This window comes from Micromonospora sp. NPDC002575, from assembly GCF_042889525.1.
GTDB lineage: Bacteria > Actinomycetota > Actinomycetes > Mycobacteriales > Micromonosporaceae > Micromonospora > Micromonospora carbonacea.
Genome location: NZ_JBIARA010000025.1, coordinates 1 through 91,827, shown reverse-complemented (window position 1 = coordinate 91,827; position 91,827 = coordinate 1). Strand labels below are relative to the sequence as shown.

The window sequence follows — 91,827 nt, the reverse complement described above, 5'->3', positions numbered from 1 at the left end:
GGGCGATCGTGCGGGGGCTGCACTACCGCCTCGACATCAACTCCCTCCACCGCGACGAAACCGCCACCGAACTCAAACTCAACGAGATCGGCCGGGTGCGGCTGCGCACGACGATCCCGCTGCTGGCGGACGAGTACCGGCGCAACCGCACCACCGGCGGGTTCGTGATCATCGACGAGGCCACCAACCGCACCGTCGGCGCAGGCATGATCGTCGAGGCCGCCTGACCTCCTGCGGCACCCGCCGGTCGCCGCCCGGCGTTGTTAACAGGGGCCCCTTGCTATGCAGAATGCGTTAACAAGGGGCCCTTCCTTACAAGCGGTGGGCGCCGGGGGCCGGGGTGGCCCGGTGGAAGCCGGGGGCGCGGAAGCCGCGCTCGGCGTACCGGGTCGTGACAGCGTCGGCCACCGCGTCGGCGCGGTCGGCGTCGACCAGGGCGAGAACGCAGCCGCCGAAGCCGCCGCCGGTCATCCGGGCCCCGTACGCGCCGGCGGCCAGGGCCGCCTCGACCGCCGTGTCGACCTCCGGCACGGTGATCTCGAAGTCGTCGCGCATCGACGCGTGGGAGGCGGTCAGCAGGGGCCCGATGTCGCGGACCCGGCCGGCGCGCAGCAGCGCCACGGCGTCGAGCACCCGCTGGTCCTCGGTGACGACGTGCCGGACGCGGCGGCGGGTCTCGTCGTCACCGAGCCGGGCGAGGGCGTCGTCGAGGCCGGCGGCGGCCACGTCGCGCAGGGCGGGCACCCCGAGCAGCCCGGCAGCCTTCTCGCAGGCGGCGCGGCGGGAGGCGTACTCGCCGTCGGCGTGCCGGTGCGGGGCCCGGCTGTCGATCACCAGCACGGCCAGCCCGGCGGCGGCCAGGTCGAACGGGATGTGCTCGACGGCCTCGGTGCGGCAGTCGAGGAAGAGGGCGTGCCCGGCGCGGCAGCGGATCGCCGCCGACTGGTCCATGATCCCGGTGGGCGCGCCGACGTAGGCGTTCTCGGCCCGCTGGGCGAGCCGGGGCCGCCCCTCGGCCGGCAGGTCCAGCCCGCCGAGGTCGACGAGGGCGGCCAGCACGGCGGCCTCCAGCGCGGCCGAGGAGGACAGCCCGGAGCCGAGCGGCACGTCGGAGGCGATGGCCAGCCGCGCGCCGGGCACCCGGTGGCCGGCCTCGCGCAGCGCCCACACCACCCCGGCGACGTACGCGGCCCAGCCGGCGACCCGGCCGGGGGCGGCCACCTCGTCGCCGCCGAACCCGACCTCGTCGCCGGTGAGCTCCGACCAGACCGTCCAGCGGTCGCCGTCGTCGGGGGCGGCGGCGACGACGGTACGCAGCGGCAGCGCGAACGGCAGCACGAAGCCGTCGTTGTAGTCGGTGTGCTCGCCGATCAGGTTGACCCGGCCGGGTGCCGCCCAGCGGCCGGCGGCGGGTGCGCCGTACCGGTGGCGGAAGCCGGCGGCGGCCCGGTCGGCGACCTCCCCGGCCGGCGCGGGAGAGGTGACATCCCTGGCCGACGCGGGGGCGGCGACGTCGGCCGGCGGGGGCGAGGGGTGCGCGGGGTCGGTCACGGACGCTCCAGGACGTGGGTGCGGTAGAAGGCCCAGGCGTCGCCGACCATGTCGTGCAGGGTCGGCTTCTCGGGCGTCCAGCCCAGCTCCTCGCGGGCCAGGGCGGAGGAGGCGACCAACTCGGCCGGGTCGCCCTCGCGGCGCGGGGCCACCTCGACCGGCAGCGGCCGGCCGGTGACCTCGCGGACCACGTCGACGACCTGCCGGTTGGTGAACCCGGCGCCGTTGCCCAGGTTGTAGACGCGGTGCCGGCCGGGCGCGGCGGCGGTGAGCGCCAGCAGGTGGGCGCGGGCCAGGTCCTCGACGTGGATGTAGTCGCGCACGCAGGTGCCGTCGACGGTGGGGTAGTCGTCGCCGAAGAGCTGGAGCTTCTCCCGCCGGCCGGCGGCGACGTCGAGGGCGATCGGGATGAGGTGGGTCTCCGGGTCGTGCCGCTCGCCGATGGCGACGTCGCCGCGCAGGTAGGCCCCGGCGACGTTGAAGTAGCGCAGGGACACGGCGGCCAGGTCGTGCCCGATCGCCTCGGAGGTGAGCGCCATGTCCACGGCCAGCTTGGTGGCCCCGTACGTGTTGGTGGGGGCTTTGACGGCGGTCTCCGGGATGGGCAGCTCGGTCGGGTTGCCGTAGACGGCGGCGGTGGAGGAGAAGACCATCCGGGGGACCCGGGCGGCCCGGACGGCGTCGATCAGGGCGAGCGAGCCGACGGTGTTGTTCCGCCAGTACAGCTCCGGGCGGACCATGGACTCACCGGCGGCGATGAGGGCGGCGAAGTGCAGCACCCCGTCGAAGCCCGCCCCGGGCGTGAGCACCCGGGCCGCCTCGTGGATGGGCGCGTCGACCCAGGTGGCGTCCGGGGCGAGCGCCTCGCGGTGCCCGGTGCGCAGGTCGTCGAGGACGACCACCTCGTGGCCGGCGTCGAGCAGCATCCGGGTCACCACGCTGCCGATGTAGCCGGCACCGCCGGTGACGAGCAGTTTCACGTCGGGGTCCTCCTGCCTGGCCGCGCCACGCCGCGGCCGTCCGCGCTCACCCTACGGCGGCCGGCCGTGACGGCGCTCAGGGTCGCCGCACCGCCATTCCAGCACAATCTTTCAGGACTGAACAGATACGCACACCATCACTCTGGGTGGACGACCTGTGCCGAACCGTTGCGGGCCCTACGATGAGTTGTCATGCGGGAAGCGGGTGGTCCCGGGCTCCGCCGGCGACCGGCGGGGCGGCTCCGACGCGAGCCGGGCCCCCTGGCCCGCGCCGTCGCCCGGCTGGTGGTCCGGGCCGCCGACGGCGCGACCCGGCTGGTCACCGACCTGCTCGGGGCCAGCCCCGCCGCCGGCCGGGAGCGGATCAGCGAGGCCGAGCTGCGGGATCTGGTCGCCGCCAGCACCGTCCTCGACGCCGACGAGCGGCGGATCATCGACGAGGTGCTGGCCGCCGGGGCGAGCCTGGTCCGCGAGGTGATGATGCCCCGCACCGAGGTCGTGTTCCTGTCGGTCGCGATGACCGTCGCCGAGGCGGAGCGGCTGGTCCGGGCCGAGACGCACCGCCGGTACCCGGTCGTCGACGGCACCCACGACGACGTGGTCGGCTTCGTGCACCTGCGCGACGTGCTGCTGCGCCCCGACCTCGACCCGGGCACCACCGTCGGCGAGCTGGCCCGGGAGGTCAAGCGGCTGCCCGGCAGCAAGCGGGTGCTGGCCGCGCTGACCGAGATGCGCCGCGAGGGCCACCACCTGGCGGTGGTGGTCGACGAGTACGGCGGCACCGCCGGCATCGTCACCTGCGAGGACCTGATCGAGGAGCTGGTCGGCGAGATCCACGACGAGCACGACGGCGACCCCGAGCCGGAGCCGACCGGCCTGCCCACGGTGGTCGACGGCCGGCTCAACCTCGCCGACTTCGCCGAGCGCACCGGGGTACGGCTGGCCGCCGGCCCGTACGAGACGGCCGGTGGGTACGTGATGGCCGCGCTGGGCCGGCTGCCGGTGGTGGGGGACGAGGTGCCGGTGGCCCCGCCGGCGGCGGACGGCGGCGACCGGGACCCGGACGACCCGCCCGGCGGGTGGCTGCTGCGGGTGCTCGCGCTGGAGGGCCGCCGGGTGTCCCGGCTCGCGGTCTCCGTGGTGCGCCTGCCCGAGCCGCGGCGGGAGGTCGCCGGCCCGCTGGCGGCGGCGGAGAGCCGACCCGCCGGCCCGTCATGACGTACGCCGGGGGTTGCTGACAGAATGCCGGCATGTCCGACGTACCCGCCCGCCCCCGCGTGTTCTCCGGCATCCAGCCGACGGCCGACTCGTTCCACCTCGGCAACTATCTGGGCGCGGTGCGGCACTGGGTGGCGTTGCAGGACACCCACGACGCGTTCTACTGCGTGGTCGACCTGCACGCCATCACGGCCGGGCACGACCCCAAGGTGCTGCGGCAGCGCACCCGGGTGGCCGCCGCGCAGCTCTTCGCCGTCGGCCTGGACCCGGAGCGCAGCACGCTGTTCGTCCAGTCGCAGGTGCCCGAGCACCCGCAGCTCGCCTGGGTGCTGGGCTGCATCACCGGCTTTGGCGAGGCCAGCCGGATGACCCAGTTCAAGGACAAGTCGCAGAAGCAGGGCAGCGACCGCTCCAGCGTCGGCCTGTTCACGTACCCGATCCTCCAGGCCGCCGACATCCTGCTCTACCAGGCGCACGCCGTCCCGGTCGGCGAGGACCAGCGGCAGCACCTGGAGCTGTCCCGCGACCTGGCGCAGCGGTTCAACTCGCAGTTCGGCAAGACGTTCGTCGTGCCCGCGCCGCACATCGTCAAGGACACCGCGAAGATCACCGACCTCCAGGACCCGACGGCCAAGATGTCCAAGTCGTCGTCCTCGCCGACCGGCATCATCGACCTGCTGGAGGACCCGGCCCGCTCGGCCAAGAAGATCCGCTCGGCGGTCACCGACACCGGGCGGGAGATCGTCTTCGACGCCGAGACCAAGCCGGGCGTGTCCAACCTGCTCACCATCTACTCCGCGCTGACCGGCCGCAGCATCGACGACCTGGTCGCCGCGTACGCGGGGCGGGGCTACGGCGACCTGAAGAAGGACCTCGGCGAGGTCGTCCGGGAGTTCGTCACGCCGATCCAGGAGCGTACCCGGGCCTACCTCGACGATCCGGCGCAGCTCGACAAGCTGCTCGCGGCGGGCGCGGAGAAGGCCCGCGCGGTGGCCTCGGCGACGCTGCACGAGACGTACGAGCGGGTCGGGTTCCTCCCGCCGGTCCGCCTCGGCTGACCGCCCCGGCGCGGCGGGTGCGGGTGGAGACGGGCGGGCCGGTGGCCGGAGGGGTGGCGCGGAGCGTGGATCGCAGGGACGGGGCGCCGCAGGCCGGCGACACCATCCAGATCGGGATCGCGGTGGACATCCCGGAGCCGTGGGGCGGCATGCTCACCCGGCGGCGGGTCGAGGCCGGGGACCCGCTCGTGGTGCCCGCGCACGTGACGCTGCTCGGGCCCACCGAGATCCCGACGGCGGCGCTGCCGGCGGTCGAGCGGCATCTCGCCGGGGTGGCCGCCACGCACCTGCCGTTCACCCTGCACCTGCGGGGCACCGGCACGTTCCGCCCGGTGACGCAGGTGGTGTTCGTCGCGGTGGCCGCCGGGATCAGCGAGTGCGAGCTGCTCGCCGCCGCCATCAACGCGTCCCCGGACCTGCACCGGGAGGCCCGGTTCCCCTACCACCCGCACGTCACGGTGGCGCAGGACGTCGCGCCGGAGGCGCTGGACCGGGCGTACGAGGACCTGGCCGACTTCTCGGCGATGTTCGAGGTCGACTCGTTCACGCTCTTCTCGCACAGCGGTCAGACCCGGTGGCAGCCGCGCCGGGACTTCCTGCTCGGCGTGTCCTGAGCCGGCGACGCTCTCCCGTGCGGGCGGCGGATCGGCGAGGATGACGGCGTGGAGGTCTTCGGGCGGATCGAGGCCGGCATCGACCGGCGGGTGAGCGCGGCGCGCCGCCGGTCGCGGACCTTCGACCACCTGTGGCGGGCCGGCAGCCTCTACGCGGAGGTGCTCGGCGGGCGGCTGGCGGCGGCGATCGCGTACTACGGCTTCTTCGCGGTCTTCGCGCTGGCCCTGGTCGCGTACTCGATCTTCGGGGCGATCCTGGAGGACAACGACGACGTCAGCGACGCGGCGGCCGGCTTCCTCAAGGAGAACCTGCCCTTCCTCGACCCGGTGCAGATCGCCCAGAGCAGCAACACCGTCGGGGTGGTGGGCCTGGTCATCCTGGTCTTCACCGGGATCGGCTGGGTGGAGGCGATCCGCTCGTCGCAGCGGCTGCTGTACGGGCTCAACCAGCAGCCCGGCAACCTGGTGGTGCGCCGGCTGGTCGACCTCGGCGTGCTGGTGGGGGTGTTCGTCCTGCTCGGCCTGTCGGTGGCCGCCGTGGACGCGCTGGAGTCGCTGCTGCGCTTCCTGCTGCGCAGCACCGGCTCGGTGGGGCTGACCGTGATCAGCGCCGTGCTCAGCGTGCTGGTCAACGCGGTGCTGGCCACCGCCCTGCTGGTGGCGGTGCCCCGGCTGCGGATGAGCCGCCGCCGGCTGCGGCCGGTGGTGTTCGCCGTCGCGGTGGGCATCACCCTGCTGAACACGGTCGGGCGGTTCTACGTGGTGCGCACCGAGCGGAACCCGGCGTACACGGTGGTGGCGGGCGCGGTCGGCCTGCTGCTCTACCTCTACCTGCTCAACCAGCTCGTCCTGTTCGGCGCGGCGCTGGCCGCGACCAGCCCGTACGGCCGGGTGGTGGACCTGGCCGAGGGGGCGGCGCCGGCCGACCTCGACGCCGACGCCGAGGCGGACACCGGCCCGGGGACGCCCGGCGGGGCGGGATGACCCGCGCAACCAATCGGCCAATTCGGGCAAATGCCTCACACGTGAATGTGAGGAGCGGCCATGATGAGCGCGTGGGCGCACTCGTGACGTTGGACCTGCCGGACGACTCGCCGATGCTCGGCCTGCCGTGGATCATCACGTTCGGCCCGCTCGACGACGCCGACGAGTGGGAGCCGGTGGTCTGCGGCCCCTACGAGCGCCCGCACGCGCTGGCTCTCGCCGAGTCGGTGGTGGCCGAGGAGCAGCTCATGGCCGTGGTGGAGCCCCTGGTGCCCGCCCTGTCGCCCGACGAGATCCGCGGCGAGATCGCCGCCGCCCGCATCGCCGCCTCCGACGAGGCGGCCCGGATCGAGGCGTCCGACCTCTACGGCGACTTCGACGACGTCATCGACGACGAGCTGGAGGCAGCCGCCGAGGCGGCGGGGGAGCCGGCCGGGCCCCGCCCCGCGCCCGCCGAGGCCGAGCTGCGGGCCGGCTTCGCCCGCATCGCCAAGCTGCTCACCGAGAAGGGGAGCTGACCCCGCCGCCCCGACCGCCACGATCGCCGCCGGGCCCAGCCCGGATCACGTCGCGTACGCGACGCCGACCGGGATCTCCCGCACCGCGAGCGGGAGCAGCCCGGACGCCCGAATGCCGGGTCAGCCCTGCTCGGGCAGCGCCGGGTAGTCGGTGTAGCCCTCGTGCCCGCGGCCGTACGCGGTCGTGTAGTCGGGGGTGTTGAACGGGCCGCCCTCGGCCAGCCGCCGGGGCAGGTCGGGGTTGGCGAGGAACAGCGCGCCGTACGAGACCAGGTCGGCGTCGCCGCTCTCGATCAGCTTCAGCGCCTCCGGCCCGGTCCAGGCCCCCGGGGTGTACGGGTTGAGCAGCAGCGCCCCCGACCACCGCTCGCGCAGCACGGGCGTGAACCCGGTGTCCGCCCCCTCGGCCACGTGCAGGTACGCCAGCCCGACGGGGTTCAGCGCGTCGACCAGGGCCAGGTACGTCTCGCGGTGGTCGTCCTCGGCGATGTCGTTGTACGGGTTGGCCGGCGAGATCCGCAGCCCGACCCGGTCGGCGTCGATCGCCTCCGCCACGGCGGTGGCCACCTCGACGACGAGCCGGATACGCCCGGCCGGGCCGCCGCCGTACTCGTCGTCGCGCCGGTTGGTGTTGGTGGCGAGGAACTGGTGCAACAGATAGCCGTTCGCCCCGTGCAGCTCCACCCCGTCGAAGCCCGCGTCGACGGCGTTGCGGGCCGCCGCGACGAAGTCCGCGACGGTGGCCCGGATGCCCTCGGCGTCCAGCGGCTGCGGGGTCGGGAACTCCTGCGGGCCGGTGGGGGTGACGATCGTCCCGGCCGCCGGCACGGCGGACGCGCCGACCGGGGCCAAGCCGTGGGCGGTGTTGTCCGGGTGGGCGATCCGCCCGGCGTGCATGAGCTGCGCGAAGATCACGCCGCCCCGCTCGTGCACCGCGTCGGTCACCCGCCGCCAGCCGGCGACCTGGTCGGCGGTGTGCAGGCCGGGGGTGTTCAGGTAGCCCTGGCCGACCGCCGAGGGCTGCACGCCCTCCGTGACGATCAGCCCGGCCCCGGCGCGCTGGGCGTAGTAGGTGGCCATCAGCTCCGTCGGGACGGCCCCGGGCCCGTGCGCCCGGCTGCGCGTCATGGGCGCCATGACCACCCGGTTGCGGAGGGTGTGGCGGCCGACGGTGAGGGCGTCGAATGCGGTGTCCATTGTCCCGGCTCCTGTCCCTGCGATTGGCGCTTCTGGATGCAGGAAGTCGCCCGGGGCCCCGAAACTTCCCGGGTGGACGGTGACCGGGGACACTCCGCGCCGTCCCGATGGACGTCGACGCCCCGCGGAGCGGAGCTCCACGGGGCGCCGACGCCACCTTCACCCCCCACCACAAGGGGTCGGCTGCCCGGCCGCCCGTCGGCGCGCGGCACGACGGACGACCAGGGGTCCACAGCGGGCTGTACCCGGCTCAGCGCCGTTCGAACCACGCGGCGGCGTCGACCGGCAGGACGTGCCCGGTGCCCTGCCCGGTCAGCTCCGCGCTGGCCACCACCGGCCGGCCGTACCCGTCGATCCGCACCGGCGCGTCGCTGAGGTTGACCACGCAGGTCAGCTCCGCGCCGCCGCCGGTGCGGCGGAACGCGAGCACGCCGGGGCCGGTCGGCTCCAGCCAGGTCACGCCGGCGGCGTCGCGGGCGAGCGCCGGGTGGGTGCGCCGGGCGCGCAGCGCCGCGCGGTAGAGCTCCAGAGTCGAGCCGGGCGCGCCGGCCTGGGCGGCGACCGAGAGGGCGGCCCAGGTGGCGGGGGCCGGCAGCCAGCTCAGCTCGCTGCCGGCCGGACCGAAGCCGTACGGGGCCAGCTCGCCGCTCCACGGGATCGGCACCCGGCAGCCGTCCCGGCTCTCGCCGGTGCGCAGGAACGACGGGTCCTGGCGCAGCTCGTCGGGCAGGTCGAGCACCTCGGGCAGGCCCAGCTCCTCGCCCTGGTAGAGGTAGGCGCAGCCGGGCAGCGCGAGCATGAGCAGGCTGGCCGCGCGGGCCCGGCGCAGGCCGACCTCGCCGTCGCCGTAGCGGGTGACGTGCCGCTGCTTGTCGTGGTTGGACAGCACCCAGGTGGTCGGCGCGCCGACGATGGCCGCCTCGGCCAGGGCGGTGTCGATCACCTTGCGGAACGAGTCGGCCGACCAGGTGGCGTCGAGGAAGTCGAAGCTGAACGCCTGGTGCAGCTCGTCGGGCCCGATGTAGCGGGCCAGCCGCTGCGGCGTCTCGGCCCACGCCTCGGCCACGGCCATCCGGCCGCCGGGGTAGCTGTCCAGGATCGGCCGCCAGGCCCGGTAGATCTCGTGCACCTCGTCCTGGTCGAAGTAGGGCAGCCGGCCCTTGCCGAGCAGCTCGGACTGGCGACGGCCGCCGGTCATCGAGTTGAAGCCGACGTCGGGCAGCCCCTCGGCCTTGATCATGCCGTGGGCCACGTCGATGCGGAACCCGTCGACGCCCCGGTCGAGCCAGAAGCGCAGCACGTCCTCGAACTCGGCGCGGACCTCGGGGTGCCGCCAGTTGAGGTCGGGCTGGGCCGGGTCGAACAGGTGCAGGTACCACTGGCCGTCGGGGACCCGGGTCCAGGCCGGTCCGCCGAAGATGCTCTCCCAGTCGTTCGGCGGCAGCTCGCCGTGCTCGCCCCGGCCCTCGGCGAACAGGTAGCGGGCCCGCTCCGGTGCGCCGGGGGCGGCGGCGAGCGCGGCGACGAACCACGGGTGCGCGCTGGAGGTGTGGTTGGGCACGATGTCGACGATGATCCGCAGGCCGAGCGCGTGCGCGTCGGTGATCATGTGATCGAAGTCGGCCAGGGTGCCGAACATGGGGTCGACGTCGCGGTAGTCGGCCACGTCGTAGCCGCCGTCGACCATCGGCGAGGTGTAGAAGGGGGTCAGCCAGAGCGCGTCGACCCCGAGGTCGCGCAGGTACGGCAGCCGCTCGCGGATGCCCTGGAGGTCGCCGACGCCGTCGCCGTTAAAGTCGGCGAAGCTGCGGACGTAGACCTGGTAGACGACCGCGGAGCGCCACCAGTCGTCGTCGGAGGTCAGCGGCGTGGGGGTGCTGGCGGTCATGGGTGGCGATCCCCGTTCTGTGGCGCGGGACGGCGTGGGGCACGTGGCACGGCGGTGTGCCACCGGGTGGTCAGAGCAGAATGCCGTCCCGTAGCTGAAAGAGTCAAGCAGGGTTTGCGCAAGAAATGACGGCGGTCAGCCGGCGCTCCTGGCCAGGGCGGCGGGCTGCCGCGCGGCCGGCTGCCGGACGACCGCCGTGGAGCCGCGCACCACCAGCTCGGGCCGGAACAGGTACTCCGAGTGCGGGGCGGCGTGCCCGTTGATCTCGTCGACCAGGGCCCGGACGGCGGCCACCGCCATGGCGGTGACCGGCTGGCGCATCGTCGTCAGCGGCGGGTCGGTGAAGGCCATCAGCGGCGAGTCGTCGTATCCGACCACCGACAGGTCGCCGGGGACGGACAGGCCGCGTTGGCGGGCGGCCCGGATCGCGCCGAGCGCCATCAGGTCGGAGCCGCAGACCACGCCGGTCACGCCGCGCTCCAGCAGCCGCCCCGCGGCGGCCTCGCCGCCCTCCACGCCGAACAGGGTCAGCTCGGCCAGCTCGTCCAGCTCGGCCTCGGCCACGCCCGCCAGGCGCGCCATGGCGGCCCGCCAGCCGGCCACCCGGCGCTGCACGGGGACGAACCGGTCCGGGCCGGTGATCAGCCCGATCCGCCGGTGCCCGAGGGCGACCAGGTGGGCGACGGCCAGCTCGGTCGCCTCCCGGTCGTCGCAGGAGACGAAGGGCGCGGCGATCCCGGGGACGTACCCGTTGATCATGACGACGGGCAGCGGCCGGGCGATCAGCGCGCGGTACCGGTCGTGGTTGGCGGCGGTGTCGGCGTGCAGGCCGGAGACGAAGACGATCCCGGAGACCTGGCGGTCGAGCAGCATCTCGACGTACTCGTCCTCGGTGACGCCGCCCGGCGTCTGCGTGCACAGCACCGGCGTGAAGCCGCTCTGCGCCAGGGTCGACTCGATCACCTGGGCGAACGCGGGGAAGATCGGGTTCTCCAGCTCCGGCACCACCAGGCCGACCAGGCCGGCGCTGCGCTTGCGCAGCCGGGCCGGGCGCTCGTAGCCGAGGACGTCGAGGGCGGTGAGGACGGCCTGCCGGGTCTCCGGGGCCACGCCGGGGCGGTCGTTGAGCACCCGCGACACCGTGGCCTCGCTGACTTCGGCCTGTTGGGCGATGTCGGACAGTCGAGCGCGCATGGCGGCACTTTAGCTCACGGGCAAGTTCTTGCGTACCTTTCTGCAAGCCCTTCCGGAATCTGCAACCTCTTGCTAACGTCCCCGCAACATGCGAGAGCTGCGGCGCGGCATGCCCGCGCCGGTTGGCAAGAACTTACCGAGGTTTCCACTGGCGGGCCGCCCTTCCCCCGGCGGGCCGCCATGACGACAGGAGTACCGATGCGCATCCGTACCGCGGGTGTGGTCGCCGTCCTCGGCCTGGCGCTGGCCGCCTCCGGCTGCGGTGGCAGCGACGACGACAGCAGCGCGCCGGCCGCGAAGGAGTCCGCCGGGGCCACCGGCGGGAAGCTGGTGATCTGGGCCGACGACAAGCGCACCGCCGCCCTGAAGCCGTTCGCCGAGTCCTTCGGCCAGGCCAACGGCGTGACCGTCGAGGTGCAGGCCGTCTCGAAGGACCTGCAGACCAACTTCGTCACCGCCTCCCAGCAGGGCAGCGGCCCCGACGTCGTGGTCGGCGCGCACGACTGGATCGGCAACCTGGTCCAGAACGGCGCGATCGACCCGGTGCAGCTCGCCGCCGACCAGAAGAGCGGCTTCAACGAGACCGCCGTCAGGGCCGTCACCTTCAACGGCCAGCTCTACGGCGTGCCGTACGCCATGGAGAACCTGGCGCTGATCCGCAACACCGAGCTGGCCCCCGAGGCCCCGAAGACGATCGAGGACCTGGTCGCCGCCGGCAAGAAGCTCAAGGCCGAGAAGAAGGCCAGCGAGATCCTCTGCCTCCAGTCCGGCCAGAACGGCGACGCGTACCACATCTACCCGCTGTACACCTCGGCCGGCGGCTACCTGTTCGGCACCGCCGCCAACGGCGACTACGACCCGAAGGACCTGGGCGTGGGCAAGCCGGAGTCGATCGCCGCGTTCCAGAAGATCGCGAAGCTCGGCGAGAAGGGCGAGGGCGCGCTCAAGCGCTCCATCACCGCCGAGAACTCGATCGCCACCTTCACCGGCAAGAAGTGCGCCTTCCTGGTCTCCGGGCCGTGGGCCATCGCCGACGCCAAGAAGGCCAACATCTCCTACGACATCTCCCCGGTCCCCGGCTTCGCCGGCGGCAAGGAAGCACAGCCGTTCGTGGGCGTCCAGGCGTTCTACGTGGCCGCCAAGGGCAAGAACAAGGCCCTCGCCCAGGAGTTCGTGGCGAACTACACCACCAAGCCGGACCTGGCCGTGGCCCTGTACAACGCCGAGCCGCGCCCGCCGGCGTTGACGGCAGCGCTCGACCAGGTCAAGGGCAGCGACCCCGACCTGGCCAAGTTCACCGAGGCCGGCAGGAACGGCCAGGTGCTTCCCGCGATCCCGGCCATGGCCGCGATCTGGGACCCGTTCGGCAAGGCCGAGGCCGCGATCATCGGCGGCGCCGACCCGGCCAAGACGATCACCGCGGCCGGCAAGACGATCTCCGGCCAAATCAAGTAATGAGCACGAAGCTGTCCGGCCCGGGGTCCACGCGGACCCCGGGCCGGGGGCCCGCCGGCCCCGGGCTCCCGCGCACCGCCCGCGCCGCGCGGCACCACACGCCGATCACCGCGACCGGCCTCGTCGTCAAGGTGGTCCTGCTCGGCCTCGTGGCCGGGATCGCGCTCTGGGCGGCCTTCCCGCTCGTCGAGGCCGAGAAGTGGGCCGGGCTGGCCCTGCTCGCGGCCACCACCGCCGGGCTGTTCTACCTCTACCTCACCCCCCGGCACGTCCCCGCGAAGTACCTGGTCCCCGGCACGCTCTTCCTGATCGCCTTCCAGGTCTTCCCGGTGCTCTACACCGCCAGCACCGCCTTCACGAACTTCGGCGACGGCCACCGGGGCAGCAAGGACGACGCCATCGTCGCGATCCAGAGCGCCTCGGTGCAGCAGGTCCCCGGCTCCACCGAGTACGCCCTGTCCGTCGCCACCGCGGGCGACCCGGCCACCGGAGCGCTGGTCTTCCTGGTCACCGACCCGGCCACCGGCGTCGTCTCCGCCGGTGACGCCGACGGGCTGCGCCGCCTCGACGCCGCCGACGTCACCGTCGCCCCCGGCGGCCGGGTCACCGCCGCCGACGGCTACACCGTGCTCAACTTCGGCCAGGCCAGCGCCCGCAGCCAGGAGATCACCGACCTGGTGGTGCCGACCGCCGGGGGCGCGCTGCGCTCCTCCGGCCTGTCCCGCGCCTACGAGGGCCGGGCCATCCGGGCGTACGACGCCGGGTGCGACTGCGTCACCGACAGCGAGAGCGGCAAGCGGTGGACCGCGGACGAGCAGACCGGCTCGTTCGTCGCCGCCGACGGCGAGCGCCTCGCGCAGGGCTGGAAGGTCACCGTCGGGCTGGAGAACTTCACCCGGGTGCTCACCGACCCGAACATCTCCGGGCCGTTCTTCGGCACCCTGCTGTGGAACTTCGCCTTCGCGATCGGCTCCACCGGGTTCACCTTCCTGCTGGGCATGGCCATCGCGCTGGCCCTGCACTCGCCCCGGATGCGCGGCACCAACCTCTACCGGGTGCTGCTGATCCTGCCGTACGCCATGCCGTCGTTCGCGATGCTGCTGGTCTGGCGGGACATGTTCAACACCGACTTCGGGCTGATCAACAACCTGTTCGGGCTCGGCGTCGACTGGTTCGGCCAGGACTGGTCGGCGCGGGCGGCGGTGCTGCTGGTGCAGCTCTGGCTGGGTTACCCGTACATGTTCCTGGTCGCCACCGGCGCGCTCCAGGCCATCCCCAAGGAGCTGACCGAGGCCACCTCGGTCGACGGCGCGTCGCCCTGGCAGTCGTTCCGCGCGGTCACCCTGCCGCTGCTGCTCGTCGCGCTCTCGCCGCTGCTGATCGCGTCGTTCGCGTACAACTTCAACAACATCAACGCGATCTGGCTGACCACCGAGGGCGGCCCGTTCCCGGCGGACAACCCGAGCAACGGGGCGACCGACCTGCTGATCACCTACACGTACCGCCTGGCCTTCGGCGCGCAGGGCGCGGAGTTCGGCATGGCGGCGGCAGTGTCGATCTTCATCTTCGCGATCGTGGCGACGGTGTCGGCGATCAGCTTCCGCAACACCCGCAAGCAGGAGGAGGTGTACTCGTGACCACCCACACGCACACCCCGGCCGTCCACCGCGACACCGCCGGCCGGCGGCGCAGCCGCTGGCTGGCCCAGGTCGGCTGGCGACACGTCGTCGGGGTGCTGGCCGTGGCGTTCAGCCTCTTCCCGATCCTGTTCGTGCTCTCGGCGGCGCTCAACCCGCTCGGCACGCTGTCGTCGACCTCCCTCGTGCCGACCGGCGGGGTGTCGGGCGAGAACTTCGCCAACCTGTTCGCCGACACGGCGTTCGGGCACTGGTTCGTCAACTCGCTGCTGATCGCCGGGCTGGCCAGCTTCGTGTCCATCTTCCTGTCCTCGCTGGCGGCGTACGCGTTCTCCCGGATGCGCTTCGCCGGCCGCCGGGTCGGGCTGCTCACCCTGCTGCTGATCCAGATGTTCCCGCAGTTCCTGGCGATCGTGGCGATCTTCCTGATCTTCACCACGGTCACCGACCTGTGGCCGGCGATCGGCTTCAACACCCCCTGGGGCCTGTTCCTGCTCTACATGGGCGGCGCGCTCGGCGTGAACACCTGGCTGATGAAGGGCTTCTTCGACACGCTGCCCCGGGAGCTGGACGAGTCCGCCACGATGGACGGCGCGTCGCACGCCCAGGTCTTCTTCCGGATCATGCTGCCGCTGGTGGCGCCGATCCTGGCGGTGACCGCCCTGCTGTCGTTCATCGGCACGATCAACGAGTTCATGATCGCCAACGTGTTCCTGACCGACACCGAATCGAAGACCCTCGCCGTCGGCATGTTCGGCCTGGTCGCCGGCGAGCGCAACAACAACTTCGGGATGTTCGCGGCGGGCACCCTGCTCACCGCCATCCCCACCGTTCTGGTCTTCCAGCTCCTCCAGAGGTACATCGTCTCCGGCCTCACCGCCGGAGCGGTCAAGGGCTGAGCCTCCTCGGCTCCGAGGTGAACCCATGCATCTGTCACCACACCACGACGGCTCCGCCGCCTACGTGCCCGAGCAGGAACCCGCCCTCGGGCAGACCGTCCCCGTCTTCGTCCGGGTCCCCGCCGGGGCCGACGTGCGCGCCGTGCACGTGCGCAGCACCCCCGACGGCGAGCCGCGCTTCGCCGAGGCCGTCGTCGACCGCCGCACCGGCTCCGACGTCTGGTGGCGCGCCGACGTCGAGGTACGCAACCCGGTGAGCAACTACCGGTTCATGCTCACCGACGCCCGCGGCGACTACCGCTGGCTCACCGCCGCCGGCCTCGCCGACCACGACGTGCCCGACCACGGCGACTTCAGGCTGGTCAGCCACGCCCCGCCGCCGGCCTGGGCCCGCGACGCGGTGATCTACCAGATCTTCCCCGACCGGTTCGCCCGCTCCGCCGCCGCCGACGGCCGCGCCGCCCCGGACTGGGCCATCCCCTGCGACTGGGACACCCCCGTGATCGGGCGCGGCCCGCACACCCCCCGCCAGTTCTACGGCGGCGACCTCGACGGCATCGCCGAACGGCTCGACCACCTGGACCGGCTCGGCGTCAACACCGTCTACCTCACCCCGATCTTCCCGGCCAGATCCAACCACCGCTACGACGCGGCCAGCTTCGACACCGTCGACCCGCTGCTCGGCGGGGACGCCGCGCTGGCCCGGCTCGCCGAGGCGGTGCACGCGCGGGGCTGGCGGCTGCTCGGCGACATCACCAGCAACCACACCGGCGACGCCCACCACTGGTTCACCGCCGCCGTCTCCGACGTGACCGCCCCCGAGCGGGAGCTGTACTACTTCGACCCGGCCAGCGGGGACTACGAGTCGTGGAACGGGGTGAAGTCGCTGCCGAAGCTCAACTGGGGCAGCGCGGAGCTGCGCCGCCGCTTCGCCACCGCCGAGGACTCGCTGCTGCGCCGCTGGCTGCGCCCGCCGTACTCGCTCGACGGGTGGCGGGTCGACGTGGCGAACATGACCGGGCGGCGCGGCGCGGACGCGTACACCCACGAGGTGGCGCGGCTGCTGCGCGAGGTGGTGGCGCAAACCCGCCCCGACGGGCTGGTGCTCGCCGAGCACGGCCACGACCACACCGGCGACCTGGACCGCGACGGCTGGCACGGCACGATGAACTACGTCGGCTTCACCGACCCGGTCTGGTCCTGGCTGCGCCACGACTCCCGCCTGGGCCACGGCTCCGAGCCGGTGCCGAACTTCCTCGGCACCCCCGGCGGGGTGCGGCGGCGCGACGCGCACGCCGTGCGGGCCACCATGGACACCTACCGGTCGCTGGTCTCCTGGCGGTCGTACGTGCACTCGTGGCAGCTCCTCGGCTCGCACGACTCGGCCCGGATCCGCACCGTGGTCGGCGACGCGGCCCGGCAGGAGGTGGCCGCCGGGCTGCTCGCCACCATGCCGGGCACCCCGGTGATCTTCGCCGGGGACGAGCTGGGGCTGACCGGGGCGAACGGGGAGGGCTCGCGTACCCCGATGCCGTGGCACCGGCCGGACGCCTGGGACGCGGGCACGTTCGCCGCGTACCGGAGGCTGATCGCCCTGCGCCGCGCCGAGCCGGCGCTGCGCCACGGCGGCCTGCGCTGGGTGCACGTCGACGCGGACACGCTGGTCTTCCTCCGCGAGACGCCCACCGGCGGCGTGCTGGTGCTGGCCCGGCGCGCGGCCGGCGCCCCGCTGCGGATCGCCGGCCTGCCGGCGGGGGAGAACGCCTACGGGGGCGCCCCGGCGCTGCGCCCGGACGCCGACGGCACGGTGACCCTCCCGGCCGACGGGCCCACCTTCCAGGTCTGGCACGTGTAGAGGTAAGGAAGGGCCCCCTATTAACGCTTTCGGTAGAGAAGGGGACCCCTCTCACGAGAGGTGTTAACAGGGGGCCCTTCCTTGCCTGCGGGGACAGCGTGTGGGGGCGGGTGCCCCTACTACAGGACGTCGTTGATGGGGGAGGATGGCCGGATGGAAGCTCTTCGCCTGGTACTCCTCTACGTTCACCTGATCGGGTTCGCGCTGCTGCTCGGCGGCGCGATCACCCAGTACGTCGCGGGCCGGCTGCGGATCAGTCCGGCCATGCTCTGGGGGTCGGTCATCGGCCTGCTGACCGGAATCGGGCTGTCCGCCCCGTTGCGCGACGGCGACGAACCGGCCCCCGCCAAACTTGTTACCAAGTTGGTGCTCGCGCTGCTGATCTTTGTCATGGTCTTCTTCTCCCGTAAGCGGGAGACGGTCAACCGCGGCCACTTCCTCGCGATCGTCGGGTTGACCCTGGTCAACGCGGCGGTGGCGGTCTTCTGGCGGTAACGCCCTGGCCAGGGGAGAGGCTGCGGGAACCGGACGTTCGTGACGCCCGACCGGTCCACTACCGGCACGAGAAGTGATGTGCCCCACCCAAGGGTTACGTAGGGGTAACAGGCACTCAACAGTCGTGCACGATTGTCGGCCGGTGGGTGGGCGCGGGCGTACGCTCCCGTCCGTAACGTGGGACGCCGGCGGCCACAAAGCAGGCCGGCTCAAGGGCTGCCACCGCGCAGAGCGGTGTGCAATGGGAAGGAGACGTCTTGCGCTCTGTGCGTGGGATGCGGATCGCCTCCGCCTTCGTGGCGGGTGGGCTCGTGCTGGGCGCCGCCGCGTGTGGTGAGGCCCCCAAGGACGACAACGGCGCGGGTGACGCCGGCGCCAAGAAGTACAGCGCCTGCATGGTGACCGACGTCGGCGGCATCGACGACAAGTCGTTCAACACCTCCGCCTGGAAGGGCCTGGAGGAGGCCAAGAAGGCCAACAGCAACATCGACATCAAGTACGTCGCGTCGAAGGCCGAGGCGGACTACGAGGTCAACCTGACCCAGTTCGTCAACCAGAAGTGCGACTTCATCCTGGCCGTCGGTGGGCTGATGGGCGACGCGACCTCGAAGATCGCGAAGGCGAACCCCAACCAGCAGTTCGGCATCGTCGACTCGAAGCTGCCGGAGTCGAACGTCTACCCGATGCAGTTCGACACCGCCCAGGCCGCGTTCCAGGCCGGCTACCTGGCCGCCGGGATGAGCAAGACCGGCAAGGTCGGCACCTACGGCGGCCTGCCGATCCCGCCCGTGACGATCTTCATGGACGGCTTCGCCGACGGCGTGGCGTACTACAACAAGACCAAGAGCAAGAACGTCCAGGTCCTGGGCTGGAACAAGGAAACCCAGAAGGGCTCCTTCACCAACGACTTCGTCAAGCAGGACGAGGGCAAGAAGGTCTCCGACACGCTGGTCGCCCAGAACGCGGACATCATCATGCCGGTCGCCGGCGGCGCGGGCCTCGGCACCACCGCGGCGGCGCAGGCCTCCGGCGGCAAGTACTCGGTCATCTGGGTCGACGCCGACGGCTGCGAGAGCACCCCGAACTGCCCGGCGCTGCTGACCACCGTGGTCAAGAACATCGCCGACGCCGTCAAGGAGGCCGTGGTCAAGGCCGCCGGCGGGGAGAAGCTCCAGGCCACCCCCGGCTTCGTGGGCACGCTCGCCAACAACGGCGTGTCGATCGCCCCGTACCACGAGTTCGAAAGCAAGGTCCCGGCGGACCTGAAGGCCGAGGTCGAGAAGCTCAAGGCCGACATCGCCGCCGGCACCATCACGGTCACCTCGAAGGCCCAGCCGGCCAAGTGACCGCCCCGCCAGCTGCGCCGCGCTCCCGGCGGCGGGCCGGCGGGACCCCAGGCACGACGACCGGCCGCCTCGACGTACGCGGGGACACCACCCGCGTGGTCGGGGCGGCCGGTCCGCACCATCCGACGCCCGGGCGGACCCGGTGACCGGCGGCTCGGCAGCGGCTACGCTGCACCATCGCTCGCACTCCAGGAGGTTGCGCTGAGACTCGAACTGCGCGGCATCACCAAGCGGTTCGGTGATCTGGTCGCCAACGACCACATCGACCTGACGGTGGAGCCTGGAGAGATCCACGCCCTGCTCGGCGAGAACGGCGCCGGCAAGTCGACCCTGATGAACGTCCTCTATGGGCTCTACCAGCCCGACGAGGGCGAGATCCTGGTCGACGGCGCGCCGCTGAAGCTCAAGGGGCCGTCCGACGCGATCGCGGCCGGGATCGGCATGGTGCACCAGCACTTCATGCTGGTGCCGGTCTTCACCGTGGCCGAGAACGTCATGCTCGGCGCCGAGCAGGTCAGGGGCGGCATCGCCGGGTTCCTCGACCGGCGGCGGGCCCGGCGCGAGGTCGCCGAGGTCTCGCAGCGCTACAACCTGCGCGTCGACCCGGACGCGGTGATCGAGGACCTGCCGGTCGGCATCCAGCAGCGGGTGGAGATCGTCAAGGCCCTCACCCGGGACGTCGACCTGCTGATCCTCGACGAGCCGACGGCCGTGCTCACCCCGCAGGAGACCGAGGAGCTGCTGACGGTCATGCGGTCGCTCAAGGCCGCCGGCAAGTCGATCGTCTTCATCACCCACAAGCTCGGCGAGGTCAAGGCCATCGCCGACCGGATCACCGTGATCCGGCGCGGGAAGACCGTCGGCACCGCCTCGCCGACCGCCAGCCGCGACGAGCTGGCCGCCCTGATGGTGGGCCGCAGCGTCCGGCTGACCGTGGACAAGCAGCCCGCCACCCCCGGCAAGCCGATCCTGGAGGTCGCCGGCCTGGTCGTCGACGACGACCGGCAGATCCGCGCGGTCGACGGGGTCGACCTGACCGTGCACGCGGGCGAGGTCCTCGGCGTGGCCGGCGTGCAGGGCAACGGGCAGACCGAGCTGATCGAGGCGATCATGGGCCTGCGGCCCGTCCTCGCCGGCACGGTCACCCTCGACGGCGAGCAGGTGCACCGCTGGCCGACGAAGAAGGTGCTGCGCGCCGGGGTGGGCTACGTCCCCGAGGACCGCAGCGTCGACGGCCTGGTCAAGGAGTTCAGCGTCGCCGAGAACCTGGTGCTGGACATCTACGACCGGCCGCCCTTCGGCCGGGGCCTGTCCCTGCAACCCGACGCCATCGCGTCCTCGGCGCGGGAACGGATCGAGCAGTTCGACGTCCGTACCCCCTCGGCGGACGCGCCGGTCGGCACCCTCTCCGGCGGCAACCAGCAGAAGGTGATCGTGGCGCGGGAGCTGTCCCGGCCGCTGAAGCTCTTCATCGCCGCCCAGCCGACCCGCGGCGTCGACGTCGGCTCCATCGAGTTCATCCACTCCCGGGTCATCCGGGAACGGGACGTGGGCACCGCCGTCCTGGTCGTCTCCAGCGAGCTGGACGAGGTGATCGGCCTGGCCGACCGGATCGCGGTCATGTACCGCGGCCGGGTCATCGGCATCGTCGGCCCCGACACCCCCCGCGAGGAGATCGGCCTGCTGATGGCCGGCATCACCCCCGACGCGGCCCCCGCCGGCGATCCGGCGGCCGACCCGGCGACCCCGGCCCCCGGGGCACGTCAGCGGGCCGGCGACGCGGCGACCCCGGCCCCCGACGGCCCCGGTAGCGAGGACGAGGCATGAGCAACCCCAACCCGGCGTCGGGCTCGCCCGACAAGGAGCCGGCGACCGAGGCGCAGGCCGCGCAGGTGGCGGCCGGCGGCGTCGACCGCGCCGCGACGGCCACCGCGCCGAAGCGGCCGGCGCAGGAGCCCCGCCCGTCCCTGGGCCGGCTGTTCCTGGACAACCTGTGGGCGGCCAACACGGTGACCGTCACGGTGCTCGCGGTGCTGCTGGCGATGCTCGTCGGCGCCGTGCTGATCATCGTCTCGGACCCGGACGTGCTGGCCACGTACGGCTACATCACCGCCCGACCGTCCGACGCGCTGAACTCCAGCTGGGCGGTGGTCAGCGAGGCGTACGCGAACCTGTTCAAGGGCGCGATCTTCGACCCGGAGGCGTCCGGCTTCACCGCCGCGCTCAGCCCGATCTCGGAGACGCTGACCTACACGGCCCCGCTGGTGTTCACCGGCCTGTCGGTGGCGCTCGCCTTCCGGGGCGGCCTGTTCAACATCGGCGCGCAGGGCCAGGCCACCATGGGCGTCATCATCGCCGCGCTGGCCGGCTTCCTGTTGCCGCTGCCCCCGGTGCTGCACCTGCTCGTCGCCGTGCTCGCGGGCGCGGCCGGCGGCGCGCTCTGGGGTTTCATCCCGGGCATCCTCAAGGCGCGCACCGGCGCCCACGAGGTGATCAACACGATCATGCTCAACTACGTCGCGCTGTACTTCCTCTCCTGGATCATCGTCCAGAGCGGCGTGCAGAACCCGAACCGGGCCGACGCCATCAGCCGGCCCGTCGACGCCTCCGCCCAGTTCCCCCGGCTGCTCGGCGACAACCTGCGGGTGCACGCCGGCATCCTGCTCGCGGTCCTGGCCACCTGGTTCGTCGCCTGGCTGCTCAACCGCTCCACGTTCGGCTTCGAGCTGCGCGCCGTGGGCGCCAACCCGGACGCGGCCCGCACCGCCGGCATCAGCGTCCCCCGCACGTACGTGCTGATGATGGCCATCGCCGGCCTGCTCGCCGGCCTCGGCGGCAGCCAGATGGTGCTCGGCTCGACCGCGAACGCGCTCACCCCGCTGGTGGTCGCGCAGATCGGCTTCGACGGCATCCTGGTGGCCCTGCTGGGCCGGGTGAAGCCGTGGGGCGTGCTGCTGGCCGCGCTGCTGTTCGGCGCGCTCCAGGCCGGCGGCAACCGGATGCAGGGGTACGCGGGCATCTCCCTGGAGCTGGTCACCGTGCTCCAGGCGCTGATCGTCATCTTCATCGCCGCGCCGGCCCTGGTGAAGGCGATCTTCCAGCTCCGGGCCGCCCGCGCCGCCCGGTTGCAGACGAGCCTGGCGAAGGGCTGGTAAGGCATGTCAACCATGGCTGTCCCGGACGTGGCGGTGGCCCAGGTCGACGAGGGCTTCTGGACCCGTACCCGAAAGATCGGGGCGGTGCTGCTGGCGCTCGGGGTCGTCGCGACGGTGGCCTTCGGGGCCCTCGCCACCGACCAGCAGGCCCGCTTCACCCTCAGCGAGACCGACGGCGGCGCGGCGCTGGAGATCGACGGCACGATCGGCGCGATCCTGTTCGGCGTCATCGCCACGGCGGCCGGCGTGGCCCTGCTCGCCGGGGTGCCCAAGCGCTGGCTCACCACGCTCCTCGGGGTCGGGATCGTCGCCTTCGTGCTGTCGTTCCTGTGCTGGCAGGTCTCGGCCGCCCCCGAGGGGCGCAACTTCATGCCGATGGTCAACATGGTGCGCGGCACGTTCGTCCTGGCCCTGCCGCTGATCTTCGGCGCCCTCGCCGGGGTCCTCTGCGAACGGTCCGGCGTGGTCAACGTGGCCATCGAGGGCCAGCTGCTGATGGGCGCGTTCAGCGGCGCGCTGTTCGGCAGCCTCTCCGGCAGCGTGTGGGTGGGCCTGGTCGCCGCCGCGGTCGGCGGCGCGTTCATCTCGCTGCTGCTGGCCGTGTTCGCCATCCGCTACCTGGTCGACCAGGTCGTCATGGGCATCGTGCTGAACCTGCTGGCCGTCGGCGTCACCGGCTTCCTCTACGAGCGGCTGATGCAGACCGACGCGCAGAAGTACAACTCCGCCCCCCGGTTCGGCACCTGGGAGATCCCGCTGCTCTCCGACATCCCGGTGCTCGGGCCGGCGCTGTTCCGCAGCAACCTCTTCCTCTACCTCGGCCTGCTGCTGGTGCTGGTCATCCACATCGCGCTGTTCCGCACCCGGTGGGGGCTGCGGACGCGGGCCGTCGGCGAGCACCCGACCGCCGCCGACACCCTCGGCGTGAAGGTGCTGCGGGTGCGCTACCGCAACGTGCTGCTGGCCGGGGTGGTGGCCGGGATCGGTGGGGCGTCGTACACGCTCGCGCTCTACTCGTTCACCAAGAACATGATCGGCGGCAAGGGCTTCATCGCCCTCGCCGCGCTGATCTTCGGCCGGTGGAGCCCCACGGGCGCGCTGCTCGCGGCGCTCTTCTTCGGCTTCGCCGACCAGCTCGGCACGTACCTCGGCGCGATCGGCAGCGGCATCCCGAGCCAGTTCCTGGCGATGCTGCCGTACCTGGCGACCATGCTGGCCGTGGCCGGGCTCGTCGGCCGGGTCCGCGCGCCCGCCGCCGACGGCAAGCCGTACATCAAGGGCTGACGCCGGCACCCCGTCCGGCGGCACCCTTGGTGGGGCCGACCAGCACGAATTGGGCAGAATGGTGGAATGACCGAGATCGACTGGGAGCGCCTGCGGGCCGCCGCCACCGAGGTGATGCGGCACGCGTACGTGCCGTACTCGAAGTTCCCCGTCGGGGCCGCCGCCCTCGTCGACGACGGCCGCGTCGTGGTCGGCTGCAACGTGGAAAACGCCGCGTACGGGGTGGTGCTCTGCGCCGAGTGCGGGGTGGTCTCGTCGCTGCACGCCACCGGCGGCGGCCGGATCGTCGCCCTGTCCTGCGTCGACGCCACCGGCGAGCCGCTGATGCCGTGCGGCCGGTGCCGGCAACTGCTCTGGGAACAGGGCGGCCCGCAGTGCCTCGTCGAGGCCAAGGACGGCCCGCTGACCATGGCCGAGCTGCTGCCGCACGCCTTCGACGTGGCCGACCTGGAGGCGGTGACCGGCGAACGGCCGGTGCCCGTGGTGCCGGACCGGCTGGCCGCCTGGCGGGGGCGGGGCACCGTCTTCGTGCACGCCGACCTGTCGGCGGGGCAGCAGGTGTGGACGGCGTACTGGGAGCGGTCGGCCGGGGACACCGAGGACGCCGAGACCGGCGTGCTGGAGGAGGGCCCGAGCTGGGACGAGGCGGCCGAGGCGGTCGCCTGGGGGCTCGCCCGCACCCCGCGTGTGGTGGTGGTGGACGCGACCGGCACCATCTTCTGGGCCGGCGAGGGCGAGCCGCCGCAGGAGATCCCTATTCGCTGGGGTGGTTGAGAACTGATGAGTGCCTTCACGGCGGTGGACGTCATCCGCGCGAAGCGGGACGGCGGGGTGCTGGGCGACGGCCAGATCGACTGGGTCGTCGACGCGTACACGAAGGGCCTGGTCGCCGACGAGCAGATGTCGGCGCTGGCCATGGCGATCCTGCTGCGCGGGATGACCGCGCCGGAGATCGCCCGGTGGACCGCCGCGATGATCGCCAGCGGCGAGCGGCTGGACCTGTCCGCCGTCGAGCGGCCGACCGTCGACAAGCACTCCACCGGCGGCGTCGGTGACAAGATCACGCTTCCGCTCACCCCGCTGGTCGCGGCCTGCGGCGGCGCGGTGCCGCAGCTCTCCGGGCGCGGGCTCGGCCACACCGGCGGCACGCTGGACAAGCTGGAGTCGATCCCGGGCTGGCGGGCCGCGCTGACCAACGACGAGTTCATCCGCCAGCTCCGCGAGGTGGGCGCGGTGATCTGCGCGGCGGGCGCGGGCCTCGCCCCGGCCGACCGCAAGCTGTACGCGCTGCGCGACGTCACCGGCACCGTCGAGGCGATCCCCCTGATCGCCAGCTCGATCATGAGCAAGAAGATCGCCGAGGGCACCGGCGCGCTGGTCCTCGACGTGAAGGTCGGCTCCGGGGCGTTCATGAAGTCCGTCGACGACGCCCGCGAGCTGGCCCGCACGATGGTCGAGCTGGGCGGCGCGCACGGCGTGAACACGGTCGCCCTGCTCACCGACATGTCCACCCCGCTCGGGCTGGCCGTCGGCAACGCCGTCGAGGTCACCGAGTCGGTCGAGGTGCTGGCCGGCGGCGGGCCCGCCGACGTGGTGGAGCTGACCCTCGCCCTGGCCAGGGAGATGCTCGACGCGGCGGGGCTGCGCGACGCCGACCCCGGCGCGGCGCTGCGCGACGGCCGCGCCATGGACGCCTGGCGGGCGATGGTCCGCGCCCAGGGCGGCGACCCGGACGCGCCCATGCCCACCGCGCCCGAGGTGGAGGTGGTCCGCGCCGACGCCGACGGCTTCGTGGCGTCGGTCGATGCGTACGCGATCGGGGTGGCCGCCTGGCGGCTCGGCGCGGGCCGCGCCCGCAAGGAGGACCCGGTCAGCGTCCCGTCGGGGGTGGTGCTGCACAAGCGCCCCGGCGACCCGGTGCGGGCCGGCGAGCCGCTGTACGAGCTGCGCGCCGAGCACGCGGCCCGGATCCCGGCGGCGCTGGCCGAGGCCGCCCGGGCGGTACGGATCTCGCCGACCGCCCCGGCGGCGAAGCCGCTGGTCATCGAGCGGATCGGCTGACCCGTCGCCCGCGCCCGCCCCGGTGCCCGGCTGCCGTGGTGCCGACCGCCGTTAACCGCTATTCTCCCAGGCCAGGGGACGACCGGCGCTTAGCCGATGCGACTGACAGGGGTCTGAGCCGTGCCCGTACCCGCTCCCGACCCGAGAGAGGTCCGTGACGCCAGCCTGGACGAGCTGTCCCGGCTGGGGTTGCCGCTGCCACCGGAGCAGTTCCCGCTGGTGTGGGAGCCGGGCGACGAGATCGAGCTGCGGCCGACCGTCGAGATCGAGGCGCGCATCGCCGTGCTGCACGTGATCCTGGCCCGGTGCTTCGGCATGCCCGCGCAGGCGGCGATGAGCTGGCTGCTCAACTCCCACCTGGTCGACATGGTCACCCCGCCCGAGTGGCAGTTCGTGATGGGCGGCCGGGGCGACCACCGGTCGTTCGTGCTGCACCACGACGCGCTGTTCTCGCTGGCCTGGGTGCTCGGCCTGACCAAGCAGCTCGACCCGACGCTGCCGGTCGACGAGCGGCTGGTGGAGCGGCTGCCGCACATCGCGGGCGGGGAGACCTTCGCGCACTGGCGCTCCCGCATCCTGGCCGCGCCCCAGCACCCGGCCGACGCGGCGGCCCTGCTCGACCTGCACTACTGCCTCGACTGGGCGTACCTGGAACTGGAGCGCGACGGGCGGTCGCGGCCCGGCCTGGTCGACGCCAACGCGATCGGCCAGCGCCGGTGGGCGCTGGAGTGGGCGGTGGTCCTGCGCGGGCCCTACCACGACGAGCCGCCGGGCTGGGAAGAGGTCGACCTGTCCACCTGAGGGGCGACGCCGCGTTCACCGGGGCCGGTACACGCCGAGCCGGACCGCGAGGGTCACCCCGACCGGCTCGGGCAGGGCGGCGATCCGGGCGGCGAGGACGGCCGGGTCCGTGTGCCGGGCGCTCGGCCCCATCCCGACCAGCGTGGCCACCTCCGGCCCGGTCAGTTCCAGCCGGGCCCGCAGCACGCTCTCGGTGGCCTGGCCGAAGTGGCCGGCCAGGCTCCCGGCGACCCGGTCCGTCTTGTCGGGGTCGACTTTCAGCAGGTCGAGCGCGTCGACCAGCTCGGCGAGGTGGTCCTTGGCCGGGGTGACCACGAGCAGCACGCCGGCCGGGTGGAGCACCCGGTGGAACTCCGCGCCGTTGCGCGGGGCGAAGACGTCGAGCAGCACGGCGACGCTGCCGTCGGCCAGCGGGAGCCGCCGCCAGGTGTCGGCGAGCGCCGCCGCCGCGCGCGGGTGGGCCCGCGCCGCCCGGCGCAGCGCCGGCTTGGAGACGTCCAGGGCCAGGCCCACGGCGTCGGGCAGCGCCGCCAGCACCGCGGCGAGGTGCCGGCCCGTGCCCGCACCGGCGTCCACGACCAGCGGGTACGCCCCGACGGCGCCGTGCGCACGGGCGGCGGCGTCGGCGTCGGCGGCCCCGGCGGCCCCGGCGGCGTCGGCGGCCCCGGCGTGTCGCGCGCCGGGGCGACTGACTGCTTGCGCCTCATTTGCTCTGCACCCGCATGCGCAGCGGTCACCCACCGTCACCGCTGCGTCGGTGGGTGCAGAGCAAAGGGCCTGCGGAGCGGGGACGCCGGCGACCGGTCCGTCCGCCGCCGGTCCGTCGACCGCCGGGCGGCCAATCGCCGGGCCGTCCCGCGCCTCGTCGGCCACGAACGTGTCCTCCAGCGCCGCGCGCGCGGCGGCGGCGAGCGCGTCCGAGACCGGGTCGTAGTGCCCGGCGGCGAGGAAGTCGGCCCGGGCGGCCACCATCTCGGCGGTGTCGCCCGCGTGCGGGGCCCGGCCGGCGAGCAGGTCGACGTACCCCTGGCGGGCCACGTCGAAGCTGTGCCGGCGCGGGCAGCGCAACGCCCGGGCGGTCCCGGTGGCGGCCTCGGTGAGCGGTTCCGCGCAGACCGGGCAGCGCAGCCGGCCGACGATGCGGGGGTCCATCACCGCGCCATCCTCCCAGCCGGTCGCGTCGGGCGGCCCGGCCGGTGGCCACTAGGGTCTCAGCATGGTCGCAATCTCATACGAGGACATCGTCAAGGCTCCCAAGGCGTTGCTGCACGACCACCTCGACGGCGGCCTGCGGCCGGCGACGATCGTCGAACTGGCTGCCGAGGCTGGCCACGAGCTGCCCACCACCGACCCCGGTGCGCTCGGTCGCTGGTTCGTCGAGGCGGCGGACTCCGGTTCGCTGGAGCGGTACCTGGAGACGTTCGCCCACACCGTCGCCGTCATGCAGACCGCGCCCGCGCTGCGCCGGGTGGCCCGGGAGTGCGCCCTGGACCTGGCCGCCGACGGGGTCGTCTACGCCGAGGTGCGGTTCGCCCCCGAGCAGCACCTGGAACGGGACCTGACCCTGGACGAGGTGGTCGAGGCGGTCGTCGCCGGGTTCGCCGAGGGCGCGGCGCTCGCCGCCGACGCCGGCCACCCGATCCGGGTGGGCACCCTGCTCACCGCCATGCGGCACGCCGCCCGGTCGCAGGAGATCGCCGAGCTGGCCGTGCGGCACCGCGACGCCGGGGTGGTGGGCTTCGACATCGCCGGGGCGGAGGCGGGCTTCCCGCCCACCCGGCACCTCGACGCGTTCGAGTACCTCCAGCGGGAGAACTTCCACTTCACCATCCACGCCGGCGAGGCGTTCGGGCTGCCGTCGATCTGGCAGGCCATCCAGTGGTGCGGCGCGGACCGCCTCGGCCACGGGGTGCGGATCGTCGACGACATCACCCCCGGCGACGACCGGCCGACGCTGGGCCGGCTGGCCGCGTACGTGCGGGACAAGCGGATCCCGCTGGAGCTGTGCCCGTCGTCGAACGTGCAGACCGGCGCGGCGGCGTCGATCGCCGAGCACCCGATCGGGCTGCTGCGTGACCTGCGGTTCCGGGTCACGGTGAACACCGACAACCGGCTGATGAGCGGCACCTCGATGTCGCGGGAGATGGCGCTGCTGGCGGAGGCCTTCGGCTACGGCTGGAAGGAACTCCAGTGGTTCACGATCAACGCGATGAAGAGCGCGTTCATCCCGTTCGACGAGCGGCTGGTGATCATCGACGAGGTGATCAAGCCGGCGTACGCGAAGCTGCTGGGCTGATCAGGGGTGGTGCGGGTGGCCGGCGAGCAGGTCGGCCACCCGGCGCAGCACCTCGCGGGCGGGGGCCGGACGGGCGCCGAGCCCCGCCTGGCGGCGCAGCACCGCCGGCTCCGCGCGCAGCAGGGCCAGCCCGCGCCGCAGCAGCACCCGGGGGGCCTTGCGCTGCTCGGCCAGGTCGCGGGAGAGCCGCCGGAGGAAGGTGGTGCCGCGCGGCCGGCGCAGCGCGTACGCCCCGGCGAGCAGCCCGCGCCGCCGGCATTCCTCGACGATCTCGGCGGCGAATATCCCTTCGGCGACGAAAAGTGGCGATCCGGCGACCTCGAATGGCCGGGTGGCCACTTGCCGGTCCGCGCCGATCGCATAAACCGGCACTTCGGCCTTGCCGTCCCGTGCCAGTCGGGCAATCGTTTCCACGGCCGCCCCGGCGTCCCACGAGAGGGGTGAGTCCCAGTCCACAAGGCCGTCATGGCGTGGCAACGTAGGGTCATCGCCGTCCTTGTAGAAGTCGTCCAGACAGAGGACGGGAAGCCCGGTTCGTTGGGCTATGTACGACTTTCCGGAGCCGGAGGGGCCAGCGAGAAGGACGACGCGGTGGGGGTGATCCATTACTTTCAGTCACTCCGGCCAGACGGATTGCGAGCAAATTGCATCAACATCTCATCACACCTCCGGCGACGGCCAGCCTGGGCTTTCTCTTTGGAACACGGCGTGATGGAATCTCGGAGGTCCGACCCGCCGGGTCGGCCGCTGGGCGTTGCCCGGGGCAACGCGCGGGCGCTGTGATCGCGAGGGCGGTGACGTGAGCAAACGACCGAAGACGGCGGGTTCTTTCCTGTCGCGACTGCGTCGGCCGGTCGGCCGGCTCCGCGACATGCCGATCTGGTCCAAGCTCGGTCTCATCATGATCGTGCCGACCATCGCCACGGTCGTCGTCGGCACCAGTGGCCTCGTCGACAACCTGGACACGCTGAACAACGCCAACCGCTCCGGCGACCTGGCCAACCTGGTCGGCTACTCGGGCGACCTGGTCAACAGCCTCCAGGACGAGCGCACCTCCGCGGTGCTGCTGCTCGGCGCGAACGGCGACCAGGCCAAGGCGCAGTACCAGGAGGCGTACAACCGGGTCAACAGCCAGGTTGACCGGGCCAAGGTGCCGTACCTGGGGCAGCGGGCCAAGGTCGAGGACCTGCCCAACAGCCTGGAGAACATCCTCGACGGCATCGACCAGAACCTGAAGGACCTGCCCGGCACCCGCAGCCAGGTCTTCAACGGCAAGCTGAAGATCATCGACGCCATGCAGGCGTACGAGGGTCTGATCAACGACCTGCTCTCCATCCGCGACTCCGCCACCCAGCTCGCCGGTGACAGCGACCTGAGCGACCGGATGCGCGCCGCGGCCGCCGTCGCCCGGGAGAAGGAATACCTCTCGGTCCGCCGGGTCGTGGTGCACCGGGCGCTCATCCAGCGTGAGCTGACCCCCATCCTGCGCACCGACTACATCGCCAGCGGCACCGGTCAGCAGCAGGCGTTGCAGAGCTTCAAGGCGGTGGCCAGCCAGGCCGAGGCGGACCTGCACGACCAGACCGTCGCGGGCGGCGACCGGCGCGAGGCGCAGAACTACACCGGCTGGCTCGACGGCAACATCAACGGCAGCATGGCCGACGCGCCGTTCGGGCCGGACCAGTGGGACGCGGCCATGGTCGCCAACGCCAAGCTGATCCGCACGGTCGAGGCCAAACTGGACGGCGACGTGGTCAAGCAGGCCGACGCGCTCCGCTCCGACGTGCAGCGCACGGTGTTCCTCCAGACCGGCCTGCTGCTCGGCATGCTGCTGCTGGCCATCCTGTTCGCGTACCTGGTCGCCCGGTCGATGGCCCGGTCGCTGCGCGACCTGCGGCAGGGCGCGCTCAACATCGCCCAGTACGGCCTGCCCCAGGCCGTCGCCCGGCTGCGCGACCCGCAGCTGTCCAGCCAGCTCTCCCCGGTCCAGGCGGCCAACCAGATCGCCGAGCCGCTGCCGGTGCGCAGCAAGGACGAGTTCGGCCAGGTGACCGAGGCGTTCAACGCGGTCCACCTGGAGGCCGTGCGGACGGCGGCGGAGCAGGCCGCGCTGCGCGCCTCCGTCGCGACCATGTTCGTCAACCTGGCGCGCCGCTCGCAGATCCTGGTCGACCGGCTGATCGGCCACCTCGACCGGCTGGAGCGCGGCGAGGAGGACCCGGACCGGCTGGCCGAGCTGTTCCAGCTCGACCACCTCGCGACCCGGATGCGCCGCAACGACGAGAACCTGCTGGTGCTCGCCGGCGCCGACTCCACCCGCGTGCAGCGCGAGCCGGCGGCGCTGATCGACGTGCTGCGGGCTGCCCAGTCCGAGGTCGAGCACTACACCCGCATCGAGTTCGGGGTGATCGACCGGGACATCGAGGTCGCCGCGCACGCGGTCAACGACCTGGTCCACCTGGTCGCCGAGCTGTTCGACAACGCCACCGCCTTCTCGCCGCCCGACTCGCAGGTGATGGTGGAGGCCCGCCGGGTCGGCGACCGCGCCAGCCTCTACGTCGAGGACCGGGGCATCGGCATCAGCGTCGAGCAGCTCCACGAGCTCAACGAGCGCCTCGCCACGCCGCCGCAGGTGGACGTGGCCGTCTCCCGGATGATGGGCCTGGTCGTGGTCGCCCGGCTGGCCTCCCGGCACGGCGTGAAGGTCGAGCTGCGGCCCGGCACCGACCGGGGCACCGTCGCCGACGTCACCCTGCCCACCACCGTGCTGGTGCCCCGGGCGCTGTCCGGCCGGGTCCAGCAGCCCGGCGCGCTGCCGGCCCCGCCCGCGCAGCTCACCGGCCCGCAGCCGGGCGGGTCCACCCCGACGCTGGGCGCCTTCGCCGCCTTCGGCAACGGTCCCGCGGCCCCCGCGTCCCACCAGCGGCCGGGGCATTCGGGCAACCAGGTCACCCTGGGCGGCCGGTCCTTCGACCCGGCCTCGCGCAACGGTCACGGCGCGCCCGCGTCGGCCGGTCCCACGCGGTCGATGCCGGCCTGGTCGGACCTGACCGGTGCCAGTGCCGCGGGCGGTGTCCCCGCCCCCCGCACCGCCAACGGCCAGCAGATCGACCCGCTGCCGCAGCGGCGCGCCTCGGGCGACGGCGACCCGGCCAGCAGCGGCCAGCAGCCGGCCATCCCCCGGCAGTTGCCGAGCAGCCCGGAGGCCCGCGGCTGGACCCCGCCGGTTTCCGCGCCGCCGGTGCCGCCGGTGTCGGCGCCCCCGATTCCGCCGGTCTCGGCACCGCCCGTCTCCGCCTTCCCGGTGTCGGGTCAGCCCGTCTCGGCCGCCCCGGTCTCCGGCCAGCCGGTGTCCGGTCAGCCGGCCGGCATGCCCGTCTCCGGCCAGCCGTACTCGGCGCAGCCGCTGCCTAGCCGGCCGGCCACCGCGGCCCAGACGCCCGTGGCACCCCCGGCCTGGCCCCCGGTCTCCGCCCCGGAGCCGGCGACCCCGCCGGTGCCGGAGCGCCTCGCCGCCGCCCTGGACATGACCACGGAGCTGCCCCGGGTGCCGCGCACCGAGATGCCCAGCGCCCCGGCCGCCCAGCCGGTCACCCCGCCGACGCCGCCGGCCCGGCCGACGCCCCCGCAGGCGCAGAACCGACAGCAGCGGTACGCGGACGAGACGATGGAGCTGCCGATCTTCCGGGAGCTCGAGTCGGCCTGGTTCCGCACCCGCCGCTCGGGTCCCGACGAGGCGGCGGGCCCCACCCCGGCCGCAGCGACCAACGGTGCCGGAAGCTCGGCGACCGGTGCCGTGACCCAGCAGTTCTCCGCGGTCGACGTCACCGGCCGGACCGTCCAGACACCAGCACCCCGGACGACAGGTAACGCACCGATGGCAGACACCCCGATGGCCGGAGGAGTGCCGCGCGACAACGGATCGCCGGCCAACGGCGGCGGTCGCCCAGGTCCCGCCGACGCCTTCGCCGGCCGGCGGTCCACGTCGCAGGGCAACACCTGGGAGACGGCCGCCGACGACGGCTGGCGGGCCGCCTCGGCGGCCACCGAGGTCCCGGTCGCGGAGACCACCCGCAAGGGCCTGCCGAAGCGGGTGCCGATGGCCCAGCTCGTGCCCGGCGGGGTGGAGAAGCCCACCACGTCCGTCCAGCGCCGCACACCGGAGGGCGTCCGCGGTCTGCTTTCGGCATACCATCGAGGCGTGCAGCGTGGGCGCACCCAGCCCGACGGCAACCCGACCAACCCGGAGGAAGCTTCGGGTGGGCAGCAATCCTCGCAGTCTGGCTCAGGCCCGGTGGCCGGGAGCGGGCAGAAGGAGCAACAAGGATGACAACTACGCAGGATCTCGGTTGGCTGCTGGCCAACTTCGCCGACCGGGTGCCCGGTGTCGCGCACGCGGTCGCCGTCTCCGCGGACGGCCTGCTCCTCGCGTCGTCACGAGACCTTCCGCGTGACCGGGCCGACCAGCTCGCCGCGATCGCGTCCGGCCTGGTCAGCCTGACGCAGGGGGCGGCCCGCTGCTTCGAGGGCGGCGCGGTGCTGCAGACCGTGGTCGAGATGGACAACGGCTTCCTGTTCCTGATGTCCATCTCGGACGGCTCGTCGTTCGCCGTGCTCGCCGCCCGTAGCTGCGACGTCGGGCAGGTCGGATACGAGATGGCCCTCCTGGTCGACCGGGTGGGCGACGCGTTGACCCCGCAGCCGCGCACGGCTGTGGGAATGATGGGCTGACCCGCGCGCTGGCCGGTGGGTCAGGCGGGGCGGCAACGACAGGAACGACGGGTTCCACCGGGTCCAGCCGGTGTCGGGGACGAAGGAGGTGAGCGGCGACATGGATCGTGACGAGCCGACCGGAGCGTTGGTCCGTCCGTACGCCGTGACCCGCGGTCGTACCCGCCCCCGGCTGGACATCGCGCTGGAGGCGCTCGTCGAAACGACGGTGCGTGGTCGGGCCGCTGCCAGTTCCAACGGCGGCCAGGGCCGGGAGCACCAGTACATCGCCGCGCTGTGCGACGGACGGGTGCAGTCGCTTGCCGAGATCGCGGCGCGGATGCAGCTCCCGCTCGGCGTGGCTAGGGTGCTCATCGCCGACATGGCGACGGACGGCCTGGTCGCGGTCCACGAGCCGACCATCCTGGACGACTCCGACGACGCGGTGGGCACTGAACTGCTGGAGAGGGTGCTGAGTGGACTTCGCAGGCTCTGACATGTCGCACCGCCCGCCCGTCCCGAGTGGGCGCGTGACGTCGGCGAAGATCGTTATCGCCGGTGGTTTCGGCGTCGGCAAGACGACGCTGGTCGGCTCGGTCTCGGAGATCACGCCGCTGACCACCGAGGCGATCATGACCTCCGCCGGCGTGGGCGTCGACGACACCCGGCAGGTGCCGGGCAAGACGACGACCACGGTGGCGATGGACTTCGGCCGTATCTCGATCGACCGGGACCTGATCCTGTACCTGTTCGGCACCCCCGGCCAGACCCGGTTCTGGTTCATGTGGGACGAGCTGGTCCGGGGCGCCATCGGCGCGGTGGTCCTGGTCGACACCCGGCGGCTGGCCGACTGCTTCGCGGCCATCGACTTCTTCGAGCACCGGCGGCTGCCGTACCTGGTGGCCATCAACTGCTTCGACGGGATGCAGTACCACGATCCGCAGGACGTCCGGGACGCGCTCGCGATCTCGCACGAGGTGCCGGTGGTGGCCTGTGACGCCCGTAACCGGGAGTCGACGAAGCACGTGCTGATCTCGCTGGTCGAGTACGTGCTCACGATGCGTCGCTCGCGCGCGGTCGCGCCGGCCTGATCGACAACGGGACGCGCCCGACGATCGGCTCTCCGCCGGGTCGTCGGGCGCTTCCGGCTGTGCGGGGCCGGGCGGCGGCCGGCCGCCGCTGGTGGCGATCGCGCGCCTTGCCCGCCCCGGGACGCCCCGCCCTGCCCCTGTCGGGATGCACTGTCGACCGTCCCCACAGGACGTCAGCGTGCCCGGCCAGGGGCGCCGTAGGGCAGTCGTAGCCGTCTTGGGATGCCGGGGTGGCCGGACTCCGCCCGGGAGCCTTCCGCGTCGCCGTGGCGGCGGTACGCCGGCCCGCGCCGGTGCCCGTGGCGAGAGAAGCCGGGGCGGCAACCGCCGCCCCGGCGGGGTGGTCAGGAGCGGTAGCCGGCGGAACGGTACTCGTATTCCCGGTCGTCGTCGCGGTCGCCCGTGTCCCGGGTGAAGTCCCAGCCGCCCGCCGCCTCGCGGCCCGGCCGGCCGCCGACGGCGAAGCCGCCGATCTCCTGCCCACGACGCCAGCCCCGGAAGTAGCCGGTCGTGTTCTCGGCGAGGCTGGCCGCGTCGCGGACTATCCGCAGGGGACGCTCCTCGCGCAGGGGCGAGCCGGGAACCAGGTTGGCCTGCGGCACCCGCTTGGGCAGCCCGGCCTTGGTCTCGGCGCCCACCGCCGGGCGGGCGGCCTGCTCGGCGGCCTGCCACCCGGTGTCGGCGGTGCTCGACCAGTCCAGCTCGGCCTCGTCGTCGTGACCGACGAACCAGGCCGACTTGGCGGCGGCGAAGATCAACAGGTCGCCGTCTCCCTCGTCGGAGATCGGCGGGGTACGCCGCTCCATGGGGGCGGACCGCGGCGGCTGCGGCGGGGCCGACCGGTGCTCCATGGCGGGCCGCTGCTCCGCCGGGAGCCGCTGACCGAGCGGGGACCGGTGCTCCATCGCCGGCCGCTCGGGGCGGGGCTCCGAAGCGGAACGCTCGGCGCGGGCCGCCTCGCCGCGGTCGACCAACCGCAGCGGCGGTGGCTCCAGACGCGGGTCCCCGGCGGGGCCCGACCCCTCCCGCAGTGCCCGATCGGCCAGCGGTGGCGGCTCGACCAGCCGCAGCATCGGCGGCTCCTGGGGCAGGTCGTCGGCGAGCCACGGCGGGGTGACCCGGCCCTCGGTCGCCGGGACCACCTCGGTCGGCGCGTCGATCTGCCGCTTCGCCCGCTCCTCGAAGGGGCGCACGACCGGGTTGTTCGGCGAGCTGTCGGCGGGGTCCTCGGGGTTGTTGACCAGCGGCCAGTTCGCCCGCGAGCCGGGGGGAGCGGACTCCTGGCCGGGGCGCGGGGCCGGCAGCGGGACGCTCAGGTCGGTGGCGCTGAAGCCACCGGTGGGCGGCGGCGCAGACTCGCCCGTCGTTTTGGGACGGGGCGGGATGATGGTGCGCTGCCGCTCCGCCCGCGCGTTCTGGATCGCGGCCGTGGTCAGCGTGGGCCGGAACGGCTCACCGGCCTCGGCCGGCGGCACGGAACCGCGCTCGCGCTGGCTCGGCGCGATCGGGGTGATGCCCGGCGGCGGGGGTGGCGGCGCGGAGACCGGCCGGTTGGTCGGGCCGTCGATCAGGCGGCGCGGCTCGGGCGAGGACGCCGGTGGACCGTCCATCAGGCGGCGGGGCTCCGCCGGCGGTGGGCCGTCCATCAGTCGGCGCGGCTCGGGCGACGGCGGGCCGGAGATCGGCGGAGTGGCCGAGGCGGCCGGGACGATCGGGCGCGGGGCGACCGGCGGCGGAGCAACGGGCTCCGGCGCGACCGGCGGCGGGCCGAGCGGACGGGGCTGGGCGGGCAGGCCGCCGCCGGGGACCGGCTCGGGACGGCTGCGCCGCCCGGCGACGGGCTCGGGCTCGGTGGGCCGCAGCGCACGCAGACCGGAGCCGGGAAGCTCGGCGATCGGCTCGCCCCGGCGGGCGGCGGCCCGGCGGCCCGACGCGGGCGCGGGGGTGGTGACCCGGGCGTCGAGCGCGCCGACCAGGGCCTCGCAGCCCGCGTCGCACGCCCGCACCGAGGCCACCGCCTGGCGGACGGTCTCCGCCACGGCGGAGGTGAGCGCCCGGCTGACCGCCGCGCGGCGGGGCGTCTCGGCGATGGCGACCCGCAGCGCGGTCACCGCATCGTTGATCTTGTCTTCGTCGGCCACCCCGTCGGCCGCGAGGTGGGCGGCGATGGCGTCCGCCGCCACCGACACCTCCCGGCCCCGGGCGATCGTCCCGCCCAGCATGCCGGGCTCGGGCAGGGCGTCCAGCACGGCCAGGGCGACCGGCTCGGCCGGGTCCGGGTACGCGCGCAGGGCGGCCGGGTAGAGCTCCCTCAGCACCTCGCGCAGCGCCACGGCGGCGGAGTGCCGGCCACTGGCGAGCGCGGCGTGCGCCGAGAGGACCTGCTTGTAGCCGGCGAGGTCCCGGGGCGCCGGCAGGGTGACCGCCGACAGCGCGCCGGCCTGAAGGGCCCGGGCCAGCCCGACCGCCCGGCGCTCGGCCGGCGGGGACTGCATCTCCTCCAGCGAGTCGTCGTCGGCGAAGCGCTCGGCGAAGTCGTCGACGGAGTCGTCGTCCGCGATGGCCAGGGGACGCCCGGCGGCGCTCAGCAGCGAGGTGACCGTGTGGTCGTCACTGTCGGCGGCGATCGCGGCTCCGCTCGGCCCGCCCGACCGCTCCACGAGCAGCGCGACCAACTGGGCATAGCCGGCTGGGTCGTCGCCGATCTCGCAGACATGGAGCAGCCGACCTGCGTCGTCGACCACAGCGGACGTCAGCGTCGAACCGGCCGAGGCCGGTCGGTCGGCCGGATCCGCCGAGGCCAGACCGCAGTACACGCGCACGAGCGCCACGGCGTCGTCCTCCTCCCGGGACTGAGGTCTTTATCTGCCAGAGACTGATGCTCCCTGGAACGCGTCAGTCGCGCCAGTCCACGACCGCAGAGATCTTGCCGACAATGGTGCGCCACCCGAGACTCGCCGTCTGGGCGCCGATCTTCTTCAGCCGCCGCCGGCCGAGGAAGCCCCCGATTCCGCCGTTGGCCGTGGCCCGCAGCGCCTCGTCCAGGTCGTCGAGGCTGGAGCCGGCCGAGAGCATGTCCAGCACCGCGGGCAGCCGCAGCGCGTACGCGATGTCCCGGGCCACCTCGCCGGCCTCGATCAGCAGGGTCGAGTCCCAGGTGTCGTGCCCGCCCCGCAGGTTCTCCACGACCAGGTCGAGCTCGTAGGTGTCCTCGTCGAGCGGGACGATGTCGGCCGGTTCCACCCGTTCGGACAGTTCATTCCAGCTGTCCAGTTGAGACATGTCGTTGGGCGCGCCGGACCTGACGAAGCTGACGAGCGACTCCGGCGTCTTGAACAGCAGCAACTTGCCCCGGTGGCTGAGGAAGACCGGGACCTCCTCGTCGCCCGCTTCGTCGTCGTCCTCGTCCTCGTCGTCGTCCTCGGCGGAACCGGGCTCCTCCGTCGCATCGGCGTCGGCATCCGCGTCGTCGGCGCTGTCGGCGGCCGGCTTGCGGCGGCGGGACTTCCCGTCGGCCTTCTCCGCCTCCTCCGCGTCGGCCTCGGCGAACTCGGCGGCCAGCTCCTCGTCGAGGATGACGACCTCGTCGTCGTCCTCGGCCTCGGTCTCGACCGCCTGCCGGCGGGCCAGGAACGGGTCGTCCTGGTCGCGTTCGGCGACGTCGGTCGGGGTCAGCTCCCGTGCCGGCCGGTACGCCCGCAGCGTGAAGCCGGTGCCGGCGGGCAGGGCGATCTCGACCGGGTCGATCCGCAGCTCGTCCCAGAGCGCGCGGTCGGCGTCGCGCGCCGACGGGCGCTCGGCGTCCTCCTCGACCTCTTCGGGAGTGCCATCGGTCTCGTCGAGCTCGGGCTCGTCGGCGTCGGGCCGTTGGGGCGACTGGCGGGCCACGCTGACCTCCGTGTGCTTCGGGCTGCCCACCCGGCGGCGTCTCCGGCCGCCGAGTGACTCTGGGCACATACCCTAGTGGGCGACTCCGGGCGGCCGGTGCCCGCACCCCGGTGGCGCTCCGCGTGGCCCACAAGTAGTCTTGCTACCTATGAAGGCCCAGGCGCTGCACGGACACCTCGACGCGCTGCTGCTCGCGGTGCTGGAGCGGGGCGCGCTGCACGGCTACGCCATCATCGAGGCGCTGCGCGCCCGCAGCGAGGGCACCCTCGACCTGCCCACCGGGACGATCTACCCGGCGCTGCGCCGACTGGAGCGGGCGGGCCACGTGGCCAGCAGTTGGAGCACCGTCAACGGCCGGGAGCGCCGCACCTACGAGCTGACCGACTCGGGCCGCCGGGCCCTCGCCGGGGAGCGGGCCGGCTGGCGGGAGTTCAGCGCGACCGTCGGCCAGTTCCTCGGCGACACCCCGCCGGCCCCGGCCTGACCCCGCCCGCCGCCCGCCGCCCGCCGCCCGCACCCGCCCCCGCCCGCCGCCCGCACCCGCCCCCGCCCGCGCACCGAGCCCGCTGCGCGTCCCGAGATCGCCGCGTTCCGGTCACCTTCGGTGACGGTGGTGGCAGGCGTCGGCGAGAGGAAGTGGCTCACTCGGCGTAACGATTCTCCGGCCCGACACGACGGCTCGTCGCTCCTTTGCTCTGCACCCATGCGCGCAACACCCGGCTGGGCTGTGCGGACGGGGAATCGGCGGTGCCGGGCGGGGCTGGCGCGCGGTCACCGTCCGTCAAGTGTTGCGTATGCGGGTGCAGAGCAAAGGGGTGAAGTGCGTGGCGGTGCCGGGCGGAGCCCGTTGCGGGGCGTGACGAGCCGGCGCGGGCCGCGGGCGCGTCCGGGCGCGGTCGGCTCCGGCGAAACGGCGGACGGGCGCGGCCGGCTCCGGCGAAACGGCGGACGGGCGCGGCCGGCTCCGGCGAGACGGCGGAACCTACGCCGGTCCGGCCGGCCGGCGGCGGGCCGCGAGCAGCCAGGACCGGGCCGCCCGGCCGATCCACAGGAAGCCCGCGCCGCTGACCAGCGCGCCGACCAGCATCGGCGGCCAGGTGCGGGCCGCCTCCCACAGCCCGACGGACCAGCCGTACAGGGCCGCGCCGCCGGCCGCCCCGACGACGAGCGCGGCGGTCAGCGCGAAGCCGGTCAGCCGGGCGAGGCGGGGCAGCGCCGGGTGCGCCGACCGGGCCGAGGCGGCGACCAGCGCCAGCCCCGCCACCGCCAGCACGGCCGCGCCCAGCCAGATGCCGTGCACCGCGCCCGACAGCAGGCGGTAGGCCGCCGGCGGGCCGGGCCCGCCGCTCCAGCTCGACCCCTGCCAGGTCAGGTCGCCCGCGACGACCAGCACGCCGGCGACCGCGAGCACCCGCAGGGACAGGCCGCGCAGCGACCCGGTGGCCAGCTCCGCCTGGTACGCCGGGGCGAGTCGCGCCGGCTCGCCGAACTCGGCCACGGCCCGCCGCGCGGCCTCCGCCGCCGGCAGACCCCCGTCCCGGTACGCCTCGACGGCGTCCTGCAACGCATGGCGGGCCTCGGTGAGCAGGTCGGCCTTGAGCCGCGCCGGGCCGTGCAGCCGGTCGCCCAGCTCGCGCAGCCGCTCCTCCACGAGTACGTCGTCGCCGCGCGCCATGCGACCGAGCCTGCCACGGGGCGGCGAGCGGCGCGTCCGGGGGAATCCCGGAGCGGGCTCAGGGTCGGGGCGTCAGGGCCAGGTACCCGCGCTCGGCCGCCTCCTGGAGCAGCCACTGGTCCCGATACCAGCCCGGCGCGGCGACCAGCTCGTCGTGCCGGCCGCGCTGGACCACCCGGCCGGCGTCGAGGACCACGATCTCGTCGAGGTCGGCGAGCCCGCTGAGCCGGTGGCTGATCAGCAGCACCGAGTGCCCGGCGGGGGTCGCCGCGAGCGCCGAGGCGAGCACCGCGTCGGCGGCGGCCGGGTCGAGCCCCTCGGTCGGCTCGTCGAGCACCAGCACCCCGGGCGCGGCGAGCAGAGCCCGGGCCAGCGCGAGGCGCTGCCGCTGGCCGCCGGAGAGCTGGCCGCCCTCCTCGCCGACCACCGTGTCCCAGCCGGCCGGCTGGGCGCGTACCCAGTCCAGCAGCCCGGCCGCCCGGGTCGCGGCGGTCAGCTCCGCCTCGCCGGCGGCGGGCCGGCCGAGCAGCAGGTTCTCCCGGACCGTGGCGTGGAAGACGTACGCCTCGGCGAGCAGGCCGCCGACCGCCCGGGGCAGCTCCTCCACCGGGTACGCCGACAGGTCGGCCCCGTCGAGGGTGACCCGGCCCTGCGCCGGGCGCACCGTGCCGGTCAGGACGGCGGCGACGGTGCTCTTGCCGGCGCCGCTCGGCCCGACCACGGCGATCCGGCGGCCGGCCGGCAGGTCCAGGGTGAACCGGTCGAGGGCCGGGGCGGTGCCGGCCCGGTACCGCACAATGACCTCGTCGAAGCGCACGTCGTGCGGGGCCGGGCCGCCGGCGGCCGGAACGGACCCGCCGGCCACGGACCCGCCGGCCACGGACCCGGCAGCGTCGGCGGCGTCCGCCGCCCCGGCCTCCGGGGCGGTCAGCAGGGCGGCCACCCGGACCAGCCCGGCCCTCAGCTGGGTGCGCTGCCGGGCGGCCCCGACCAGCGCGAGCGCCACCTCGACGGCGGCCAGGGAACCCACCGCCAGCACGCCGACCAGCACGCCGCCGACGCCGCCGCGCAGCGCGGTGACCACCACCGCGCCGGCGGTCGCGCCGGCGACCAGCACCCCGGCGGCGTCCACGGCGAAGCCGGTCGCGGCGAGCCGCCGTTCCAGCCGGGCCAGCCGGCGGGCCCGGTCGGCGGCGGCGTCCAGCGCGTGCCCGGTGGCCCCGAACGCGGCCAGGTCGGCCGCGCCGTGGGTGAGGTCCACGGCGTCCGTGGCGAGCGCGCCGCGCAGCGGGGCCACCTGGTCGGCGGCGTGCCGGGTCAGCGCGGTGGCCGCGAGCGGCAGGGCTGCCCCGGCGACGAGCAGGCCCAGCGCCAGCGCCCCGGCGGCGGGGAGCGAGATGGCGGCGGCCCCGGCCACGGCCAGCACGCTGACCGCCGCGGCGGCGGCCCCCGGGACGAGCACCCGCAGCAGCAGGTCCTGCACGGCCTCCACGTCGGACACGAGCCGGCTCAGCGCGTCCCCGGTGCGTTGCCGGGCGGCGTCGCGCCGGGCGGCCAGGGCGGCGAAGACCCCGGCCCGGACGTCGGTGGTCATCCGCAGCACGGCGTCGTGGCCGGCGAGGCGCTCGGTGTAGCGGAACACGCCCCGGCTGATCGCCAGCGCCCGGACCGCGACGATCGCCACGGTGAGCCGGTCCAGCGGCGGCCGGCCGGCGGCGCTCATCAGCAGCCAGGTGGCGGTGGCCATCAGGGCGAGCCCGGCGAACTCGGTGGCGGCGGCGAGCAGCCCCGCGCCGACGAGCCGGCCCAGGTACGGCCGGGCCAGCCGCAGCACGGCCCGCTCGGCGGCCCGGACGCTCCCGTCGCCGGCCCGGGTGCTCCCGCCGCTCACCGGGCCGCCTCCTCTCCGGCCGGCGCGGCGGCCACGCCGACACCGGGGCCGGGAGGCGTCGGGCCGGGAGCAGTCGGGCCGACACCGGGGCCGGCAGCCGCCGGGGCGGGGGTCAGCTCGGTGACCCGGCCGTCGTCGATCCGCAGGATCCGGTCGGCGTCGGCGAGCAGCGCCGGACGGTGGGCCACCAGCAGGGCGGTCCGCCCGGCGACGAGCCGGCGGGTGGCGGCGAGCACCCCGGCCTCGCTGGCGCTGTCCAGCCGCGCGGTCGGCTCGTCCAGCAGCACCACCGGCGCGTCCCGCAGGAACGCCCGCGCCAGCGCGACCCGCTGCCGCTGCCCGCTGGACAGGCCGTGCCCGCGCTCGCCGAGCACGGTGTCGAGCCCGTCGGGCAGGGCGGCGACCACCTCGTCCAGCGCGGCGGCGGTGACCGCGTGGGCGAGCGCGGCGTCGGGCGTGTCGGGGGCGCCGAGCCGGATGTTGTCGGCGAGCGGGGCGGCGAAGAGGTGGGCCCGCTGCGGCACCCAGGCGACCTGTCGCCGCCAGCCGTCGCAGTCCGCGCCGGCCAGGTCGACGCCGCCGACGGTGACCCGGCCGGACGTCGGGGCGACAAAGCCGAGCAGCAGGTTGAGCAGGGTGCTCTTGCCCGCCCCGCTCGGCCCGACGATGGCGATCCGCTCGCCGGGCCGGATCGTCAGCGTGACGTCGCGCAGCGCCACGGTCCGCTCGTACGCGACGGTCACGCCCTCGAACCGGATCTCGCCGCGCCCGTCGGGGGCGGGCCGCGCCCCGGCGGGCGTCGCGGCGGCCGGAAGCCCGGCGGCGGTCGGGGGCCCGGCGGCGGTCGGGTCGGTGGCGGAGAGGGTCAGCGCCTCGTCCAGCGCGGTGAGCCCCTCCATGCTGGCGTGGAACCGGCTGCCGGCGGCCCGCAGCGGCAGGTACGCCTCCGGGGTGAGCAGCAGCACCAGCAGCGCGGTGGAGAGCGTGATCCCGCCGCCGAGCAGCCGGATGCCCACCGGCACCGCCACCAGGGCCACCGACAGCGTGGCGACCAGCTCCAGCACCAGCGCGGACAGGAAGGCGATCCGCAGCGTCCGCATCGTCGCGGCCCGGTGCCCGTCGGCCATCCGGCGGACCACCTCGACCTGGCTGCGGGCGCGGCCGAACGCGCGCAGCGTGGGCAGCCCGGCGACCATGTCGAGGAAGTGCCCGCCCAGCGTGGACAGCCGCCGCCACTGCCGCTCGGTGGCGGCCTGCGCCTGCCAGCCGAGCAGCGCACCGAAGACCGGGATCAGCGGCAGGGTCAGCGCGATGATGACGGCCGAGCCCCAGTCGGCGAAGGTGATCCGGGCCAGCACGGCAACCGGGACGGTGACGCTGAGCACGAGCTGCGGCAGGTAGCCGGTGAAGTAGGCGTCCAGGGCGTCCAGCCCGCGCCCGGCCAGCGTGGCGAGCTGCCCGGCCCGCTGCCCGGCGACCCAGCCGGGCCCGTGCCGGCCGACGGCGGCGAGCAGGTCGGCCCGCAGCGCGGCCTTGACCGTCGCGGCGGCCCGCGCCGCCACCGTGCCCTGCGCCCAGGCGACCAGCGCCCGCCCCGCCACGGCGGCCAGGAACCCGGCGAGCGCCGGCCGGGCCAGCCGCCCGTCGAGCGCGGCGGCCAGCACCGTGGCCAGGGCGGTGGCCTGCCCCACGACCAGCAGCGCCGTGAGCCCGCCGAGGACCGCGAGCACGGCGAGGTCGCGCCGGGCCGCGGGGACCCGGCGCAGCAGACGCGGGTCGAAGGGACGGCGGTTCACCAGTACACCGGTGTCCTGCCGTCGGCCCGTCCCCGGAACACCCACCAGCACATCGCCTGGAAGCCTAGTAGGGCCGGCAGGAGCGGCAGCACCAGCCAGCCCAGCAGCGTCAGCGTCGGCCCGCTGGCCGCCGCGTCGGCCACGCTCAGTGACGCCCCCGGTGCGACGGTGGAGACCAGCGCGTAGGGCCACAGCGCCGCGCCGACCCCCGCCACCGGCAGCGCCAGCGCCGCCGAGGTGGCGGCGAAGGCCACCCCGGGCCGCCGCCGCCCGAGCGCCGCGCGGGCCGCCAGCAGCGCCGCCGCCAGCACGACCGGCAGCAGTACGGCCGGCAGCGGGCGCTGCGTCGCGGCGCGTACCCGATCGGAGAGCAGGCCCGCGACGGCGGCCAGGGCGACCGCGGCGAGCGCGAGCGCGACCAGCCGGCGGGCGGTACGGGTCAGCGGCGCGGCGGCCTCGGCGGGCAGCCGGAGGGTGAGGAACGTCGCACCGTGCGCCGCCACCAGGGCCGTCATCGCCAGCCCGGCGAGGGCCGCGAACGGGGTGGCCACGTGGCCGACGCCCGTGACGTGCCCGTCTGCGGCCAGCGGCACGCCCTGGAGCAGCCCGGCGAGCAGCGCCCCCCAGCCGAACGCGGCGAGCAGGCTTCCGGCGGCCACCACCCGGTCCCAGGCGGCGCGGGTCGGCTCGCCGGTCGGGCGGCTGCGCAGTTGCACGCCGACGGTCACCGTGATCGCCCCGGCCAGCGCGGCGGCGACGACGGGGTAGAAGCCGGACAGCAGCTCCCCCTCCAGGGCGGGGAACGCGCCGAACAGGATGCCGGCGGTCGCCACCAGCCAGACCTCGTTGCCGAGGAAGAACGGGCCGACGGCGGTGAGGGCCGCCCGGCGGTGGGCCGGCGTGCCGCCCCGGGCCAGCAGCAGGCCGACGCCGTAGTCGTAGCCGGCGAGGACCAGGTAGCCGGCGAGGAAGAGGCCGAGCAGGGCGTACCAGGCGAGTTCCACGGGTGGCCTCCTCAGCCGAGGACGGGGACGGGACGGGGGTCGTCGGCGGCCGGGCCGGGCCGGCGGCCGAGGGCGGGGTCGGCGGCGCCCCGGGCGGCGTGCCGGGCGAACAGCACCCAGTTGGCGACGGCGAGCCCGCCGAGCAGCAGGGTGAAGCCGATCAGCGAGGCGAGCATCACCCCCGGCGCGACCGGGGAGACGGCCCGCTCGGTGGAGAGCAGCCCGTACGCGACCCAGGGCTGGCGGCCCACCTCGCGGGCGATCCAGCCGAGGATCACCGCGACGAAGGGCAGCGGCAGCGCCAGCAGGACCAGCCAGAGGGGGAAGCGGAGCCGGATCACCCAGTCGCGCCAGAGCAGGGGGAGCAGCAGCCACAGGCCGCCGAGGAGGAACCCGATCAGGATCATGAAGCCGAGCCCGACGTCGGCCAGCACGGGCGGGGTGTAGTCGCCGGGGCCGAACCGGGTGGTCCACTCGGCGACCAGGGCGTCGCGCTGCGGGCCGCCGCCGAACTTGGTGGGCTGCGCCTGCCCGACGGGCCCGAACTGGGCGAAGCCGAAGCCCTGCACGAGGCTGATCGAGACGGCCGCGGTGACCAGGCCGATCCGCAGCGAGGCGCGGAACAGCGCGTGGTCCGGGGTGCGCCGGATCAGGTGCCAGGCGCTCACCGCGGCCATCAGCATCCCGCCGGTGAGCAGGGCGGCGGCGACCACGTGCCCGAAGGCCAGGCCGAGGGTGGGGTTGGTCAGCAGCGCGCCGAAGTCGGTCAGGTGGGCCACGCCGTCGCGCACCTCGTAGCCGACCGGGTGCTGGAGCCAGGCGTTGGCCACCATGACCCAGAACGCGGACGCGTACGCGGTCAGCGCCACGCCCCACAGCAGCGCCAGATGCACGCCCCGGCGCAGCCGGTGCCAGCCGAAGATCCACATCCCGAGGAACGTGGACTCCAGGAAGAACGCGACCAGGGTCTCGATCGCCAGCGGTGCGCCGAAGACGTTGCCGACGTAGCGCGACAGGCCGCTCCAGTTCAGCCCGAACTGGAACTCCATGAGCAGGCCCGTGCCGATGCCCAGCACGTAGTTGATCACGTAGAGCTGGCCCCAGAAGCGGGTCAGCCGCTCGTACGCGGGGTTGCCGGTGATCGTCCAGGCCGTCTGGAGCCCGACGAGCAGGGTGACCAGCCCGAGCGTGACGACGACGAAGACGAAGTGCAGCGAGGTGGTGGTGGCGAACTGGAGTCGGGCGAGGAGCAGGGGATCCATGGCCGCCCTCCGAGGGTAGGCTGTCTTGTCGTAGCGAGCCTACACGTAGTGTCGCTACCTATTGGCCCGCAGGTCGTTGATCATGTCGGCGTTGTGGGGGCATCCCGGCGACCGGACACCGCTATCTCGCCGACATGGTCGACGGAAGCGGGGATTCAGCTCAGGAAGAGGGAGACCGGCAGCGAGACCAGGGTGGCCGCCACCGCCAGCGCGGCGGCCCCGAGCAGCCGGGGCGGCCGGTCGGCGACCAGCAGCCGCTGGACCCGCACGTCCAGGTCCCGGTCGCCGAGGCCGAGCGTGCCGGCCGGGGCGATGCGGTGGCCGGCCGCCGCGAACCGGCGCAGCGCCCCCGCCAGGGGAGCCTCGGCGTGCAGCTCGCGGGCCTTGTCGTCGGCCCGCATCTCGACCAGCAGGGCGACCCGCTCGTGCGCGTCGCGCACCCACCGGAACCAGGGCAGCGCCCGGCACAGCGCGGTGAACGGCAGCAGCACCAGGTCGTGGCGCTCCTGCGCATGCGCCCGCTCGTGGGTCAGCACCGCCGCCAGCTCGGCCCGGTCGAGCATGCTGAGCGCCCCGGCGCTGACCACCACCCGGGGCCGCACGCCCGGCAGGCAGTAGGCCGCCGCGCTCGGATGGTCCAGCACCAGCGCCCCCGGCACCTCCGGATCCCGCCGGGCCACCAGGGCGAGCAGGTCCCGGTGCCGCCGCTGGGCCCGGACGGTGGCGTGCACGCTGCGTACCGTCGTGGCGAGCAGCACCGCGCCGATGCCGAACCCGACACCGACCAGGCCGAGGTGGACCGCGCCGAGCCCGGCCGGCAGGGTCCCGTGGGCCAGGTCGGTGGCCAGGGCGAGCAGCGCGCTGCCGGTCGGCCGGTCGTACGGCGCCACGCCGAGCGCCATCGGCAGGCCCATCGCGGAGAGACCGAGCGCCAGCCCGACCGCCTGCCAGCAGACGATCGCCACCCGGGGGGCCCGCCACGTCCACGTCGACGCGGCGAGCACCTGCGCGGTCAGGTAGCAGGCCAGGACCGTCGCGGCGAAGTGCACGGCGTACGCCATGACGCCGGCCCTACCGGTCCGTCGCCTCGTCGGCGAGCGCGGCGCGCAGCACCTCGGCCTCGGTGCCGGTCACCGACCGGGCGAAGCGCACCAGCGCGGCGTCCCGGCTGCCGCCGAGATCCAGCGCGTCGAGCATGAGCTGGGCGATGTGCGCCTCGCGGCTGGCCGCGGCCTGGTAACGCCAGGCCCGCCCCTCCCGCTGCCGGCGCACCATGCCCTTGCCGGCGAGCCGGTCGAGCACGGTCATCACCGTCGTGTACGCCAGCTCGCGGCCGTCGAGGGCCTCGGCGACCTCGCGCACGGTCACCCCGTCCGACGTGCCCGGGACGGTGTCCCACAGCACGTCCATCACCGCCCGCTCAAGATCACCCAACCGCGTCACGAAGTAATCCTACCCCCCGTAGTAGACCCCTCCCACGGCAGCGCCCCTGAGCTGACCCCACCGGTGGACCCGGCCCACCAGCTAGACCCCCTTCGGATGCCAGACCGTCTTCGTCTCCAGCAGCGTCGTCATCCGCGTGGTGCCCGGGTCGGCGTGCCAGTCGTGGTCGGCCGGGGCCGGCCGGAGCACCCGCTTCAGGTTCTCCGCCGCCTTGACCTCCAGCTCGGCGGCGAGCGCCGCGTCGGCCACCCCGGTCAGGTCGATCGCGTTGACGTCCAGGTGCGCCGCCAGCGTCGGCGCCGTCTCGGTGAGCGCGCCGGTGAGGATGTTCACCACCCCGCCCGGCAGGTCGGAGGTGGCCAGCACCTCGGCCAGCGTCACCGCCGCCAGCGGCTGCGTCGGGGAGGCGGCCACCACCACCGTGTTGCCGGTGACGATCGCCGGGGCGATCACGCTGACCAGGCCGAGCAGCGCCGGGGACTCGGGGGCCACCACGGCCACCACGCCCGTCGGCTCGGGCGTCGACAGGTTGAAGTACGGCCCGGCGACGGGGTTCGCGCCGCCGTACACCTGGGGGAGCTTGTCGGACCAGCCCGCGTACCAGACCCAGCGGTCGATCGCCGCGTCGACCTCGTCGGCCGGCACGCCGAGCGCGACGAACTGCTCGCGGCGGCCCTCCAGCATCTCGGCCACCCGGTAGAGGATCTGACCCCGGTTGTACGCGGTCGCCCCCGCCCATCCCTTCACGGCGGCGCGGGCGGCCACGACGGCGTCCCGCGCGTCCTTGCGGGAGGCCAGCGACACGTTCGCGGATTGCACGAGATACGACCGTCCCGACTCGCTGCGCGGGAACTTCCCGCCGATGAAGAGCTTGTACGTCTTGCGCACCGCGACCCGCTCAGACATCGAGGTACCCCTCCAGCCCGTGCCGGCCGCCCTCGCGACCGTAGCCCGACTCCTTGTAGCCCCCGAACGGCGAGGTCGGGTCGAACTTGTTGAACGTGTTGGCCCACACCACCCCGGCGCGCAGCCGGTCGGCCATCCACAGGATCCGGGAACCCTTGTCGGTCCAGATCCCGGCCGACAGCCCGTACGGCGTGTTGTTGGCCTTCTCGACGGCCTCGGCCGGGGTGCGGAACGTCAGCACGGACAGCACCGGCCCGAAGATCTCCTCCCGGGCGACCCGGTGCGCCTGGGTGACCCCCGTGAAGATCGTCGGCGCGAACCAGAACCCGCGCTCGGGCAGCTCGCACGGCGGCGACCAGCGCTGCGCCCCCTCGGCCGCGCCCGCGTCGGACAGCTCGCGGATGCGGGCGAGCTGCCCGGCCGAGTTGATCGCGCCGATGTCGGTGTTCTTGTCCAGCGGGTCGCCGACCCGCAGCAGCGCCATCCGGCGCTTCAGCGACTCCAGCACCCGGTCGGCGACGTTCTCCTGGACGAGCAGCCGGGAGCCGGCGCAGCACACGTGCCCCTGGTTGAAGAAGATGCCGTTGACGATCCCCTCGACCGCCTGGTCGACCGGGGCGTCGTCGAAGACGATGTTCGCCGCCTTGCCGCCCAGCTCCAGCGTCACCTTCTTGCGGGTGCCCGCGACCGACCGGGCGATGGCCTTGCCGACCTCGGTCGAGCCGGTGAACGCGACCTTGTCCACGCCCGGGTGCTCCACCAGCGCCCGGCCGGTGTCGCCCGCGCCGGTGACGATGTTGACCACGCCGGCCGGCAGGTCGGCCTGCTGGCAGATCTCGGCGAACAGCAGCGCGGTCAGCGGGGTGGTCTCCGCCGGCTTCAGCACCACCGTGTTGCCGGCGGCCAGCGCCGGGGCGATCTTCCAGGCCAGCATGAGCAGCGGGAAGTTCCACGGGATGACCTGCGCGGCCACGCCCAGCGGCTTCGGGTCGGGGCCGAACCCGGCGTGGGGCAGCTTGTCGGCCCAGCCCGCGTAGTAGAAGAAGTGCGCGGCGACCAGCGGCAGGTCGACGTCCCGGGACTCCCGGATCGGCTTGCCGTTGTCGAGGGACTCCAGCACGGCCAGCTCGCGGGAGCGCTCCTGGATGATCCGGGCGATCCGGAACAGGTACTTGGCCCGGTCCCGGCCCGGCATCGGGCCCCACACCCTCTCGTACGCGGTGCGGGCGGCGCGGACCGCGCGGTCCACGTCCGCGCTGCCGGCCTCGGCGATCTCGGCCAGGACCTCCTCGGACGCCGGGTTGACCGACTTGAAGCTGCCGCCGTCGGACGGGTCGACGAACCCGCCGTCGATGAACAGGCCGTAGGACGGCCTGAGGTCGACGATCGCGCGCGACTCGGGCGCAGGGGCGTATTCGAAGATCACGCTCAGTCCAGGGTGAAGTAGTCGGGACCGGAGTAGATGCCGGTCGTCAGCTTGGTGCGCTGCATGAGCAGGTCGTTGAGCAGGCTGGACGCGCCGAACCGGAACCAGTCCGGGTCCAGCCAGTCCGCGCCGACGGTCTCGTTGACCATGACCAGGTACTTGATCGCGTCCTTGGTGGTCTTGATCCCGCCGGCCGGCTTCACGCCGACCTGCCGGCCGGTGGCGGCGCGGAAGTCGCGGACCGCCTCCAGCATCACCAGCGTCACCGGCAGGGTGGCCGCGACCGGCACCTTGCCCGTGGAGGTCTTGATGAAGTCGCCGCCGGCCAGCATCGCCAGCCACGACGCCCGGCGCACGTTGTCGTAGGTGGCCAGCTCCCCGGTCTCCAGGATCACCTTCAGGTGGGCGTCCCCGCACGCCTGCTTGGTGGCCACGATCTCGTCGTAGACCTCGCCGTAGCGCCCGGCCAGGAACGCGCCCCGGTTGATCACCATGTCGATCTCGTCCGCGCCGGACGCAACCGCCGCCCGGGTGTCGGCGACCTTGACCTCCAGGGGCGCCTGCCCGGACGGGAACGCGGTCGCCACGCTGGCCAGGTGAACCGCGCTGCCCCGCAGCACCTCGGCCACGTGCGGCACCATCGCCGGGTAGACGCAGACCGCGCCGACGTGCGGGCAGGACGGGTCGGCCGGGTCGGGGCGCAGCGCCTTGGCCGCGAGCGCCCGCACCTTGCCGGGGGTGTCGGCCCCTTCGAGGGTGGTCAGGTCGACCATCCGGATGGCCAGGTCGATGGCCTGGGCCTTGGCCGTGGTCTTGATGGAGCGGGTGCCGAGCTGGGCCGCCCGCTGCTCCGCGCCGACCTGGTCCACGCCCGGCAGGCCGTGCAGGAAGGTCCGCAGAGCGGTCTCGGATCGTCCCAGCTCGGAGAGGTCCGACCGGGCCGACGTCGTTGTCGCCGTCATGCCCGGAAGTCTACGCACCCGCGCGCCGCGTGATCTTGGTCACGTGATCGCCCCGTCGGCCGTGGAGGTGAGCGGCGTCGCTCCCCGTGTCCCGGGACCCGACCGTTCGGTAGGTTGACCGATCGTGGACGTACACGTCATCGATCACCCGCTCGCCCAGTCGCGGCTGACCGCCATGCGGGACGCGCGCACCGACTCCTCCTCCTTCCGGGCCGCGCTGCACGAGCTCACCACCATGCTCGTGTACGAGGCCGCCCGCTCCTTCCCCGTCGAGAAGTACCCGGTGCAGACCCCCGTCACCGGCGCCGAGGGCACCCGGCTGGCCAACCCGCCGCTGCTCGTGCCCGTGCTGCGGGCCGGTCTCGGCATGGCCGACGCCGCGCTCGCCCTGCTTCCCGAGTCGTCCATGGGCTTCGTCGGCCTCGCCCGCGACGAGGACACGTACGAGCCGCGCGCCTACATGGAGTCGCTGCCCCGCGACCTCGCCGGCCTGCCCGTGCTCGTCCTCGACCCGATGCTCGCCACCGGCGGCTCCCTGGAGCACTGCTGCCGGCTGCTCGCCGACCGGGGCTGCACCGACATCACCGTGCTCTGCGTGCTCGCCGCGCCCGTCGGCATCGCCCGGCTGGAGGAGTCCGGCCTGCCGCTGCGCCTGGTCACCGCCTCGATCGACGAGGGCCTCAACGACAGGATGTTCATCGTCCCGGGCCTCGGCGACGCGGGCGACCGCCAGTTCGGCGGCATGCCCCGCTTTTGAGGTGCAAGGAAGGGCCCCCTATTAACGCTTACGGTATAGAAGGGTCCCCTTCTCACCCGGGCGGGAGGCGCGGGGCGAGCGGGCTCGGCGGGCGGGTGCGCTCGGCGGGGCGAGTTGGGGCGCGCGGGAGTGCGCTCAGGCGCTACCGTCTCGGGCCATGACTGGTGTTGCGCTGGCCGAGGAGTTGCTGCTCCTCGCGTACGACGATGAATCCGGCAAGGCGACCATGCCGCGGATCAGCCTCGACCTCGGGATGGCCGCCGCCGTGCTGATCGAGCTGGCCCTCGCCGGCCGGGTCGCGTACGCCGACGGGAACCTGGTGGTCACGGACCCGGCGCCCACCGGCGAGCCGATCCTGGACGAGGTCCTGGGCCGGATGGCCGCCGACACCCCGCACACGCCGTCGTCGTGGGTGCAGCGGCTGCGGCACGGCCTGCGCGACCGGATCCTGGCGACCCTGGTCGCTCAGGGCGTGGTGCGCGACGTCGAGGAGACGGAGCTGGGCTTCATCCACGTGCACCGCTACCCGACGGCGGACGCCACCGTGGAGGAGGACACCCGGCGGCGGCTCGCCGAGGCGCTGGCCGGCGGGCAGCTCCCCGACGAGGCGACGGCGGCGCTGGCCACCCTGGTCGCAGTGCTGCGGATGGAGCCGGCGCTCGGCCTGACCGGCGAGGCCGCCGTCGACGCCCGGCGACGGCTGGAGGAGATCGCGGGCGGGGCCGGCTTCTCCGGCACCGTCAGCCTGGACGACTCGGTGGTGCGCCCGTCGGTGGCCCTGGTCGTCACCGCCCTCGGGCAGGCGGTCGACGCCGCTCTCGGCAAGCGCGCGTGAGGCGACGCCCCTCAGGCGGCGCGTTTGGGGCAGCGCCCCTCAGGGGCGAGGGGCCGTCAGGGGCGAGGGGCCGTCAGGGGGTGAGGGTCCGTCAGGGGGTGAGGGTCCGTCAGGGGGTGAGGGGCCGTCAGGGGGTGAGGCGGTCGGCCTTGACCCCGGCGACGAAGGCGGACCAGGCGGCGGGCGGGACGGTGAGGGCCGGCCCGCCCGGGTCCTTGCTGTCGCGGATGCCGACGATGCCGGCGATGTTGTCGGCGACCTCGACGCACTCGCCGCCGTTGGTGCCGCTGCGGGTGCTGGTGCGCCAGCGGGCGCCGGTCAGGTCACTCATAGCACCCTCCCCGGATGGCATCGATCAGCTCCGCTGATTGTCGCTCGCCGAGGGCGAGCGATTCCAGCCTCTGCCAGACCCGTTCATAGGCGGCGATTTCCGCCGGCTGGTCGAGGTAGAGCGCGTCGGTCTGCCCCTCGACGTAGACGGTCGGCGGCTCGGTCGGGACGCCGAGCGCCGAGAGCGGGAAGGCGAGCAGCACGAACGTGCCGGCCTCGGCGGCCAGCGGCGGGCCGGCGGCCAGCGGCAGCATCCGGACGGTGATGTTGTGCCGCTCGCCGACGGCCAGCAAGTGCCGGAGCTGGTCGGCCATCACCGACCGGCCCGGCACCGGGCGGCGCAGCACCGCCTCGCTGAGGATCACGGTCAGCTCGGGGGCCGGGGGCAGCCGAGGGTCGCCCCGCACGCCCCGCTCCTCCCCGCCCCGCCCCGGTGATCAAGAGAAAAGCGTCAGAGTTGATCTCGACAATGACACAAATCTCTTGATCACCGGGCCGAGGCGAGGCGGGGAGGGGAGGGGAGGGGGGTGTGGGGCGGTCCTGCCTACACGCCGAGGGCGGCGGCGATCTCCGTGCGGAGGGCCGCCAGCGCCGCCGCCGCGCGGCTGCGGGCCGCCGGCACGTCGCCGTCCGCGACCGGCTCCACCACCTCCAGGTACGCCTTCAGCTTCGGCTCGGTGCCCGACGGGCGGATCACCACCCGGGCCGCCTCGTTGCGCAGGATCACCACGTCCGCGTCGGGGAGCAGGTCCCGCGCCTCGGTCACCGGCTGCCCGAGCAGGGTCGTCGGGGTGGCCGCCCGCACCCGGGCCATCGTGTCGGCGATGATGCGCAGGTCGTCGACCCGTACGGAAAGCTGGTCGGTGTGGTGCACGCCGAACTCGGCGGCCAGCTCGTCGAGCCGGTCGGTGAGGGTACGCCCCTGCGCCTTCAGCCCGGCGGCCAGCTCGGCGACGGTCAGCGCGGCGGTGATGCCGTCCTTGTCGCGGACGTGCTCCGGTGCGACGCAGTAGCCCAGCGCCTCCTCGTAGCCGTAGACGAGGGGCGCGGAGCCGCCGCCGGCCCGGACGATCCACTTGAACCCGGTGAGCGTCTCGTCGTAGGGCAGGCCCCGGGCGGCGCACATGGCCCGCAGCAGGGACGACGACACGATGGTGGTGGCGTAGAGACCCTGCACGCCTCGGCGCATGAGGTGGTCGGCGAGCAGCGCGCCCACCTCGTCGCCGCGCAGCATCCGCCAGCCGCCGGCCCCGCCCGCGCCCGCCGGGCCGGCAACGGTCGCCGGGGCGGCAACACCCGCCACACCAGCCGCGCCCGCCGGGCCGGCAACGGTCGCCGGGGCGGCAACACCCGCCACGCCAGCAGCGCCCGCCGCACCCCCGTCGCGGACGGCGACGGCGCAGCGGTCCGCGTCGGGGTCGTTGGCGATGGCCAGGTCCGCCTCGGTGCGCCGGGCGAGGTCGACGAGGCGGTCGATCGCCCCCGGCTCCTCCGGGTTGGGAAAGCTGACGGTCGGGAAGTCCGGGTCGGGCACCGCCTGGTCGGGCACCACGCCGGGGATGCCGAAGCCGGCGCGGGCGAAGGCGGCGGTCAGCACGGCCGCGCCGACGCCGTGCAGCGGCGTGTAGGCCACCTTCAGCCGTCGGGCCCCCGCCGGGTCGACCACGGCGGCGGCCCGGTCGACGTACGAGACGACGAGGTCGTCGCCGACGACCTGACCGGCCGGGCCCAGCGGCACGTCGGCGAGGGGGCCGACCGCCCGGATGGCGGCCTCGATGCCGGTGTCGGCGGGCGGCACGATCTGCGCCCCCGCGCCCAGCTCGCCGCCGAGCTGCGCGCCGAGGTAGACCTTGTAGCCGTTGTCCTGCGGCGGGTTGTGGCTGGCGGTCACCATCACGCCGGCCGCCGCGTCGAGCTGCCGCACCGCGTACGCGAGCACGGGGGTGGGCAGCGGGCGGGGCAGCAGCAGCGCCTGGCGGCCCGCGCCGGTGGCGACCTGGGCGGTGCGCTCGGCGAACTCCCGCGAGCCGTGCCGGGCGTCGTACCCGATGACCAGCGGGCCGGTGGCGTCCTGGGCGGCGAGCCAGGCGACGAGCCCGGCGGCGGCCTGGGTGACGACGGCCAGGTTCATCCCGTTGGGGCCGGCGCGCAGCGGGCCGCGCAGCCCGGCGGTGCCGAAGGTCAGCGGCCCGGCGAACCGGTCGGCCAGCTCCGGCGCGCTCGCCGGCAGATCGTCGAGCACGGCCTGCAACTCGTCGCGGGTGGCCGGGTCGGGGTCGTCGTCGAGCCACCGCCGGGCCTGGTCGCGAAGGTCGTCGAGGCCGCGCGCTCCGTCGCGGTCGCGCGTCTCGTCAAGGTCAGTGGGTTCCGCCGCCATGGCTCTTGATAGCACGGCGGCGGATCACCATGTCGCGTCGGCCCGGCCGGCCGGTGTCGCGTCGGCCCGGGCCCGGCCGGCGGCGCGTCGCCCGGCCGGGGTCAGTTGCTCCCGCCGCCGAGCTTGAACGAGGCCACCATCTGGTCGAAGATCGGCTTGCTCTCGGCGAACCGGGCGTCGGTGGAGGAGAGGTAGAACGAGTAGACCTTGCCCTCGTGCACCACCCCGCGCCACACGCCGTGCCGCTTGGTGTCGCCCTCGCCGCACGTGTATTCGAACTCGGCCGCGGCCTTGCCGTCGAGCTCCTGCTCGGTCATCGACACCTGGTTGTACGGCTTCTGGCAGGAGGCCGACCTGCTGCGCAGGCCGTTGGCGGCGGACTCGGCCCAGCGCATCGACGAGGTGCTCCACCGTTCGGAGAGGATGCGCACCTTGCGGCCGTTGTCCTCCGGGTCGATGTAGTCGACCCACACGGCCCCGTCGGCGCTGCGGCGCTCCCAGCCCTTCGGCACCTGCACGGTGATGCCCTTGGCCGACTGCTCCTGCATCTCCACCCCCGGCCCGGCGGGCGCACCGGCGCTCGGCTGCCCCTGCGGGGTGGCCGGCGACTCCGGGTCGTCGCCGCCGGTGAAGGCGAACACGGCGACCAGCAGCAGCACGGCGATGCCGCCCGCCGCGGCGAGCTGCATCGTGCGCGGCCAGCCCTTGACCGTGGCGACGAGGCGGCCGGCTGCTCCGCCGCCGGCGGCCGGGGCGGGCGCGCCGGCGGCCGGGGCGGCCCACGGCTGGCCGGTGCCGGGCACCGACCACTGGCCGCCGCCGTACGCGCCGCCGCCGACGCGCTGCGTGGCGTCGGGGGAGCCGCCGAAGCCGGGGACCGGCTGGGTGGCGTCGGGCTGGCTGCCGTAGGTGACCCGCTGCGTCGCGTCCGGCCGGGGCCCGAACGGCACCCGCTGGGTGGCGTCCGGCGAGCCGCCGCCGAAGCCGGGCACCTGCTGCGTCGCGTCGGCCGAAGCGCCGCCGAAGCCGGAGACCCGCTGCGTCGCGTCGGCCGGGCCGCCCTGGGGCACGCGCTGGGTGGCGTCGGCCGGGCCGCCGTACGTCATCCGCTGGGTGGCCTCCGGCGCGGCGCTTGCGTCGACCCGCTGGGTTGCCTCCGACGAGCCGCCGTACGTGCGGCCGGCCGGCGACGGTGGCGGCGCGGGCATCGCCCCGGTGGGGGTGTGCAGCGGGCCGGCGAGCGCGTCGGCGCTGGTGTCGTCCAGCGCGGCGGCGCTCGCGGCGGCGGTGGTCTTCTTCTTGCCCTTCTCGCCCCGGCGCAGCGCGGCCAGCCGGTCGGTCAGCGACTCGCCGGGGGCGAGCATCGCCCGGCCGCCGATCTGCCCGCTGGGCTTCGGCTCCTCGGCGGGCGGCGGCGCGACGACGGGCGGGCGCGGCTTGACCGGCACCACCGCGTACGGGTCGGTGACCGAGTTGACGGCGGTGGCGGTGCTGGTCAGCGGGCCGGCGAGCAGCTCGCGCAGCATCGCGCGGGCGGTGTGCACGTCGAGGCGGCGGGCCGGGTCCTTCTCCAGCAGCCCCATCAGCACCCGGGTCAGCGGGCCGCTGCGCTGCGGCGTGGCCGGCGGGTCCTCGACCACGGCGTGCATCGTCTCGATCGGGTCGCCCTTGTCGAACGGGGGCCGGCCCTCCACCGCCGTGTAGAGGGTCACGCCGAGGGAGAACAGGTCGCTCGGCGGGCCGAAATCCTGGCCCATGGCCCGCTCGGGCGAGATGAAGTGCGGCGAGCCGAGCACCATCCCCGGCGTGGTGAGCTGCACGTCGGTGGGGAGCTTGGCCACGCCGAAGTCGGTGAGCACGCACCGGCCGTCGGTGCAGATCAGCACGTTCGCCGGCTTGACGTCGCGGTGCAGCACCCCGATCGCGTGGGCCACCTCCAGCGCGCCGAGCAGGGCGATGCCGATCTTGGCGACCGCGCGGGGGGCCACCGGCCCGTCCTCGATCACCATGTCGGCGAGGCTGCGGGCGTCCAGCAGCTCCATCACGATCCAGGGGCGGCCGCCCTCGGTGACCACGTCGTACACCTGGACGACGGCCGGGTGCTGGATGGCCGCTGCCGCGCGGGCCTCGCGCAGCGTGCGTTCGTACATCGCGTCGCGGTCGCTCGGGGCCAGGCCCGGCGGGAGGACGACCTCCTTCACCGCCACGTCGCGCCGCAACAGGGTGTCTGTGGCACGCCAGACCGTGCCCATGCCGCCGTTGCCCACCGCGGACCGGAGCGAGTATCGGTCACCGATGGTGGTGCCGGCTGCCGCACGTCCGTGGGGTGGGCTGACTGGTCCGCCGCTCCACGTCGGGATCTGAGTCACAGAAAAGCCACCGGGGGAAATCGAGGGGGCTGGGACACAACACCCCTATCTTGCTGGTTCCGACGCCCGATGCGAAACCCGACGCGACGGACGTTTACCGAACCGGACCCTACGCGGCCAGGCGTTCACCCTCCGGGGCGCCGGGAAAGACAGGGGTCCGGTGTGCGGAATCCCTCACCCTCCGGCGCGGCGGCACGTCCTACCATCCGGGGATGAGCGAACCGCGGTCGAGCGAGTCCGGCTTCCCGATCAAGGGCGTCTACACCCAGGCGGACCTGCCGGAGGACCTGCCCGACCGGCTGGGCGGGCCGGGGGAGTTCCCGTACACCCGTGGGGTCTACTCCACCATGTACACCTCCCGGCCGTGGACGATGCGCCAGTACGCCGGCTTCGGCACCGCCACGGAGAGCAACGCGCGCTACCACCAGCTCCTGCGCGCCGGCACCATGGGCCTGTCCGTCGCGTTCGACCTGCCCACCCAGATGGGGTACGACTCGGACGACCCGATCGCCCACGGCGAGGTCGGCAAGGTCGGCGTCGCCATCGACTCGATCGAGGACATGCGGCTGCTGTTCGACGGCATCCCGCTGGACAAGGTCTCCACCTCGATGACGATCAACGCGCCGGGATCCGTGCTGCTGCTGCTCTACCAGCTCGTCGCCGAGGAGGCCGGGGTGCCGGGCGCGGCGCTCAACGGCACCATCCAGAACGACATCCTCAAGGAGTACATTGCCCGGGGGACGTACATCTTCCCGCCGAAGCCGTCGCTGCGGCTGGTGGCCGACACGTTCGCCTACTGCCGGGCGGAGGTGCCGAAGTGGAACACCATCTCCATCTCCGGCTACCACATGGCCGAGGCCGGCGCGACGCCCGCGCAGGAGATCGCGTTCACGCTGGCCAACGGCGTCGAGTACGTCCGGGCGGCGCTCGCCGCCGGGCTGGCCGTGGACGACTTCGCGCCCCGGCTGTCGTTCTTCTTCGTCGCCCGCACCACGCTGCTGGAGGAGGTCGCGAAGTTCCGCGCCGCCCGGCGGATCTGGGCGCGGCTGATGCGCGACGAGTTCGGCGCGAAGAACCCGAAGTCGATGATGCTGCGCTTCCACACCCAGACGGCCGGCGTGCAGCTCACCGCCCAGCAGCCCGAGGTGAACCTGGTCCGGGTGGCGATCCAGGGGCTGGGCGCGGTGCTCGGCGGCACCCAGTCGCTGCACACGAACAGCTTCGACGAGGCCATCGCGCTGCCCACCGAGAAGGCCGCCCGGCTGGCGCTGCGCACCCAGCAGGTCCTCGCGTACGAGACGGACCTGACCGCCACGGTCGACCCGTTCGCCGGGTCGTACGTGGTGGAGGCGATGACCGCCGAGATCGAGGCGGCGGTGGTGGAGCTGATGGAGCGGGTGGCCGACCACGGCTCGGTGGTCGACGCCATCGAGGCGGGCTTCCAGAAGCGGGAGATCGAGCAGTCGGCGTACCGGATCGCCCAGGAGATCGACTCGGGCGAGCGGGTGGTGGTGGGCCTCAACCGGTTCACGGTCGACGCCGACGAGCCGTACGAGCCGCTGCGGGTGGACCCGACGATCGAGGCGGCCCAGGCCGAGCGGCTGGCGAAGCTGCGGGTCGAGCGGGACAACGCCGCCGTCGAGCGGGCGCTGGGCGAGCTGCGTGCCGCCGCCGAGGGCACGGCGAACGTGCTGCACCCGATGAAGGAGGCGCTGCGGTCCCGGGCCACGGTCGGCGAGGTCTGCGGGACCCTGCGCCAGGTGTGGGGCACGTACCGCCCCAGCGACCGGTTCTGATCCCCTGATCCGTACGTCGAGGGGTCGCAAGGCGTAACCGGGCGGGGCTAGGGTCGCCGGTGTGTGGCCCGCGGCCGGGGCGGCCCGGTGTGTGCCACCCGGGGCAGTGGGTAACCCGTCCGGGTGAACGGGACGGACAGCGTGTGCGGGAGCACGCCGACCCGTCGTGTCACCGTCAGGAGTCGTCCGGCCGCCGAGTGCGGTCGGTTAATTGTCTGAGCAGCAGTTAACCGAAGCGACTAATGCGACAATTCGGTAGCGACGGCCCCGGATCGAGGGTGATTTCGTGACCGCCGAGTCGGTTACGGGTTGTAGGAGGTGTGGGGCAGATGACGGCGTTCAACCGCGATCTACCTGCTGTCCCGCAGATTATCGAGCCCTCCCACCAGGGCGTTCGTGACGCTGCGCGGTCCGATCACTACGGGAATGATGTTGCACAGAGTCACCGTCGAAGGTCTAGGCTGGCGGCTGTCATCCCCGAAGATCCATCCATTCCTAGTGATCGAGATTTCGACGTGACGAGTGCGTTGACGCTGCCGAACGGCAGCCACCTGGCGTCGTCGGCCTGGCCGGAGTCGCCGTCCGGGTCGCAGCCATTGCCCTTCGAGCTCGACCATCTGCTCGCCCTCCGGGTGCCCGGCCTCGTCGCCACCCGCCGGCACATCCACTCCCACCCGGAGCTCTCCGGCGAGGAGTTCGAGACAGCGGCCCTGATCGCCCGCGAGCTGTCCCTCGCCGGCCTGCGCCCCCGCCTGCTGCCGAAGGGCAACGGGGTCATCTGCGACATCGACGGCCGCCCCGACGGCCCGGTGGTCGCGCTGCGCGCCGACATCGACGCGCTGCCGCTGACCGACGTCAAGGACGTGCCCTACCGGTCCACGAAGGACGGTGTCTGCCACGCCTGCGGCCACGACGTGCACACCACCGTGCTGCTCGGCGTCGGCATGCTGCTGGCCCAGCTCGCCGACCTCGGCGAGCTGGACGGCCGCGTCCGGCTGATCTTCCAGCCGGCCGAGGAGATCCTGCCCTGCGGCTCGCTGGAGGTCATCGAGGCCGGCGGCCTCGACGACGTCGTGCAGATCTTCGCGCTGCACTGCGACCCCAACCAGCCCGTCGGCAAGATCGGTCTGCGGGTCGGCCCGATCACCGCCGCCGCCGACAACGTCACCGTGCGGCTCACCGGCCCGGGCGGGCACACCGCCCGCCCGCACCTGACCGTCGACCTGGTCGACGCCCTCGGCCGGCTGGTCACCGAGGTGCCAGCCCTGGTCAGCCGCCGGGTGCCGGCCAACAGCGGGCTGCTGCTGGTGTTCGGCCACGCCTCGGCCGGCACCCGGTACAACGTGATCCCGTCCGAGGCGACCGCGTCCGGCACCCTGCGGGTGATGGACCGCGACACCTGGGACGAGGCCCCCAAGATCGTCGCTCAGGTGGTGCGGGACGTCATCGCCCCCACCGGCGCCACCGTCGACCTGGAATACCTGCGCGGCCGGCCCCCGGTCACCAACGACGCCAGGGCGATCCAGGTGCTGACCGCGGCGACCCACGCCGCGCTCGGCCCGGACGGGGTCGCCGAGACCCCGCAGAGCATGGGCGGCGAGGACTTCTCCTGGTATCTGGAGTACGTCCCCGGCGCGCTGGCCCGGCTCGGCGTCGGCCGGTCCGGCCCGAACGTCGACCTGCACCGGGCGTCGTTCGACGTCGACGAGCGGGCCATCGCGGTCGGCGTCCGGGTCATGGTGCAGACCGCGCTGCGGGCACTGGCGGCGGCGCGCTGACGACCGGCGTCGGCGCCCGCCGCCGACGCCGCCTCAGCACCGCCAACAGCGCGGCCACCGGCACGCCGAAGGCCACCGCGAACGGCAGCAGCGCCCCGAGCACCGTGAGCAGCACGCCCAACGAGGCGACGAACGCCGTCCAGCCGCCGCGCAGGCCGACCACGAAGCCGGTGTCGGGTTCCGGGTCCCGGACGTCCGCCTCCGGCCCGACGAGGGTGAGGGTGATGGTGGAGAGCGCCGTCAGGTCGGCCAGGCGGCGCTTCTTCGCCTCCAACGAGGCGAGGTCGGCCTCCCGGCGGGCCACCTCGCTCTCCAGCGTCACCAGGTCGCCGATCGAGGTGGCCCGCGCCAGCAGCTTGCGACCGCTCTCGACCCGGGCCCGCTGGGTGGCGATCCGCGCGTCGAGGTCCACGGTCTCCTCGGTCACGTCCTCCGTGCGGATCGCCCGCTGCTCCTGCCGGCCGAGCCGCGCCAACTCCTCCAGCACGGCGGTGAACCGCTCCGCCGGCACCCGCAGCTGCAACTCCGCCCGCGCGTCGGCGCTTCCCCCGCTGCTGCGCTCGTCGCCGCCGACGAAGCCGCCGATGCCGGTGACCGCCGCGACGGCGGACCGGGCGGCGGCGTCCACATCGTCCACCCGTACCCGCATGGTTCCGGTGTAGATGATCGACCGCTGGTCGACCCGCAGGTCCGGTGACCCGCCGCCCGCGCCGGAGCGCGCCGTTCCGGCGTCGGCCCCCTGCTCGGCCTTCGCCCCGCCGGCCGCCACCCCCTGCTGGGGCGCCACGGCCGCCGAGTCCTGCGCGCCGCCGCTGTCGCCGTCGGCGCTGCACCCGCCGACCGCCAGCAGCGCCACCAGCCCCACCGCGGTCCACAACCTGCGTCTCGCGTGTCCGTCCATCAACAGCTCCGATCGTCTGCGCCCCCCGTCGGGCGATACGTCAGACGCGACGCGGCACCGGGCCGGTTCCGGCAGACTGCGCTCAGAGACATCACGATTAGGTCAATCGAGGAGTCACGATGCAGCTCACCAAGTACGCCCACTCCTGCCTGAGGGTCGAGCACGACGGCGGGGTGCTGGTCGTCGACCCCGGCGTCTTCAGCGACCCGGCGGCACTGGACGGGGCGGACGCGGTGCTGATCACCCACGAGCACCCCGACCACGTGGACGTCGCGGCGCTCACCCGACAGCTCGACCGCCGGCCGCTGCGCATCCACGGCCCGGCCTCGCTGGCCGGCGTCCTCGGTGACGCGGCCGAGGCCCTGGAGCCGGTCGTGCCCGGCCAGTCGTTCACGGCGGCGGGCGTGCCGGTACGCGCCTACGGCGGCCGGCACGCCGTCATCCACCCCGACATCCCGGTCGTGGACAACCTCGGATACCTGCTCGACGACGTCGTCTACCACCCCGGCGACTCGCTGGTGGCACCCGAGGACGTCCAGGTGGACACGCTGTTCGCGCCGATCCACGCCCCCTGGTCGAAGTTCTCCGAGGTGCTCGATTTCATCCGCGCGGTCGCCCCGCGCCGCGCCTTCGCCCTGCACGACGGGCTGCTCAACGACAACGGGCTCGCCGTCCTCAACCGCCAGTACGCGGCCCTGTCCGGGACCGACTACCAGCGCCTCGAGCCGGGCAGCCGGCTCGACGCCTGAGCCGTGCCGTGCCGCCCCCGCAGGACCTCCTCCGGCGGCTCTACACCGAGCCGCCGGAGGCGTTCGTCGCCACCCGCGACGCCGCCGTCGCCGAGGCCCGGCGCTCCGGCGACCCCGCCGCGGCCCGCGAGATCGCCCGGCTGCGCCGGCCCACCGTGGCCGCCTGGCTGGTCAACCTGCTCGCCCTGCGCCGCCCCGACCTGGTCGCCGACCTGACCCAGCTCGCCGAGGCGCTGCGCGCCGCCCAGCGCGACCTGCGCGGCCCCCGGCTGCGGGAGCTCTCCGCCCAGCGGCGGGCGGCGGTCGCCGCGCTGGTCGCCGAGGCCCGCCGGCTGGCCGCCGACGCCGAGGGCGGCCCGCCGGCAGGGAAGCTGCCGCTGGGCGAGGTGGAGGCGACCCTCAACGCCGCCCTCTCCGACGCGGAGGTCGCCGAGCAGGTGCGCTCCGGCCGGCTGCTGCGGGCCGCCAGCTACGCCGGCTTCGGCGAGGTGCCCCGCCCCCAGCTCCGCCTGGTTACCGGCGGCGAGGAGCCGCCCCCGCCCCCAGGCCCGCCCGCCGGCCCCGGACAGCGCGCCGCCGGCCGGAGGACGGGCCGCGCCGAGCCCGCCGGCCGGAAGGCCGACCGGGCCGGTCACGCCGCTCCCGGAGCGGGCCGCGCCGCCCGCGACGTCGAGCGCGACGAGCGCGCCGCCCGGGATGCCGAGCGCGCCGCCCGGGAGGCCGACCGTGCCGAGCGCGCCGCGCGGGCCGAGCGGGCCCGGCAGCGCCGGGCGCTGGAGCGGGAACTGACGCGGGCGCGGACCGACCAGGAGCGGGCCGAGGCGGAGCTGGCCGGCGCGGCGGCGGCCGAGCACGACGGCACCGAGGAACTGGCCGACATCGAACGGTCGCTGGCCGAGCTGGAACGGCGACGCGCCCAGGCCGAACAGGAACTGAGCCGGCGGAAGCTGGCCCGCCGGGCGGCGGAGCGGGCCGTCATCGCCGCCCGCCGCCGCACCGGCGAGGTGGAGGGGGCGATCGAGGCGGTGGACGCCGAGGGCGGGGCTGCGGCGGAAGGCCCCGGCGGGGCAGACTGAACCCGATGACGCCGGAGCAGGTCGCCGCCGCGAGCAAGCCGTTGGTGCTGGGGCTCGGGGCGGCGTTCACCCGCTGCCCGGCCACCCTGCGCCGGGCCGGTCGGCTCGGCATCCCCGGCTGGGCCTTCCACGTCGCCGGCCGGGCCGGGGCGCTGGGTGACGTCCGGGTCGCCACGGTGACCGCCGCCCTCGGCTTCGTCGCCCCCGAGGCCGTCGCCGACGGGTGGGACGCCGCCGCCCGCGTGCTCCGCCCGCCGGAGGTGGCGGCGGCGTACCTGGCCGAATGCTGCCGGTGGGGCGCCGAGCACCTGACCACCCTGGCCGGGGTGGGCCGGCTGGCGACACTGCTGCACCGGGTGGTCGACGCGGCCGACGCCAGCGCGATGCCGCTCTTCGCCGCCTGGCGGGCCATGCCGCCGCCGGCCGACTCGCCGGCCGCCCGCGCCGCCGTCGGGCTGCTGCTGCTCCGGGAACACGTCGTCGGTGCGTGTTTGCTGGCGGTGCGGGCCAGCGGGCTGACGCCGCTGGAGGCAATGCTGACCGGCCCGGAGGGGGAGGCCGCCGCGCTCGCCTGCGGCTGGTCGCCGCCGTATCCCCCGGTCGGGCCGCTGGTGCGCCGCCGGCTGTGGGCCGACGCGGTGACCGACCGGCTGACGTCGCCCGGCTTCCGGGCGCTCACCCCGGCCGAGGGCGTCGAGCTGCTCGACCTGCTGACCGCCGCGCACGCCCTGGTGCAAGGAAGGGCCCCTTCTTAACGCCTGAGGTAGAGAAGGGGACCCTTCTCACCGCACCGCACCGCACCGCACCGAGCGGGGCGGGGCGCGCAGAGTGGGGCGGGCGGGGTGGCGCGGGGCGCTGAGCGCGCCAGAGGAGCGGGGGAGCGGGGGAGCGGGGGAGCGGGGGAGCGGGGGGAAATGGGGGGCGTGGGCCCCGGGCCGGCTGCCAGGATCGCCCCGTGACTCTTCCCGCCGGCTGGGCGGCGCGCCGCCCCACCCTCGACGACGTGCCCGCGATCCTCGCGGTCGTGCACGCCGCCGACACCTTCGCGATCGGCCACCCGGACTTCGACGCCGAGGACGTCAAGGCGGCGCTGACGGCACCGCACTTCGACCCGGCGCGCGACTCCTGGCTGGTCAGCGACCCGCAGGGCCGGCTCGTCGCCTGGTCGCTGGTGGACAACCCGACCGGGGTGGGCCGGGAGTTCGTCGACGTCCTCGTCGACCCGGAGCACGGCGCGGCGGTGCGCGCGCCGCTGCTCGCCCGGATGCTGGACCGGGTCGCCGAGCGGGCCGCCGAGCGGGGCCTGCCCGCGCTGACCGTCCGCACCTCGGCGTACCGGCCGGAGACCCGGTGGGCGACCGAGCTGACCGGGGCCGGTTTCACCCGGGTGAAGCGGTACCTGCGGATGAGCCGGGAACTAGCCGATTTGCCCGCCGAGCCGCCGCTGCCGCCGGGGGTGACGGTCCGCCCGCTGCGCGCCGACGACGAGGCCGACCTGCGGCTGTTCCACCGGATCTTCGACACGGCGTTCCGGGACACCCTGGACTACGAGCCGGTCGGCTACGACCACTGGCGGGAACACCTTCCCGCGTACGCCAGGACCTGGGACGAGTGGTTCGTCGCCGAGGTCGACGGAGAGCCGGCCGGCGCGTTGCAGTCGTCCGACCAGGCGCTGGAACAGGACATGGGCTGGGTACGCACCCTGTCGGTGCTGCCGGCGTACCGGCGGCGCGGGGTGGGGGCCGCGCTGCTGCGGCGGGCCTTCGCGGTCTACGCGGCCAAGGGGCGGCGGCACGCCGGCCTCGGCGTGGACCTGGCCAACCCGACCTCCCCGGCGACGCTCTACCGCTCGGTGGGGCTGCGGGAGCTGCACTGGGCCGACATGTACGAGCGCACCGTCCCCGCCGTCGCTGCGTGACAGGACCCCGCCGCCGCCTGACAGGAGCCCCGCCGGTGCGCGACCGGGGTGGGGCCGCAGCGTGACGGGCGGACCGCCCGTGTCGCTGCGTGACAGGACCCCGCCGCCGCCTGACAGGACCCCCGCTGCTGCCTGACAGGGAGCCCCGCCGGTGCGCGACCGGGGCGGGGCCGCAGCGTGACGGGCGGACCGCCCGGTGTGGGCCAGGCGACCCGGTCCTGGGCCGCCGTGCGGCCCGATCCGGGGGAGAGCAGACTAAAGGGCGTGGGAGACGCGCTATGCCGACGCGGTGCCGGTGGGACGGGATCGCAGCTCGCTGACGTAGTCGTCGGGCGCGCCCGCCTTCTCGGCGGCGTTGGCGATCTCCGACAGGTACCAGGCCGTCGGCAGGCCGCCCTCGTAGCCGTCGAAGACGTAGACCCAGGCGGTCACGTCCCCGTCGAGGGTGGAGACCCGGACGTGCAGCTTCCGGTACGTCCCGGAGGTCACCCCCTCGATCTCGTCGAGCTGGGCGGCGTCGTAGGGGTGGATGTCGTAGAGCGCCACGAACACCCGGTCGCCGGGGGACTCGACGACGGTGCTGACCGCGCCCTCCCAGCCGATCACACCCTCGCCGGCGAAGGTGAGCCGCCAGCCCTCCAGCCAGCCGACGCCGACCATCGGGGAGTGCGGGCAGTAGGCGCGCATCCGGGCGGGATCCAGGTTTGAGCCGTAGGCGGCGTAATGACGCACGGCGATGACGATAGCCCGGCGGACGGGTGGGGGAGAATACGACGGTGCGTGTCGGACGTGTCGGGGAGAAGAAAGTCACTGTGAGCATGGACGAGGGGCGACAGTTGTGAGCCAGATCGTGATCATCGGCGGTGGGCCGGCCGGGTACGAGGCGGCCCTGGTCGCCGCCCAGTTGGACGCCGATGTCACCGTGGTGGAGGCCGAGGGGGCCGGCGGCGCGTGCGTGCTGTCCGACTGCGTCCCGTCGAAGACGTTCATCGCCAGCTCGGAGGTGGTCACCGGATACCGGGACACCGAGGAGTTCGGGGTGCACTCCGACGGGCTGGAGGCAGTCACCGTCGACGCGCGGACCGTGCACGAGCGGGTCAAGCGGCTCGCGCTGGCCCAGTCCGCCGACATCCACGCCAAGCTGGTCAAGGCCGGCGTCACCTTCGTCGCCGGCACGGCCCGGCTCGGCGAGGACATGCTGGGCCACACCCACCGCGTCGTCGTCACCCCGGCCGACGGCTCCGGGAAGCACTCGATCGACGCGTCGACCGTGCTGGTCGCCACCGGGGCCACCCCGCGCCAGCTTCCCACGGCCGTGCCCGACGGCGAGCGCATCCTGACCTGGCGGCAGGTGTACGACCTGCCCGAACTGCCCGAGCACCTGATCGTGGTCGGCTCGGGCGTCACCGGCGCCGAGTTCGCCAGCGCGTACCTCGCCATGGGGGTCCCGGTCACCCTCGTCTCCAGCCGGGACCGGGTGATGCCGCACGAGGACGCCGACGCCGCCATGGCGATCGAGCGGGTGTTCCGGTCCCGGGGCATGACGATCCTCAACAACTCCCGCGCCGAGGGCGTGCGACGTACCGCCGACGGGGTGGAGGTGGAGCTGGCCGACGGCCGGCTGGTGCAGGGCTCGCACGCGCTCATCGCGGTCGGCTCGATCCCGAACACCGCCGGCCTCGGCCTCGCGGAGTACGGCGTGGAGCTGGCCCGGGGCGGCTACGTCACCGTCGACCGGGTGTCGCGCACCAACGTCCCCGGGATTTACGCGGCCGGCGACTGCACGGGGGTGCTGCCGCTGGCCAGCGTCGCTGCGATGCAGGGCCGGATCGCGATGTGGCACGCGCTCGGCGAGGCGGTCCGGCCGCTGCGGCTGCGCACGGTCGCCGCGAACGTGTTCACCGACCCGGAGCTGGCCACCGTCGGCGTCTCCCAGGACGAGGTGGACGCGGGCCGGACCCCGGCCCGCCAGGTGATGCTGCCGCTGTCGGGCAACGCGCGGGCGAAGATGGACGACCTCGCCGACGGCTTCGTGAAGCTGTTCTGCCGCCCGGCCAGCGGCCAGGTGATCGGCGGTGTGGTGGTGGCCCCGAAGGCCAGCGAGCTGATCCTGCCGATCACGATGGCGGTGGAGAACAACCTCACGGTCAACGAGCTGGCCCAGACCATCACCATCTACCCGAGCCTGTCGGGCTCGATCACCGAGGCGGCCCGCCAGCTCATGCTCCACGAGCTGGAGTAGCCGGGCCGGCTCCTCCGCCACCCCGCGCCAGGTCAGTCGGTCGGGGGCTCGGGGCTGGCGCGGCGGGTGCCGAGGGCGGTCATCGCCCAGCCGGCCGCCGCGAAGCCGGCCGCCGCCGCACCGGCGATCACCAGTAGCTGCCACGCCGACTCGGTCAGCGCCGTGCCGCCGAGGTGCCCGATCAGCGTCCCGTAGGTGGCCCAGCCGGCCGCCGCCAGCGCCTCGTACGTGAGGAACAGCCGGTACGGGTACCGGCTGCGGCCGGCGGCGAAGCAGGCGGCCATCCGGCCGCCGGGGACGAAGCGGCAGAGCAGGATCACCAGCGGCCCCGGCCGGCGTAGCCCCCGGGTCACCCGGCCGGCGATCCGACGGGCCCGGCCCGGTGCGGCGGTCGGCGCCGGCCGGCGGTCCGGCGCGCGCCGGCCCAGCAGGTAGCAGGCGAGGTCGCCGACGAAGACGCCGAGGGCGCCGACGCCGATGGTCACCGGCAGGCTCAGCCCGCCGTACACGGTGAGCGCGCCGCCGGTGATCATCAGGACCTGCGTGGGCACGACCGGCACGAAGGCGTCGACCGCCAGCAGGCCGAGCAGGACCAGGTAGGCCCAGAGCGGCGAGGCGACGTTGGTCAGCAGCTCAGGCACGACAACCACCTCGCCGGGTCCGGCCGATCGGATGCACCGAGCCTGCCGGCGTGCCCGGCGTCACCGCAGCCCGCCCCGGCCGGTGGTGACCGCCGACACGGCCGGCGGGCCGGCAACCCTGGCGTACGGGTGGAGGCGGTCGCCGCGTTCGGGACGAGCGGCGTACCGTTGTCGGAGCGCGGCCCCGCACGTCGGGCCCTCGTTCCCGACGTCCGGGCCGCCAGGGCCGCCGGCAGGTCCCGTGCCGGCGGCCCGCCCGTGTCACGGCGGTCAGCCCTGGACGGTGGCGGCCTGGGGCTCCGGCCCGCCGACGGCGACCGGGTCCGGCTGGCTGAACTGCGCCTGGTAGAGCCGGTGGTACGCGCCCCGGGCGGCCAGCAGTTGCTCGTGGGTGCCCTGCTCGACGATGCGGCCGTTCTCCATCATCAGGATCAGGTCCGCGTCGCGGATGGTGGACAGGCGGTGGGCGATGACGAAGCTGGTCCGGTCGGAGCGCAGCGCCGCCATGGCCCGCTGGAGCAGCACCTCGGTGCGGGTGTCCACCGAGCTGGTGGCCTCGTCGAGGATCAGCAGCGACGGCTCGGCCAGGAACGCCCGGGCGATGGTGATGAGCTGCTTCTCGCCCGCGCTGACGTTGCTGCCCTCGGAGTCGATGACGGTGTCGTAGCCGTCGGGGAGGCTGCGCACGAAGCGGTCCACGAACGTGGCCCGCGCGGCGGCCACGATCTCCTCCTCGCTCGCGCCGGGCCGGCCGTAGGCGATGTTGTCGCGGATCGTGCCGCCGAAGAGCCAGGTGTCCTGGAGCACCATCCCGATCCGGCCGCGCAGGTCGTCGCGGCGCAGGGTGGTGATGTCGACCCCGTCGAGGGTGATCCGGCCGGCGTCCAGCTCGTAGAAGCGCATGACCAGGTTGACCAGGGTGGTCTTGCCGGCCCCGGTCGGCCCGACGATGGCCACCGTGTGGCCCGGCTCGGCGACCAGCGACAGGTCGGAGATCAGCGGCTTGTCCGGCTCGTACCGGAAGGAGACGCGGTCGAACTCGACGCGGCCGTGCGGGTCGGCGACCCGGGCCGGCACGGCCGGGTCGGGGCTCTGCTCCTCGGCGTCGAGCACCGCGAACACCCGCTCGGCGGAGGCGACCCCGGACTGGAGCAGGTTGGCCATCGAGGCGACCTGGGCCAGCGGCTGGGTGAACTGCCGCGAGTACTGGATGAACGCCTGCACGTCGCCGAGGCTCATCGTGCCCGACGCCACCCGCAGGCCGCCGACCACGGCGATCGCGACGTAGCTGAGGTTCCCGATGAACATCATCGCCGGCATGATGATCCCGGAGATGAACTGCGCGCCGAAGCTGGCCCGGAACAGCTCCTCGTTCTTGGCGGTGAAGGCGGCCTCCACCTCGCGCTGCCGGCCGAAGACCTTCACCAGCTCGTGGCCGGTGAACGCCTCCTCGATCTGGCCGTTCAGCTCGCCGGTGTGCGTCCACTGGGCGATGAACCGCTGCTGGGAACGCTTCGCGATCGCGCCGGTGACCACCACCGACAGCGGCACCGCGACGAGGGCCACCAGCGCCAGCAACGGCGAGATCCAGAACATCATGGCGAGTACGCCGACCACGGTCAGCAGCGAGGTGAGCAGCTGGCTCAGCGTCTGCTGGAGGGTCTGCGAGATGTTGTCGATGTCGTTGGTGACCCGGCTGAGCAGCTCGCCCCGGGGCTGCCGGTCGAAGTACGGCAGCGGCAGCCGGTTCAGCTTGTCCTCGACGTCGGCGCGCAGCCGCAGCACCGTGCGCTGCACCACCCCGTTGAGCAGCCAGCCCTGCCACCACATGAGCAGGCTGGCCGCCAGGTAGAGGGCGAGCGCGAACAGCAGCACCCGGCCCAGGGCGGCGAAGTCGATGCCGACCCCGGGCACCACGTCCATCCGGGCGAGCATGTCGGCGAAGTTGTCGTTGCCGGCCGCGCGGGCCGCCACGACGGCCTGCTCGGCGGTGGTGCCTGCCGGGAGCTGCCGGCCGATCACCCCGCTGAAGATCAGGTCGGTGGCGTGGCCGAGCACCTTCGGCCCGTACACGCTGAACCCGACGCTGACCAGCGCGAGGGTGACGATGACGACGAGCTGGAGGCGGTGCGGCCGTAACCGGCGCAGCAGCCGGCGGGCCGACGGCCCGAAGTTCATCGACTTCTCGGCCGGCATGCCGGCGCCCATCCAGGGCGGGCCGCCGCGCTGGCCGCCGGGCGGCAGCCGCTTCGGCGTGGCCGGCTCCGCCTTCGCCGCCCCGGTGGGCCGCTGGTCCGGTACGGGCGTCATGCCGGCACCCCCGCCGTCTGCTGGGACGCGACGATCTCCGCGTACGTCGGACAGTTCTCCAGTAGTTCGGCGTGCCGGCCCATCCCGACGATGCCCCCGTCCTCAAGCACGATGATCTGGTCGGCGTCGACGATCGTGGAGACCCGCTGGGCCACGATCACCACCGCCGCGTCCCTGGTGACCGGCCGCAGCGCCGCCCGCAGCCGGGCGTCGGTGCCGAGGTCGAGCGCCGAGAACGAGTCGTCGAACAGGTAGATCTCCGGCTTGCGCACCAGGGCGCGGGCGATCGCGAGGCGCTGCCGCTGCCCGCCGGAGACGTTGGTGCCGCCCTGCGCGATCGGGGCGTCCAGCCCTTCGGGCAGGGCGGCGACGAAGTCGCGTGCCTGGGCGACCTCCAGGGCGGCCCAGAGCTCGGCGTCGGTGGCATCCGGGTTGCCGTACCGCAGGTTGCTGGCGATCGTGCCGCTGAACAGGTACGGCCGCTGCGGCACCAGCCCGATCCGCCGCCACAGCTCGTCCGGGGCGAGGTCGCGCACGTCCACCCCGTCGACCAGCACCGCCCCGGCCGTGGCGTCGACCAGCCGGGGGATCAGCGTCAGCAGGGTCGTCTTGCCCGCCCCCGTGCTGCCGATGACGGCCGTGGTGCGCCCGGCCGCAGCCCGGAACGAGATGTCGTGCAGCACCGGTGCGCTCGCCCCCGGGTACTGGAACCGGACGTCGCGTAGCTCCAGCTCGCCCCGGCTGGTCACCTCGGTCACCGGCGCGGCCGGTGGGACGACCGTCGAGTCGGTGTCCAGCACCTCGACGATCCGCTCGGCGCAGACCGCGGCGCGGGGGACCATCATCAGCATGAGGGTGGCCATCATGACGGCCATCAGGATCTGCATCAGGTATTGCAGGAAGGCGGTGAGCGCGCCGACCTGGATCTGGCCGGCGTCAACGCGTTCCGCGCCGAACCAGAGCACGGCGATGCTGGAGACGTTGAGCACCAGCATCACGATGGGGAAGATCAGGGCCATCAGCCGGCCGGTGCGCAGGGCCGTCGCGGTGAGGTCGGCGTTCGCGCGGCCGAAGCGCTCCGTCTCGTACGGCTCGCGGACGAACGCCCGGACCACCCGGATGCCGGTGATCTGCTCGCGCAGCACGCGGTTGACCGCGTCGATGCGGGTCTGCATCAGCCGGAACCCGGGCACCATCCGCCGGATGACCAGCGCGAGCGCGACCGCCAGCACCGGGACGCTGACCAGCATCAGCCAGGACAGCCCGATGTCCTCCCGCAGGGCCATCACCACCCCGCCGATGCTCATGATCGGCGCGGCGGCCAGGATGGTGCAGCTCATCAGCACGAGCATCTGCACCTGCTGCACGTCGTTGGTGTTGCGGGTGATCAGCGAGGGCGCGCCGAAGCGGGCCACCTCGCGGGCGGAGAACCGGTTGACGTGGGCGAACAGCTCGGCGCGGACGTCCCGGCCGAAGCCCATCGCCGTGCGCGCGCCGAGGTAGACCGCGGCGGTGGAGCAGGCGATCTGCACCAGGCTGACCAGCAGCATCCAGCCGCCCGTGCGCATGATGTAGCCGGTGTCGCCCCGGGCCACGCCCTGGTCGATGATGTCGGCGTTGAGGCTGGGCAGGTAGAGCGAGGCCATCGTGCCGACGAACTGGAACGCCAGCACCGCCGCCAGGGGCCGATGGTAGGGGCGCAGATATGCGCGGAGCAGCCGGATCAGCACGCCGAGGTCTCCGGTCTCGTGTCGTGGGTCGTCATCTGTGGTTCCTCTCCACTGCCGATGACCTCGAGCAGAAACTGCCGGATCACGGCCGCCTTCGCCGGGTCGGCGTCGACCGAGGTCAGTGGTCGCCCGGACTGCATGAGGGTGGTGAGCGCGGTGACCCGTTCCCGGCCGGCGGGGGTCAGGACGAGCCGCACGCTGCGCCGGTCGGCGTCGTCGCGCTGCCGCTCGACCAGGCCGTCCCGCTCCAGCGTGTCGACGATGCCGGTGAGGGTGGCCGGGCGGATGAAGCCGGCCTCGGCGACCGCCCGGAGGGGCAGCTCGCCGTGCCGGGCCAGGGTCAGCAGGGTGGCCATGCCCGCCTGGGTCAGACCGTGCTCCTCGGCGAGGTAGCGGTTCCACCGCTGGCCGACGATGTGGCCGGCGGTCACCAGCAGCCGGCCCAGCGGCACGTCCCGCAGCCCGATCAGGTCCATGCGCTCATGTTAGCCCCCTGATAGTCAGGCCCCAAACGATATAGCGGCGGCGGCAGTGAGGAAGACCACCTGGAGCAACGCGCGAGGGACGAGCGGAGTCACCGGCCGACCGGCCAGGGTCAGCCCGCGCCGGGCGGCCGAGGCGTTGGCCGGGAACATGGCGAGCAGCAGCAGCCCCAGCCCGGCCGCCGCCCACCCCGCCGTGGCCGGCACGAGCAGCGCGACGGCGCCGGCCAGCTCCAGCACGCCGGTGACGGTGACCAGCAGCCCCGGGTGGGGCAGCCGCGGCGGCACCATGGCGACCAGGTCGGCCCGCCGGCCGGTGAAGTGGGCGAGCCCGGTGAGCGCGAACAGGGCCGCCAGTCCGACCCGCAGCGCGGGGTGCCAGCCGGCCAGGGCGTCCACGCCGAGCAGCCCGGCCAGCCGGGCCGCGGCGAAGCCGGCGACGAGAGCGATCAGGGGTGCCATCGGAACCTCCTCGGTCGGGGGTAACTTGTCATTGCCTAGATTGCGCCCGGCTCGCCATCTTGTCAACGACAAGTTAGGCTGCGGCCATGACCGGACCACGGGGCTACCATCACGGTGACCTGCGCCGCGCCCTGCTCGCCGCCGCCGTCGAGGCGATCACCGAGGCCGGGCCGGCGGCCCTGAGCCTGCGCGAGCTGGCCCGCCGGGCCGGCGTCTCGCACGCCGCCCCCGCACACCACTTCGGCGACAAGGCGGGGCTGCTCACCGCGCTCGCCGTCGACGGCTTCGACCTGCTGGCCGGGGCGCTACGCGAGGCCGGCGACCTGCTCGACGCCGGCGTCGCGTACGTCCGCTTCGCGGTCGGGCACCGGGCCCACTTCGAGGTGATGTTCCGCCCGGAGCTCTACCGCCGCGACGACCCGGAGGTGGTGGCCGCCCGCGAGCGGGCCGGCGCGGCGCTGCGGGCCGGGGTGGCGGCCCTTCCGCGCGACGAAGCCGACCCGGACCGGGACTCCGACGCCCTCGCCGCCTGGTCGATCGTGCACGGATTCGCGACGCTCTGGCTGGCCGGGGCGCTCCCGCCCCGCACCGGCCCGGACCCGGAGGCCGCCGCCCGGACCGTCATCCGCCGGCTCTTCGACTGATGCCGGGCCTCTTCGACTGACGCCGGCTCGTCGACTGACGCCGCCTCTTCGGCCGACGCCGGCTCAGCGCGGAGCGCGGCGGTGCGCCGGCTCGGCCGGGGTGGCGTCGATGTACTCGCGCATCACCTCGGCCATCTCGCGCAGGAACGCGGCGGTTGCCGCCGCCTGCTCAGGGGAGAGCCGGCCGACCGCCCGCTCCACCCCGGCGAGCATCGGCCGCAGCGCCTCGACCACCTGTTCGGCGGCGTGGCCGGTGACCTGGAGGCAGAGCCTCCGCCGGTCGCGCGGGTGCGGCGCCCGCGTCACGTGCCCGGCCTGCACCAGCCGGTCGACCAGGGTGGTCGCCGACGCCGACCGGATGCCCAGCCGGTTGCCCAGCTCCACGGGGCCGAGGGGCTCCGGGCTGGCGACGAGGTGGTCGATCGCGGCGGCGTCGGTCGCCCCGATGCCCAGCCGCCGGGCCAGCGCGGCGCGGGTGTCCCCGGCGACCCGGAGCATCTCGCGCAGCGCGGCCACCGCCTCGTCGTCCGCCGCCTGCCGGCCCGCAGTCCCGCTGCCCGGCGTCCTGCCGTCCGCCGGGCTCGCCTGGGCGCCGGGCACGACGGCGCGGGCCGGCGATGCGGGCGAAACCTGCTCCATGGCTAGAAGTTAGCACCCAATAATAGTTAGACCGTCGAGCAATCAACGGGCCTGCGGGGAAGGAAGGGCCCCCTGCAAACCCCTGCGGTAGAGAAGGGCGCCCTTCTCACCGGCCGGGCCCGGTGCGCCCGCGCCCGGCCGGAGCGCCCGACGCCGATGCCGGCTGCGACGCCGACGCCGATGCCGGCTCCGGCGCAGGCTCCGGTGGGGTCACCAGCTCGTCGGGAGGGGCATCCCCTCGGTGTAGCCGGCCGTGCTCTGCACCCCCACCAACGCCCGGTCCGCGAACTCCGCCAGGCTGCGCGCGCCCGCGTACGTGCACGCGCTGCGTACCCCGGAAATGATCTCGTCGATCAGGTCCTCGACGCCCGGACGGTCCGGGTCGAGGTACATCCGGGCCGAGGAGATGCCCTCCTCGAAGATCGCCTTGCGGGCCCGGTCGAACGCGCCGTCCTCGGCAGTGCGCGCGCTGACCGCCCGCGACGAGGCCATCCCGAAGCTCTCCTTGTACCGCCGGCCGTCCGCGTCCGCGTACAGGTCGCCGGGGGACTCGTAGGTGCCGGCGAACCAGGACCCGATCATCACGTTCGACGCGCCGGCCGCCAGCGCCAGCGCCACGTCCCGCGGGTGCCGCACCCCGCCGTCGGCCCAGACGTGCCGGCCCAGCTCCCGTGCCGCCTGCGCGCAGTCCAGCACCGCCGAGAACTGCGGCCGGCCCACGCCGGTCATCATCCGGGTGGTGCACATCGCGCCCGGCCCGACGCCCACCTTCACGATGTCGGCGCCGGCCTCGACGAGGTCGCGTACCCCGTCGGCGGTGACGACGTTGCCGGCCGCGACCGGGACGCCCGGGTCGAGCTTGCGCACCGCCCGCAGCGCGGACATCATCCGCTCCTGGTGCCCGTGCGCCGTGTCCACCACCAGGGTGTCGACCCCGGCCTCCAGCAGCGCGGCGGCCTTGCCCGTGACGTCGCCGTTGATGCCGACGGCCGCCGCGATCCGCAGCCGGCCGCGGTCGTCCACCGCCGGCCGGTAGAGGGTCGCGCGCAGCGCGCCCTTGCGGGTCAGCACCCCGACGAGGCGGCCGTCGCCGTCCACCACCGGCGCGAGCCGCCGCCGGGCCGCCGAGAGCCGGTCGAATCCGGTACGCGGGTCCGCGTCCGCCGGCACCGTGTGCAACTCGGTCGACATCACGTGCCGGAGCTGGGCGAACCGGTCCACCCCCAGGGTGTCCGCCTCCGTCACCACGCCCAGGGGGCGGCCGGTCTCGTCGACCACCACCACCGCGCCGTGGGACCGCTTCGGCAGCAGGTGGATGGCGTCGCCGACGGTGTCGCTGGGGCCGAGGGTGATCGCCGTGTCGTGCACCAGGTGCCGCCGCTTGACCCAGCCGACGACGTTGGCCACCACGTCGATCGGGATGTCCTGCGGGATCACCGCGATCGCGCCGCGCCGGGCGACGGTCTCGGCCATCCGCCGGCCGGCCACCGCCGTCATGTTCGCCACCACCAGGGGGATGGTGGTGCCCGTGCCGTCAGAGGTGGCCAGGTCGACGTCCAGCCGGGAGCCGACCTCGGAGCGGGCCGGCGCCATGAAGACGTCGTTGTAGGTCAGGTCGTGCGCGGGAACCGCGCCGTGTAGGAACCGCACCCGGCCATCATTGCCGCACCTGGGCTCCGCCGCCCGCGGTGGTCGCGGAAAACACCCCGGGCCGAGGTACGCGCAGTCCTGCGCTCGGCCCGCGCCCGGCGACGGCGCAGGGCGTTAGGAAGGGGCCCTTCCTATACAGAATGCGTTAACAGGGGGCCCTTCCTTGCGCCTCAGGCGATCGTGCAGATGGGGGAGCCGGCGGTGATGACCGCGCCGACCTCGGCGGACAGCCCGCTGACCGTGCCCGCCTTGTGCGCGTACAGGGACTGCTCCATCTTCATCGCCTCCAGCACCACGACCAGGTCGCCCTCGGCGACGGTGTCCCCGTCCGCGACGGCGATCTTCACGATCGTGCCCTGCATCGGGGAGGTGAGCGCGTCGCCGTCGACCGCCGCGCCGGCCTTCGCCCCGCCGCCCCGGCGGGCCGGCCTCCGCGCGGCGGGAGCGGCGGCGGACGTACCCGCGCCGAGGCCGGCGGGCAGCGTCACCTCCAGCCGCTTGCCGCCCACCTCGACCACGACGGTCTCCCGCTCGGCCGGGCCCTCGGCGGGGCCGGCGGCGGCGGTGAACGGCGGGACGGTGTTGTGGAACTCCGTCTCGATCCACCGGGTGTGCACGGTGAACGGCGCGGCGGTGAACGCGGGGTCGCGCACCACCAGGCGGTGGAACGGCAGCGCGGTGGCCATCCCCTCGACGACCATCTCGTCCAGCGCCCGCCGGGCCCGCTCCAGGGCCTCGGTGCGGGTCTCGCCGGTGACGATCACCTTGGCCAGCAGCGAGTCGAAGTTGCCGCCGATCACGTCGCCGGCCGAGATGCCGGTGTCCACGCGGACGCCGGGCCCGGTGGGCAGCCGCAGCGCGGTGACCGTGCCGGGGGCGGGCAGGAAGTTGCGGCCCGGGTCCTCGCCGTTGATCCGGAACTCGATGGCGTGCCCGCGCGGCGTCGGGTCCTCGGTCAGCCGCAGCCGCTCGCCGTCGGCGATGCGGAACTGCTCGCGTACGAGGTCGATGCCGGCGGTCTCCTCGGTGACCGGGTGCTCGACCTGGAGGCGGGTGTTGACCTCCAGGAAGGAGATCGTGCCGTCCGCGCCCACCAGGTATTCCACCGTGCCCGCGCCGTGGTAGCCGGCCTCCCGGCAGATCGCCCTGGCGCTGTCGTGGATCTGGGCGCGCTGGGCGTCGGTGAGGAACGGCGCGGGGGCCTCCTCGACGAGCTTCTGGTGCCGGCGCTGGAGCGAGCAGTCCCGGGTGCCGACGACGACCACGTTGCCGTGCTGGTCGGCGAGGACCTGCGCCTCGACGTGCCGGGGCCGGTCGAGGTACCGCTCGACGAAGCACTCGCCCCGGCCGAACGCGGCGACCGCCTCGCGGGTGGCCGACTCGAACAGGTGCGGGATCTCCTCCAGGGTGCGGGCCACCTTGAGGCCGCGACCGCCGCCGCCGAAGGCGGCCTTGATGGCCACGGGCAGGCCGTGCTCGACCGCGAACGCGGTCACCTCCTCGTGGCCGGCGACCGGGTCCGGGGTGCCGGGCACCAGGGGCGCGCCGGCCCGCTGGGCGATGTGCCGGGCGGTGACCTTGTCGCCGAGGTCGCGGATCGCCTGCGGGGTCGGGCCGATCCAGGTCAGGCCCGCGTCGAGGACGGCCTCGGCGAAGTCGGCGTTCTCGGAGAGGAAGCCGTACCCGGGGTGGACGGCGTCCGCGCCGGCCCGCGCGGCGACGGCGATCAGCTTGTCGATCCGCAGGTACGTCTCGGCGGCGGTGTCGCCACCCAGGGCGTACGCCTCGTCGGCCAGGGTGGCGTGCAGCGCGTCCCGGTCGGAGTCGGCGTAGACGGAGACGCTGCCCAGGCCGGCGTCGCGGCAGGCGCGGATGACGCGGACGGCGATCTCTCCTCGGTTGGCGATGAGTACCTTGCGCACCTCGTGGCTCCTCCCGGGATGTTGCTGACGGGGAGTGTATCGGCCGAGGTCGCGGCCCTAACGATCGCTCAGTGTGGGATGTGGCACTGTCCCGCCGCCGATAGTCAAACTTGCCTAATACGCTTCTCCGGTGTCTGCCACTCGGATGATGATTCTCGGTCTGGTCAAGTGGATGCAGCCGGTGCACGGCTACGACGTCCGCCGCGAGCTGCTCAGTTGGGGCGCCGACAAGTGGGCCAACGTGCAGCCCGGCTCGATCTACCACGCGCTGCGCAAGCTCGGCGAGGAGGGGCTGCTCCGCGAGGTCGCCACCGAGCAGGTCGGCGTCCGGCCGGCCCGGACGACGTACGAGATCACCCCGAAGGGGGTCGACGAGTTCGAGACCCTGCTGCGCGACCTGTGGTGGGGCAATCATCAGACGAACGACCCGTTCATGGCGGCGTTCGCGTTCCTGCCGGCGTTGCCCAGGCCGGAGGCGGCGGCCGCGCTGCGCAGCCGGGGGCAGGTGCTGCGGGCCGGCGTGGAGAGCATGCGTGCCTCGATGGCGTCCGCCTGGATCCGCGACTCCAAGCCGGTGGGCGTGAGCTGGACGTACGAGCTGTGGATCGCCCGGGGCGAGGTCGAGGCGGAGTGGTGCGAGCGGGTCGCCGACCGGATCGAGGCCGGCGTGCCGTACCTGCCGGAGGGGTTGACCGGGCGGGACGACTGGCACGTCGGGGAGGGGGCGGACGAGTCGCAATAATCAAAGTTGACCAAAGAAGCTATATCGCGTTAGTCTCGCCGGGAGTTTCGGGGCCACCCCTGTGGCGTGGCGTTTCCGGGGAGCGGCCGGCCCCGTCCGGCCAGGACGACCAGGAGCGAAGATGATCCAGACCAGAGGGCTGCGGAAGTCGTTCCGCTCCCGCGCCGGTCGACAGCACAAGACCGTCGACGCCGTCCGCGGCGTCGACCTGGACGTCGCCGAGGGGGAGATCTTCGGGTTCCTCGGCCCCAACGGCGCCGGCAAGACCACCACCCTGCGGATGCTGGCCACCCTCATCGCCCCCGACGGCGGCCAGGCCACCATCGCCGGGGCCGACCTGCTGCGCGACCCCGCCGAGGTGCGCCGCCGCATCGGCTACGTCGCCCAGGGCGGCAGCACCTGGGACGACTCCACCGCCCGCGAGGAGCTGGTCCTGCACGCCCGGATGTACGGCATCGGCAAGGCCGACGCCCGCCGCCGCGCCGAACGCGCCCTCGCCGCCTTCCAGCTCACCGAGTACGCCGACCGCAAGTGCAAGACCTACTCCGGCGGCCAGCGCCGCCGCGTCGAGATCGCCCTCGGCATCATCCACGACCCGCGCATCGTCTTCCTCGACGAGCCGACCACCGGCCTCGACCCGCAGAGCCGCGCCCACATGTGGGACGAGATCCGCCGGCTGCGCGCCGAGGGGATGACCGTCTTCATCACCACGCACTACCTCGACGAGGCCGACGCGCTCTGCGACCGTATCGCGATCATGGACCACGGCGAGGTGGTCGCCGAGGGCACCCCGACGGGCCTGAAGCGCGAGATCTCCGGCGAGGTGCTGCTCGTCGGGCTCGACGTCGCCGGCACCCCGCGGGCTGCCGAACTGCTCGACACCGAGCCGTACGTCGCCAAGCTGGAGACCGCCGACGGCGGCGGCCTGCGGCTGACCGTCGACGACGGGGCGACCGCCATCCCGCAGGTCCTGCGCCGGCTCGACCAGGCCGGCCTCGCGCTCAACTCCATCGAGCTGCACCGCCCCAGCCTCGACGACGTCTTCCTCACCAAGACCGGCCGCTCGCTGCGCGAGTCCTGACCTCCCCGGAGTCGATCATGAAGTTCGCCCGCGACACCTGGCTCGTCTTCCAGCGCCAGGCGCAGCTCCTGCTCCGCAACCCGGTCTGGGTCTTCGTCGGCGTCTTCCAGCCGGTGATGTACCTGCTGCTGTTCGCCCCGCTGCTCAAGCCGGCGCTGAACGCGCCGACCCAGGCCGAGGCGTACAAGATCTTCGTGCCCGGCCTGCTGGTCCTGCTGGCCATCTTCGGCGGCCTCTTCCAGGGCTTCGGCCTGATCGCCGAGCTGCGCGCCGGGGTCATCGAACGGTCCCGGGTCACCCCGGTCAGCCGGCTCGCGCTGCTGCTCGGCCGGTCCCTGCGCGACGTCGTGTCGCTGCTCGTCCAGGCCGTCATCATCACCGTGCTCGCGCTCCTGTTCGAGCTGCGCGTGTTCATCGGCGACCTGCTGCTGGCCTACCTGATGCTCGCCCTCATCGCGCTGATGACCTCGGCCGTCTCCTACGGCGTCGCGCTCAAGGTCAAGAGCGAGGACGCGCTCGCCCCGCTGATGAACACCGTCGCCCAGCCGGTGCTGCTGCTCTCCGGCATCCTGCTGCCGCTCACCTTCGCCCCCGGCTGGCTGCAGGGCATCGCCGAGTGGAACCCGTTCTCCTGGGCCGTGGACGGCACCCGGGCCCTCTTCGCCGGCGACCTCGGCAACGACAAGGTCTGGCAGGGCCTGGGCATCATTGCGGTGCTGGCCGCCGCCGGCGTCGCCTGGGCCGCCCGCCAGTTCGCCCGCAGCGTCCGCTGAGCGGGTAAGGAAGGGCCCCCTGTTAACGCCTTTTGTATAGGAAGGGCCCCCTCCAAACCGCACGCCGCGCCCCCGCGCCGCCCCGCCCCGCTGCGCCCCGATCACGGCGGGGCGCAGCGGGGCGCGGCGGCGCGTGCGAGAGGGAGCGAGCGGCCGGTCGAGGCCCGTCAGCGCACCCGGGCCAGGGTCAACCCGTCGGCGATCGGCAGCAGCACCGGTTCCACCCGGACGTCGGCCATCACCTCGTCGTTGAACGCGGCGACGGCCCGGTCGTCGGCGTTGCTCGGGGCGAGCACCCGACCCCCACGCAGCGTGTTGTCCACCGCGACGATCCCGCCCGGGCGCATGCGCGGCACCAGCTCCGCCCAGTAGACCGGGTAGCCGACCTTGTCCGCGTCGATGAACGCGAAGTCCAGGTGCCGCTCGTGCGGCAGCTCCCGCAGCGTGTCCCCGGCCGGCCCGATTCGCAGCTCGATCCGGTCGTCGACCCCGGCCCGCGCCCAGTACCGCCGCGCCACGCCCGTGTACTCCGCCGAGATGTCGAAGCAGGTCAACCGCCCACCCTCGGTGAGCCCGCGCGCGATCGCCAGCGAGGACATCCCGGTGAAGGTGCCCACCTCCACCGCCCGCCGCGCCCCGACCAACCGGGTGAGGAACGTCAGGAACGCGGCCTGCTCCGGGGCCACCTGCATCCTCGCCTCGCCGGGCAGCGCGGCGCGGGTCTCCTCGATCAGGTCCCGCATCACCTCGTCCGGGGCCGACCCGTGGGCCACCACGTACGCGTGCAGTTCCGGGGTCAGCGGCAGCGACTTCGTCGTCATGACCGGACCGTACCCAGCGCCTCGACCTCCTGGCCGCCCGGCGCGACCTTCGTCCACAGGTCGATGATTCGCAGGTCCAGCTCGCCGAGGAGCCGGCGCAGCAGCGGCAGGGAAAGCCCGACCACCGTGCCCGGGTCGCCGTCGACACCCTCCAGGAACGCCCCGCCCATCCCGTCGATGGTGAACGCGCCGGCCACCGCGAGCGGCTCGCCCGTCGCGACGTACGCCGCGATCTCCTCGTCGCTGATCTCGGCGAACCGCACGGTGGTCGAGGCGACCGCCTCGGCGCGCGTCTCGTGGACGACGTCGATCAGGCAGTGCCCGGTGTGCAGCACGCCGGTGCGCCCCCGCATCCGCTCCCAACGCCGGGTCGCGTCGGCCCCGTCGGCCGGCTTGCCGAGGATCTCGCCGTCGAAGGCGAGCACCGAGTCGCAGCCGAGCACCAACGTCCGCTCGCCGGCGGAGGGCCGCAGCCGGCCGACGACCGCCTGCGCCTTCAGGCGGGCCAGCTCCAGGCACAGGTCCTCGGCCCGTTCGCTGACCACCTGAGACTCATCGACCCCGCTGACCAGCACATCGGGTTCGATGCCGGCGGCGTGGAGGAGCTTGCGACGGGCAGGGCTCGCCGACGCGAGCACGAGTCGGAGCGCATTCGAGTTCGACACGCCGCCGACGCTACCGCCTCCCCCACCTGCGTCGCCGCTGGCTGGCCGGCGTCCTACCTTGATCATGTTGGCCTGCCTTGATCATGTCGGCCAGGTAGCGGTATCCCACCCCCCGGATACCCCCATGTCGCCGACATGGCGTCACCGCCTGCGGCTCATCGGCTTATCCGAGGCGGCGGATCGTCACTCAGCCGCCGTCGTCGCGCGACCAGCGCCCAGGCTCCCGCAGCGGCCACGATGAACCCCAACGTGGCCAGGCCGCGAGCCGTCGACCCGTCGTCACCATCGTCGGCCGGCTCCGCGTCCGCCGTCGTGTGCGGCCCGGTCGCGCCCGGCGCACCCGCCGTCGCCGACTCGAAACCCGCCGGGGGTACGTCTGCCGTGAGCGCCGCCACCAGGTCGACGACCCCGTAGCCGTACTCGTCGTCACGGCCGGGCGGCCCTTTGTCGATGGCGGTGGCAGTGAGACGGTGGACGACCTCCGAGGCAGGCAGGTCGGGGAACTTGGACCGGACAAGAGCAGCTGCCCCCGCGACTATCGCAGTGGCATCCGAAGTGCCTGTTCCTCGGCGGTACTTACCATCGGTGCTTGTGCTATAGATGTCCACCGCCGGCGCGACGATGTCAACCTCTGGCCCGGTGGTGGATATCGCAGCGTGGTTTCCATTCCTATCTATCCCCCCAACCGCTAGGACCTCGGGTTCGCTAGCGGGATAGCTGACAAGCTGATCCAATGGCCTATTGCCCGAACCGGCCACTACAACAATGTCCGATGCTAGTGCCGTTTCGACTGCCCGATTGAGTCGAGAACTCGTTCCGCCGCCGCTGGAGATGCTGATTATGTCGGCGCCATTGGAGATTGCGAATTCAATTCCTTGAGCTAGTGCGTCAGGATTTCCGTCGGCGTGTGGGGGTGAGCAGAAGATCGGCAGAATCCTTGCCTCGGGGGAGATTCCGAGAGCTCCCAGTCTGCCGGCTCTTCCGTGGGCAGCAATTAAGCCGGCCATGCCTGTTCCGTGACTGTTTTGGTCTCTCTGGCCGTGGCCGTCTCCCCCGGGAATGATGTCCATTCCAGGGAGTAAGTTGTTTTGCAGGTCGGGGTGCGGATCTACTCCGGTGTCCGGTACGGCCACCGTGACCCCGGCACCTCGACTTATTTGATGGGCCTTGGGGGCGTTAAGGTACCCAAGGTGCCATTGGCTGCTTCTTATTAGGGTGGATTCGCTTGGAGTGTCGTTCCCGCTGCCGTTAGTGGCTGGAAATATGCTAGCCGACAGGAGGAGGGTGGTTAGCGTGACCCAGGCGGGCAGATCTGTCACCGGTCAAAACCGATAGCCGGGCCTGGATTTATTGGGCCCTCATCATCTGGAGGGCGAACGATTGGGCTCACTCCTCGTTCAGTCTCCCACGGATGGTCCGGGTCCCATCGACGCACTCCATCCTGGTCTTCTTCGGCGACGAAACCGTTTCTTGGTTCATTGCCTGTCCCCCAGGCTGGGCCTAGGGGATGCATGTTACTCATAGTTCCGAACTGACTTGGCCGGCCAAGTCCGGGACGTGACCCTGCGGCTCCACCCGGTGCCGTGCCGGCTCCACCGCCCCCGATAACACCTCCTACCGGATTGATCCGGCGAGAAGGAGTGGGGCCTTTGGATTGGCTAGGTCCCGTAGAGGGAGCATTGCCGATCAGGCCAGGCGGTGGAGTGGTCCGTGGTGAACCTGCGTGTGGGGTGGGGTTGCCACTGGCGAGGGGCCGGGCTGAAGGCCCGAGTGGGCCTTTTGGTGGTGGCGTATAGGGGAGTTTCGCATTGCCGGCACCGGGTGGAAGGATCGGCGACGAACCGATGCCCGGCGTGTTCGAAGGTGTTGAAGGAAGCCCGGGAAGGCCTGCCTGCGTTAAAGGGGTAGCTGAGTTTGGGCTCATTCCTCCGAGAACTGGGCCTAAGCCCGGCGCTGTCGGCGACGATATGCCTGATCGTGAATTAGTCAACTTGGCAGGAGTGTTGTTGAAGGAAACTTCTGTGGGTATCGGGATAATTGGCGGAATGGCGGGAATTGAACCGTTTCCTGAACCGAAGGCAGGTTGATCGCCATCGTCAATGCGTGGCTTGATGGTTGGAGGTTGGCGGAGCATTGCTTGGGCCTGTTGGAGTTCGCCGCTCAACCCGTACATCAAGTTCCGGGCCTGGATGTTGAGTCGTTCCAGGTCGGCGTCGGTCACCGGCTTGTCCGGCACCCGGGCGCCCATCGCCGCCTTCGGATCGGCGGCGGTCGCCTCGTACGTCCGCTTCTGCTGGAGCTTATCCACGTACTCGTCGTGCAGCGGCTTCAGTTCTGCTCGGGCGCTGCTGATCGCCCGGGTGGCCGCGGCGAGGGCGTCGTAGTTCGCGGCTGCCGCGTCGTGGGTGCGCTGCACCTTGTCGATCAGGTCGTCCAGCTCGCCGAGGTACGCCTGGGCGGCGGCGTTGGTCGCCGGGGGCCACGCCTCGGCGAGGCCGCGCCGGTATTCCTTGAGCCGGCCCAGGTGCGCCTGCGCGAGGTCGCAGACCTTGCGCCAGCCGGCGACCTGCTTCCAGTGCCCAGCGGTGTCGTGGTCCTGGATGCAGGCCCACATGCTCAGCAGATCCATCAGCCGCCAGTCGGTGAGGCCGGACGTCCGGCCGCTGCCCCGCTCGATCATGGCAGCACCGCCCGCCCCGGCCCGCTGTCCGGGCCCGTCGGGTCGGGCAGGGCTGGCGTGGGTCGGCCGTGCCCTGCCCCGCCGGGGTTGGCGAGGGCCCGTTCCACGTCGGAGACGCGGGCGGCCGAGAAGGCGTCGGAGTCGGCGTACTGCGTGGCGATCCGGCCGGCTGCGGCGGCCAGGTGGCCGGTGGCTCCGCCGACGGACCAGACCATGGTGGCGGTGGCCTGCTGCGTCTCGTTGTGTGCCTTGAGGAACTGCACCAGCTCGATGAAGGCATCGGCGGGGTTGGGAATCTGCGCCTTCATGTCGTCCGCGATGTACGACAGGTGCGGAGCGTAGTTCCGCTCGACCTCCGCCTGGAGCTTGTCGGCGAACTCGCGCATCTGGCGGATGTCGGCCTCGATGCTGCCGTAGCCGCTCAACCAGGGCGCTGGGCGGTCCTCCTCGGGGATCATCGGCCCTCCCTACCCGTAACTACACCGTTTCCCTGAGTGAGGCTAACGGGTGTCGCCGACCTCCGGGAGCCCCCGACGGCAGCGGGGCACGCCGGACGGCGGCCGGCGGGTCAGCGGGGCAGGCCGGAGGCGCGCCAGGCGCCCGGGCCGGCGGTGGGCGCCGCGCCGCGGGGGCGGCCGCTGCGCGCCCAGGCCGACGGCGCGGCCGGCCCGGGGGCGGCGGTGGGGCGGCTCCGGGTGACGATGACGCCGACCAGCGCGGCCAGTTCCTCGGCGGTCGGCACGCCCCGGGTCACCCGGAACAGCGGCTCATCGGCAGACATGCCATCCAGCGTACGCGTCGCGAACTTGACCTTCGTCGCACAGTGGCGTGCCGGCGGTGTGCGGCGGGCCACCGCCGGGTACCGTCTCCAGCGATGTCGAACGCGCTTCCCCAACTCGTCGCCGACCGGTACCGGCTCCTTTCGCCGCTCGGCCAGGGCGGCATGGGTCGGGTGTGGAAGGCGCGCGACGAGGTGCTGCACCGGGACGTGGCGATCAAGGAACTGGTCCCGCCGCCCAGCCTCACCCCGGAGGAGCGCCGCGAGATGCGGGAACGCTCGCTGCGGGAGGCCCGCGCGATCGCGCGGCTCAATCATGTCAACGTGGTCCGCATCTTCGACGTGCTGCGCACCGACGGCGACCCGTGGATCGTCATGGAGTACGTGGCGTCGAAGTCCCTTCAGGACACTCTCGCCGAGGACGGTCCGGTGTCGCCGGCCAAGGCGGTCGAGATCGGCCTGGGGGTGCTGGGCGCGCTGAAGGCGGCCCACAAGGCCGGCGTGATGCACCGGGACGTCAAGCCGGGCAACGTGCTGCTCGGCACGGACGGCCGGGTGGTGCTGACCGACTTCGGCCTGGCGACGATCCCGGGCGACCCGAACGTGACGCGCACCGGCATGGTGCTGGGTTCCCCGGCGTACATCGCCCCGGAGCGGGCGCGCGACGGCACGGCGGGGCCGGAGGCCGACCTCTGGTCGCTGGGCGCGACGCTCTACGCGGCGGTGGAGGGCAAGTCGCCGTACGCCCGGCCGTCGGCCATCGCCACCCTGGCGGCGCTGGCCACGGAGCCGATGCCGCCGCCGAGGAACGCCGGCCCGCTGAAGCCGGTGCTGAACGGGCTGCTCCGCAAGGATCCGGCCGAGCGGATCGACGCCGAGGTGGCCGAGCGGCTGCTGCGCCGCGCCGCCGGGCGGCGCTCCAAGACGATCTCGCTGCTCGACGGCGTACGCCGGCCTGGGCCCAACGGGCCGCGCGAGCCGCGACCGCCGGTGGTGCCCGCGCCGCGCCCCGCCGAGCAGCGCACGAGCCGGCCGGCCGTGCCGCCCGCGCCGCGTACCCCCGGGGCTGGCCTTGTCGCCGGCGGCGCGGCGGTGGCCGGCGCGGCCGGCGACGACGCGACCGCGAAGGTCTCCCCGCCGAGCACGGACGCCGCGCCGACCGCGAAGGTCCCCGCACCGGCGGTCGACGCCGCGCCGACCGCGAAGGTCGACCCGCCGACGCCGAGCACGGATGCCGCGCCGACGGCGAAGGTCGCGGACACCGGCGCGCGGGCGGCCGACCCCACGGCGAAGATCCCCGGTCCGGACGCCGAGACCGCCACCGAGGCGGCTGGGGACCCGCCGGCCGGTGGGAGCGACGGCCCGCCGGCCGACCGGGCCGACGAGACCCGGGCCGACGGGGCCGACGGTGGCGCGGACGACGGGGACGACGCGGACGACGCGGACGACGCCGTTGCGGCGGGCGGTCTGGTCGACGACACCCGGATCGATCCGGGCGGGGCCGTGCCCGTGTCGCCGCCCGCGCCCGAGCCTGCCGGCCCGCCGCGGGAGTGGGCCGACCGGGCCCGCAAGCGGGGCGCGCCGACGTCGGTGCTGCCGGCCGCCGCCGGCCCGGCGCCCTCGTCGACGGGCCGGGCCGCGGTCGTCTCCGGTACGAAGCCCGAGCGCCGCCGTCGCAACCTGCTGGTCGGCGTGCTCGTCGCGGTGCTGCTGATCGGCCTGGTGGTGGCGGTGCCGCTGCTCGGCCGGGGCGGCGACGACGAACCGGGGCCCGGCGAGCCGCAGGCGGGCCTGTCCTCGTCGACGCCGTCGGCCGCCGCGCCGTCCTCGCCTGCGCCGGCCAGCAGCGCCGCGCCCAGCCCGACGCCGTCGGCGAGCCCGTCGGTCGACCCGGACGCCCTGCCGGAGGGTTGGGTCCTGCACAAGGACCCGGCGGGCTTCTCGCTGCCCCTGCCGAAGGGCTGGACGCGGCGCAACGTCGGGCAGAACACGATCGTGTTCGAGGAGCGCGACGGGGTGGGCGAGCTGCTGGTGCAGTGGACGAGCACCCCGCTGGACGACGCCTACGCCGACTGGAAGCGGCAGGAACCGGCCCGGAAGAACTACGTCAACAACTACCAGTATCTCAGCATCAAGCGCTGCGACTACTACAAGACGTGCGCGGACTGGGAGTGGCTGGAGACCCGGGACAATACCCGGATCCACGTCCGCAACCGGGGCTTCGTCACGGCCAAGAACCGGGGGTACGCCTTCCGGTGGGAGGTGGCGGACAAGGACTGGCAGGCGCGGCTGGCCGACTTCGACCGGATCGCCGAGGGGTTCGAGCCGGACCGGAAGGACTGAGCGCCCGGCCGGCCGGCGTCCGGTCGGGTCGCCCTCCATGTCGACCGGGCCCGCTGACCAGGCGATTCCCGCCGCCGTGAAGCGGCTCGCATGACCTTGCGCCAAACGGGGTACCTGATCCCGGACGACGCAAGGAGGTGCGACATGGGATGCCGACGCAGGGACGCGCGGCCCAGGCTGGCACTGTGGATGCTCGTCGCGCTCGGTGACGTGGCGCTGCTGCTGGTCAGCGCGGGCCTTCCGGTGCTGTTCGCGGTGTTCGGCGTCGTGGCGGTCACCGCCGCCGGGGTGGCCGCCTGGCGGCTGACGCGGCGGGCCACGGTGGCCCGCATGGCGAGTGCCGGGAAGTGACGGGCCGGCGGCAGCCGGACCGACCGTCGACCGTACGGTCGCAGTCGATCCCGCTGCCGCCGACCGTCGCCACGCATGCGCCGATCAGACGTGTGGCTCAGGCGCGGATCAGGTGTTGTTCGCCAGGGCGATGAGCCGGCTGCGGTCGCCGTTCCAGTAGTTGCGGTCGACGTTGCCGCTGATGCCGGAGACGCTGCCGGAGGCGGTGTACTGCCAGAAGCTCCAGACCGGCGCGCCGGCCGGCAGGGTGCCCGGGGTGCTCGACCAGCGGGCGAGCCACAGCGGGTGGTTGGCCCACGGCCCGGTCCAGCTGCCGGTGCACTGGTTCCACCAGCTCGTGGTGGTGTAGATGACCGCGAACCGGCCGGTGCGGGCCTTGTACGTGTTCAGGAAGTCCTGGATCCAGCTACGCATCCCGGACGTGCTGAGGCCGTAGCAGGTGCCGCCGCTGTACGGGTTGGCCTCGACGTCCAGCGCCGCCGGCAGGGTGCGGCTGTCCGCCGACCACGCGCCGCCGTTGCTGGCCAGGTAGTTGGCCTGGGTGGCGCCGGAGGAGATGTTCGGCCGGGCGAAGTGGTACGCCCCGCGGATCACCCCGGCGTTGTAGGCGTTGACGTAGTTGGCGTTGAAGTTCGGGTCCTTGTAGCTCGTGCCCTCAGTGGCCTTGATGAACGCGAACTCGATGCCCGCGTTGCGGACGCTCGTCCAGTTGATCGACCCCTGGTAGTGGGAGACGTCGACGCCGGCGGTGGTGGCGGCTGCCGCCGGGCCCGTCGTGGCGACGAGGGCGGTGGCCGCTGCCGCTACGGCGGTGATCCCCGCCGCGATCAGTCGGCGCAGCGTGAATCCGGTACGGATCATGGGTTCCTCCAGAGGGACGCCATTTGATTGACATACATCTTTGGAGCTAGTTGCCCTAGATCACAAGACGTTCAAAGAAAACTTTCATCCCCGACGCGGCGCGGCCCGGGCCGGTAGGCTCGCGCCCCATGGTGGTGATCGACGAGCTGGGCACGCTCTGGGACAAGCTGTTCTCCGCGCAGCCCGACCCGCCGCCGCTGCTCGTCGTCGTCACCGCCGCGGTGGCGCTGGCGGTGGTCTGCACCCGGCTGCCCTGGCGGATCGCCCGCAACGCCGTCACCATCGCCCACGAGGGTGGGCACGCCCTCGCCGCCCTGCTCACCGGCCGCCGGCTGCACGGCATCCGGCTGCACTCGGACACCTCCGGGCTGACCCTCTCCGCCGGCCGCCCCACCGGCCCCGGCATGATCCTCACCCTGCTCGCCGGTTACGTCGCGCCGTCCCTGGTCGGCCTCGCCGGCGCCTGGCTGCTCGGCGGCAACCGGATCACCCTGCTGCTCTGGATCGCCGTGGCGCTGCTGCTGGCCATGCTGGTCATGGTCCGCAACGCCTTCGGCGCGGTGTCGCTGCTGGCCACCGGCGGGGTGGTGCTCGCCGTCTCCTGGTACGCCTCGCCGGACGTCCAGGCCGCCTTCGCCTGGACGTCCGTGTGGTTCCTGCTCCTCGGCGGCGTACGGCCCGTCGGCGAGCTCCAGCGGATGCGCTCCCGGGGCCGGATGCCGGAGTCCGACGCCGACCAACTGGCCCGGCTCACCCCGTTCCCGCCGCTGTTCTGGGTCGCCTTGTTCGCGCTGGTGAACCTGCTGGCCCTGGCAGTCGGCGCGGCGCTGCTGGCCGGCCCGATCCTCACCGACGCCGGCCTGACCGTCTGACGGCCGCACCGTACAGGGGCCGCACCGACCGAAGGCCCGACCGGGGCAACCGACCGACCCGTCCCGCGCGTGTCCCCTGCGAACGGACGCGGGGGAGACAGTGGATGCCGGAAGTCGACGGGTTCGACGAGTTCTACCGGGGCAGCCGACAGCGGCTGCTCGGCTTCGTCTATGCGCTCACCGGCAACCTCGCCGAGGCGCAGGACGCCGTGCAGGAGGCGTACATCCGGGCGTGGCAGCGCTGGTCCACGGTGGCCGGCTACGACGACCCCGAAGCCTGGGTGCGGGTCGTCGCCTCCCGCATCGCGGTCAGCCGCTGGCGCAGCCTGCGCAGCCGCGCCCGGGCGTACCTGCGGCACGGCGTCGACGACACCGCCCCCGCGCCGAGCACCGACACCGTCGCGGTGGTGGCCGCGCTGCGGCGGCTCCCCGAGGAGCAGCGCACCGCCCTCGCCCTGTACTACCTGCTCGGCATGCCCGTCGCCGAGGTGGCGCGCCAGACCGCCGCCCCGGTCGGCACCGTGAAGGCCCGACTCTCCCGGGGGCGCACCGCGCTCGCCGGTTTGCTCGCCGTCTCTGACCTGGAGGAGGCCGCCGATGCGTGACGACCACGACGCGGACCACCTGACCGACCTGACGTTCGCCGAACGGATGCGGCGGGACCTGCGGGACGTACGCTGGCTCGAACCGGCGGAGATCCGCGCCCGGGCCCGCCGTCGCAGCCGGCGTACGGCGGTGGCGGCGGCGACCGCCGTGCTGGCCGTGGTCTCGGCCTTCGCGGTGGCGGCCGGCGGCCGGGCCGGGCACCTCGCGGCGCCGGCGGACCGCGGGCTCTCCCCGACGGGGGCGGAGCCGGCCGGGCGGGCCGAGATCCCGCAGGAGGCCCTGCTGGACCCGGCCGAGGTGGGCGTGCCGAGCAACGTGCGGCTGGGCGACTCGGGGCTCGGGGAGCCCGTGCGGATCGACCCGCTGCTCCAGTCGTGCGCCGGGGAAAGGGGACTGGTGGCGGAGCCGCCCGTGTCCCGGTATTCCCGGTCGCAGACCCTGCTCCAGAGGCCCGCGCCCGGCGAGGGCCAGCCGGCCGGCCGCCGGGTCCTCACCCAGGAGGTCTACCGCCTTCCCCCGGGGGCCGCCACCCGGCTGTTCGTCGACCTGGACGCGACGATGGCGGCCTGCGGCACCTGGCACGAGGTGAGGCCGATGCAGTCGGTCGGCGGGCCTGTCACGGCCTCGGTGACGCACACCTGGCGGGCGGTCACGGGCAACTTCGCCGGCGACCAGGCCGTCGTGCTGGAACGCACCTCGGCGACTCCCGTGGACGTGGCGACGAGCAAGCCGCTCGACGTGAAGCCGTCGAGGGAGACCCTGCTGCTGGTCAGGGTCGGCGACCTGGTCACCGTGATCGTGCCGGAGAGCGGGCTCGGCTTCGACCGGCCGGCGGCCGACCGCCGGACGAGCGACGCGGAGCTGCTCGAACTGGGCCGCGCGGCGGCGCGCCGGATGTGCCTCGCCGCCAACCCGGCCTGCTGACGGACGCCGCCTCGCTGTCCCGCCGCCTCCCGCCCCGCCTGAGCCGGGCCACGGGCACCGGGGCGTTAGGAAGGGGCCCCTGCTATGCGGGGCGGTTTCTGGGGGTCCTCGCAACACCTGATGGCTTATGTGGTTGTCAGTAGATCACGTAGGCGCTCGGCTGGGTTGTCCCAGCCGAGCGT

Annotated in this window: 80 protein-coding genes and 3 pseudogenes; 42 read left to right on the top strand and 41 right to left on the bottom strand. The window is 73.8% G+C overall.

Annotated elements, in window-relative coordinates:
- Positions 1–227: pseudogene (locus tag ACFYWL_RS27895) on the top strand (sulfate adenylyltransferase); the annotation flags it as partial.
- Positions 228–312: 85 nt separating this feature from the next.
- On the opposite strand, the gene galK reads toward ACFYWL_RS27895, so the two are convergent.
- On the bottom strand, positions 313–1,551 hold the full coding sequence (gene galK, locus ACFYWL_RS27890; RefSeq protein WP_386978597.1) for a galactokinase: 1,239 nt from the start codon (positions 1,549–1,551) through the stop codon (positions 313–315).
- Positions 1,548–2,531, bottom strand: a complete 984-nt coding sequence (gene galE, locus ACFYWL_RS27885) for a UDP-glucose 4-epimerase GalE (protein ID WP_386978594.1) — start codon at positions 2,529–2,531, stop codon at positions 1,548–1,550. Before galE ends, galK begins: the two co-directional genes overlap by 4 nt.
- A gap of 192 nt (positions 2,532–2,723) precedes the next feature.
- Here galE and ACFYWL_RS27880 point away from each other — a divergent pair, with 192 nt between their 5' ends.
- From ACFYWL_RS27880 to ACFYWL_RS27860, 5 genes are all read left to right on the top strand, one after another.
- Entirely contained in the window at positions 2,724–3,749 is a 1,026-nt protein-coding gene (locus ACFYWL_RS27880) for a hemolysin family protein (protein ID WP_386978591.1), read from the top strand.
- Between the two features lie 32 nt (positions 3,750–3,781).
- Entirely contained in the window at positions 3,782–4,807 is a 1,026-nt protein-coding gene (gene trpS, locus ACFYWL_RS27875) for a tryptophan--tRNA ligase (protein ID WP_386978588.1), read from the top strand.
- Positions 4,808–4,830: 23 nt separating this feature from the next.
- Positions 4,831–5,421, top strand: a complete 591-nt coding sequence (locus ACFYWL_RS27870; protein ID WP_386978619.1) for a 2'-5' RNA ligase family protein — start codon at positions 4,831–4,833, stop codon at positions 5,419–5,421.
- A gap of 48 nt (positions 5,422–5,469) precedes the next feature.
- Positions 5,470–6,405 (top strand): YhjD/YihY/BrkB family envelope integrity protein, encoded by a 936-nt coding sequence (locus tag ACFYWL_RS27865; RefSeq protein WP_386978585.1) that lies wholly within the window; start codon positions 5,470–5,472, stop codon positions 6,403–6,405.
- 71 nt (positions 6,406–6,476) lie between these two features.
- Positions 6,477–6,923, top strand: coding sequence for a hypothetical protein (locus ACFYWL_RS27860; protein WP_043961810.1), 447 nt, complete (start codon positions 6,477–6,479; stop codon positions 6,921–6,923).
- Between the two features lie 120 nt (positions 6,924–7,043).
- On the opposite strand, the gene ACFYWL_RS27855 is transcribed toward ACFYWL_RS27860, so the two are convergent.
- The 3 genes from ACFYWL_RS27855 to ACFYWL_RS27845 all read right to left on the bottom strand — a co-directional run bounded on the left by ACFYWL_RS27855 (position 7,044) and on the right by ACFYWL_RS27845 (position 11,202).
- The gene (locus tag ACFYWL_RS27855) at positions 7,044–8,120 is read right to left on the bottom strand and encodes an alkene reductase (protein ID WP_386978580.1); all 1,077 of its coding nucleotides are present in this window, start codon (positions 8,118–8,120) and stop codon (positions 7,044–7,046) included.
- A 250-nt stretch (positions 8,121–8,370) separates the two neighbouring features.
- Positions 8,371–10,008, bottom strand: coding sequence for a glycoside hydrolase family 13 protein (locus tag ACFYWL_RS27850; protein ID WP_386978576.1), 1,638 nt, complete (start codon positions 10,006–10,008; stop codon positions 8,371–8,373).
- 135 nt (positions 10,009–10,143) lie between these two features.
- A complete protein-coding gene (locus ACFYWL_RS27845) occupies positions 10,144–11,202 on the bottom strand; it encodes a LacI family DNA-binding transcriptional regulator (protein ID WP_386978573.1) in 1,059 nt (352 codons plus the stop codon).
- 198 nt (positions 11,203–11,400) lie between these two features.
- Between ACFYWL_RS27845 and ACFYWL_RS27840 the strand changes: the two genes are divergently transcribed.
- From ACFYWL_RS27840 to ACFYWL_RS27785, 12 genes are all read left to right on the top strand, one after another.
- The gene (locus ACFYWL_RS27840) at positions 11,401–12,657 is read left to right on the top strand and encodes an extracellular solute-binding protein (RefSeq protein ID WP_386978570.1); all 1,257 of its coding nucleotides are present in this window, start codon (positions 11,401–11,403) and stop codon (positions 12,655–12,657) included.
- On the top strand, positions 12,657–14,294 hold the full coding sequence (locus tag ACFYWL_RS27835) for an ABC transporter permease subunit (protein WP_386978567.1): 1,638 nt from the start codon (positions 12,657–12,659) through the stop codon (positions 14,292–14,294). The genes ACFYWL_RS27840 and ACFYWL_RS27835 overlap by 1 nt, the downstream gene beginning before the upstream one ends.
- Positions 14,291–15,193: a sugar ABC transporter permease gene (locus tag ACFYWL_RS27830; RefSeq protein WP_386978564.1), complete on the top strand. Its 903-nt coding sequence runs from the start codon at positions 14,291–14,293 to the stop codon at positions 15,191–15,193. Before ACFYWL_RS27835 ends, ACFYWL_RS27830 begins: the two co-directional genes overlap by 4 nt.
- A gap of 25 nt (positions 15,194–15,218) precedes the next feature.
- On the top strand, positions 15,219–17,048 hold the full coding sequence (locus tag ACFYWL_RS27825) for a glycoside hydrolase family 13 protein (RefSeq protein ID WP_386978561.1): 1,830 nt from the start codon (positions 15,219–15,221) through the stop codon (positions 17,046–17,048).
- 153 nt (positions 17,049–17,201) lie between these two features.
- Positions 17,202–17,543, top strand: a complete 342-nt coding sequence (locus ACFYWL_RS27820) for a hypothetical protein (protein ID WP_386978558.1) — start codon at positions 17,202–17,204, stop codon at positions 17,541–17,543.
- Positions 17,544–17,818: 275 nt separating this feature from the next.
- A complete protein-coding gene (locus tag ACFYWL_RS27815; RefSeq protein WP_386978616.1) occupies positions 17,819–18,889 on the top strand; it encodes a BMP family protein in 1,071 nt (356 codons plus the stop codon).
- Positions 18,890–19,090: 201 nt separating this feature from the next.
- A complete protein-coding gene (locus ACFYWL_RS27810; protein ID WP_386978613.1) occupies positions 19,091–20,716 on the top strand; it encodes an ABC transporter ATP-binding protein in 1,626 nt (541 codons plus the stop codon).
- Complete coding sequence (locus ACFYWL_RS27805) at positions 20,713–22,044, top strand: ABC transporter permease (RefSeq protein WP_386978555.1); 1,332 nt, start codon at positions 20,713–20,715, stop codon at positions 22,042–22,044. Before ACFYWL_RS27810 ends, ACFYWL_RS27805 begins: the two co-directional genes overlap by 4 nt.
- Before the next feature lie 3 nt (positions 22,045–22,047).
- Positions 22,048–23,328, top strand: a complete 1,281-nt coding sequence (locus tag ACFYWL_RS27800) for an ABC transporter permease (RefSeq protein ID WP_386978552.1) — start codon at positions 22,048–22,050, stop codon at positions 23,326–23,328.
- Positions 23,329–23,394: 66 nt separating this feature from the next.
- Positions 23,395–24,102 carry a cytidine deaminase gene (locus ACFYWL_RS27795; RefSeq protein ID WP_386978549.1) on the top strand — a complete coding sequence of 236 codons (708 nt, stop codon included), beginning with the start codon at positions 23,395–23,397 and terminating at the stop codon, positions 24,100–24,102.
- A gap of 6 nt (positions 24,103–24,108) precedes the next feature.
- Positions 24,109–25,389 (top strand): thymidine phosphorylase, encoded by a 1,281-nt coding sequence (locus tag ACFYWL_RS27790; protein WP_386978546.1) that lies wholly within the window; start codon positions 24,109–24,111, stop codon positions 25,387–25,389.
- 120 nt (positions 25,390–25,509) lie between these two features.
- A complete protein-coding gene (locus ACFYWL_RS27785; protein ID WP_386978543.1) occupies positions 25,510–26,190 on the top strand; it encodes a DUF4272 domain-containing protein in 681 nt (226 codons plus the stop codon).
- A gap of 15 nt (positions 26,191–26,205) precedes the next feature.
- Here ACFYWL_RS27785 and ACFYWL_RS27780 read toward each other — a convergent pair whose 3' ends face one another.
- A complete protein-coding gene (locus ACFYWL_RS27780) occupies positions 26,206–27,342 on the bottom strand; it encodes a putative RNA methyltransferase (protein ID WP_386978610.1) in 1,137 nt (378 codons plus the stop codon).
- A 64-nt stretch (positions 27,343–27,406) separates the two neighbouring features.
- On the opposite strand from ACFYWL_RS27780, the gene ACFYWL_RS27775 reads away from it, so the two are divergent.
- A complete protein-coding gene (locus ACFYWL_RS27775; RefSeq protein ID WP_386978540.1) occupies positions 27,407–28,486 on the top strand; it encodes an adenosine deaminase in 1,080 nt (359 codons plus the stop codon).
- Here the strand turns inward: ACFYWL_RS27775 and ACFYWL_RS27770 are convergent, their stop codons facing one another.
- The gene (locus tag ACFYWL_RS27770) at positions 28,487–28,825 is read right to left on the bottom strand and encodes a hypothetical protein (protein ID WP_386978537.1); all 339 of its coding nucleotides are present in this window, start codon (positions 28,823–28,825) and stop codon (positions 28,487–28,489) included. It lies immediately after the preceding gene.
- 460 nt (positions 28,826–29,285) lie between these two features.
- On the opposite strand from ACFYWL_RS27770, the gene ACFYWL_RS27765 reads away from it, so the two are divergent.
- From ACFYWL_RS27765 to ACFYWL_RS27750, 4 genes are all read left to right on the top strand, one after another.
- Positions 29,286–32,816, top strand: coding sequence for a nitrate- and nitrite sensing domain-containing protein (locus ACFYWL_RS27765; protein ID WP_386978534.1), 3,531 nt, complete (start codon positions 29,286–29,288; stop codon positions 32,814–32,816).
- Positions 32,813–33,217 (top strand): roadblock/LC7 domain-containing protein, encoded by a 405-nt coding sequence (locus tag ACFYWL_RS27760; protein ID WP_013283992.1) that lies wholly within the window; start codon positions 32,813–32,815, stop codon positions 33,215–33,217. The genes ACFYWL_RS27765 and ACFYWL_RS27760 overlap by 4 nt, the downstream gene beginning before the upstream one ends.
- Before the next feature lie 100 nt (positions 33,218–33,317).
- Positions 33,318–33,692 (top strand): DUF742 domain-containing protein, encoded by a 375-nt coding sequence (locus ACFYWL_RS27755; RefSeq protein ID WP_007074525.1) that lies wholly within the window; start codon positions 33,318–33,320, stop codon positions 33,690–33,692.
- Between the two features lies 1 nt (position 33,693).
- Positions 33,694–34,287, top strand: a complete 594-nt coding sequence (locus tag ACFYWL_RS27750; protein WP_043961834.1) for an ATP/GTP-binding protein — start codon at positions 33,694–33,696, stop codon at positions 34,285–34,287.
- 344 nt (positions 34,288–34,631) lie between these two features.
- On the opposite strand, the gene ACFYWL_RS27745 is transcribed toward ACFYWL_RS27750, so the two are convergent.
- Entirely contained in the window at positions 34,632–37,118 is a 2,487-nt protein-coding gene (locus ACFYWL_RS27745) for a transposase (RefSeq protein ID WP_386978528.1), read from the bottom strand.
- A gap of 64 nt (positions 37,119–37,182) precedes the next feature.
- Positions 37,183–38,205, bottom strand: coding sequence for a DNA primase (locus ACFYWL_RS27740; protein ID WP_386978525.1), 1,023 nt, complete (start codon positions 38,203–38,205; stop codon positions 37,183–37,185).
- Positions 38,206–38,323: 118 nt separating this feature from the next.
- Between ACFYWL_RS27740 and ACFYWL_RS27735 the strand changes: the two genes are divergently transcribed.
- A complete protein-coding gene (locus ACFYWL_RS27735) occupies positions 38,324–38,659 on the top strand; it encodes a PadR family transcriptional regulator (RefSeq protein WP_386978522.1) in 336 nt (111 codons plus the stop codon).
- Between the two features lie 498 nt (positions 38,660–39,157).
- On the opposite strand, the gene ACFYWL_RS27730 is transcribed toward ACFYWL_RS27735, so the two are convergent.
- The 10 genes from ACFYWL_RS27730 to deoC all read right to left on the bottom strand — a co-directional run bounded on the left by ACFYWL_RS27730 (position 39,158) and on the right by deoC (position 50,540).
- A complete protein-coding gene (locus ACFYWL_RS27730) occupies positions 39,158–39,850 on the bottom strand; it encodes a permease prefix domain 1-containing protein (protein ID WP_386978519.1) in 693 nt (230 codons plus the stop codon).
- 58 nt (positions 39,851–39,908) lie between these two features.
- Positions 39,909–41,741: a thiol reductant ABC exporter subunit CydC gene (gene cydC, locus ACFYWL_RS27725; protein WP_386978516.1), complete on the bottom strand. Its 1,833-nt coding sequence runs from the start codon at positions 41,739–41,741 to the stop codon at positions 39,909–39,911.
- A complete protein-coding gene (gene cydD / locus ACFYWL_RS27720) occupies positions 41,738–43,537 on the bottom strand; it encodes a thiol reductant ABC exporter subunit CydD (RefSeq protein WP_386978513.1) in 1,800 nt (599 codons plus the stop codon). Before cydD ends, cydC begins: the two co-directional genes overlap by 4 nt.
- Positions 43,534–44,541: a cytochrome d ubiquinol oxidase subunit II gene (locus ACFYWL_RS27715; protein WP_386978510.1), complete on the bottom strand. Its 1,008-nt coding sequence runs from the start codon at positions 44,539–44,541 to the stop codon at positions 43,534–43,536. Before ACFYWL_RS27715 ends, cydD begins: the two co-directional genes overlap by 4 nt.
- An 11-nt stretch (positions 44,542–44,552) precedes the next feature.
- Positions 44,553–45,803, bottom strand: coding sequence for a cytochrome ubiquinol oxidase subunit I (locus ACFYWL_RS27710; protein WP_386978507.1), 1,251 nt, complete (start codon positions 45,801–45,803; stop codon positions 44,553–44,555).
- Positions 45,804–45,958: 155 nt separating this feature from the next.
- Positions 45,959–46,864 (bottom strand): M56 family metallopeptidase, encoded by a 906-nt coding sequence (locus tag ACFYWL_RS27705; protein WP_386978504.1) that lies wholly within the window; start codon positions 46,862–46,864, stop codon positions 45,959–45,961.
- 10 nt (positions 46,865–46,874) lie between these two features.
- Positions 46,875–47,246, bottom strand: coding sequence for a BlaI/MecI/CopY family transcriptional regulator (locus tag ACFYWL_RS27700; protein ID WP_386978501.1), 372 nt, complete (start codon positions 47,244–47,246; stop codon positions 46,875–46,877).
- An 81-nt stretch (positions 47,247–47,327) separates the two neighbouring features.
- Positions 47,328–48,152 (bottom strand): aldehyde dehydrogenase family protein, encoded by an 825-nt coding sequence (locus ACFYWL_RS27695; protein ID WP_386978498.1) that lies wholly within the window; start codon positions 48,150–48,152, stop codon positions 47,328–47,330.
- Positions 48,145–49,575 (bottom strand): aldehyde dehydrogenase family protein, encoded by a 1,431-nt coding sequence (locus tag ACFYWL_RS27690; protein WP_386978607.1) that lies wholly within the window; start codon positions 49,573–49,575, stop codon positions 48,145–48,147. Before ACFYWL_RS27690 ends, ACFYWL_RS27695 begins: the two co-directional genes overlap by 8 nt.
- Positions 49,576–49,580: 5 nt before the next feature.
- The gene (gene deoC / locus ACFYWL_RS27685; protein ID WP_386978496.1) at positions 49,581–50,540 is read right to left on the bottom strand and encodes a deoxyribose-phosphate aldolase; all 960 of its coding nucleotides are present in this window, start codon (positions 50,538–50,540) and stop codon (positions 49,581–49,583) included.
- Between the two features lie 124 nt (positions 50,541–50,664).
- Between deoC and upp the strand changes: the two genes are divergently transcribed.
- Positions 50,665–51,297, top strand: coding sequence for a uracil phosphoribosyltransferase (upp, locus tag ACFYWL_RS27680; RefSeq protein ID WP_386978493.1), 633 nt, complete (start codon positions 50,665–50,667; stop codon positions 51,295–51,297).
- A gap of 157 nt (positions 51,298–51,454) precedes the next feature.
- Positions 51,455–52,132, top strand: coding sequence for a GPP34 family phosphoprotein (locus ACFYWL_RS27675; RefSeq protein ID WP_386978490.1), 678 nt, complete (start codon positions 51,455–51,457; stop codon positions 52,130–52,132).
- A 127-nt stretch (positions 52,133–52,259) separates the two neighbouring features.
- On the opposite strand, the gene ACFYWL_RS27670 is transcribed toward ACFYWL_RS27675, so the two are convergent.
- The 5 genes and pseudogenes from ACFYWL_RS27670 to ACFYWL_RS27650 all read right to left on the bottom strand — a co-directional run bounded on the left by ACFYWL_RS27670 (position 52,260) and on the right by ACFYWL_RS27650 (position 57,208).
- Positions 52,260–52,463 (bottom strand): DUF397 domain-containing protein, encoded by a 204-nt coding sequence (locus tag ACFYWL_RS27670; protein ID WP_386978487.1) that lies wholly within the window; start codon positions 52,461–52,463, stop codon positions 52,260–52,262.
- Positions 52,456–52,869, bottom strand: a complete 414-nt coding sequence (locus ACFYWL_RS27665) for a DUF5753 domain-containing protein (protein WP_386978484.1) — start codon at positions 52,867–52,869, stop codon at positions 52,456–52,458. Before ACFYWL_RS27665 ends, ACFYWL_RS27670 begins: the two co-directional genes overlap by 8 nt.
- 137 nt (positions 52,870–53,006) lie before the next feature.
- A pseudogene (locus tag ACFYWL_RS27660) lies at positions 53,007–53,711 on the bottom strand (phospho-sugar mutase); the annotation flags it as partial.
- A 132-nt stretch (positions 53,712–53,843) separates the two neighbouring features.
- Positions 53,844–54,839, bottom strand: a pseudogene (locus tag ACFYWL_RS27655) (phospho-sugar mutase); the annotation flags it as partial.
- A 101-nt stretch (positions 54,840–54,940) separates the two neighbouring features.
- A complete protein-coding gene (locus ACFYWL_RS27650; RefSeq protein ID WP_386978481.1) occupies positions 54,941–57,208 on the bottom strand; it encodes a serine/threonine-protein kinase in 2,268 nt (755 codons plus the stop codon).
- Positions 57,209–57,420: 212 nt separating this feature from the next.
- Here ACFYWL_RS27650 and ACFYWL_RS27645 point away from each other — a divergent pair, with 212 nt between their 5' ends.
- Together ACFYWL_RS27645 and ACFYWL_RS27640 are read left to right on the top strand one after the other, a co-directional pair.
- A complete protein-coding gene (locus ACFYWL_RS27645; RefSeq protein WP_386978477.1) occupies positions 57,421–59,004 on the top strand; it encodes a methylmalonyl-CoA mutase in 1,584 nt (527 codons plus the stop codon).
- Positions 59,005–59,519: 515 nt separating this feature from the next.
- The gene (locus ACFYWL_RS27640) at positions 59,520–60,782 is read left to right on the top strand and encodes an amidohydrolase (protein WP_386978474.1); all 1,263 of its coding nucleotides are present in this window, start codon (positions 59,520–59,522) and stop codon (positions 60,780–60,782) included.
- On the opposite strand, the gene ACFYWL_RS27635 is transcribed toward ACFYWL_RS27640, so the two are convergent.
- On the bottom strand, positions 60,739–61,683 hold the full coding sequence (locus tag ACFYWL_RS27635; protein ID WP_386978471.1) for a DUF4349 domain-containing protein: 945 nt from the start codon (positions 61,681–61,683) through the stop codon (positions 60,739–60,741). The genes ACFYWL_RS27640 and ACFYWL_RS27635 overlap by 44 nt on opposite strands.
- 119 nt (positions 61,684–61,802) lie before the next feature.
- Here ACFYWL_RS27635 and ACFYWL_RS27630 point away from each other — a divergent pair, with 119 nt between their 5' ends.
- The 4 genes from ACFYWL_RS27630 to ACFYWL_RS27615 all read left to right on the top strand — a co-directional run bounded on the left by ACFYWL_RS27630 (position 61,803) and on the right by ACFYWL_RS27615 (position 65,426).
- Positions 61,803–62,432, top strand: a complete 630-nt coding sequence (locus ACFYWL_RS27630) for an MBL fold metallo-hydrolase (RefSeq protein ID WP_386978468.1) — start codon at positions 61,803–61,805, stop codon at positions 62,430–62,432.
- An 8-nt stretch (positions 62,433–62,440) separates the two neighbouring features.
- Positions 62,441–63,508, top strand: coding sequence for a hypothetical protein (locus tag ACFYWL_RS27625; RefSeq protein WP_386978465.1), 1,068 nt, complete (start codon positions 62,441–62,443; stop codon positions 63,506–63,508).
- A gap of 5 nt (positions 63,509–63,513) precedes the next feature.
- Positions 63,514–64,263, top strand: coding sequence for a hypothetical protein (locus tag ACFYWL_RS27620; protein ID WP_386978463.1), 750 nt, complete (start codon positions 63,514–63,516; stop codon positions 64,261–64,263).
- Between the two features lie 200 nt (positions 64,264–64,463).
- Positions 64,464–65,426 carry a GNAT family N-acetyltransferase gene (locus ACFYWL_RS27615; protein WP_386978460.1) on the top strand — a complete coding sequence of 321 codons (963 nt, stop codon included), beginning with the start codon at positions 64,464–64,466 and terminating at the stop codon, positions 65,424–65,426.
- Positions 65,427–65,702: 276 nt separating this feature from the next.
- Here ACFYWL_RS27615 and ACFYWL_RS27610 read toward each other — a convergent pair whose 3' ends face one another.
- Positions 65,703–66,158, bottom strand: coding sequence for a gamma-glutamylcyclotransferase (locus tag ACFYWL_RS27610; protein WP_043961858.1), 456 nt, complete (start codon positions 66,156–66,158; stop codon positions 65,703–65,705).
- A gap of 106 nt (positions 66,159–66,264) precedes the next feature.
- Between ACFYWL_RS27610 and ACFYWL_RS27605 the strand changes: the two genes are divergently transcribed.
- The gene (locus ACFYWL_RS27605) at positions 66,265–67,668 is read left to right on the top strand and encodes an NAD(P)H-quinone dehydrogenase (RefSeq protein WP_077936113.1); all 1,404 of its coding nucleotides are present in this window, start codon (positions 66,265–66,267) and stop codon (positions 67,666–67,668) included.
- A 32-nt stretch (positions 67,669–67,700) separates the two neighbouring features.
- Here the strand turns inward: ACFYWL_RS27605 and ACFYWL_RS27600 are convergent, their stop codons facing one another.
- The 5 genes from ACFYWL_RS27600 to ACFYWL_RS27580 all read right to left on the bottom strand — a co-directional run bounded on the left by ACFYWL_RS27600 (position 67,701) and on the right by ACFYWL_RS27580 (position 73,293).
- Complete coding sequence (locus ACFYWL_RS27600; protein WP_386978455.1) at positions 67,701–68,309, bottom strand: DedA family protein; 609 nt, start codon at positions 68,307–68,309, stop codon at positions 67,701–67,703.
- Positions 68,310–68,579: 270 nt separating this feature from the next.
- Positions 68,580–70,619 (bottom strand): ABC transporter ATP-binding protein, encoded by a 2,040-nt coding sequence (locus ACFYWL_RS27595; RefSeq protein WP_386978452.1) that lies wholly within the window; start codon positions 70,617–70,619, stop codon positions 68,580–68,582.
- Positions 70,616–72,349 carry an ABC transporter ATP-binding protein gene (locus ACFYWL_RS27590; protein WP_386978449.1) on the bottom strand — a complete coding sequence of 578 codons (1,734 nt, stop codon included), beginning with the start codon at positions 72,347–72,349 and terminating at the stop codon, positions 70,616–70,618. Before ACFYWL_RS27590 ends, ACFYWL_RS27595 begins: the two co-directional genes overlap by 4 nt.
- Positions 72,343–72,825: a MarR family winged helix-turn-helix transcriptional regulator gene (locus ACFYWL_RS27585; protein WP_386978446.1), complete on the bottom strand. Its 483-nt coding sequence runs from the start codon at positions 72,823–72,825 to the stop codon at positions 72,343–72,345. The genes ACFYWL_RS27590 and ACFYWL_RS27585 overlap by 7 nt, the downstream gene beginning before the upstream one ends.
- Before the next feature lie 24 nt (positions 72,826–72,849).
- Positions 72,850–73,293, bottom strand: coding sequence for a DoxX family membrane protein (locus ACFYWL_RS27580; protein ID WP_386978443.1), 444 nt, complete (start codon positions 73,291–73,293; stop codon positions 72,850–72,852).
- An 86-nt stretch (positions 73,294–73,379) separates the two neighbouring features.
- Between ACFYWL_RS27580 and ACFYWL_RS27575 the strand changes: the two genes are divergently transcribed.
- Complete coding sequence (locus ACFYWL_RS27575) at positions 73,380–73,937, top strand: TetR/AcrR family transcriptional regulator (protein WP_386978440.1); 558 nt, start codon at positions 73,380–73,382, stop codon at positions 73,935–73,937.
- Positions 73,938–74,000: 63 nt separating this feature from the next.
- Here ACFYWL_RS27575 and ACFYWL_RS27570 read toward each other — a convergent pair whose 3' ends face one another.
- The 3 genes from ACFYWL_RS27570 to ACFYWL_RS27560 all read right to left on the bottom strand — a co-directional run bounded on the left by ACFYWL_RS27570 (position 74,001) and on the right by ACFYWL_RS27560 (position 78,148).
- Positions 74,001–74,435: a MarR family winged helix-turn-helix transcriptional regulator gene (locus tag ACFYWL_RS27570; protein WP_386978604.1), complete on the bottom strand. Its 435-nt coding sequence runs from the start codon at positions 74,433–74,435 to the stop codon at positions 74,001–74,003.
- Between the two features lie 351 nt (positions 74,436–74,786).
- Positions 74,787–76,226 (bottom strand): GuaB1 family IMP dehydrogenase-related protein, encoded by a 1,440-nt coding sequence (locus ACFYWL_RS27565; protein ID WP_386978437.1) that lies wholly within the window; start codon positions 76,224–76,226, stop codon positions 74,787–74,789.
- A gap of 170 nt (positions 76,227–76,396) precedes the next feature.
- Positions 76,397–78,148 carry an acetyl/propionyl/methylcrotonyl-CoA carboxylase subunit alpha gene (locus ACFYWL_RS27560; protein WP_386978434.1) on the bottom strand — a complete coding sequence of 584 codons (1,752 nt, stop codon included), beginning with the start codon at positions 78,146–78,148 and terminating at the stop codon, positions 76,397–76,399.
- A 145-nt stretch (positions 78,149–78,293) separates the two neighbouring features.
- On the opposite strand from ACFYWL_RS27560, the gene ACFYWL_RS27555 reads away from it, so the two are divergent.
- The 3 genes from ACFYWL_RS27555 (at position 78,294) to ACFYWL_RS27545 (ending at position 80,744) form a co-directional block, all read left to right on the top strand.
- Positions 78,294–78,890, top strand: coding sequence for a PadR family transcriptional regulator (locus ACFYWL_RS27555; protein ID WP_386978600.1), 597 nt, complete (start codon positions 78,294–78,296; stop codon positions 78,888–78,890).
- Between the two features lie 121 nt (positions 78,891–79,011).
- Positions 79,012–79,971 (top strand): ATP-binding cassette domain-containing protein, encoded by a 960-nt coding sequence (locus ACFYWL_RS27550; protein ID WP_386978431.1) that lies wholly within the window; start codon positions 79,012–79,014, stop codon positions 79,969–79,971.
- A 17-nt stretch (positions 79,972–79,988) separates the two neighbouring features.
- On the top strand, positions 79,989–80,744 hold the full coding sequence (locus tag ACFYWL_RS27545) for an ABC transporter permease (protein WP_386978428.1): 756 nt from the start codon (positions 79,989–79,991) through the stop codon (positions 80,742–80,744).
- Between the two features lie 167 nt (positions 80,745–80,911).
- On the opposite strand, the gene ACFYWL_RS27540 is transcribed toward ACFYWL_RS27545, so the two are convergent.
- The 6 genes from ACFYWL_RS27540 to ACFYWL_RS27515 all read right to left on the bottom strand — a co-directional run bounded on the left by ACFYWL_RS27540 (position 80,912) and on the right by ACFYWL_RS27515 (position 85,691).
- On the bottom strand, positions 80,912–81,565 hold the full coding sequence (locus ACFYWL_RS27540) for an O-methyltransferase (protein WP_386978425.1): 654 nt from the start codon (positions 81,563–81,565) through the stop codon (positions 80,912–80,914).
- Positions 81,562–82,230: a Maf family protein gene (locus ACFYWL_RS27535; protein WP_386978422.1), complete on the bottom strand. Its 669-nt coding sequence runs from the start codon at positions 82,228–82,230 to the stop codon at positions 81,562–81,564. Before ACFYWL_RS27535 ends, ACFYWL_RS27540 begins: the two co-directional genes overlap by 4 nt.
- Positions 82,231–82,385: 155 nt before the next feature.
- Positions 82,386–83,549, bottom strand: a complete 1,164-nt coding sequence (gene mycP / locus ACFYWL_RS27530) for a type VII secretion-associated serine protease mycosin (RefSeq protein WP_386978419.1) — start codon at positions 83,547–83,549, stop codon at positions 82,386–82,388.
- A complete protein-coding gene (locus ACFYWL_RS27525; RefSeq protein ID WP_386978416.1) occupies positions 83,546–84,910 on the bottom strand; it encodes a hypothetical protein in 1,365 nt (454 codons plus the stop codon). The genes mycP and ACFYWL_RS27525 overlap by 4 nt, the downstream gene beginning before the upstream one ends.
- The gene (locus ACFYWL_RS27520) at positions 84,907–85,368 is read right to left on the bottom strand and encodes a hypothetical protein (protein ID WP_386978413.1); all 462 of its coding nucleotides are present in this window, start codon (positions 85,366–85,368) and stop codon (positions 84,907–84,909) included. The genes ACFYWL_RS27525 and ACFYWL_RS27520 overlap by 4 nt, the downstream gene beginning before the upstream one ends.
- Before the next feature lie 110 nt (positions 85,369–85,478).
- On the bottom strand, positions 85,479–85,691 hold the full coding sequence (locus ACFYWL_RS27515; RefSeq protein WP_386978410.1) for an acyl-CoA carboxylase subunit epsilon: 213 nt from the start codon (positions 85,689–85,691) through the stop codon (positions 85,479–85,481).
- A gap of 93 nt (positions 85,692–85,784) precedes the next feature.
- Here ACFYWL_RS27515 and ACFYWL_RS27510 point away from each other — a divergent pair, with 93 nt between their 5' ends.
- Both ACFYWL_RS27510 and ACFYWL_RS27505 read left to right on the top strand, forming a co-directional pair.
- Positions 85,785–88,031, top strand: coding sequence for a protein kinase (locus ACFYWL_RS27510; RefSeq protein ID WP_386978407.1), 2,247 nt, complete (start codon positions 85,785–85,787; stop codon positions 88,029–88,031).
- Between the two features lie 144 nt (positions 88,032–88,175).
- A complete protein-coding gene (locus ACFYWL_RS27505; RefSeq protein WP_386978404.1) occupies positions 88,176–88,382 on the top strand; it encodes a hypothetical protein in 207 nt (68 codons plus the stop codon).
- 108 nt (positions 88,383–88,490) lie between these two features.
- On the opposite strand, the gene ACFYWL_RS27500 is transcribed toward ACFYWL_RS27505, so the two are convergent.
- Positions 88,491–89,243, bottom strand: a complete 753-nt coding sequence (locus ACFYWL_RS27500) for a GH25 family lysozyme (protein WP_386978401.1) — start codon at positions 89,241–89,243, stop codon at positions 88,491–88,493.
- 128 nt (positions 89,244–89,371) lie between these two features.
- Between ACFYWL_RS27500 and ACFYWL_RS27495 the strand changes: the two genes are divergently transcribed.
- From ACFYWL_RS27495 to ACFYWL_RS27485, 3 genes are all read left to right on the top strand, one after another.
- Positions 89,372–90,115 carry a M50 family metallopeptidase gene (locus tag ACFYWL_RS27495; protein ID WP_386978398.1) on the top strand — a complete coding sequence of 248 codons (744 nt, stop codon included), beginning with the start codon at positions 89,372–89,374 and terminating at the stop codon, positions 90,113–90,115.
- Between the two features lie 104 nt (positions 90,116–90,219).
- Positions 90,220–90,720, top strand: coding sequence for a SigE family RNA polymerase sigma factor (locus ACFYWL_RS27490; RefSeq protein WP_386978395.1), 501 nt, complete (start codon positions 90,220–90,222; stop codon positions 90,718–90,720).
- Positions 90,713–91,645 carry a hypothetical protein gene (locus ACFYWL_RS27485; RefSeq protein WP_386978392.1) on the top strand — a complete coding sequence of 311 codons (933 nt, stop codon included), beginning with the start codon at positions 90,713–90,715 and terminating at the stop codon, positions 91,643–91,645. The genes ACFYWL_RS27490 and ACFYWL_RS27485 overlap by 8 nt, the downstream gene beginning before the upstream one ends.
- The last annotated feature ends 182 nt before the right edge of the window (positions 91,646–91,827 follow it).

Excerpts from the sequence above, each read along its gene's own strand:
- ACFYWL_RS27880 (WP_386978591.1), top strand. The coding sequence starts at position 2,724 with ATGCGGGAAGCGGGTGGTCCCGGGCTCCGCCGGCGACCGGCGGGGCGG.
- ACFYWL_RS27710 (WP_386978507.1), bottom strand. The coding sequence starts at position 45,803 with ATGGATCCCCTGCTCCTCGCCCGACTCCAGTTCGCCACCACCACCTCG.
- ACFYWL_RS27845 (WP_386978573.1), bottom strand. The coding sequence starts at position 11,202 with ATGCGCGCTCGACTGTCCGACATCGCCCAACAGGCCGAAGTCAGCGAG.
- ACFYWL_RS27835 (WP_386978567.1), top strand. The coding sequence starts at position 12,657 with ATGAGCACGAAGCTGTCCGGCCCGGGGTCCACGCGGACCCCGGGCCGG.
- ACFYWL_RS27775 (WP_386978540.1), top strand. The coding sequence starts at position 27,407 with ATGGTCGCAATCTCATACGAGGACATCGTCAAGGCTCCCAAGGCGTTG.
- ACFYWL_RS27540 (WP_386978425.1), bottom strand. The coding sequence starts at position 81,565 with ATGACGACGAAGTCGCTGCCGCTGACCCCGGAACTGCACGCGTACGTG.
- ACFYWL_RS27795 (WP_386978549.1), top strand. The coding sequence starts at position 23,395 with ATGACCGAGATCGACTGGGAGCGCCTGCGGGCCGCCGCCACCGAGGTG.
- ACFYWL_RS27840 (WP_386978570.1), top strand. The coding sequence starts at position 11,401 with ATGCGCATCCGTACCGCGGGTGTGGTCGCCGTCCTCGGCCTGGCGCTG.
- ACFYWL_RS27495 (WP_386978398.1), top strand. The coding sequence starts at position 89,372 with ATGGTGGTGATCGACGAGCTGGGCACGCTCTGGGACAAGCTGTTCTCC.
- ACFYWL_RS27635 (WP_386978471.1), bottom strand. The coding sequence starts at position 61,683 with ATGGACGGACACGCGAGACGCAGGTTGTGGACCGCGGTGGGGCTGGTG.
- ACFYWL_RS27750 (WP_043961834.1), top strand. The coding sequence starts at position 33,694 with ATGTCGCACCGCCCGCCCGTCCCGAGTGGGCGCGTGACGTCGGCGAAG.
- ACFYWL_RS27550 (WP_386978431.1), top strand. The coding sequence starts at position 79,012 with ATGATCCAGACCAGAGGGCTGCGGAAGTCGTTCCGCTCCCGCGCCGGT.
- ACFYWL_RS27585 (WP_386978446.1), bottom strand. The coding sequence starts at position 72,825 with ATGGACCTGATCGGGCTGCGGGACGTGCCGCTGGGCCGGCTGCTGGTG.
- ACFYWL_RS27800 (WP_386978552.1), top strand. The coding sequence starts at position 22,048 with ATGTCAACCATGGCTGTCCCGGACGTGGCGGTGGCCCAGGTCGACGAG.
- ACFYWL_RS27570 (WP_386978604.1), bottom strand. The coding sequence starts at position 74,435 with ATGCTCCGGGTCGCCGGGGACACCCGCGCCGCGCTGGCCCGGCGGCTG.
- ACFYWL_RS27575 (WP_386978440.1), top strand. The coding sequence starts at position 73,380 with ATGACCGGACCACGGGGCTACCATCACGGTGACCTGCGCCGCGCCCTG.
- ACFYWL_RS27630 (WP_386978468.1), top strand. The coding sequence starts at position 61,803 with ATGCAGCTCACCAAGTACGCCCACTCCTGCCTGAGGGTCGAGCACGAC.
- ACFYWL_RS27760 (WP_013283992.1), top strand. The coding sequence starts at position 32,813 with ATGACAACTACGCAGGATCTCGGTTGGCTGCTGGCCAACTTCGCCGAC.
- ACFYWL_RS27755 (WP_007074525.1), top strand. The coding sequence starts at position 33,318 with ATGGATCGTGACGAGCCGACCGGAGCGTTGGTCCGTCCGTACGCCGTG.
- ACFYWL_RS27490 (WP_386978395.1), top strand. The coding sequence starts at position 90,220 with ATGCCGGAAGTCGACGGGTTCGACGAGTTCTACCGGGGCAGCCGACAG.
- ACFYWL_RS27780 (WP_386978610.1), bottom strand. The coding sequence starts at position 27,342 with ATGGACCCCCGCATCGTCGGCCGGCTGCGCTGCCCGGTCTGCGCGGAA.
- ACFYWL_RS27515 (WP_386978410.1), bottom strand. The coding sequence starts at position 85,691 with ATGTCTGCCGATGAGCCGCTGTTCCGGGTGACCCGGGGCGTGCCGACC.
- ACFYWL_RS27505 (WP_386978404.1), top strand. The coding sequence starts at position 88,176 with ATGGGATGCCGACGCAGGGACGCGCGGCCCAGGCTGGCACTGTGGATG.
- trpS (WP_386978588.1), top strand. The coding sequence starts at position 3,782 with ATGTCCGACGTACCCGCCCGCCCCCGCGTGTTCTCCGGCATCCAGCCG.
- ACFYWL_RS27545 (WP_386978428.1), top strand. The coding sequence starts at position 79,989 with ATGAAGTTCGCCCGCGACACCTGGCTCGTCTTCCAGCGCCAGGCGCAG.
- ACFYWL_RS27705 (WP_386978504.1), bottom strand. The coding sequence starts at position 46,864 with ATGGCGTACGCCGTGCACTTCGCCGCGACGGTCCTGGCCTGCTACCTG.
- ACFYWL_RS27675 (WP_386978490.1), top strand. The coding sequence starts at position 51,455 with ATGACTGGTGTTGCGCTGGCCGAGGAGTTGCTGCTCCTCGCGTACGAC.
- ACFYWL_RS27555 (WP_386978600.1), top strand. The coding sequence starts at position 78,294 with ATGATGATTCTCGGTCTGGTCAAGTGGATGCAGCCGGTGCACGGCTAC.
- ACFYWL_RS27820 (WP_386978558.1), top strand. The coding sequence starts at position 17,202 with ATGGAAGCTCTTCGCCTGGTACTCCTCTACGTTCACCTGATCGGGTTC.
- ACFYWL_RS27485 (WP_386978392.1), top strand. The coding sequence starts at position 90,713 with ATGCGTGACGACCACGACGCGGACCACCTGACCGACCTGACGTTCGCC.
- ACFYWL_RS27850 (WP_386978576.1), bottom strand. The coding sequence starts at position 10,008 with ATGACCGCCAGCACCCCCACGCCGCTGACCTCCGACGACGACTGGTGG.
- ACFYWL_RS27620 (WP_386978463.1), top strand. The coding sequence starts at position 63,514 with ATGACGCCGGAGCAGGTCGCCGCCGCGAGCAAGCCGTTGGTGCTGGGG.
- ACFYWL_RS27695 (WP_386978498.1), bottom strand. The coding sequence starts at position 48,152 with ATGTCTGAGCGGGTCGCGGTGCGCAAGACGTACAAGCTCTTCATCGGC.
- ACFYWL_RS27525 (WP_386978416.1), bottom strand. The coding sequence starts at position 84,910 with ATGATCGAGCGGGGCAGCGGCCGGACGTCCGGCCTCACCGACTGGCGG.
- ACFYWL_RS27520 (WP_386978413.1), bottom strand. The coding sequence starts at position 85,368 with ATGATCCCCGAGGAGGACCGCCCAGCGCCCTGGTTGAGCGGCTACGGC.
- ACFYWL_RS27670 (WP_386978487.1), bottom strand. The coding sequence starts at position 52,463 with ATGAGTGACCTGACCGGCGCCCGCTGGCGCACCAGCACCCGCAGCGGC.
- ACFYWL_RS27730 (WP_386978519.1), bottom strand. The coding sequence starts at position 39,850 with ATGGCGCGCGGCGACGACGTACTCGTGGAGGAGCGGCTGCGCGAGCTG.
- ACFYWL_RS27815 (WP_386978616.1), top strand. The coding sequence starts at position 17,819 with ATGCGGATCGCCTCCGCCTTCGTGGCGGGTGGGCTCGTGCTGGGCGCC.
- ACFYWL_RS27645 (WP_386978477.1), top strand. The coding sequence starts at position 57,421 with ATGAGCGAACCGCGGTCGAGCGAGTCCGGCTTCCCGATCAAGGGCGTC.
- ACFYWL_RS27500 (WP_386978401.1), bottom strand. The coding sequence starts at position 89,243 with ATGATCCGTACCGGATTCACGCTGCGCCGACTGATCGCGGCGGGGATC.
- ACFYWL_RS27580 (WP_386978443.1), bottom strand. The coding sequence starts at position 73,293 with ATGGCACCCCTGATCGCTCTCGTCGCCGGCTTCGCCGCGGCCCGGCTG.
- deoC (WP_386978496.1), bottom strand. The coding sequence starts at position 50,540 with ATGACGGCGACAACGACGTCGGCCCGGTCGGACCTCTCCGAGCTGGGA.
- ACFYWL_RS27855 (WP_386978580.1), bottom strand. The coding sequence starts at position 8,120 with ATGGACACCGCATTCGACGCCCTCACCGTCGGCCGCCACACCCTCCGC.
- ACFYWL_RS27510 (WP_386978407.1), top strand. The coding sequence starts at position 85,785 with ATGTCGAACGCGCTTCCCCAACTCGTCGCCGACCGGTACCGGCTCCTT.
- ACFYWL_RS27825 (WP_386978561.1), top strand. The coding sequence starts at position 15,219 with ATGCATCTGTCACCACACCACGACGGCTCCGCCGCCTACGTGCCCGAG.
- ACFYWL_RS27805 (WP_386978555.1), top strand. The coding sequence starts at position 20,713 with ATGAGCAACCCCAACCCGGCGTCGGGCTCGCCCGACAAGGAGCCGGCG.
- ACFYWL_RS27735 (WP_386978522.1), top strand. The coding sequence starts at position 38,324 with ATGAAGGCCCAGGCGCTGCACGGACACCTCGACGCGCTGCTGCTCGCG.
- ACFYWL_RS27790 (WP_386978546.1), top strand. The coding sequence starts at position 24,109 with ATGAGTGCCTTCACGGCGGTGGACGTCATCCGCGCGAAGCGGGACGGC.
- ACFYWL_RS27595 (WP_386978452.1), bottom strand. The coding sequence starts at position 70,619 with ATGACGCCCGTACCGGACCAGCGGCCCACCGGGGCGGCGAAGGCGGAG.